The following is a 115343-nucleotide window of genomic DNA, read 5'->3' on the forward strand; positions in this document are numbered from 1 at the left end:
CGATCGCCCCTTCCGTAAGTGTAAATTGCTCCTGATCTATACCAGTGGTACAGCCAGCGAGTAAAGAAAAACAAATGCAAAACAACAAAATTATTTTTTTCATAACCTGTAATTATTAGTGAATTGGGGGATTTCTCCCCCCAATTTTTCGAAAACGCTCATGGTGTAACAGTTGCTCCTTTAGCAACTAAAACCCTACCATATTCTCCACAATCATACAAGGCAACTGCACCTCCTTCGTAGACCTCTACTAACTCACAAGGCACCGCATAGGCATCGCTTACCTGCATAAAGGTTAAGGATACAGTAAAGAGGGCTATTAAGCCTGAATAAAGCAAGTTATTTTTATTATTTATTTGCCTCGAATAAAGGTTTTTTATATGGTCTAAAGTCATTTAAAAACAATAATTAACCATATCATGACATTTTAAAACCCTTCAATGACAAAAAAATAACGCTCGAATGTTACTAACAAGTTTACAACTCATCCGAATCAGCAGCCTCCGCCAGTATCAACCGCTTCAAATAAAAAGCAACACCAAGGTGTAGAAACCTGCCTTCAAGGGTTGATCGAAGAGATACTCCAGAAAATACAGCCAGCAAAAAAACAAAAGCCATCCCTTTGGATGGCTTTTGTTTTTGATTATACACATAAGTTAGAAGCTATAGCCCACAGTGAGCTTGAAGAAAGAATCTTGACCTTCTACCAGATCTGTACCGAAGGCAAAGCGTACCATGGCCCCTCCATTTGGATCTGCAAACTGCACATAGGGACCTAACCACTGATACGTATCAGTAGAAGATTCTACATTCGATCCACCCGTATTGATGAGGTGCTCATAATGTCCTCCTAAAGAGAAAAACGGCGAGACCTTGTAACCAAAATTCGCCCAGTAATGCAGAAAAGACAAGGTAGTCCCATCCTCAGGTGCCTTATTACGTCCAGGCGCGTAAAAACCTGCATAAATTTCACCCTCTGTTTTCGCACGATCAATGCCGATCGTCACATTTGGCACAAAACCATCGCCTAAAACAGAAGCACCGCCAGCACCTGAGGAAAGTAAATTTCCTCCAAGGATACCAATTTGTGGATTAAAACTAACACCCTCCGCAATATCGACACTAACACCGACACCGAACTCTGTCCAGTTGCCCCATGCACCACCAGTTCCACCAGACCACTGAATACCATAGAAAGTAAAGTCTAATGTACTGCTCACTGCATAGCTACCCGTGAAAAAAGGATAGAAGCCGAAAAACTGATCTGAATTAAGGGTGACATCTAAACTAAACTTCTCATCGGACTGTGCATAAGAAGAAGTAGAGAGGACGAATAGGAAGGATAAAGCTACAAGAACTTTCCCTACCCCTTGAGTAAGATTTGATTTCATCTTGTTTAATAGGTTAATGTTTAAACTGCTTTAATTTGACACTTGTCGTGTAGCCGGCCTACATGCACTTAGTGGTTTACGCTTGTAAAATTAACCATAATTTTTGTTTTTGCAATAGCTTTAAGTTTTTTAAGTATAATTTTCAATCAAAAATAGAGGAAGTTACGCTTTTTTCAAAATTGAAGCCCTTTATTTACACCACCCAAAAACGATACGACTCAGGAGCCAAAAAGCCCCATTTTGTACGTTACCCGCTACTATTTGTAAGAACACGCTATAAACTAATAAGAAAGGGGCTACTTTCCTCAGCACCTTACCCCCTCCAAGACAAAAAATTAAGACCAAAAAAAAAGGGGCATAAGCCCCTTTTTAGATCAAAGTATGTAAACAAGACGTATTAGGACCGATATCCTTTAACCGTTTCAATAAACGTCTTCACCTTAGCAGGATCAATATCTGGGTACACCCCATGCCCTAAATTGGCGATGTGTGGCACGCCCTTAAAACGAGCCAGCATGGCACGAGTAGCCTCTTCCACTTGCTTGTGCGTGCCATAAAGAGCCGCTGGATCTAGATTTCCTTGAAGTGTTTTTCCAGGGCCGATTTGATGCTTCGCATCTTCAACACGCATATTCCAGTCCAAGCCTATCGTTTCACATGAGAGCTGCCCCATTTCTTCTAATGCAAAAAAAGCACCCTTGGCAAACACCGTACGCGGAACTTCTGGTAGAGCGGCACAGATCTGCTCGATATAAGGAAGTGAAAAGGTAAGGTAATGTTCTGGAGATAGAATTCCTGCCCAGCTATCGAAAATTTGAATTAAATCCGCGCCAGCAGCTACTTGAGCCCGAAGATAGTTTATCGTACTGTCGGTGATCATCTGGAGTAGCTGATGCGAAAACTCAGGGTTCGTATACAGCGCTTCACGTGCTCGAGAAAAAGTTTTACTCCCACTACCCTCTAACATGTAGGCGAAGATCGTCCACGGTGCCCCCGCAAAACCAATGAGTGGCACCCTGCCCGCCAATTCTTTTTTCGTAATCTTTATGGCTTCGATCACATAGCTGAGATCATCCACCCCATCTGCGATACGTAAAGTTGCCAAGTCAGCGGAGGACTTCACGGTCTTCGGGAAAAAAGGACCGCGCTTTTCTACCATCTCATACGGTAAGCCCATCGCCTCCGGAATCACGAGAATGTCAGAAAAAATGATAGCAGCATCCACACCTAATAAATCTACCGGCTGAATAGTCACTTCCGCAGCCAGTTCCGGCGTCTGAGCTAACTCGATAAAACCACTTACACTTGCCCGTACAGCACGGTATTCCGGAAGAATCCTGCCCGCCTGACGCATCAGCCAAACAGGGGTGCGCTCCACAGCTTCGCCACGAGCCGCACGTAAGAGAAGGTCATTTTGTAATTGCATGATGCAAAGATAGGGGTTAAGGAATTAAATTAGGTCAAGGCATAAAAATAGCAGCCTATAAAAGCTGCTATTTTTCTTACTACACGACCTATCTACATTTATTTCGTAAGATCGAAGCGGGGAATATCTTTACTCTCCGGATTACCGATCAACTTCATGACCGCGTGGTAATCGTTGACATCCACTCGCCCATTTGTGAGAAACTGGGAGGGAAGCACCACCACACGAAAAACTTGATTTTGGGTAAAGTCCGATCCCGCCGTGGCAGGGTTTAAGGTCCCCTCTAAAAACACCGAATAATCTACCCGAGTAAAGTCCGCATTGTAAATCAATACGCCCTCAGGAAAAAAGATGTTTTGTGGAACAGGTCTCCATATGTCCAAAGGTGGATCATCCGCAGTAGTCTCCCAAAGCAAATAAAACAACACTACATCTGATTCCTCGATGGGGAAAATAGGAGAATCGTCTGGATTACGCACGAAGGTGAAATTGTTTTCCTCAGTAAAATTCACCACGATTTCTTCTACTTCAGCTAAAAGCAAGCCCCCTGGAGGTCCTGGAGGTCCTTCTAAACCCGGAGGCCCCGCAGGTCCTTCGCAGGCAGCAACTACCATAAAGCCTATGGCCATCGCTGCTAAAATGTATTTTTTTACCATAAAATTTTATTCGTCTTATGCACTAAAATAGTACCAATCTACTTCTAGATACGAATAAAATTCGCTTACGTTCATTTATTCTTTTTTTCTGGCCAAGAAAGTTTGCCAGCAGGCAAGCCGATAACCACCACTGAATCTTCCCGTATTAGGCGGTCGATGAAAATTTCTGGCCGAGGGAGCCCCTTTTCCTGAGCAAACTCCACCAAGGAGCGCTTCACCTTTTCAGGTCCGGGAAGCTGTCGTCGATCGGCTACCACAGAAGCGATAAGGGCTTCCATTTGGCCTACGGCCAAAACCTCCGCCCCTGCATAAGGCTTCTCCCCCCCGATAAAAACAGCTAAGGTATCTAGTTTGCCGGCAGGCTCCTGCGCATACCAAGTATGCAAAATAGCCCCTTGCCCGGACACCTCCGCCTCCACCCGCTCGAAAACTTGCTTCATGCGTTTCTCTGCTGGGGTGCCAATAAACCACTCGCCATATAGTGTCCAGTCAGCCTCTTGCTGGGTCAGAGACAATTCATAATTAGCGCTGTAGCGTTTCCATAAGCCGAACCCGACAAGTAAAATCAGCAGAAAACCCGTCCCTAATGCAGCATTCTTGTTCATCTTCCTAATAAGTAACGTACCCCGATGGCTCCTTGCAAGCGAAGATGACCAAAACGATCCAGCACCTGCAAAAACAAACCCACTTCTGCGAAAACGCTGATCGGTAGCTCATCGAAATAATACTCTCCACCACCAAAAATCTCTCCCCCAAAGTCAATGTTGGTCCTGCGGTCACGCAGTGGGATATTCGGGTTAATAGAAGGATCCGTATAGAGATAGTTGACCCCGATAGAACGCAGCTGTGCACCCGCCCCCACGTACCCTAAAAGTACGCCTTCAGAAATTCCAAAATCACCTGTGAAGTCCTCATGGATCATCCCCCGTAAATTTATGGAAAAGCCCCCCGTGTGGGAATGCCCGCCATAAAAAGCATTCGGAACCGTAGGGCGGCGCTCGAAAGCGCGCTGATAATAGCCTTGGCTGTTCGGCCCGGCACTTCCTATCATCAGCTCTAAGGCGAAAAACTCGTCTAAAAACTTCTTGTAGGTTACCGAAAGTGGCTCACCTAGACGAAGCCCTACACCATCTTCCTGTGCCTGTGCAGGCTGCACCCATACACCACCGCCTATCAGCAGTGCACATACTAAAAACCTCAGCTTTTTCATCTTCTTAAGCATTTCAACTCATTAATCGCGCAAAACTATTCCTTGAAAAGGGAAAAGCAGCACTTTTTCTCGAAAACTTTCACTCGAAAACCGTGCCCAGCCTACACATCGCCTAAATAGCCACAGACTTTAGCTGCATCTGATGTAAGTTTGCATAGTACCCCTGCTGCTGCAAGAGTTCCTCGTGGGTTCCACTTTCCTTTAACTCGCCCTGATGCAAGACTATGATACGATCGGCCTTTTGGATCGTGGAAAGCCTGTGAGCGATGACGATGCTGGTACGTCCCTGCATCATTTTTTCGATCGCCGACTGAATGAGCTCTTCCGTCTCGGTATCCACAGAAGAAGTGGCCTCGTCTAAAATAATGACCGCAGGATTGTAAACCATCGCGCGCACAAAGGAAATGAGCTGCCGCTGCCCTACCGAAAGAGTAGCTCCACGCTCCATTACATTATAATCCAAGCCACCCGGAAGCCGCTCTATAAATTTCCGAGCACCGACAAGCTCCGCCGCCGCCAGCACCTGCTCACGGCTGATGTCTGGGTTCCCTAGCGTGATGTTGTAATAAATGGTATCCGAAAACAGAAAAACATCCTGCAGGACGACACCGATATGCTTCCGCAAATTTCCCAAGCTATACTCCTGGATATTTCGGCCGTCTAAAAGAATCTCCCCTCTATTGATTTCATAAAAGCGAGAGATCAGATTGATAATAGAAGATTTCCCGGCACCCGTAGCCCCCACCAGTGCCACCGTTTGGCCGGAGGCCACCTTAAAATCAATGTTTTTTAGCACCCATTCCTCTTCGTTATAGGCAAACCATACCTGCTTCAACTGAATCTCACCAGTGATTTTATCTGGCGCGAAAGCCCCCTCATCCGCGATGTGCTCCTTAGAATCGAGCAACTTAAAAATGCGACTCGAACTGACCACGCCCAGCTGCAGGGTATTATACCGATCCGCGATCATACGAATCGGACGGAAGAACAACTGCAGGTACATGATGAAGGAAATCAGCACACCGACTTGCAGTTCCATATTAAATACCCCGGTAGCTCCGTACCAGACCACCAACCCGATCCCCATCGCCTGGATGATCTCCGCGACGGGAAAATAAATCGAATAATACAGCACCGACTTGATATGCGCGGTGCGATGATCTTTGTTGATCGCCTTAAACCGGTCGTACTCCCGCTGCTCACGATTAAAAATTTGGATAATATTCATCCCCGTGATGTGCTCCTGTAAGAATGCATTTAAGTTAGAAACGGCATTGCGTACATCGTTAAAAGCTACTTTAATTTTTTCTTTAAACACATAGGTTGAAATTATCAGAAATGGAAGCGTACATAAACTTACCAATGTCAGTTTCCAATCAATATAAAACATCACCCCGAGGATGGTGATGAGCTGAAGCAGGTCTCCTATGATGGCTGCCAAGCCCTCGCTAAAGACATCTGCCAGGGTCTCGATATCCGAGATATTTCGCGTCACCAGTCTGCCGATCGGCGTATTATCGAAAAACTTTAGCCGCATCCGTGTCAGATGGCGGTAGAGCTTGATCCGAATATCGCGAATGATCACCTGCCCGATCCAGCCCGAAAGGTACGTATGCAGAAACTGTACGATGGCCTGCAGCACCATGAGTCCGATCAGCAGATAGATGATGCGCAGCAAGCCCGCTTGATCCCCTATGGCCACATGCTCATCTATGGCGATTTGGATGAAGTAGGGGCGCGTGGGCGCCAAAATAGCCAGGGCTATCGTCAAAAACACCAAAGCAAAAAACTGCTTGCGGTAGGGCTGAACGAACCCGTAGAGCTTTTTAAGCACTTGGGTATCGATGATTTCGCCACTCTTAACTTTTTCTTGTTCTAAACTCAAAATTCTACTGTTTCGTCTTGTAAACGGACTCCGGATAGCGCACACTACTTAAATATAGCCCATAAGGAGGCGCTGCCGCCCCCGCCATACGCCTATCTCCTGAGGCTAAAATCTCCTGAAACTGCCCCAGCGAGACCTTGCCCTGCCCTAAGGCCACTAAAGTCCCCACGATGGCACGCACCATCCCCCGAAGAAAACGGTTCGCACGAATATGAAAACGTAGGGCATCCCCTTCCTGCTCCCAGTAGGCCTCGTAAAGGGAACAGCGAAAATGGCGCACATCGGTATGGACTTTGCTAAAACACTGAAAATCCTCTTGCTTTAACAAAAAAAGCGCCGCTTCGTTCATTTTTTCTAGGTCAGGGTTCTGGTAAAGCGTCCAGGCGCGCCCCGGCGCAAAGGGATCCTTTCGCAGCCGCACCTGGTAGCAATAACTCCTGTCTACAGCATCAAAGCGTGCATGCGCCTCAGCCTGCACCTCCTGAATGGAATGAATGGCAATGGCCGGGGGTAAAATACCGTTTAACTTTTTGCGAAGCAGCGCTTCCTCTATCGCTTCTTCCACATCAAAATGCGCAACCTGCTCCAGCGCATGTACGCCCGTATCCGTGCGACCACTTCCCATAATGGGGCAGGGGCGGCGCAAGATCTGGGCCAGCGCCTCCTCAATTTCCTGCTGCACCGTATGCGCGTTCGGCTGTGTCTGCCAGCCATGATAGGGGCTGCCATCATAGGCCAAGTGCATAAAATATCTCCTCATCACCTGCAAAGATAACCAAGGCGCCGCTTAATTTCCCCCCCTTTCCCCTATCTTTACCTTGTGAATCAAGAAATAACCCTTTTTATTTGTTAAAATTTTAATGTAATGATTCAAAGAATCCAAACTGTCTTTCTCTTTCTTTTGGCCGTGGCCATGGTTCTTGTAGCCTTTTCTCCCATCTGGGAACAGGTAAATCCCGCCCAAACGCAGCGCATGATGCTGACGGCTTGGAACCTGAAAACCATCGCGATAGACTCCCAGGAGGTGCTGGCCGAAAAATCTGTTTTCTACATCGGGGGACTAGCGCTCACCTCAGCACTGCTCGCCCTATTTAGCTTGCTCCAATTTAAAAACCGAGGCCGCCAGCTCATGCTCAACATGGTAAATGCCCTGCTCATGATGGGAACGGTCATCAGCATCGTGTGGCAGGTACACCAGGCGAATGAAATCATAAACCCTGGCGTAAATGGAGCTTTTGTACTCGGGTTTTGGTCCGTATTTTTCGCGCTAGTCATGAACATGCTAGCGAATCGCTTCATCCGAAAGGATGAAAAATTAGTGCGCTCTGTAGACCGCATCCGTTAACACCAGCACCACCACCTATGCCGCTACAACCGGAAACTATCGCCATTCACGCAGGAAATGAACATGTAGCCGGAGAGCATCCGGTCATACAGCCGATCACGCTTTCCACCACCTTTCGCCATGAAGAAGGCGCTCTGCTCTACGGTCGGACAGATAACCCGAACCGAAGAGCCCTAGAAAAGGTAATGGCGCAACTGGAAGCGGGCCTGGAGGCTGCTTGCTTTAGCTCCGGCAATGCGGCGGGGATGGCCGTTTTTCAGGCTTTGCCGCCAGGCAGTCATGTCCTCGCACCCGATGACATGTACCACGGATTACGCCTACAGCTTAAAAATCTGTTCGCTGGAATCCTAGAGGTGGATTTCGTGGACATGTGTGACCTGGAAGCCCTGCGCAGCGCCTTCCGACCGGAGACTGCCCTGGTCTGGGTGGAAACCCCTTCAAATCCTCTCCTTAAAATAAGCGACATCCGGGCCATCAGCCAGCTCTGCCAGGCGAAAAAAGTGGCCCTGGCCTGTGACAATACGTTCGCAAGTCCTCTGGTGCAGCAGCCACTCCTTCTAGGTGCAGACCTGGTCCTGCATAGTAGCACAAAATACATCGGAGGGCACAGCGACCTGACGGGAGGCGTCCTGATTACGGCGGAAAAAAGTCCACTATGGGAAAAAATTCGGAGCATTCAGCAGATAGGGGGTGCGGTACCGGCTCCTTTCGACTGCTATTTTTTAGCCCGCTCCGTCAAAACGCTCCCCTACCGCATGCGCGCCCATGCAGAAAATGCCCTGTGCATCGCTCGCTTTCTGGAAGCTACCCCCTCCATTACAGCAGTGTACTACCCCGGCCTACCCAGTCACCCTCAGCACGAACTAGCCGCCACCCAGATGCGCAGCTTTGGTGGGATGATGAGCCTACTATTCGAAGGAGACGCCTCCGATACGGACGCGTTTATAGCGCGCCTACAGCTTTTTACGAATGCCACCAGCCTCGGCGGTGTAGAATCGCTGATCGAACGCCGCGCCGCTGTGGAGGGCCCCGACACGAAAACACCTGAAAACCTAATCCGCCTCTCCGTCGGCCTAGAGCATCCTGAAGACCTTATGAACGACCTGGCGCAGGCGATCAACCACTGTAAAAATAAGTAGTTCACCACTGCTGGCCTCCACGGTGCCTCCACGGAGCATGTGTCCTGCGATTTATCCCCTGCTTAGAAATTGATTTGCGCCTGCAGGCGCAAAAGGGAACCCCGCTGCCGATTCGATGGGTTCAGCGAATTTTCTGCCGTTCGGTCCGAAATCGTATACATGGCTACCAACTCAAAATGCCGATGGGGCTGCCATTCCACACCGATTTCTAACTCGCGAACGCGATGACGGGTGGCGTCCAGCTCATGCTTTTTACCCCCAGCATAATAGTGGTAGCGCGTAAAGGGAATGAATAAATCCTTTCCCGTCTGCAGGTAGTAAGAGGCTAAGACATAGCCCCCCTGAAGTGGAGCATCTTCCACCTCATTCGTTTCCGGATTAAATTCGGGGCCTCTCCCCCAGTTGAACTCCGCCTGTATCCCAAAAGGCTGTGGGTACAAGATAAAGCTCGGCCCATAACGGAACTCCTCGAACTCTGTCTGATCGAAATCCGTCTGCGGGTTCCTGTTGATCACGAATTTCCCCGTATACCCCTGAAAAGAGCCCTCGATGAGCTGGCCCGATGGCAGCTCGAAGGGATAGGTGACGCGCGAAACCACATGGAGGCTATTGTTTCTCTCGGGGCTGTTCGCTGTCTGCCCATTATAAAGCCCCAGACCGAAGACGCCGTAATCCCCTGATCCTTTAAGCCCAGATGCTACCAGATGACTGAAGCGCTTGCGGATGTGCGTCGGTGCCCAGTAGGCCATCACACCGATGTCACGCTCATTCGCCACAGCAGAATTCAAACCGTCGTTTCGATCCAATGCGATCCGGTTTTGACTTGACTGCAGGTTTTCGAAGCCAAAGGGCACTTTTGACTGCCCGATGCGAAGGCGAAACTCCTGCTTGCGGTCGATCCCCAGATCGAAATAGGCATCCCGTATTTGGACCGTATTGTTCCCTCCTGACGCAAAATCCGGCTGAATGTACATGTACACCCGCTCATGAATTTGCCCATAAAAAATCATACGGATCCGACGGAAGAAAAAACCACCATTTTCGCCCCAGGACCGATCGCACTGCTCGCATTGCAAGTTGGGATTAGTCTCTAAAAGCCTGTTGTAGCGCAGCTGCGCATAGCCTCTCAACTGGATGGTTTCATACCAGGGCTTGGAAGCTTGGGGCACACGCGCCTGTTCCGTGCCGACGGAGTCAGAAGCAGCAGGCCTTGCAAGCAAGCTCATTCCTATTCCCGCCCACACGCAGATCGTGAGGAAGATGTAACGCATCGCGTTAGTTCGTTTTAGTACAGCGCTACAAAGGTCTCCTTTATTTTCTCTTAAGCTGTGAAGAAACCATTAGGCTATTATTACGGATTTGCGAAGGAATTACTCGCATTCCCGACCGCTGTTTACAATCCGGAAACACCTACCCCCTCCCGGATGTAGAATTTTCCATAAAAACACCTTTAACCCCCTTTAAAAGCCCTTTTTTATGTTAAGAAATTATGAAGCCTCCCTAGGGGTTCCTCAGCGCCACTCATCCAAAAGGGCAAAAAAAGGGTAGCCGAAAAGAGGAGTTTGGTGCGCCAGCTGGTCAAATAGCCGTCACCTCAAAGGGAAAAAAAGGGTAGCCGAAAAGAGGAGTCAGCAGACCCACTTTTCGGCTACCCTAAGAAACACGCCCGCTCCCTGGCAGCAGGAGGACCAAAAGCCAGACGCAGCTACGTGCCCTTTGCCCGCAGGGCGCCTGTCGGCTTACACCGCCTTATGCGAGGCCTCGAACTGGTGGACCACCTTCTCGATAATCGCACAGCAGGCATGCAGCTGCTCCTCGGTCATCACCAGTGGCGGCGCGAAGCGAATGATATTTCCATGGGTCGGTTTGGCCAGCAGGCCTTCCTCTTTCAGCGCTACGCACATGTCCCAAGCCGTACTACTATCGGGCGAATCATTCACGACGATCGCATTTAGAAGCCCTTTTCCCCGAACCAAGCTCAAAATCTCGCAGCGGTCCACCAGCTGCTGCATACGTTCTCGGAAAATTTCCCCTAGACGCCGTGCATTTTGAGCCAATTTTTCATCCCGCACCACCTCTAGGGCGGTCATGGCCACCTGCACCCCGAGTGGATTCCCCCCGAAGGTAGAGCCATGCTGACCGGGACGGATCACCTCCATGATGGCCTTATCCGTCAGCACGGCGGATACTGGGTAAAACCCTCCGGAGATGGCTTTACCGAGGATTAGCATATCTGGCCGCACATAAGTAGCCGGCTGCTGCTCACAGTGCCCCGCACAGGTACAGTGGCCACAGACGGCCAGCAGCGAGCCCGTCCGTGCGATGCCCGTCTGGATTTCATCTGCAATAAAAAGCGCCCCCGCTTCTCGGCAGGCAGCCGCGGCTTCTGCCATATACGATGTCGCAGGTGTGTAGACACCCGCCTCCCCCTGGATAGGCTCCACTAGGAAGGCGATCACATCCGGATCCTGGAGCGCCTCCTTCAGGGCCGACACATCGTCATAAGGGATACGGATAAACCCTGGCGTGTAGGGACCGAAATCCTTCCGAGCATTCTCATCGTTCGAAAAGGAGATGATCGTCGTCGTCCTTCCGTGGAAATTATTATCCGCCACGATGATTTTCGCCTGATGGGCCGGCACCCCTTTTTTCTCATAGCCCCATTTACGGGCTATCTTTACCGCCGTCTCCACCGCCTCAGCGCCCGTGTTCATCGGCAGCACCTGTTCGAAACCAAAGTACTCGGTGATGTACTTTTCGAAAGGACCGAGGCGATCGTTATAAAAAGCCCTAGAGGTCAGCGTCAGCGTCCCCGCCTGCTCCACCAGCGTCTGCAAAATCCGCGGATGGCAGTGCCCTTGATTTACGGCAGAATATGCCGACAGGAAATCAAAATAGCGCTTGCCTTCGATATCCCACAGGTATACCCCTTCTCCACGCGCCAGCACGACCGGCAGCGGGTGATAATTATGCGCGCCATACGCATGCTCTAAAGCGATGGCTTCTTGACTCGTTTTTATCGTTTCCATAACCTTTTAGTGTCTTCTCGTATAAACAAAGCTACTAAAAGGATTTTGGCTTTAAAAACTTTCACGCCACAGATCCTGGTCAGCTAGCTTTAAGCGGAATAGCGGCCCTTTTTTAGAAGCAGCCCCGACCAGAATAGAGCCGAAAAAGGGGCGCGGCGAGCCGCAAAGCGAATTTCTCGGAAAATAAAAAATCGGCACGTCTGAGCAGGTGCCCGCTGGGCGGCGAGCCGCAAAGGGGGACTTTTCGCTAGCAAGCTCAGAGCAGGAGACTAAAAAGTGGACAGACCGCCCGAATACCCCGATGAATTACAGGAATTTAGGGAAATATTTTTCTGCTTACTTTTGTATATTCGTTAAAAAGGTCGATATTTGCAAACTCATTTAGAAATACGTCAATACTATACATTTGAATATATCATGGCAAGAGTTTGTGAAATCACCGGTAAAAGACCTCGAGTAGGTAATAATGTATCGCATGCGAACAACAAGACGAAGCGTAAGTTTTATCCGAACTTGCACAAGAAGTCTTTTTATGTTCCGGAAGAGGATGCGTGGATTACCTTGAAGGTTTGCAGCAAAGCCCTCAGAACGATCAATAAGAACGGCATCAGCGCAGTATTAAAAGATGCTGAGCGTAAGGGCATGATCATCATTAAGTAATCCGATTAGCAGAACGATATAAATTTACACCGAGATGGCGAAGAAAGGTAATAGAGTACAGGTTATTTTAGAATGCACAGAGCACAAGACTTCTGGCATGCCGGGTACTTCCCGTTACATTACGACGAAAAATCGTAAAAACACGACGGAGCGCATTGAGTTGAAAAAATTCAACCCGATCCTAAAGAAGGTGACGGTACATAAAGAGATTAAGTAAGGTTTTACAGGGTTCATTTTACGGTGGCCCATTAAAAAGATACAATTATGGCTAAGAAAGTAGTAGCGACCCTAAAAAAAGAAGGTGGTGTAACTTACGCTAAAGTTATCCGTGCGATCAAGTCTGAAAAGACTGGTGCTTATACCTTCAAGGAAGAGATGGTTCCAACCGCTTTGGTGCAGGAAACCCTTAAGAAATAATAGCTACCTCGGTGGATATTAGATCGTCCCAGAGTTTTACTCCTGGGACTTTTTTCGTTATATTCGAATGTTAATAGGCAGCATACATGGGAATTTTTGATTTCTTTTCGAAAGAGAAAAAAGAAAGTCTGGATCAGGGCTTGAAAAAAACGAATGAGACTTTTTTCTCCAAACTAGGAAAAGCCATCGTCGGTAAGTCCACCGTAGACGAGGAGGTACTGGATGAGCTGGAAGAAATTCTAATCACCGCAGATGTCGGTGTAGATACCACGCTTAAGGTAATAAAGCGCATCGAAGAGCGCGTCGCGAAAGATAAATACCTAAATACCTCTGAGCTAGATGTCATCTTACGCGAGGAAATCGCTGGCCTGCTCGAAGAAAATAAAAGCGTAGACCAAGAGACCGCCTTTTCCCTGCCTGAAGATAAAAAGCCTTATGTGATCATGGTGGTCGGAGTGAACGGTGTGGGGAAAACCACCACCATCGGTAAATTAGCCCATCAGTTTAAAGCTGCAGGAAAATCGGTGGTGCTGGGCGCTGCCGATACCTTTCGCGCCGCGGCTGTGGATCAACTTATCCTCTGGGGCGAGCGCGTCGATGTGCCGGTGATTTCGCATGGCATGCATGCGGATCCCGCCTCAGTGGCCTTTGATACCGTGAAGAAGGCTGTTGAAATGCAGGCCGACGTGGTGATCGTAGATACAGCCGGTCGACTGCACACGAAGGTGAACCTCATGAATGAACTGAGTAAAATCAAGCGTGTGATGCAGAAGTTTATTTCCGATGCTCCACATGATATTATGCTGGTACTCGATGGCAGCACCGGCCAAAATGCCTTCGTACAGGCAAAAGAGTTTACGAAAGCGACAGAAATCACCTCCTTAGCCATTACCAAGCTAGACGGTACCGCTAAAGGTGGGGTGGTTATCGGGATCTCAGACCAATTTAAAATCCCCGTCAAGTATATTGGCGTGGGCGAAAAAGTGAGTGACCTACAGGTCTTTAACAGAAAGGCCTTCGTAGAAGCTTTGTTTCAAAAAAAATAAGGGCTCCGCTGCGTTGAGAACGCTCTGTACGCTGTAAAAAAAGTCTGCCAGAATTTATTGGCAGACTTTTGCTTTTCTGTTCGCTTACTTTCGCTTTACTCTTTTTTCGCTTTCTTTTCCTTTCGTTTGCTTTCGTCTCTTTATTCTTTGCTTTCGTTTCTTTATTCTTTGCTTTCGTTTCTTTCTTCTTTGCTTTCGTTTGCTTTCGATTTCGAGTTATTTTGCTTTCGTTTGGTTTCGATTGCTTTCGATTGCTTTCGATTCGCAGATTTTTGCTTTCGTTTACTTTCGATTGAGACTGTTCATTTAGAGACGAGACTGTTCATTTAAGTGTGTCTGCTAACTTTACAAGAATGAAAAAGAGAAAGACGATTGAGGACCTACTAATAGAACCAGACAGGGCTGGAGGGATAGCTTATGAAACTGTGTCTCGAGTTCTCTTTTTATTGCCGGGAAATAGCTCCATCGGCCTGCTGCCCTAGGGCTTGACCTTCAGAAAAATTCATGAAACAAAAAGCGTTTCTTGTGTTCCTGACCATCAGAAGTACGATAGTGATACTCTTGCAGCAGCTTATCCCCTTTTAACACCTGACAGGTGCGTTTGAAAATAGGGCCATCGATACAAAGTGTGTGGTATTCTCCATTTTCACCACATGGATCAACGTCCGGAGGAAGGGTTTCCAGCAACTCAAAACTCAGCGTCTCTCCCGCATACTCCTCGGGCAATTTATCCAGATCTAAGGCACAAATAGCCGTCACAAATCCCTGAGCCAAAAATTCCCTCATAAGGGTATCGGTCCCTTTGCCCCAAAGGGGAAACACTGGCTCCAGCCCAAAGGGCCGCAGCAGCTGCTCCCGATACTTCCGCAACTCCTCCAAATAAATATCCCCAAAGGCTATATGCTGAATGCCCTGCTGCTGACAGTCTTGATAAAAGTGACGCATACACGCTTCGAAGGCCCCATTATCCCCTGAAGCTGGATAAAAAAGCGGTTTCAAAGGCAGGCCAAGTGCATCCGCCTGTCGCTCGATCACCTCCAAACGGACACCGTGCATACCCACGCGGCGTGTCTCCTCCCCAAAAGTGGTATGCAAAGAGACGACCTCATAACGGGGATCCAGCTGCATATAATAGAGTGCTAACGCACTGTCTTTACCCCCGGACCAGCTCATACTCACTGGGGCCGGGGCCGTAATAGGACTGAAGACGGACATACGATAAGAAATAAGGAAATTGAATATTTGAATATACGAAGTCTTTCTCAGTGCCGCCGCTTCAGCCTAAAAAAAGAAAACCAGCCAAGGGAGAAAACGATCCCCAGGGCTGGCTCCTTAATCGCCTACGTATCCGGCGGAAGCAATAGGACAAAGGCTGAAAGCTTCTCCTTAGCGGAAAATGACGTTATTTGGCCCCGCCCCTACATTAAAAGTATCCAAGAGATTTCCCTGCGCATTCAAACGAAATACCTGCCCATTGCTCTGAAAACCGGCGGCATCGGTCACCCAAACGTCCCCATTCGCGGGGTTCACACTCAGGCCATATAGGTTTTCTCCTGAATAAAACGCAGGATTCGTCACCTGACGGCTAGTGAGATCGATCGCTGCCACTACAGAGCCGGTGGCAGGAAAGGGATCGTTCGCGCCAACATATAGGGTATTTTCATGCTTATCGAAAATACTCGTGGCATTTTCCAAGGTGATCATGTGTGTGTCCACGATGGCGAAGGTACTTGCATTTAATTCATGAAGAAAAAGAGTGGATCCGCTTCGCGCAAAGAGGAGTAAGCCACCGTCATGCTCCAGAAATCCGGCGGGAGCACCCTCCACCTCAATTTCGCGCACTTCTTCGGTGCCTAGATCTAAAACGACCAGCCGACTAGCAGCAGATGCAGCGATTAAAAGTTGATTTCCCCGGAGCAGCATCGCACCCGGCCGGCTCGGGACGGGGATTTTTCGCGCTACAGTACCGCCACGGACATCTTCCACCACGGCGATGTAAGAGTCGGGGCTGCCAAAGTTAGCGTCGAAAGGTCCCCAGTCGCTTATGTACAAATTCCCACCAGCGACAGTCAGTGACCGAGGAAGATCCAAGTCTGCCTCGACAGCGCCCACACTCTCAAAATCATCGCGATTCACAATCTCTACTTTACCAGTATTCGCCACTAAATACGTGAGGTCTTCATTGTCGATCATACTTTGGATAATACCTGCAAAGGGTCGGCTATTCACCTCCTCAAACAAGGATAAACGTACCGTACCCTCTTCCAGGTCAATAAGTGAAATTTCCCCGTTGTTTTGTCCGAACTGCCCTTCGTTCACGACAAAGATACCTTCAGCAAAAGGGCCTGCCTCCGGCTCATTCGGCGTAGGCGTGGGCATCGAACTATCCTCACTACAAGCTGCTAAAAAGAATCCTGCTGTCAGGAGATACAAAAAGGACTTTACTACGTGTTTCATAAGTTTACAGTAAAATGGATGGTATAATTTCTGCCCGGCATGGCACGCAGCCGGAGTACTTGATATTCGGTATTGAAAGCATTCAGCACACGCCCTTGGACCTGGCCGCCATAGCCCCTCCAGCGCCACGTATAGGCGGCATGCAAGTCCGTAAGGCGATAAGCCGCTACGCGTGTGCTATTATCCAAACTGATAAAGCGATCTCCCACAAACTGCTGGTTCACCCCTACTTCTAGAGGTCCTATCCGATAGGTGAGCTGAGCATTCCACTTGTCAAAAGGGGTGTAGGGCAACTGATTCCCGACTGTTCGGTCATTTTCACGTACCGCGCCTACATTCGTCGCTACTGTATGGTTATAAGTGGCCCGCAGACCGAAATGCTGTCTCGCTGTTAGCTGCACCTGTAACTCTCCCTGGTATTCGAGCCCCCGGTTGTGGACTTCGCGGATATTCGAAGGGCTCCAAAAGTTACCCGTGGGCAGCCATACGATCCAGTTGTCCACCCACATAGCATAAGCAGTGAGTCGCTGTTCCACCTTCCAGCGTTTGCTCTCCATGCGGTGCTCGAAGCCCGTCTCCAGGCTCCAGCTTTCCTCAGGCAGTAGGTCCCTATTGCCGCCAGGCTCCCAAAAGCGATCGTTCAGGGTGGGTACTTTAAAACTTCTGGCAGCCGTTCCTACCAGGCGCAGCTTATGGATTTCGCCCTGCCAAAACTGCCAGTTCCAGCCTAAACTGGGCGTAAAAGGTGCCGCTTCGCCATCAAACCAAAACTGTCGCAAATTGACCGAAAAACCAAGACGGGGGCTAGGGGTCACATTAAAGGATTGGTAGAGCTCCAGCCGGTCTTCCTCTGCCTCATAGGTGCTGAGCCTGCCGATCGCCCGCGTGTAGCGGATGCCCGATTTAGCGGCGATCCACTCATTCCCTTTCCAGTCCCACTCCCCCGCAGCCAGATGCTGCCGCGTGCGGTTCTGTGAGGCATTGAAAATATTTTCATCGTGGACGATTCCTGCCTTCAGGTTTAGCGTTCCAGCCGCAGCATAGCGAAAGTAGTCCACGACCACGCGGAGACTGTTGTCCAGCTGCACATCTCGCGTATTCGAGCCGATAACAGGCTGAATCTCCCGCTCGGCACTGTTCCACCAGAGCGCCATGCTCAGTTGATCCCGATCGGAAAGGGTATAGCTGCTTTGATGCACCAGGCCGAGCTGCTCCACCCGTCCATGCGGCATCCGCTCCACAGGCGTCTCACGCCGGGCTAAGTTGCGAAAGGGAAAATCATTCCGGGTAAACTGTCGGTACAGTGTGGTGCTTTGCGCATAGCTGCCTGCGGCAAAGCGATAGCGTAGACTTTTATTCCAAAGGCCGAAACTGCCCAGTCCATGGTCTAGCTGCACCTGATGGCCAGGGGTGAAATCAGCTTGGGTCTCTAGGTGGGTGCTCCCCCCGATGGCATCGGTACCGAAATTAGCCCCTGCGCTGCCCATAAACACATGGGCAGCATCGAAGCCTGCAAGTGGTAAAAGCGAAAAGTCTATTTGTCCTAAGGAGGGGCTATTCAGCGGGAGACCATTCCAAAAGACGGCATGATGGCCCGCGGAAGTACCTCGTGTGCTGACTGTCTGTAACATCCCCGCACCATACTGCCGGACGAACAAACCCGTTTTTTGCTGCAAGTAATCCCCAAGGCTTTCCCCAGGGTGTCGGCGCAGGGCTTCGGCATCCACGGTGTGTACCGCCTGACCGTAGGCATACTTGGTCACCGGAATCGCCTGCACAGACACCGCTTGGAGTTCAAGGGTATCGGTGACGGCGGCCCATGCCACGCCAGAAACTCCCCAGCCACCGAAGAGGCTAAGGAAAAGAAAGACATACCTGTTCATGCGACTATGGAATGAATACAAACGATTTACTCCAAAGCGATTTGGTAAAAGAGGAAAAAGAAAGAATGGCGCGAGCATCACAAGACGACCGGCACACTGACTGATTCGCTCAGCTTTTCACCCGAAAGCTTTGAACTACTGTCGGTTACAGGCAGGTCTCCTGACTTCCCTGGATGCTCCGGCCTTCTCATGCACTCGCACAATGGCCCTCGGTGGGTGGAACATCTCTAATGCGCGATCCGCAGACACGACGCACTCGGGTTACAGTTGCGGGGACAGCTCCGGATTTACACCGGATTCCCTTTTAATTTAGCAGCTCATGAGTGGAACAGCTAAAACCTAAAAACCGCTACAAACATACAAAGGAAATGTTAAGAATCCACTACCACTACTAAAAACTATATGAATTTTACATCTTATGAAATGAGAAAAAAAATCATGAAAAAAATCAAGGTAAAAAAATCTCTTGCTTTACTTTGTATACATGAGACTGCGTAAAGAAGATCTTACACGCTCCCTCTTTCTGCCGCTTTCCTTTTCGAGAAAAGCGTGTCAATAAGTATCTGAATCCCTTCATTAAACGCCTATTTACCTGTGAAGCGAGTAAAAACCTCTATCCTCCACACCCAGCTTATCTCGATTTTCTGCCTGCTTTGGCTGATCCTGACTTTGGGCTGTAGCCCAAAAGAAAGCGAAAAAGATGGACTTTGGGAGCCCCTGCCACTTGCTTACGCAACAGGCTTTAAACTATATCAAATAAACAGCTACCACCTAATCGAAATTCTGCAAGGGTATCCGGGACAAGAAAAGCCTGCTTACCTACTGATCGGAGAGGACGCACCGGATGCCAGAACCCAAGCGGCGCTGCGCGAAATCACCTATCGCTGGATACCCCCGGCCGAGCGGCTTATTGCCACTGCCACCTCCCATCTTCCTCCTTTGGAAGCAGTAGGAGCCTTAGAAAGCTTACTTGCCTTTCCGAATACGGACCTGATCAGTTCCCCTGCCGTACGCGAGCGGATCGCCGCAGGAAAGGTGCAGGAGTTGGGAAAAAATGCAGGGCTTAATGTGGAGGCTGTGCTCGACCTTCAGCCCGACATTGTACTAAACAGCCATTTGGGAGCGGAAGACCGTAGCGCCAGACTCTTGGAGGAAGCCGGCATCTATGTGTTGCCGATAGGCGACTTTATCGAACCGCATCCATTAGGCCGTGCGGAGTGGAGCAAGGTCATCGCCGCCGTAGTAGGCCACTATGAAGAGGCGGTGGAGGTCTTTGCTGACATCTCTTCCCGCTATGAAGCCCTACGGGAGCGGGCGGAGGCGCTATCGCAAAGGCGAATAAAACCTGTTCGCGTCATGACGGGCATTCTCTATCAGGACATTTGGTATGTGCCCAGTGTAGACTCTTGGAATACCCAGTTGATCCGCGACGCTGGAGGCAGCTACATTTTTGAAGACGTAAAAGGAGTTGGCAGCCAAACTCTGAGCTTCGAGCAGGTGCTGGACCGGGCTTTAGAGGCCGATGTGTGGCTGGGACCATCGGATGTGCCCTCTTTAGCGGCTTTGGCGGCCAGTGATCAGCGATATACCTTTTTCGCCCCCTTTAAAACACAGCAGGTGTTCAGTTATGGGCTAAAAAAATCAGCGAGGGGTGGGCTTCCCTACTTTGAAATCGCGTATCTTCGACCCGATCTCATCTTAGAAGATTTGATCCGCATCTTCGGAGCGGAAGCGCTACCTGAGGAGCAGATGCATTTTTACCTCCCCTTACCTGAAAAGTAATATGCGCAGCACCTGGCTCTTTCTCTTGCTCTCTTTGGCCTTATGCGGCCTTCTGCTGCTCTCCTTGAGCATCGGCTCGGTGTCGATTCCTCCACAGGAGCTTTTGCGTCGCATTTTTGGTGAGCCCTTCCTACGAGAAAGCCATGAGCTCATCTTCTTCGCTTACCGGCTTCCAAAAGCCCTAACGGCGATCCTGGCGGGAATCGCACTCAGTCTCAGTGGCCTGCAGATGCAAACCTTCTTTAAAAATCCATTAGCAGGACCCTATGTACTCGGCATCAGCTCTGGCGCGGGACTTGGAGTGGCTGTTTTACTGCTGAGCGGATCGGCACTTCAGCTGCCTATCGCTGCCACCTGGGGAAGCTATGGCATCACGCTGGCTGCCTCCCTAGGTGCTGCCCTCGTGCTGCTAGCGATCAGTTTTACAGCCTGGCGCGTGCGTGATAGCATGACGCTGCTAATCGTAGGCTTGATGGTGGGTAGTCTGACAGGATCTATCGTTTCCTTATTGGCTTATTTCAGTGATGCCGAACAGCTGAAGCGGTACACCGTCTGGTCCATGGGGAGCTTAGGAAGCCTACCGATGGCCGATGTACTGCTCTTCGCACTAGTCTGCCTGCTGGGAATACTTCCGCTAGTCTTCCAGTTTAAAGCCTTTGACGCCATGCTTTTAGGGGAGGCTTACGCCAAAAGTATGGGCATCAGCACCCGTCGTTTACGCCGTAGCATGCTGGTGAGCACGGGATTACTCGCTGGCGCCACCACCGCTTTTTGTGGACCGATTGCCTTTATAGGCATTGCAGTCCCACACATCGCGCGCCTGCTCTTCCGAACCGCCCAGCATCGCATCCTCTTTCCAGGTACCGCCCTAGTGGGTGCCTGCCTGCTGCTGCTTTGCGACAGCATCAGCCAAGTACCTGGCGCTGCTACGACACTCCCGCTGAATGCCATCACCAGCCTTTTCGGCGCGCCCATCGTGATCGCCCTGATCTTAAAACGAAATTTCAGTAAAAGCCTATGAGCCGACACAGCGTCAGCACCGAAGACCTCACCACCGTACTGAGTAGCCGTGACCTGAGTATCGGCTACACGAAATCACTGGCCCCTCCCCTAGCCGAGCAGATCAACTTAGACCTCAAAAAAGGACAGCTCACCTGCTTGTTAGGGGCGAATGGTGTCGGTAAATCCACCTTAATCCAAACCTTTTTAGGAGAAGTGCCGCCCCTTCAGGGACAGGTGCTCCTCCAGGGACAAGATGTGCGTCAGGTGCCGATCGAGCGACTATCGCGGCAGCTCGCTGTCGTCCTTACGGGGCGCCATGCTGCGGCGAACTTAAAGGTGGAGGAGCTCGTCGCACTGGGCCGCATTCCGCATACCGGATGGACCGGGCGCCTACGCTCCGTGGATTTGGAGGCCATCGACAAGGCACTCGCGGACACAGGTGTCGCTTACCTTCGTGGCCGCCTGGTGCAGGAGCTGAGTGATGGACAGCGACAGAAGGTCTTCATCGCACGGGCGCTAGCGCAAGAGACCGAGCTGCTGATCTTAGATGAGCCCACGGCACATCTGGACCTCCCTAACCGCTACTTGATCATGCAGCTCCTGCGGGAGGTGGCGCACAGCCATCAAAAAGCCATTTTAGTCGTGACGCACGACCTGGACATCGCTATCGAAACAGCGGATGTCTTTTGGCTGATGCGCTGCGGGTCGCCCCTGCTGAGTGGCAGCCCCGAGGACCTGATCCTCACTGGCGCTCTAGCCTCCCTTTTCGAGGGTAGTCCCTTGTATTTTGATCGCTTGCAGGGCAGCATGCGTTTTCAGGCCTTCACGGCCTCTGAAGGTATATCCGGGGATGCCGTAGCGGTGAAGTGGCTCAGTCAGGCTTTAGCCAAAGCAGATATCCTGCTGCCCTCACAGTTCCGGCTAATCGTCAAAGACGGTCCCTTTCGTGCCCATTTACAAGAAGGAGCCAGCAGCAAAATCCTAGCAGTGTACACGAGTATCTCAGAAGTTCGAGAAGACTTCCGCCAGCGTTTCCGGTAAAAGAAGCAGCTTCATCCAGCAATGAAGAGAGCAGAGTCCGCGTTTTAGCATTCTGTCCGTCCTATCCAAAAAGGCCTGTCATTTGCGCCTAATAAAAAGCATCCTGAAAATGCGTGATGAGCGGTGGCCTGCCGGCTAGCTGCTCGATCGCGATGATATCAAAACGAATTCCATGTTTCCAGTCTACACGGTGCACAAAATAATCCGCCGCACGAATAATTAGACGCTGTTTACTACGGTACACAAAAGTCTCCGGGTAGCCATAGCTGAGATTGGTCCGGAACTTAATTTCGAAAAAAACCATTGTTTTACTGTGGGTCATAATCAAATCCACCTCGGCATGTTGGTAGCGATAATTCGCCTGCACGAAATGATACCCCCGTGCTTCCAACCATTCTCTGGCCAAGTTTTCTGCTTGAAAACCGATCGTCCGCATGTCCATGCTGAAAAATTTTAAGTATTTTTGAAAAAGTTTCTAGGAGCGTGCACTTTGCGCGAAGCGCAAAAAGAAAAAACTACCGAATCGACTAACCAAAAGCCGCACTCCTTTCAGCTAAGGTACAAAAAAAAATAGACACATTTGAATATCCACCTAAACAGAAACGTTTATTTCGAGGACCTGGGTCTCCGCGACTATAAAGAGGTGTGGGACGAGCAGGAGAGGCGCTTTCAGGCGATCGTCAGCCAGAAAATCGAAAATCGTCGCTTACCAGAGGCTGAGCAGCTGCCGACCGAAAATCACCTTTTGTTCGTAGAACATCCTCATGTGTACACACTAGGTAAATCGGGTGCTCCGGAGCACCTTTTGCTGAGTGATGAGCGCCTGGAGGCTATTCATGCCCGTTTTTATAAGATTAATCGAGGGGGTGACATTACTTACCATGGGCCCGGGCAACTGGTGGCCTATCCGATTTTAGACTTGGAAAATTTCTTTACGGATATCCACAAGTACCTTCGTTTATTAGAGGAAGCGGTAATTCTGACGCTAGCGGATTACGGGCTCAGTGCTGGCCGCATAGAAGGACTTACGGGGGTTTGGCTAGACCATGTGGAGCAGGTAAATCCGCGGAAAATATGTGCTATGGGGGTAAAATCTAGCCGCTGGGTGACCATGCATGGCTTGGCTCTAAACGTAAATGCTCATTTGGAGTACTTCGATTATATCGTCCCCTGTGGCATTCGGGATAAGGCTGTCACCTCTATGGAACAGGAGCTGGGTGCAGTACTGGATATGGAAGCGGTGAAGGTGCGTCTTCTGGGGCATCTGGCAGCGTTATTTGAGATGACTATACAAGAACATGAAAAAGGACATTGATTTCGAGCCTGTAGCAGGAGTAAAATTAGCTATCGCCAAAGAAGAGGTAGCTGGAGAAAGCCAGTGGGCCGTATATATCATAAACCATAACTTGATCGAGCTTCACACGGTGCTCATCACTTCGAAGGGTTATGGCACTATCGATGGAGAGGAGAAAAAAACCAGTGTGCTGCGGCACATGATTGGAGAGCTCGGGCCTTCCTCTTTCGCTCGCATAGAGCCGATTCAGCCAGAGCTTTTCGCCTTATCTAATGAATATTGGGTAAGTTATTATATTTTAGATAAAATTTTTGACAAAAAATTTGTCTTCACTGCAGGGAGTATCGCGGATGAGAATATCCGACCGATACCTGCCTTGGGCTTAGACGGAGTACTTCATTCCTAAAAAGTCGTCCCGGTGGGGGCAGATCACCGCATGGAACAAAAAGGCCATGCGTAAAACACGCTTTTATGGGAAGAAAACACAATAAAAATAAAAAACAAAAGACAGGAAAGGGCTTGGACGCCAAACAACTGGCTGACAAGATTTTACACTTTTTAGATCAGCATTATGGGAAAGCCTTTAATGCGAAGCAGCTAGCGAATAAACTCAGCATCAAAGACCCTGTCGTGCGGGGTGGTATCGACCGGGTGCTGCAGCAGCTCCTCCAAAAGGGCGATGTCAGTAAGGATGCACGAAATGCCTACAGCTCCACGAAGGAGCCCCAATTTTTCGAAGGCGAGGTGGATTATGTAAATCCACGTTTTGCCTATGTAATACCACAGGCCAGCTCGGGCTTGGAAGAAGATGTTATCATTAAGGAAAGTTTGCTCAAGCATGCTCTGGACGGCGACCGCGTGCGGATCATGGTATTTCCTGGGCGGAATCATTCGGGCCGCTTAGAGGGGCGCGTGCTGGAGATACTTAGCCGGGCACGAGAGGAGTTCGTGGGACGCATCGAGATTTCTCCGCGCTTCGCCTTTGTGGTGCCGGACTTTCGCAAAATGCACCAAGACATCTTTATTCCTAAGGATCAACTTCACGGCGCTCTGCACAACCAGAAAGTGGTGGTCAAGATGCATGACTGGAAGGAAGACGATAAGAATCCGATCGGATCCGTGGTGCGCGTATTAGGTAAGGCGGGCGAACATGAGGTGGAGATGCACAGTATCATCGCGGAGTTTGGGCTGCCTTTTGAATATCCAGAGGAGCCACACTTGGAAGCGGAGGCGATTTCCGATCAGATCTCCGAAAAGGAAATTGCGCAGCGAAAAGATTTCCGCGGGGTGACCACTTTTACGATAGACCCAGCGGATGCGAAGGACTTCGACGATGCCATTTCCTACCGAAAACTGGAGAATGGCCTGCTTGAGGTGGGGGTGCACATCGCCGACGTAACCCATTATGTGCAACCGAAGACCGCCCTAGAGCGAGAAGCCTATGAGCGCGCCACCTCAGTGTATTTGGTGGACCGGACGATTCCGATGCTCCCCGAACGTCTGAGTAATGGCCTTTGCTCCCTACGTCCACATGAGGATAAGTTGACTTTCAGCTGCGTCTTCGAAATCGACGATAGCGGCAAGGTGCACAAGCAGTGGATCGGGCGCACGGTGATTCACTCCGACCGGCGTTTTGCCTATGAGGAGGCACAGGAAAATATCGATCAGGCGAGTGGAGACTACTTCGAGGAGCTCACCCACCTGAATGCCATCGCGCGGGCACTACGCGCTAAAAGATTCGAGCAGGGTGCCATCAATTTCGAAACGGTGGAAGTGAAGTTCAAGCTAGATGAAAAAGGTGTCCCTCAAGGGCTGATGGTGAAGGAGCGCAAAGATATCCATAAGATGATCGAAGAGTTTATGCTTTTAGCCAACAAGGCCGTAGCTACTTTTATCTACAGCAAGAACAATGGCAAGGACACCTTCGTTTACCGGACACACGATCGTCCGGACGAGGATCGATTGGAGACGTTCGGGACCTTTGCGAAGCGTTTTGGTCATAGCCTGAAGCTGGCCAATATAACGCAAGTTGCTGCACAGTTAAACGCCTTAATGGAGGAGATTCAAGGCAAGCCGGAGCAAAACGTCCTCGAGCAGCTGGCCATCCGCTCTATGGCCAAAGCCAAGTACACCACAGAGCCGAAAGGGCACTTTGGGCTGGCTTTTTCGCATTATACCCACTTCACTTCTCCGATCCGGCGTTATCCAGACATGATGGTGCATCGCCTGCTGCAGCATTATTTAGACGGGGGCAAAAGCCCCGATGCGGAACCTTGGGAGGTCAAGTGTGCGCATTCTTCTGAACGTGAAAAGCGTGCCAGCGATGCCGAGCGTGCTAGCATCAAGTACAAGCAGGTGGAATACATGAGTTTAGCAGAGGACCGTCCCTACCCAGGCATCATTACCGGAGTCACAGAATGGGGCGTCTATGTAGAAATGACCGAAACCAAGTGTGAGGGTATGGTCCGTGTGGCGGATATGAACGATGATTTCTACGATTTCGATGAGAAAAACATGCGTCTAATCGGGCGTAAAAATAAAAAGATGTACACCTTAGGCGATGCGGTCACGGTGCGGGTTACTGCCACCGACATTAACCGTAGAACGATAGACTTAGAATTTGATTGACATGACCTTAAAAACACGTGATTCCGTCCAGGACCTGCAGCAGGCATTAGAAGAAAAGATCGTTCAGTATCCGTACGGAGGTGAACCGACATCGCTTTATGAGCCTATCCGGTATCTTTTGGCCCTGGGGGGCAAAAGACTTCGTCCTGTGCTGACCCTTTTAGGCTACCGGCTTTTTGCGAGCGAAATCGAGAAGGTGCTCACTCCTGCGGCGGCAGTGGAGGTGTTTCATAACTTCACTCTGATGCACGATGACATCATGGACAAGGCTCCCCTGCGCCGCGGTAAGGCTACCGTTCACGAGAAATGGGATGCCAACACAGCCATTTTATCCGGGGATGTGATGCTGGTAAAAGCATACGACATGCTGCTAGAAATGGATGGCCGCTACCTGAAAGAGATGCTCCTACGTTTTAATCGAACGGCAGCTGAGGTATGCGAAGGACAGCAGCTGGACATGAATTTCGAGCAGATGGATACTGTGAGCGAAGAGCAGTACATCGAGATGATCCGCCTAAAGACAGCCGTACTCTTAGGCTTCGCGCTGGAACTGGGGGCTACCTTAGGCGGTGCTTCTCGAGAGGATGTCGCTAAGCTGTATGCTTTTGGCGTCGATGTGGGCATCGGTTTTCAGTTGATGGATGACTTGCTGGACGTGTATGCAGACCAGGAGAAGTTCGGCAAGCAGGTCGGCGGCGATATCATTGCTAATAAAAAAACCTTCTTGCTCCTCAAGGCCTTGGAACTGGCCGAGGGCGAAATAGCAGATCGCTTAGAAGTGGCTCTACACACGGCAGCATTCTCGGCAGAGGAAAAAGTACAGGAGGTGACGGCGATTTACGATGCGCTCGGCATCCGGGAGATTACCGAAAAGAGGATGAACGACTACTTCGAGCGGGGTTTTGCGGCTCTGGCCGCAATCGACTGCCCGCATCCTGAGGCCAAAGCCACTTTAGAAACGCTTACCCGCGGCCTTATCACCCGAGAAAATTAAAATGACCACAAGCGTTACCTTTCTCCTTATCGCGGCGACCTGTCTGGCGACATTTTTGGCGCTAAAGCGCCCCGGAATGCTGAATCGCTGGATGTTTAGTCCAAACAAGATCGCTGAGAGGGGGGAGTGGGACCGTTTTCTATTGAGCGGCTTCATCCATAAGGATGGGATGCATTTGCTCTTTAATATGTTTACCTTTTTCTTTTTTGGTGGCATCGTGGAGCGCTTCTTCCTGTTTCGCTTCGGAACCGTGTGGGGACCTTTAGCCTTTTTGGGCTTTTACTTGGCTGCGCTGGTCCTTTCTAGTCTAAAAACCTATGTGAAGCATCGCTGGAACCCGAATTATCATGCCTTAGGCGCTTCGGGCGCCACCGCAGCCGTGGTTTTCGCCAGCATCTTACTGATGCCGCTGGATAAAATTTGCCTATTTGGCTTGCTTTGCTTGCCGGGATTTGCGCTTGGAGCGGCATTTTTAGGCTATACGGTTTACAAGGCCCGTCAAGAGGACGATTACGTCAACCATGATGCGCACCTATATGGTGCGCTCACGGGCTTGGTGGTGATCAGCCTGCTGGCGCCTTACACCCTTCCCGGCTTCTTGGCGCAGATCAGCCGTTTTTTAGGCGAGTTTTTTGGGTGAGGAGGCTCAGCATCCCCAAGTTAACGTATAAGTCTCTTGTAGGACCTGAGCCTTATTTAAATCCGGTATCCATATCCGGTGTCTCGTACGATCGTTCGTCTTTCGCTACCCGAATGAGCATGAAGGCGACCTAGCTGCTTATTTTCCCTTTTGCAATTGCCGTACATTTTTATCTACCACGGCTCGTAGCATGGTATTCCAGCGGTCTTTCGCTTTTTCTTCTGAAAACACGTCCGGACCTGGGATACCTACGCGCATACTTAAGATTCTCTCTGCTGTTTTACCTGTACCGGAAATATTCAAATAAATATCCACCGAATTGATGACGGGTGTAAATCTCAATAACTTATCAATGGACTTTCTGATTTGTACTTGTAGACCGGAGGGTACATCAACTTGCGGAGCCTGTACATCAACCTTGATTCCGCGATAATTCTCTGTGTAGTTCATAAAAAAGGGTTAAAGATGAATATTCCTGTATACATTACACGTAATTAGGGTAGGTTTGTTTTTTATGCAGAACGTAGACCGGTCGGCATCAGCACCTGCGACCGAAAACCACAACAATTATGGGTGAAATCGAAAAAGTGATCATCATCGGCGCCGGCGTAGCGGGGCTTTTTGCGGGGGAGATGTTGCACCGTGCAGGCATTGCCTTCGAAATTTTAGAGGCCACAGACGTGTATGGGGGTCGACTGGCCCCTTTGCGCGATTTCGCGCCCTATCCTATGGACTTAGGTGCTCAGTGGCTGCATGGAGAGCGGAGTGCCTTGGGAGACAGTGCCCATCGGCAGGGGGTGGTGCTGACGGAAGACCCTTTAGAACCCACGTATTGGTTTGAGGGAGCGCTGCGGAGGCGGCTACCGAAGCAGGTAGATATCTTTAGAGGGAATCGTCTTCCGGACATGTCCTTTGCCGCTTATGCGGCAAAAAAGGGGCTTCCTGCCTCCTATTCCCACATCATTACAGCCCTAGCAGCAGATTTAGGGGGCTCTGCAGATCGTATTTCGGTGGGAGCCATGCTGGAGGAAGAGAAAGGCTGGAGTTCGGGCAGTCGGGATTTCAAGTTTGCCACAAGCTTTTTTGATTTTATCGATCAGCAGATTTCAGAGGAGGTGAAGGCGGCGATTCGCTATGCTAGCCCTGTGGAGCAGATTGTTTATGATGCGGAGGGGGTGCAAGTTCTGGATACGCTGGGGAATAGTTATCGGGCAGATAAGGTTATCGTGACAGTGTCGATAGCGGTGCTAAAAGCGGGGAAGCTCCGTTTCGATCCACCGCTGCCGGCGGAGAAAGTGGCGGCTTTTCATAAGATCGGCATGGAGGCGGGGATGAAGGTATTTTTAGCTTTTGAAGAAAAATTTTACCCTTACTATCTGGTGGGAGGGCCTGTTTGCGCGGCGTACATCGACGATAGTACGGGGAAACCGGCGGGTCCTCCTGTTCTTTTAGCCTACTTGATCGGGGAGCAGGCGGAGCGGCTGTCGGCATTAGGGAGGGAGGAGTCGATTACGCAGGCCCTGCTGGAGGAGCTGGATATGATGTTTGATGGGAAGGCCTCTAAATACTTTGTAAAAGCGCACGTCAAAGACTGGGGAAAGGCGCCCTATATTTTGGGGGCGTATTCGTACAGCACAGTAGGTATCGGAAACGCGCGGGCCGTGGCGGCGGCGCCAGTGGGGGAACGGGTGTACTTTGCAGGCGAAGCCATGCAGCTGAATGGGCACCATCAGACCGTGCATGGGGCGATGGAGCGAGCCGTGGAAGTGGTCGCTGATATACTAAAAAAATCACCCGGACAGCGCCCGAGTGATTTCCGATAAAATAGCATATGTTCAAAATGGTTTTTACTTCATGTCGATGGCGGCCTTTAGCTCGTCTAAATTCATGAGATTCGCCAACTGCTTGGTCTCGATGTCCCGGAACTTGGTGAGCTCCGCGTCGATGCGCTTGGTGATGTCTTGGCGAACTTGTTCAGCTCCGTCGGTAGGTCTCCACTCTCCCGTGCCTACGATAACATTGAGGTGGGCCAACTTATTATTCAGTCGGATAGGGAAGTTAAGTGGATCCTGGCGGCTTTGGTTTTGTGTTTGGTAAAGCGTCTCTTCGATGCCAGTAAGGGCTTTGATGATATCTTCTCCCTGACGGGCACGAACCTTTTTAGAGGCGATCATCTCTTGCAGTGAGCTTCGGTATTCCCGGATCAAGGTGATGGTCTGATGGGTTTCAGTTAGCTTATTGCGGACGGCCAAAAGGAAGTCATACTGAGCCTGTAAGTCTGCTTGCGTGGAAGGATAGCGTGGATCTGCTAGAACTTTAAACGGCTGCTCCTGCGTAGTGCCATCTACGATCATACGCACCTTATAGTCTCCTGGCACCACTTTCGGTCCTGTGAGAGGTCCTGACCACATGATCATCCCTTCGAAGGCTTTCGCATCAGGAACACGTAAGTTCCAGTTGAACTCATTTGATCCTGCCTTCACTTTCAAGGTGTCCCCATCGATTCCCTTCGTCGAGTAGGCACGAACCACTTCGTTACGTGCATTCAAGAATTCGATGCGCATTTCATTTTTCGGCATTTCCTTCAGGTGGTAATAGACCAGCACACCTCCTGGGCGATTCGTACCTGCTGTAGGGGAAGGGCGACGTACTCCATCGATTCGGTAAGAGTCTTGTGGACGGAATAAATGGAAGGGTTTATTTCCTAAGTCGGGTGCCAGCTGATGCAGGACGGTTAGGTCATCGATGATCCAGAAGCTTCTTCCCTGTGTCGCGGCGATCAGGTTATTTTCCTTAATCGTAAGGTCTGTAATCGGCACGATAGGAAGGTTCAGCTGGAGGGACTGCCAGTTGGCGCCATCGTTAAAAGAGATGTACATGCCTGTTTCCGTTCCGGCATAGAGGTAGCCTTTTTTAGCCGGATCGGCGCGCACCACGCGTGTAAAGTGATCTTCGGCGATGCCAGAAACGATTTTCGTCCAGGTAGCACCATAGTCAGATGTCTTGTAGAGATAGGGTGCGAAGTCACCATTTTTGTACGAGGTGGCGGCAAAATAAAGCCCGCCTGCCTCGAAAGGAGAGGCCTCCATGCTGTTAATCTGAATCCACTCCGGAAGATCTGGAGGCGTAACATTCGTCCAGTTCGCACCATTATCTCGCGACACATGCACCAGGCCATCATCTGATCCTGCCCACAGGATACCCCGCTGCACAGGAGACTCTGCTGCCGCAAAGATCGTAGAATAGTATTCCACTGAGGTATTGTCTTTCGTGATAGGTCCTCCTGAAGGGCCTTGCTTGTCTTTCGCATCACGGGTAAGATCAGGACTAAAGGTTTCCCAAGACTGTCCTCCATTCGTGGAGCGGTGGAAACGGTCGGAGGTGGTGTAGAGCACCTTCGGGTCATGATGTGAGAAGAAGATCGGGAAATTCCACTGGAAGCGGTACTTCATATCTTCCGCACCATGCCCCATCGGGTTGTCTGGATAGACGTTCACATTACGTCTCGCGCCTGTAGCATGATTTTTCATCTGAAGTAGCCCGCCGTAATTTCCTCCGTAGACGATGTCGTTATTCGTAGGGTCTATAGCTAACCAACCGCTTTCACTTCCGGCACTGACCTCCCAGTCGTCTTCGGTAATGCCGAATCCGTCGTTACGGTGGCTGATACGCATGGTAGAATTATCCTGCTGTGCACCGTAGATGCGGTAAGGGAAATGGTCATCTGTGGTTACGCGGTAAAACTGTGCCGTCGGCTGGTTCATATAAGTAGACCAAGAGGTACCACCATCGAAGGTTACTTGCGCACCGCCATCATCGGCGATGATCATACGCTGCGGGTCTACGGGGTCGATCCACAAGTCATGGTGATCCCCATGTGGTGCATTGGCGCCTTTAAAGGTTTTGCCACCGTCTGTAGACTTATGGTAGCTAACGTTCATGACATACACGGTATTCTCGTCTTGCGTATCGGCATAAATCCGCGTATAGTACCAAGCGCGCTGTCTGAGGTTACGGTCGTCGTTAGTTTTCTCCCAAGTGGCCCCCGCATCGCTGGAAACGAAAACCCCTCCATCTAAATTTTCGATTATCGCATATAATCTGTTTGAGTTAACAGGGGAAACGGTAATCCCCATAATTCCTAAAAGCCCTTTTGGCAAACCTGGGTTTCTGGAAATCTCTGTCCAGTTTTTTCCGCCATCCGTACTCTTGAACATTTTACTTCCCGGCCCACCGCTTTCTAAGCTGTAAGGCGTACGCTGTACCTGCCAAGAGGTCGCATACATTACCTCTGGATTTTTCGGGTCTAAAATAAGGTCTACGGCGCCCGATTTCTCATCGACAAAAAGGACACGCTCCCAATTATTCCCCCCATCGATGGACTTATATACGCCTCGCTCTTGGGTAGGCTTAAATAAATCGCCCATAACGGCGGCATAAACGATATCGGGATTCGTAGGATGAACACGAACACGAGAAATAAATCGGCTATCGGCCAGACCTTTTGGCTCCCAGGTTTTACCGGCATCCGTACTTTTAAACATGCCATAACCATAGGACACATTTCCACGTACCGTTTTCTCTCCACCCCCCACATAAATAATGTTCGGGTCGGATTCCGCTACCGTGACAGCACCGATACTACCTCCAAAAAACCCATCGGATATATTTTTCCACGTGTTTCCACCATCGAGTGTTTTCCACACTCCGCCACCAGTCGCACCGAAATAGAAGGTATTGCGCTCACTGGCCACGCCGGCTACTGCTGCTGACCTACCCCCTCTGTGGGGGCCTACATTCCGCCACTGCACGGCATCATAAACTTTTTCGTCGAACGTCTGCGCGTAGCTGTTTTGATCAAAATAAAACAGAACACCCAGCAGTACCAACAGGGATAATATTCTCTTCATAGCTTTAGGGTTATTATTTGTTTGGAATTTACTAGAATGAGCGCGTATAAGCAGCATAAAAATGACCATTGGTAAAAAAACGTTATGAAAAAACCAGCCCGGGTTGGGGCTGGTCTTTTTTAAGGATTTACTTGTGCGATTTCTTTACTGAACCTTATCGTACACCTTTTCCAGGTGTGGGATACCGCTTTCCATCCACTGAGGGGCTTCTTTCTCCATTAAATAATAGTCGAAATACTCCTTCATACGTGTCAAGAAGTCTTTCTGATTCGCTTCATTCGTCAGGTGATGGCCCTCATTCGGGTAGCTGAGGAAGATCACTTCCTTCTCCATACGGCGTGCTGCATTATAGAGCTCTAAGCCCTGCGCCCAGTCCACAGCCCCATCCTTCGTGCCATGAAGAATCAAAAAAGGCGTTTTAATATTTGGAATATGCGCCATCGGATTTTCGCGCATATAGGCCTCCCGATGGGTCCACGGAGTTACACCATAGCCCATACGTACCTGACCGATTTCCATGATGCCATGATGTACCGTGCCCGTACTCGCGTAGAGGTTGTTGTAAAAACTCTCTAAATTCGTCGGCGGCGCACCTGTCACGATGCAGCGGAACATGTCCGTTTGCGTTAAAATAAAGGAGGTCTGGTATCCACTCCAGCTGTGGCCCTGCAGGCCGATCTTCTCTGGATCCGCATAGCCCAGATCGATTAGCTTCTGTGCAGCGCTCGTTATATTATCCAAAGCACTTGTTCCCGGCCGCCCTTCTTCGAACACTTGATCCGGCATAAACACCATGTAGCCATTACTTGCATAATAAGACATGTGCGGGCGATCATCGTAGACCGGCATGGAGTACTGGTGATGCCTGTCGGACATTTTTTCATAGAAGTAGATAATGGTTGGATACTGCTTGCCTTCCTCGTAGTTAGCTGGCAGCGTGAGTGTACCCTGAAGCTTGTCGCCACGCTTATTTTCGAAGTCCACTAATGTACGTGAGCCCCAGGCGTACTGCTCTTGCTGCGGGTTCGAATGCGTCAGCTGGCGCAAATTGCTAAACTGCATGTCGGTCAGATGATAGTCCGGAGCCTGCTCGAAGGTTTGGCGTGTCAGCACGAGCACATCGGCACGCGCAGCCTTCATCGGGCGTCCAAATAGCGCATCGTCCATTAAGAGTGGGGTCATGGCTCCCTTATCGGTGAGGCGGTAAAAGCCTGCTCGCTTGGTCCACTCTCCGTACGCGGTGAGGTAGGCACCCTTTTTCAGGTCCACATAATCCTCTTCTGGGTCTAAGTCGAGCAGTCGGAAGCGGATTTCATCTCGATCTCCGATTTGGGTGATGTTTTGAACCGACTTTCCGTCGAGGGACACCAGGTACAAGTCATATTTATGATTCAGGATAACCGAACGCCTGTCCTTCGTCCAGCCGGCTACGCCAAAGGGTGGGTTTTCGTGTGGATACGGATGTTCCATATCCATAAAATTCACCTGCGTGTTCGCTGTCAGGTTCACCTTCTTGTCCGTCTCTAAGTCGTACAGCATGATAGCTGAGTCCTTTTGATACAGGTAATACCTCCCATCTGGAGATCCCTGAAGGGCACGTGTCACCAGGGATTCAAAAAGCTTGGCCTCGCCTGTCTCCGCATCCACCCGGTAAAGGTCCGCAGGAGAAATGCCCCAGTTGACATCGCTGATGTAAGGCTGGTCGTTTCTTCCCACAAAATACTTGGCATGTCGGGAAGGGAGCACCACGTCCATATCCGTTTGCGCTAAGCGCGCAAAGCTGCCCTTGTCAGCGTCAAAAATAGCTGTATACGTCTTGTTTCTGTTGCGATTCGCACGTACGATCTGAACAGACTGGATATAGTCGTCCTTCCAGTGCCATACATCTACGTTAGGGATGGTATCTTTATCGCCTTTAAGCACCGGCTCCTGCTCTTTAATGCCGAGCCAAACGGTTTTTCCATCTGCCATAAAACGAATGGAGGCTTTATCGCTGATCACATGGCCTTCCGGAAACCCTGTGGCCGAGGTGTTCAGGCTGCGGAGCTGGGTGCTGCCACTGCCGACGCCACTGACGACATGAAGCGTTCGGGGCGTTTGCGTAAGCGAATCCACCTTCTCCCCTTTTAGGAAAGCCAGGCGATCACCCTTTTTCGCCCATTCAGAGCGTTTAGTACCTTCATCGTTCCAGGTAAGCTGCAGATACTCCTCTTTGGAAGCGTCCAGGGTACGTGTTTGCGCATCGCTGAGGCGCAAGAGGTAAGCCCCATTTCCGAGCCCATCGCGAGCATCTACGAGGTAAGCCAGGTGCGTGCCTTTTTTATTTAATGCATATTCGGTCACGTTTCCGATGACGGTGGCCGTCCCTGCGGCGATGTCGTAGACGACTAGGTCACTGCCCTTATGCGAAGTCTTGTCACTATCGTCTTTAGCGCGCTTCACCATCCAGAAGCGCTCATCAGGGGAGAAAGCCATGGAGACTGCTGCATCCACTTCAAAGCGCGTTTCACCATCAGCGGTGGCGAGAAAGGCCTTTTGGAGCACCGGTTTTCGCGCACGGCGCAATTCTTTCGTCTTTTTTTGATCCGGTTTCGTGAAATAAGCGATGAAATTCGCGTTTGCACTAAATGCCGCATTTAGGCCATTAGGAATGGTCTTGATGCGCTCGCCGTTCACTTGACGGATGTGCAAGGTGTCGTCCGCGCCATTTGGGCGCAAACTATACGCAAATAAAGACCCATCCTCGGAGAGGGTGGGCGCCATGACGCGCGACCACTCGGGATAATTTTCTAAGGAAAGCACCTTTTTTTCTTGCGCCTGCACGGATAGTGCGCTAGTAAAGAGCAAGCAAAAAAGCGGTACTACATAACGTATCATTAGCTTCATAAGACTTAAATTTAGCCAGTAAGCTATAAAAAATCCGATAGGAATGGGTTCTCTCTTATATCAGTGGTCAAATAGCCTAAAGAAGGGATCTACTCCGACCTGCAAGCGCTAAAAAAATGGACAAAAAAAATCGGTAATCGCTTATAAGCGACTACCGACCTGTTTCGTGCCTGAGAAATGCTTATGCTTCTACAGGAAGTACACTCACGTAAGACTTGCCATCAAATTTCTTTTTGAAGGTCACCTTACCGTCAGCGAGGGCAAAAAGGGTATGGTCTTTCCCTACACCTACATTTTCACCTGCGTGATGCTTCGTACCACGCTGTCTTACGATGATATTACCAGCGATGACTGCCTCGCCGCCAAATTTCTTCACACCCAGTCTTTTGGAATGTGACTCTCTTCCGTTTTTGGAACTACCGACACCTTTCTTGTGAGCCATAATGTTTTACGTTTATGAGCCGAAACCCTTAAAGTGAAATGTTTTCAATTAAAACTTTGGTATAATCCTGTCTGTGACCGTTTTTCTTCTTATACCCTTTTCTTCTCTTCTTCTTGAAGACGATAACTTTGTCTCCGCGGACGTGATCTAATACTTTACCCGTCACCTTTGCTCCTGCGATAGTAGGAGCACCTAATGAGATCGATCCATTGTCCTCAGCCAATAGTACCTCATCGAATTCCACTGAAGCGCCAGTGTCTACTGCCAATTTAGGGGCGTAAACATACTGATCTTTCGTTACCTTGAACTGCTTCCCAGCGATGTTAACAATTGCGTACATAATTACGTGCTTATGATTTATACCAAATAGTTTGCAAAGATAGGAAATTTTTCTGGAAAGCAGAAAAGTAGGTAGAAAATAATCCACTCCCACTTGAGCGGCATAGCCTGAACACTTTACGAAAAAAAAGGAAACTAGACATATTTTTGACCCTTGGTCAAAAAATAACCTGTTTTTCCACGCTTTTTTACAAAGGAAAAATTTTACTTTTTTTCGCATGTTTATTTCCGGCGCCATTGTTAAAAGCATTAGTTAACATTAAGTATTTTATTTATCACATAATAAGCATTTTATAATTTTTAACCCTAGGTTCAATTCTAGCTAATTCCTGCTTCTTTCGGACTTGGTATTCACCCAAATTTCGTTAATATTTGTCTGAAACAATCCTTTTAGGGACCTGTTGGAATGTGTAAGAACGGTTAAAAAAATCAAAAAGGGTACAAAAGACATGCAAAATCAAGAGCCAATACTTCAGGACAATGGAAATCGATTCGTTCTTTTTCCTATTCAGCATAACGACATCTGGCAATTCTATAAAAAGGCAGAGGCGAGTTTTTGGACAGCGGAAGAGATCGACCTGAGTCAAGATTTAAATGACTGGAAAAACCTAACAGACGGCGAGCGTCACTTCATTTCGCACATCCTAGCCTTCTTTGCGGCCAGCGATGGCATCGTAAATGAAAATCTCGCGGAGCACTTCGTGTCAGAGGTTCAGTATACGGAGGCTAAGTTCTTTTATGGCTTTCAGATCGCGATGGAAAATATTCACTCAGAAACGTACAGTTTACTGATCGATACCTACATCAAGAACGCACAGGAACGAGACTATTTATTAAATGCTATAGAAACGATTCCATGTGTACAGAAAAAAGCAGAGTGGGCACTTCGCTGGATCGATAATGGAAGTTTTCAGGAGCGACTTATCGCCTTCGCAGCGGTAGAAGGCATCTTCTTTTCAGGGTCATTCTGTTCTCTTTTTTGGTTGAAAAAAAGAGGTTTAATGCCTGGTCTGACATTCTCGAACGAGCTTATCTCGCGCGATGAAGGATTGCACTGCGACTTCGCTTGTCATTTGTATACAAAACACGTCGTGAACAGACTGCCGAAAGAGACGGTAAAGAAAATCATCATGGACGCAGTAGAGATAGAGAAAGAGTTCGTTACGGATGCCTTACCGGTGCGGCTAATCGGTATGAATGCTGACCTAATGTGTCAATACATCGAATTTGTAGCAGATCGTCTCTTACTTGAATTGGGTAATGAGCGTGTTTGGGGTTCTTCGAATCCTTTTGACTTTATGGATATGATCTCCCTACCGGGCAAAACGAACTTCTTCGAGAAGCGTGTTGGGGATTATCAAAAGGCGGGTGTAATGAAGAAAGAAGACAATTCAGACAAGCCTAAATTCGCAATAGGAGAAGATTTTTAATCACCCAAAAACAACAAAACTTTATATGCTAGTAGTAAAAAGAGATGGGCGCCGAGAGTCCGTCCGCTTCGATAAGATAACCGCCCGTATAGAAAATCTCTGTGCCGGTTTAGATAGGCGTTATATCCAGCCGATAGAAGTGGCTAAAAAGGTCATCGATGGCCTTTATGACGGGGTAACCACCACAGAGCTGGATAATTTGGCAGCAGAAATTTGTGCTTCCCTCACCGTCAAGCACCCAGAATATGCGACGTTAGCGGCACGCATCGCGATATCCAACTTACACAAGACTACTAGTAGTAGCTTCTCTAACACGATGAAGCGCCTGTATACGTATATTAATCCAGTGACAGGACAAAATGCTGCACTTATAGCACCTGATGTATACGGGGTGATCAAAACAAATGCGGCTAAACTAGATGAAGCCATCGATTACGACAGAGATTTCGGCTATGATTACTTCGGCTTCAAAACCTTAGAACGCAGTTACCTTATTAAATTAGATGGAAAGGTAGTAGAGCGTCCCCAGCACATGCTCATGCGTGTGGCTGTGGGCATTCATAAAGAAAATTTAGATGCAGTCATCGAGACGTACAACTTGCTCTCTGAGCGCTGGTTTACGCATGCTACTCCTACTCTTTTTAATGCAGGCACTCCGAAGCCGCAGCTATCAAGCTGTTTTCTTTTGGCCATGAAAGAAGACAGTATCGATGGCATCTATGATACACTAAAAAACTGCGCGAAAATCTCTCAATCAGCAGGCGGAATCGGACTCTCCATTCATAACGTGCGAGCGAAAGGCTCCTACATACGTGGGACAAATGGCGTTTCTAATGGTATCGTCCCTATGCTCAGAAATTTCGATATGACCGCACGCTATGTGGATCAGGGGGGCGGTAAACGCAAAGGGAGCTTCGCAATTTACCTCGAACCCTGGCATGCAGATGTGAAAGATTTTCTGGATCTGAAAAAAAACCACGGAAAAGAAGAAATGCGTGCACGCGACCTCTTCTATGCCATGTGGATCCCAGATTTATTTATGAAGCGCGTAGAAGCCAATGAAGAATGGTCACTCTTTTGCCCAAATGAGTGTCCAGGACTATCCGACTGTTATGGCGATGAGTTCGAGCGTCTCTATGAAAAATATGAAAGAGAAGGTCGTGCGCGCGAAAAAGTGAAAGCACAAGATCTGTGGTTTGAAATCTTAGAATCCCAGATCGAAACAGGAACTCCTTATATGCTGTATAAGGACGCTGCCAACAAAAAATCCAATCAAAAAAATCTCGGCACGATCAAATCGTCTAACCTCTGTACGGAAATCATGGAGTATACGGCTCCAGATGAAGTAGCAGTATGTAATTTGGCCTCCATCGCACTCCCGAAATTTGTGCGTAGCACACCAGACGGTAAGAAGTTCTTCGATCATCAGAAGCTATATGAAATCACGAAAGTGATCACGCGTAATCTTAATAAGGTTATCGATGTCAATTATTACCCAATCGAAGAGGCAAAGCGTTCTAACTTCCGTCATCGTCCCATCGGATTAGGCGTACAGGGCTTAGCAGATACCTTTATGTTGCTTCGCATGCCTTTTGATTCTGAGGAAGCGCGCGGGCTAAATGAAGATATCTTCGAAACGATTTACTACGGAGCTATGGAAGCTTCTATGGAGCTAGCTAAGGTAGAAGGAACCTATGAGACCTACGAGGGCTCTCCCGTTTCAGAAGGTAAATTTCAGTTTGATCTGTGGGGTAAAACCCCAAAATCAGGTCGCTGGAACTGGGACGATCTTCGCGAGCGGGTGCTAAAATTTGGTGTACGTAACAGCCTCTTAGTAGCTCCTATGCCTACAGCATCCACTTCACAGATCTTAGGAAACAACGAGTGCTTTGAACCATACACATCGAATATTTATACACGCAGGACACTTTCCGGGGAATTTATTGTCGTAAACAAGCACTTGCTAAAGGACTTGATTCGACTAAACCTGTGGAACGATACGATGAAAAATAAATTGATCGCAGCCAATGGTTCTGTTCAAAATATCTCGAGTATTCCACAGAATATCAAGGACCTATACAAGACGGTTTGGGAAATTTCCCAAAAGGTCATCATCGATATGGCGGCTGATCGCGGAGCCTATATCTGCCAGTCTCAGAGTATGAACCTCTTTTTACAAGACCCTAACTTTGGAAAACTTACTTCCATGCACTTCTATGCCTGGAAGAGCGGCTTAAAAACGGGAATGTATTATTTACGTTCACAAGCAGCGACCAGTGCCATCCAATTCACAGTAGACAAGACCTCGCTGAAGGAAGATGAGGAGCTTCTCGCTCAAAAACAGGAAGCCATTGCGTGTTCCTTAGATAATCCGGATGATTGCGAGATGTGTGGCTCATAAGAGTAGGAGATAGTAGTACTAAATTCTAGCATATAGATCAGAAAAGTGTCGTTACGTAAACGGCACTTTTTTTTGCGCCTTAGGCGCAAGGCCCTAGCCACATAGAAGAGAGTTCCTCGACATAAAAGACATGCCCACCCGCTATTAATCTCGCTATACCTCGTGCATGAGACATGATTAGATATAAAGCAATAGATATGCAGCCTACCGATAGTAAAACGAAAGCCCTTCGCTCCGACATGCTATCGGAGGAAGGGCTTCCTTGCTTCGCCTTCATTGTGCTGGGACACGTAGGGCAGTGAGTGATCCTATTCGTTTTACGAATTTACAAATTAATTACCATAATTTGGATTTTGAACCATATTTGGATTGGAGAGCAGCTCATCACGCGGAATGGGCAGAATTTGCTTCCAAGGTTGATCCAAACGCACCGGAGCGGAAGAGTTGACACGATTTACAGCAGCGAGCACTGTCAGCGCGCGATTAGTACGTACGAGGTCGAAGAAAGTATGTCCTTCGAAAGCCAACTCGAAGCGTCTTTGTTTCTCGATCTCTAACAACACCGCATCGGAAGTCATGGCCCCGCTGTAATTAGCTACCCCTGCACGATTTCGTATTCGATTGATGTCTTCTACCGCGGCACTTACACTGCCTGTTCGGGCTAATGCTTCTGCTCGGATTAGGTACATTTCTGCGATTCGAATCAGGTGAGCATTATCGATGTTTCCTGGTTTCTGATACTTGGTGGGGAAGCTTACATTTTGAATGGGGTCGAAGCCGAACATGGTTCCTCTAATGTCATTCGGGTCTGCTTTTATAGCGGCTAAGAAGTCATTGTTGACCGCTAACTCACCACGGCCACCCTGTGCTCCAGGAAAGTACCAAAAGCGCAGTCCACTCTGATCTGCAGCGATAAAATCCAGTTCAAAAATAGACTCAGTGCTGAAGTCAGTAGAGAAAATATTCAGATAGTTAGGCACTAGGCTGTACTTTCCGTCGGAAATCACATCGCTAGCGAAGCTCGCTGCCTGTGCGAAATTCCCCATATACAAGTTAAGGCGAGCCAGTAGTGCTCGAGCTGTCGCCTTTACCGCTCGTGAGCGTGTAAATGAATTACTACTTTGCTCCTCAGGAAGTAACTGCAGCGCAAGTTCTAAGTCAGCTTTTACTTGATTATACCCATCCATCAAGGAGGGACGGGAAGGAAACAGTCCTTCACCTACACCACGCGAAGGCGTCAAGGGGAGTACGACACTAAGTTCCCCGATAACACCTGGCACTCCACCGAATACACGATTTAGATCAAAGAAAGCTAGTGCACGCACTAAATGCGCCTGACCGATGATATTATCACGACGCGAAGCGGCCATTTCAATATTAGGAACCTCCGCAATGATATTATTGGCTTGATTCACGGCTCGGTAAGCCGCCGTGTAGAAGTTGGTGAGCTCTAAGTTAGAGGCATCCAGCTGATAGGTGTCCATTTCGCGATAGAAATCCCAAGTGCCCACACTCTGTGAAATATCGGCAGACACGTCCGCGATGATCTGGAAATTTCGGCCATAATAGGCACCTGCCTGTAGCTGATGGTAGAGCCCCGCGAGCGCCGCATTCGCACTATTTTCATTCGTAAAAGCAGACTCATCGGAGATTTCCAACTCCGGATCTTGGTTCAGCACATCGCAGGAGCTTAAATAGAGCATGCCCCCTACTGCTACTGCGCTTAATATATACTTAAATTTCATAGAAGTCAGGTTTAAAAGGTAATGTTAAATCCGGCCATGAAGACGCGCGGCTGAGGCATTCCAAAGAAGTCAACCCCCTGCGTGGTCGCAGTAGAAGCGGTAGAGTTTACTTCTGGGTCCATTCCACTGTAATTCGTCCACGTCAAGACGTTTTGACCACTCACATAGACGCGTGCCGAGCTCATGCCTAATTTCGAGGCTACGCTACCCGGTAAGGTGTAACCGATCGAGATATTTTTTAAGCGCAGGTAAGACCCGTCTTCCACAAAACGCGATGGTCTTAAATTCGCCGCATAATTCGCGTTCGTCATTCTAGGCACCATCGTAATGTCACCCGGCTGCTGCCATCTGTCTAGCTGGCTGGCCAGGAAGTTCGTGTTACGCGTGCCGCCATGCTCCTGGAAGAAACGGTTCCAGAATAACTGATCATTACCATAAGAATACTGGAAGAAAATCACCGCATCGAAATTCTTATAGCGGAAGGTATTGGTAATTCCACCAAAGAAGTCCGGCCACGCGTTTCCTACTATGAAACGATCTACGTTCGGATCGAAATCTCTTCCTTCTTCCATCGTTCTCCAAATAGGATCGCCTGTTTCTGGATTCACCCCAAGCTGCTCATGCATCCAAAAAGAGTACATCGGAATACCTTCCTCCATACGAATGATGTCGCGGTTATAAACCGGGATGGGCTGTGCCAGACGTTTGATGTTATTTCTGTTTTGTGCGATATTAAAGTTCACGTCCCATGTAAAATCTTTCGTCACAATGGGTGATCCAGCTATCATAAATTCAAAACCCTTGTTCTCCATAGCACCGAAGTTCTGGAAGATACTCGTAAATCCGCTGGAACGTGGTACAGGAACCGCTAAAAGCAAGTCTGTCGTCTGCTTGTCGTAATACTCTAACACCACCGTCATCCGATCATTAAACATCGATAGATCTACCCCAATATTAAACTGGGCCGTACGCTCCCAGCGCAGATCTGGGTTGGCAAGCTGAGAAGGCTCCGTTCCAGGCGTTATCGTGTAGTTCGCTCCCCCTCTCCATAATCCTCTCGACTGGAAGTCATTTATACCATTTTGGTTACCCGTTACCCCGTAGCTGGAACGTAGTTTAAGGTCTGACACTAGCTTACCCTTGTTAAAAAAGGCTTCCTCGGAAATTCTCCATCCTACAGCAGCAGAAGGGAAAGAGCCCCAACGATTCGCAGCGCCAAATCGAGAGCTTCCATCTCTTCGCATATTGACCGTGAAGAGGTACTTTTTATCTAAGCTGTAATTGATTCGCGTAAAGAAGGAAGAAATCCCCCAAGCACTTCCACTAGAAGAAGAGGTCTGCACGGCAGCAGAAGCGATTCTTCTAAAATCATTCGAAGGGAACTGCTGCCCGAAGGCAGATGTACGCTCGAAAGTAGACTCCTGAAGCGTGTTTCCTATTAGGATGCTCAGATCATGACGTCCACCAAAATTAGTCTGGTAATTCAACACATTCTCCTGAATCCAGTTGTCATTTACCGTAACAATCGAGGAAGCATCACCATTTACCGCAGCACCGGCATTAAGTAGCGTATTGATGTATCGGTCTTCTTTAATGTTATTATAATCCACCGAGAAGGTAGACCGTAACGTTAATCCTGGAAAGAACTCAAACTCCCCGTAAACGGTAGCTAACACACGGTTCGTCACCATGGAGATGTCATTCTCATTCACTACAGCGATCGGGTTCTCGAAGATACTGAACTTCGTATAACTGCCGTCCTCCTGAAAAGGAGGTAGATTCGATGGGAAGAAGTGAGCGCCTCCTAATGCACCAGCGATATTATCATCGTTGGTCACACGATTTCGGATATTTCGTGAGTACAAAATGCTGGTCCCAACTTTAATTCTGTCCGAAACGAAAGCATCCAGGTTTAAGCGCCCTGTTCTACGAGAAAAATCCGAAGGGGCGATGATTCCTTGTTGATCGAAATCATTCGCTGACACCAAATAACGGATTTGATCGTTACCTCCCGAAACAGAGACGTCAAAGTTGCGGATCGGTGCATCTCGGAAAACTAATTCTCCATAATTCGTACTATGGGCATTCTCCGGATTCGCATAAATCGGCTGGCCACCATTATTGACCGCCGCCTCGTTACGTAGCATTTCGAAAGTAGGTCCATCCACTAGGTCTGGTAACCTCCAAGCGCTCTGAGTCCCCACATAGGAGCCGATACTAACCTTCGCCTTTTGGCTTTTCCCTCTCTTAGTGGTGATAAGCACCACGCCATTCGCTGCCCGTGCACCATAAATCGCCGTAGCCGAGGCATCTTTCAGAATCTCGATCGACTCGATGTCGGCAGGGTTAATGTCTGCCATAGAGTTCGCCGTACTACCTCCTAGACCGATCGCGGACTGATTACCCGAAACGATCGGGATACCGTCCACTACATATAAAGGGTCATTATCCGCATTAATGGACGTAGAACCACGGACACGCACGAACATACCGCCACCGGGGGTCCCTGAATTCGCCGAAACGAGTACACCTGGCGCTCGTCCCTGCATCATCTGATCGGTACTCGGCATCGGTAGGTTCTCGATATCCTTCGCACTTACAGAAGAGATGGAAGAGGTAAGGGTCTTTCTGTCCTGCTCACCATAACCGACGATTACCACTTCACTGAGTTGACGTACATCCTCATTTAAAGTGACGTCTAAGGTACTGCGCGAACCTGCCGCGATCTCCTGAGCCTGATAACCAATGTAAGAAAACACCAGGATGGCCTCCGGTCCTGGCACATTGATGGTAAATTTACCGTCTAAATCGGTGACGGTACCTGTGGTGCTGCCTTTAACTTGGACACTAACACCGGGAATGGGCTCCTTGTCGTCACCCGAAATCACAACGCCGCTCACGCTCCGCTGCTGTGCCTCCACAAAATGAAAGCACAACAGGAAGAGCAGCAATAAGGGGATAAAGCTTTTCTTCATAAGTATGTAGATTATTTGTACTGGTTGGTATTGAATCTACCAAAAAATATTTTTTTGGCCGCTAATTTATCGAAGAGCGGCCTTTTCGATTGATTAAAGGCAAAAATATGGTTTCAACCATTCTGCAAAAGCGAATAAAAAACTACTAACTACTTAAACAATAGGCCTAAACAAAATATTATATGGCTTTCCTTCGTATTACGTAGAAATTATAGAAAACCCACAATGAATTGAACTTATTTCGGCTTTACGCTAGACTCTAGACTTTCTGAAAATATTCCTGTAAAATAATCCCGCGCGTGCAAAAGTCGACTGCCATACCAGGAAAAAAGCTCCCCATCGACGATGGTAACTTTGGCCCATGGGGCCAAAAGACGGAACTCCTCTATATGTTTTTCCTTAAAGGGAAAGGGTTCGGAACTTAAAAAAATATGCGCCGGCGCCAGCTCCCGCAACGCTGCCGGCTGTATCTCCGGATAGCGCTCCTGCTCCACCACATTCTCAAAGCCCAGCTCCGTGAGCATCTCATGGATAAATGTTCCCCTGCCCGCCAACATATAGGGTTTACGCCAGATAAAATATGCCACGCGGCCCGAAAAACGCGGCCACTGCTGCCGATGTGCACGCAGCTGTGCCACTAGCTCCTCTGCGCGATCGCTGGTCCCAGTCACTGCTCCGATACCCTGTATCATGCGGAAACTATCTTCCAATGTCACGATATCACTCAGCCAGACAGGATACTGACGCGCTAGAGCTTCGATGCCCTCACGCTCATTTTCTTCTTTATTGCCGATGATCAGATCAGGCGCTAATGCATGGATCTGCTCCATCCGATACTGCTTCGTACCTCCTATCAGGGTGCAGTTTTTTTTTAAGTCCGCGGGATGAACACAAAATTTAGTCACCCCTACCAGGCGCTCACGCAGTCCGAGGGCAACCAATAGTTCCGTTTGTGAAGGGACTAAAGAAATGATTCTCTTCGGAAATTCTGGCAAGGAAATTACCCTGCCCATCATGTCTGTAATGTGTCGCATGGTAGGGGAAGCTGCTTAACTTATTTTATATAGCGAAAATCAAAGGTGGGGTCGAACTCCAGTAGAAAGTCATGCATCAGCTGGATAACATCTTCGATATCCTGCTTACTGGCTGTTTCTACCGTGGTGTGCATGTACTTTAGTGGCAGCGAAATCAATGCTGCCGGAACGCCCTCATTACTATAGGCGAAGGCATCGGTATCTGTACCCGTACTTCTGCTGGCTGCCGCGCGCTGGAAGGCAATCCCAGAACGCTTGGCCTGATCGATAAGCAGGTCCAGCAGTTTTTTATGCACTGCCGCGCCATAGGTAAGCACGGGGCCTTTGCCAGCGACCTGGTCTCCACTCTCGATTTTATTATAAAGGGGTGCTGTAGTGTCATGGCAGACATCCGTAATTAGCGCTACCTGTGGCTTAATTCGGGCAGCTATCATTTGCGCTCCGCGCAAACCGATCTCCTCCTGTACCGCATTTACTACGTAGAGACCAAAGGGCAACTGTTTTCCAGAGCTCCGAATGCGCCGCAGCACCTCTGCGATCATATAACCGCCTATGCGATTATCGAGAGCACGCCCGGTGTAAAAGGCGTTATTTAGCTCGCTTAGCTGATCTTTAAAGGTGATCACACAACCTACATGAACACCCATTTCCTCTACTTCTTCCTTGGAGCGGGCTCCTACATCGATAAAGATCGACTGCTGCGTGGGTGCCTCCTCTTTACCTGACTTGCGCACATGGATCGCAGGCCAGCCGAAGACACCGTCTACGATCCCTTTATCGGTATGAATATTTACACGCATAGAGGGAGCGATCATATGATCAGAGCCTCCGTTTCGGCGCACATAGATATAACCTTCCGGGGTGATGTAATGCACGAACCAAGAAATTTCATCCGCATGGGCTTCTATCACGACCTTAAAAGGGTGCTCCGGATTCAAAATGCCTACCGCCGTACCGTATTGATCGGTAAAATAGCTGTCTACATGCGGCTTGATGTAGTCCAGCCACACCGCCTGCCCGCTGGCTTCAAAGCCCGTGGGAGAGGCTGTATTCAAATACTGAAATAAAAATTCTTTTGCTGTCATACTTTCTAATTACTCTAATAAATAACGCAGTTGTCGTGGAGGAGTTCCTATGGCTCAAATTTTAGCCCGAGGCCTTCGGTGGAAGAAGCAGGAGGTTCTGTCTACCCTACAAATCTGCCTCCACTTTCGGGCGGAAAATGGCCCTAGCGTGCAGCCACTATTACGCATGAAAAAGCCGAAGGCATCATTACCTCCGGCTTCATCCGCTCCGGCACAGGGGCGCAGACCTTGGCATGGCGTCCCAAGCCTGCTACTGACCGGAAACTTTATAAAGGAATGTTTCCATGTTTCTTTTTCGGAAGCTGGTCTACCTTGTTTTCCAACATTTTAAAGCCACGTATCAATTTCTCACGCGTTTCTGCTGGCATGATAACTTCATCAATGAATCCACGGTGCGCGGCACGATACGGATTCGCGAACTTGGCCGTATACTCATCTACCTTTTCCTGTAGCTTGGCTTCTGGATCTTCTGCCTCTGCTATCTCCCGCTTGAAAATAATTTCAGCAGCACCCTTAGCCCCCATAACTGCAATTTCGGCCGTCGGCCAAGCAAAGTTTAAGTCGGCGCCGATATGCTTGGAGTTCATCACATCATAAGCACCCCCATAGGCCTTACGCGTAATGACGGTAATACGTGGAACTGTTGCCTCAGAGAAGGCATAGAGCAGCTTCGCGCCATTCGTAATAATGCCATTCCACTCTTGGTCTGTTCCTGGCAAAAAGCCCGGCACATCCACTAGGACGAGCAAAGGCACATTAAAGCTATCGCAAAAACGTACAAACCGAGCCGCCTTAACAGAGGCGTCGTTATCGAGTACCCCTGCCATGGCTTGCGGCTGATTTCCTACGATGCCGATGCTACGTCCGGCAATTCGGGCAAAGCCCACAACGATATTTTCCGCATAATCCTTATGCACTTCGAAGAAAGACTCCTCATCAACAATGCCCGCGATCACCTCACGCATGTCATAAGGTGTGTTTGGGTTATCAGGAATGAGTGTGTCCAGTACCTCTCTTCGTTCGGAAACCAGCATCTCATAAGGATAGATAGGTGCATCATCTTCACAGTTTTGAGGGATGTAGCTGAGTAGTTTTTTAACGTGCTGGATAGCCGCCAGCTCATTAGCACAGGCGAAATGCGTGACACCGGACTTGGAGCTGTGCGCACTAGCACCTCCTAGTTCCTCTGCTGTAACAGTTTCCTGTGTTACCGTCTTCACTACGTTAGGACCTGTCACGAACATGTAAGACGTATTTTCAACCATTAGAATAAAGTCCGTAATCGCAGGAGAGTACACCGCTCCACCAGCACAGGGTCCCATGATAGCAGAGATCTGTGGAATAACACCTGAAGCCAGCGTATTCCGGTAAAAAATATCTGCGTAGCCCCCTAAGGAGACGACACCCTCTTGGATTCGAGCTCCTCCGGAGTCATTAAGCCCGATTACAGGCGCACCATTTTTCATGGCCATGTCCATGATTTTGCAGATTTTCTCTGCATGCGTTTCCGATAGCGAGCCGCCGAAAACGGTGAAATCCTGGGAAAATACATAAGTCAGACGGCCGTTTACTTCACCATAACCTACGACGACGCCGTCTCCTAAATAATGGGTTTTATCCAAGCCAAAATCCTTTGCTCGATGCATCACGAACTTATCGATTTCTTGGAAGGTCCCCTCATCCATTAACAAATGAATCCGCTCGCGCGCGGTTAGCTTGCCTTTTTTATGCTGCGCAGCGATACGCTCCTCCCCTCCCCCTAAGAGTGCCTCCGCATTTTTCTTTTTAAGCAGTTCTATTTTTTCCTGGTTACTGGGTAAAGTATAAACACCTTTCGTCTGACTATCCATATACTAACGATTTAAATTTACCAAATATAAGCAGCAAAAGATGCCACCTAAAACTTTTACAGGCAAAAGAATGATAAATTGCAATAGTTGACGGCATTTTTTATACATACGGCAAAAGCTATGGAATAACTACCTATATTCGCGCAGGGAAAAAAAATCTACATAATGAGCTTCTCTAAAGCCGCCATTATCGATCTGGGAACGAACACCTTCCATCTGCTCATCGTCGAACTCCTTGAGCAGCAGCTTTTTCGTACGGTCTATAAAGAAAAAATACCCGTAAAACTGGGAGAAGGGGGTATTTCTCAAAACCTTCTCAGTGAGGCGGCCATGAAAAGAGGGCTACATACCCTGCAGCATTTCTCCCAGCTCATAGCCTCCGAGGAGGTGACACACCTGCAGGTTTTCGGTACCAGCGCATTGAGAAATGCACGGAATAGCGCCGATTTTCTATTTCAAGTTCGCCAGCGCTTTGGTTTTGACATCCAAATTATAGATGGCGATACAGAAGCACTCCTCATTTATGAAGGCATCCGCCTCTCTGGCGCTCTTAAAGGAGAGCGCGCACTTATGATGGATATCGGCGGCGGTTCAGTCGAATTTATCATCGGCGATCACGAGAAAGTGGATTGGAAACAGAGCTTTGAAATCGGCGGGCAGCGTCTAATGGATCGATTCCATCAACCGGAAGCGCGACTGCTTCCCAGTGAACAGCAGGACGTGCTTCACTTTCTTCATGAAGCCCTCCTCCCGCTTGCCGAAGCCATCGACCGCTATCAGCCGAAACGGCTTGTGGGTGCTTCCGGGACTTTCGACACCCTACACGATATGGACCGCGCTGCGGCAGCCACAGGCCAGCCTCACAAGCGTGAAAAATACCTGACGCATACACTCCCCCTGGATCGCTACCAAAAAATGGCCCAGCAGGTGAAGGAAAGGGATCGCGCAGGGCGTCTCCAGCTGCCCGGTATGATCCCGATGCGTGCCGATATGATCGTGGTAGCCATCTGCCTGATCGATTATATCCTGACCTTGCTCCCCGAAGCCCCGATAACCTGTACCAGCTACGCCCTAAAAGAGGGAGCGGTGGCGCGTTTATTTAAGTCTACCCTTATTTCTTGACGCGCAGGGCGCAAAGAATACCCTGATTTTTGCGCCCTGCGCCCTAAAAATGATTCTATGCAGCTCCTTTCTTACGCTACATTATTTACGTTTACCAAGTCTGTTTTCCTACAGATGGGCTGTCCAGAGCCTGAAGCCGAGCTTGCGGCACGTGTCCTGCTCAGTGCCGACCTACGCGGTGTGGACTCTCATGGCGTCGCCCGCCTGAGTGGCTACGTGCGGCTGTGGGAAAAAGGAAGAATAAATGCCTGCCCAAACATACACGTTGTTCACGAAACCCCCAGCACTGCTGTGGTCGATGGCGACGGCGGCCTGGGCTTGGTCGTGGGCCCATTCGCCATGCAAGTGGCCATGCGCAAGGCCGAGCTGGCAGGTACCGGCTGGGTAAGTGTAAAAAACAGCAATCATTACGGCATAGCAGGCTATCATGCGATGATGGGCCTAGAAGCGGACATGATCGGCATCGCTATGACGAATGCCAGCCCACTGGTGAGCCCCACCTTTTCGCGCGAGCGACTGCTAGGTACGAACCCCATAGCAGTAGCCATTCCTGCTGGTGAGGAGGCCCCTTTTGTGGCTGACATGGCCACTACTACGGCAGCAAACGGAAAACTGGAGATTTTAATGCGTAAAGGCCAGGATGCGCCTGAGGGCTGGCTCCAAGACGCCGCAGGATTACCCACACAAGATGCGCACGGGGTAAAGAAAGGAGGCGCACTGCTGCCTTTAGGAGGAGACCGGGAGCATGGCTCACATAAAGGCTATGCTTTAGGCGCCATTGTAGATATCTTTTCTGCCGTACTCTCGGGAGCGAACTATGGACCGTGGGTGCCGCCCTTCGTAGCCTTTTTAGAGCCTGACCCAAATCCTGTCGGCGAAGGGCTGGGACACTTCTTCGGTGCTATGCGGGTAGATGCCTTCCGCCCAGCGGAGACCTTTAAACAACATATGGATCAGTGGATCCGGCGCTTTTCTTCTGCCCAAACGGTGGAAGGAGCTGAGCGCGTACTCATCCCCGGAGAGCCCGAACGTCAGCTGGAAGCGGAGCGCTCACAAAAAGGTATACCCCTTCTGGCGCCCGTTATCAGCGACTTGCAGGCACTGGGCAAATCGATGGGCCTGCATCTACCGCTTTAGGCAGCGCACCCGCTAAATGGCTGGCTGTTTTAGGCCCAGGGACTTTATCTTCGGAAATACGCGGAGAGCAGCGGGCTTCCACTGCTCTCTGCGATGCAGGAGCTGCTAGGGGTTGTGTGGCCTTTGCGCCTCCGGCGCAAAAAGATCGCTGCTCAAGTAGCGATCGCCTCTATCGCAGGTAATGGCTACGATAAGTCCCTCTTCCAGCTCTTCGGCTAATTTTAAAGCCGCACAAAGTGCTCCACCGCTGCTCATTCCGGCGAGGATTCCCTCTTCCAGCGCCATTCTTCTGGTCATGGCTTTGGCCTCCGCCTCGCTCACATCGATCACCCGGTCCACCCGCTTAGGATCAAAGATCTTCGGCAAAAATTCTGGTGACCAGCGTCGAATTCCTGGAATGCTGGAGCCTTCTGTAGGCTGGGTGCCGACGATTTGGATAGCGGGATTCTGCTCTTTTAGGTACTGGCTTACCCCCATGATAGTGCCGGTGGTCCCCATAGCAGAGACGAAGTGCGTCACCTGCCCCTCCGTATCTTTCCAGATTTCAGGCCCAGTGGTCTTATAATGTGCACGATAATTATCGGGATTTGCAAATTGATTTAGCATATAGTATCCTTCCGAATCGCGTAGGCCTTCGGCAAAAGTGCGGGCATACTCGATTCCCCCTTGCGCATCTGTCAGTAAAACCCGAGCCCCATAAGCCTCCATGGAAAGTACCCGCTCACGGGTGGCATTTTCCGGCATCACCAAGGTCATTTTTACCCCTAGTAGATTCGCGGCCATGGCCAGCGCGATACCTGTATTTCCGGAGGTAGCCTCGATCAGGTGACTTCCAGGCTGCAACTCACCCCGGTGTAAGGCGGCCTGAATCATGTTAAAGGCCGCACGGTCTTTCACGCTACCCGCAGGGTTTTGACCTTCTAACTTGCAGTAAATTTTAACTTTTGGATGGGTAGGAATACGCTGTAAGGCGACAAGAGGTGTGCCTCCGATCAGATCCGTTAAATTTTTCATGATACGCTTTACGTTTTCAACACGTAGACATCCGAGATATCCCCGGAGGCATCGTACATTTTAGACTGATAGTAGATTTTACTACCGGCAGGAACACTTTTTGTCAACCAGACATTTCCTCCGATGATGGAATTAGCTCCGATTACGGTATTGCCTCCTAAGATGGTAGCTCCTGCATAAATAACCACTCCCGACTCGATGGTTGGGTGCCGCTTTTTATCGGCATCCGCCTTATCCACACTGAGGGCACCGAGGGTGACCCCTTGGTAAATTTTTACATGCTCCCCGATCTGTGTTGTTTCCCCGATTACGACACCCGTACCGTGGTCGATACAGAAATGAGCACCTATTTCAGCGCCTGGGTGTATATCGATACCTGTTTTGCTGTGTGCAACTTCGGTAATCATCCGAGGGATCATACGCACCCCTAAATGATGAAGTGCATGTGCCACCCGATAGGCAGCGATAGCATAAAATCCAGGGTAGCTTCGAAGAATTTCCGTTCGTGACTTCGCCGCGGGATCACCTGCAAACATCGCATCTATATCCTGCTGGATGGCATCGTAAATCCTTTCTAGTTGGCAAAAGAAAGCAGTAACCACTTTTGGGGCAGAAGTGGATACGAGATGTTTATTGCGCTGCAAAAGCTGCTCTAAATCATATTCTAAACGCAAGAGCCCTGCGCGGACGGCTGTTTCGCTACGCAGAATCTCTAAGGTGTACTCTGGAAATAAAAGTGCCATCAATTGTTCGAAATACTGATGCACCGCTTGGGGCGAGGGGCAGTCCGGACACGTTTGATGGGCCTTATAAAGTTTTTGTGTAAAGTCAGACATGCTTGAGATTTGGTTAGCTCCTTTTCGTTAGAACACAAAACCCACGCGTATCACGATTGGTTCAGCATAAGGTGATCGTAAATTATCATAAAGGAGGTTATAGAGTAACTTAAAATTAGCGCCTCCACGATCGCCATAGGGAACGAAGTATCCCGCACCTACAAAAAGACCGGGTACCCATTCCCGCTGGAACTGCTCAGACTGACGGTTAAAAACATCTAAATTTAGTGACTCATATTCCGCATGTGCAAAAATATTCGGAAACACATTATAGCGCGTGAAAATGCGTCCACCGAAGATACTTTGATCTCCTCCGATGAAGCGCCGATCGTTAAAATACTGGTAGGTACCTCCTAATCCGGCCGAAAATTTTTCTGTAATCATCACACCTGCCAGCGGCGAGACATCCACAAATGTTATGGTTCCAAACTGCAGGGACAAGTTCGCCCCATAGTACATGCGGTCTTTAAGTGCAGGCGATGCTTCGGGATCTATAAACCGCTGGGCCTGAACTTCCGCTGCTACTGAAAGTAGCAAGCCGAAAACGAAAACAAGGCTAATTTTCTTCCACGACATACACGTCTTCATTCGCTTTTTTCATAAAATATCGCTCACGGGCATATTTTTCTAAGAGAGCATCATTTCCGAGTAACTCCTCGCGCTCTTGGACGAGCTGCTCCATTCTAGATTCATAGTACGCCTTTCGCTTCTCTAAGGAGCGCTTCGTCTTCCATAAATCCAGCTGTACACGTAAACTGCTGGCATCAAAAAAGGAAATCCAAACGCCAAACACCAAAAGTATTATCCAATAGATTTGGCGGCTGTCTTTCCATTTTATGTCCATCATGGTCCTTGTTATTTATCTCTTTCCCAAAGATACGAAACCCGCTTAGAATAATCTAAACCCTACGGATAGGATCAGCTGATTCTGCCGCTGATCGGTATTAAAGCCTTCTATGCCTTGGGCGATACGCCCAAAAGGCCCTTCGTATTTAAAATCGATAATCATATTTCCAATATCTAAGCCGATACCCGCCTGATAACCAAAGGTCGTATTGTTAAATGAAATATCTGCAGGCGCATCCGCTATGTTCCCATCAATTAAAAAACTGGCCACTGGACCCGCTTGAATGCGGAAAAAATTCGCCAGCTTAAAACCTACCATAAAAGGTACATCCAAGCGATTAAAGCTTGCATTTAAGGAAACTTGATCCCCATTTACATTGGCTAAGATCTCCCCGCCCGTATTTGTGAAGAGCACCTCTGGCTGAACGAAAAGTGAATTACCTCCCAGGCGAATAAATGCACCCACATGATACCCCAGTTGCGCATCACCGGACTCGAAACCTGCACCGTTTACGCGGATATTACCCTGATTTACCCCCACTTTAGGGCCTATAGAAAATTCTTGTGCCTGTACGGCAAAGCCCATAAAAAGAAGGGCTACAACCATTAGTTTTTTCATGATGTGTCTGCTTAAGTGTGTTTGTCTTGATTGCCTGTAAAATAAAACGCGCTGGAAGTGATATAGTTATAAAGAAACGTTATACTTCCCTTCCATAGATGCATCCTCTGCATAAAAAAGGCCAAAAAGACCTCAACTGTTAAAAAATCTTAATAAAAAAAGAAAAGTCCCTTACAAACAGCTACTTGTAAGGGACTTTTCTTTTTTCATCGCTAAGAAGGAATCAACCTCCCTCTTGCGGGGTACCGAAGGCGCCTAACGTATCTAATAACACCAGAGCGATAATTAAAGGACATACCCACTTGATGAAGAAAACCCATGCACCGCGTAGAAAACCTTTAAACTCTGGAGCACCACTGGCTAGTTCGTCTGCAAAAGTGCCAATCTTTTTCGCCCAGCCCGTGTACAAGCTGAGCATGAAACAAATTAAAACTACTGCAAAAGTCCCAAACACAAAGTCCATAATGTCAAAAAAGCCTGTTTGGACATTCCCCCCTAATTTAAAGGTAATGGTACTAAAGAAGTTTCCATCAATGGACGAGAGCGCAGAAGGAATAGAGAGCGCCATAGCCGCGATCCCGACGGTCCAGGCGGCTTTTTGACGGCTCCACTTTTTCTCATCGATGAAAAAGGCTACCGGAACCTCCAGCATGGAAATACTAGAAGTAAGCGCCGCCACCAGCAGAAGTAGGAAGAAAAGTGCACCGACCACATTGCCGCCAGGCATCGCATCGAACACTTTCGGAAGCACATCGAATACGAGTGCCGGCCCCCCCGCAGGATCTTTACCCGGAAGGAGGGCAAATAATGCGGGAAACACCATCAGACCCCCTAAGAGCGCCACGATGCCATCCATCCCCGCGATCCAGCCCGCCGAGCCTACGATATTCGCTTTGCGTGGCAAGTAAGAGCCAAAGGTAATCATCAACCCCCAACCTACGGACATAGAAAAGAAGGCCTGTCCGAGCGCTTGTAAAATCGTTTTACCAGTAATTTTAGAGAAATCAGGCTTTAAATAATACTCGATACCTGCAGAAGCACCTTCTAAGGTAACTGCTCTACCTGCTATAAAAACAACGATGATAAGGAGAACCGGCATTAGAAACTTTGCCGCCTTTTCGATACCACCGGAAACACCACCAAGAACGACGGCGATGGTCATAAAAATAAATAAAAAGCACAGTGGAACGACATACGCCGGCGTGCTTTGGAACTCTTTAAAATCGACAGGAATATCGATCAGTTCCGTAAAGATATAGCCGATCGTCCAGCCGGCGATGACGGAGTAATAACTCAACACACAGAAGCAGACCAGGATACAGAGCCCGCCGGCAATTTGCCAAAATTTATTTCCCCCCGTTGCGCGAATCGCTCCGATAGGGTTTTTTCCCGATATTCTCCCTAAAGAAATTTCATTCATGAGGAGTGGTAAACCGATGAGCACCACACAGATCGCATATACAAAGACAAAAGCGCCCCCTCCATTTTCTCCTGTAATGTACGGAAACCTCCAGATGTTACCTAAGCCAACCGCCGACCCGGCTGCAGCCATTATAAACCCTAGTCGAGACCCAAACTGGCCCCTACCCTGAGTGTCAGCACTCATTGCCATAAGAATGTAAACGTTTTAGTGAAATTAATTTTTCTTTACGAACGGGCTAATTTAAGTTGTTTTGCTAAAATACCAATCCCGTCCATAAAACTTTTAGGCTGGTAGCCCAATTCTTTTTTCGCTTTTTCCAAAGAAAATCCTGTGACAGGGGGGCGTTTTGCCGGCTGTGTAAAGAGCGTACTGTCTGCCCGCTGGATCAGGGAGGCATCCAATCCAAAATAGGCTGCGGTCTGCTGGGCCATCGCATAGGGACTTATAAAGTCTTCGCCCGAAATGTTATAAATCCCTTTGGCGCCCTGCGCCGCTATCCGAAGACAGCCATCTGCTAGGTCCTCTGCCAGCGTCGGCGTTCGAAACTGATCGTCTACCACTTGTATCTTTTTCCCTTGCTCTAAAGAGGCCTTTACCCATAAAATAATATTCGAACGGCTCATGTCGTGTGCGATACCGTAGACCAACACGGTTCGTACGATCGCCCAGGGGCAGGTGGCTGCCTGCACGAGACGCTCAGCCTCTAGCTTGGTTTCTCCATAATAGTTTACTGGGTTCGGAAGAGCTTCCTCCCCATAAGGTCCCTCGGTTCCGTCGAAAATAAAATCAGTGGAGAGATGAATCAGGTGGCTGCCGGCCTGCTCGCAAGCGCGAATGATGTGTGCCACCGCCGTTACATTCGCCCGGTAGGCTGCCTCACGGTTTGTTTCGCAGTCGTCTACCTGCGTCATGGCTGCCGTATGGATACATGCCGAAGGCTTCCACTTTTGGAACACCGCTAAAACATCCACCTCCTGCTCCACATCCATCGGCACCCAGTGCACCCCCTGCAGGAATTCTTCCGGCAGTCGCGCAGCACCTCTTCCGGTCGCTAGGACCTGGAAGTGGCCTTCCTGCACCGCCTGAGCTACCAGCTTTTGGCCGAGCAGGCCATTTGCTCCTGTAATGAGCAGCACGGGACGCTTATCTTGGGTAGGTATAGCCATAGGCTTTGGAGATTTTTTCTTTAGACATTTCCTGAAGTGTGACCCGCATGTGAACGGGATTCTCTGGCTTATCCGCTCGATTCGTCTGCTCAGCGGCGATTTTATCGAGTACCTCAAACCCCGAAAGCAGCTGCCCGAAGACAGTATATTCATCGTCAAGGTGTGGGGTCCCGCCTACTTCCACATACGCGCGCACCCGCTCCGGAGCGATTTTTTTCCCCAGATCTAAGGAGTAAAAGGACTCGAGCTCTCCTTTATAGGCCAGTACCAAGCTATCGAGTGCCTGCATATCTCCCGCCTCATACAGCGCAGTATACGTGGCACGAAGCGGCTTTTGGCTCTCCAATCCGAGGTATTTCATAAACTGCTCATTCAGTTTACGTTTATCCGTGGTGAGCTCCGAGGCCGTATATTTCTTTCCTTGGACGATGTAAAACTGGCTGCCACTGGAGGCCCGCTCAGGGTTCACATTATTCCCCATGCGCGCCGCGGCGAGCGCCCCCTTCCGGTGAAAAAGCTCCGGCTTGATCTCAGCAGGGACCGTATACCATTCCTCACGTGGCAACTCCTCTTTCCCGAAGACATCTCCGCCTTGAATCATAAAATCCTGGATGACGCGATGAAACTCGGTGCTGTCGAAACGGCCCGCCTTAGCGAGTTTGAGAAAATTCTCTTTATGCTTAGGCGTCTCATCGAATAAAATCGCCACCAGTTCCCCATGGCGGGTGTCGATACGCACTAGGGTGTCGCGCTCAGAAGCACAGCCCCAGGCCATCAGCCCCAGCAGGAGCATAAAAAGTGGGTTTAGGTACCGCTTATCCATTCATTTGTCTTTTAATTTCCTTTAAAATGCGATCACCACCCGCCTGAAGCACTTCTTCTGCGAGGGCCTCACCTAGGGAGGCAGCATCCTCCACAGGCCCTGAGACCACCTTACTGATACGTTCCTGGCCATCTAAACTCACGATACCACCTGTCAGCTGAAGCCCTTCGGGGGTACTTTGCGCCAGCGCAAAAACCGGGATGCTACAGCCCCCTTCCAGCACACGCAGGTAGGCACGCTCGGCGATCAGGCGCTGCTCCGTATCAGGATGATTACAGGCCGCACGAATCTTTTCACGCAAGGCCGAATCTAGGCTCGTCGCCGCCTCCACGGCCACGCTCCCTTGCCCCACTGCTGGCGTAAACTCCTCTAAAGAAAGGTGATGACGGATAAGCGCATCGTAACCCATTCGATGTGCGCCCGCAAAAGCCAGCAGGAGCGCATCGCATACACCCGACTCCATTTTCGCAATCCGCGTCTGTAAGTTGCCCCGCACCTCCACCGTGCGAATATGGGGATAATAATGCTTTAATGTGGCCACACGACGCGTCGAAGAGGTCCCTAACAGGAGCGGCTTGTCCGGATTTTTATAATCGATCGTATCCAGGTGACTCAAAATAATATCCTGCTCCTGCTCCCGCTCAGTAAAAGCGATCAGTTCGAAGCCCTCGGGCAGGCGGGACTGCATGTCCTTCGCACTGTGCACGGCGATGTCCACTTGGCCGCTGGCCAAAAGCTCCTCCAGCTCCTCCGTAAAGACGCCCTTGCTACCGATTTTCGCGATCGAGACATCTAAGATTTTATCGCCCTTCGTTTCGATGGTGACGATTTCACTGGTCAGTCCCGCTTCCTGGAGCAGGTCCTGGATGTGGTAGGCCTGCCAAAGCGCCAGTTTACTGCCGCGGGTTCCTATTTTTATCGTTTTCATTCTTTTATAGCTCGTTTAAGCGATTTTCCTTTACGCACGCCCTCTTCTATAAAGGAGACGATCTCGCCGGCGATGTTTATACCCGTGGCCTTTTCGATGCCTTCTAGGCCCGGGGAACTGTTGACCTCTAAAATCAAAGGCCCACGCTCACTCTGCAGCAGGTCCACACCCGCTACTGCTAGCCCGAGGGCTTTTGCTGCTTGTAGGGCTGCTTGTCGCTCTGCGCGGCTCAACTTAATCAGGGTAGCCCTCCCGCCGCGATGCAGGTTCGAGCGAAACTCGCCTTCCGCCCCCTGTCGCTTCATGGCGCCGACGACTTTACCATTTACCACGAAGGCCCGTATGTCGGCACCTTTCGCTTCTTTAATATACTCCTGCACGATTATCCTTGCCTTTAAACCATGAAAAGCCTCGATAACAGACTGTGCAGCCTTTTTCGTTTCCGCCAGCACCACGCCCAGCCCCTGGGTACCCTCGAGCAGCTTGATGATCACAGGGGCGCCACCTACCTGCTCCACCAGTGCCTTTTCACCTCCCTTACTGAAATTCGTGAAGGCTGTTTTCGGCATACCCAAGCCCGCCTTCGAAAGAATTTGGAGACTGCGCAGCTTGTCTCTACTGCGGACGATGGCCTGAGATTCTACGGTGGAGAAGGTGCCCATCAGCTCGAACTGTCGCACCACAGCGGTGCCATAAAAAGTCACAGAGGCGCCGATACGTGGAATGATGGCATCGATGTCTGTGAGGTGCTGACCCTTGTAGATGATTTTCGGTCCCTGCTGCTCGATTACCAGGTCGCAGAGCGAATGGTCCACGATAAGCGCTTCATGGCCTGCAGCCACGATGGCCTCCTGCAGGCGACGGGTACTATATAGAGAAGGATTACGCGATAAAACGGCGATTTTCATGGCTTGTGTTTCGTTGAAAGTAAATAGGTAGCCGCCACATCCACTAAAAAGCGTTTGTGTAGGGCTTTTCGTCCAATCAGGACGGGGAAGCGCATTTCAGAGCGGTCTGTCAAGGTGAAATCCACGAGAATATTTTCTCCCCCAAGCAGCATCTCACAGCTCACTTTAAAGCGCAGGCTGGCCACTCCCGTGGAGCTGCGCACCTTTTTTTTCGTAAAATTTTTAGTCCGGATTTCTTTTCCAGTAAAGGCTTTAAACGCTTCGCTCAAAGGCAGAAAACAAAGCACTTCTTCTCCTGTAGCTGCTTTTTCTAAGCGAGCGTAGGAGACATGCATCGCATTGCTGTAAGCTCCTGTATCGACCTTTGCCGCTACGCGGCGGATTCCCCACTCGGGCACGCTGATGCGCTCTCTTCTGCCGATAATGGGATAATTTCCTGCTTGCTTCATGCTCATCAGGCTCTTAATATGCGGTAAATTTGATAGGATAAGGCCGTGTACTGAATTTTAGGATTTGCATTACGTTCGATATGCGTGTAAGCCTCATTTAAGCATACATAAAGCTGCTCAATTTTTTGCGCATTTAAAACCCCGGAGCTAAATTTCTGAATAAATTCCCGCTCTCCTGCTGCACTGCGCATTAAATCACTCAGCTGGCTGCTATGCAAAAGGGCCTCACGGAGGACATTTAGCCCGGCTAACAAGAAGGCTTTTTGGCCCTCCTTTCCCAGCTTGGCGTACTGTTCGGTTTCCTGTGCTAAGCCGGGCACATCGAGGACGTAGCATTTCCGGAGCCACAGCTTGATTTTCTCTGTATAGCTGTCTTCTTCTTGGGTGGCCAGCTGGTAGGCTCGGCGCATATCGCCGTCCGCCAGGGGTGCGAGCTGGGCTGCCTGCGTCTCGGAGCAGTGGCCTGCCTGTACCAAGTGATCGGCCACCTCCTGATCGGTGTAACTGCGCACCGCGATTTTCTGGGTACGCGATAGAATCGTCGTCAGAAGCTGATCCGGCTGGTGGGTAATCAGAAAAAAATAGGTATTAGCAGGTGGCTCTTCTAAAATTTTCAAGATCGCATTCGCTGCATTCACGTGCATAAACTCGGGACACCAGATAAACATCAGCTTGGCCCCACCCTCGAAGGACTTCAGCGAAAGGCTGCGCACGATTTCCCGCGCGCTATTTTTGGAGATGTTTAGCTGCTTCTTTTCCGCCCCTAGGAAATAGAGCCAGTCGCTGGGGAGGCCATACGGTTTTTCCTGAATAAAGCGTCTGAAGCTGGTTTTATCGTCGGATTTCTCGTCCTTCTCGTCATCCTTTGCCGCAGCGCCGGGCAGCGGAAAGATGAGGTGGATGTCCGGGTGCACCAGCTTGGACATCTTCACACAGGCGGCGCAGGTTCCACAGGCATCTTGCTCTTGCTTGTTTTCGCAGACCAAGTAGGTGGCTAGCGCCAAAGCCATAGGTAATGTAGGGCTCCCCACGGGGCCATGAAAAAGCAGGGCATGAGCTACATGCTGCTGCTTGACCGCTTGTATTAATTTTTCTTTTACTTCTCCCAGTCCGGGAATATCGTGAAATAACATGGCCTATTTTTATTTTTCCCAGATCCGGTAAGCGGCCGTCAGTTGGAACACATGCGAAAGAATCGTTTTTTCGACTGCGTCAAAATCCAGCCCGCGGCGCTTCATCACCACGCTGGCAGTCTCCTCGAACTTAGAAAAAGTAAAGGTGCTGAGTCCACTGGCTCCACCCCAGGAGAAGTCCGGCACAAAGTTCCTCGGGAAGCCGGCTCCGAAAACATTGGCGCCCACGCCCACCACCGTACCGGTATTAAACATGGTGTTAATGCCACATTTCGCATGATCCCCCATCAGCAAGCCACAGAACTGTAGGCCTGTCTGCGTGAAGCGCCCCTTACTATAATCCCAGACCTTTACGGGGGCATAGTTGTTTTTTAAGTTGGAATTATTCGTATCCGCACCTAGGTTACACCACTCGCCGATGACCGCATTTCCGAGGAAGCCGTCATGTCCCTTATTGGAGTACCCGAAGAAGACAGCGTTCGACACCTCGCCGCCGATTTTACAGTGCGGACCCAGACTGGTATCGCCACGGACTTTCGCCCCCATGTTTACGACACTGCCTTCTCCCATGCTGAACGGTCCCCGGATGAGGGCACCTTCTTGGACCTCGGCATCCTTGCCGATGTAAATAGGGCCAGTGGAAGCATTTAACACGGCAGCATGCACGCGCGCCCCTGGGGCGATGAAAATATGCTCCGGGGCATAGACCTTGGTGTGGGGGTCTAGTAGCGGCTCAGACACCTGGCCAGCAGTAAGGAGGGCAAAATCTGCTCGGATTTCCTGTCCATTTTGGAGGAAAATATCCCAAGGGTAGCGGATGAGACGCAGCGGCCCCGCAAGTGTCTTGCGCCCCTTTTCAGGAATAGCCTCCATCTGAAAGGTGGGCGTTTCGGCTTGGAAGGCGATCAGCGTCTGCTCCTGCCAGATAGACTCCCCCTTTCGGAGGGCAGCCACAGCCTCCACTAAGGCGGCATCGGGCAGACAGGCACCGTTTATAAAAAGGGTGGCCTCCGGCAAAAGGGGAAATTTTTCCTGTAAAAAATCTTGAGTGAGGAACCCCACCTCTGAAGAGAGATGATGTGCCCATTTTTCGGCAACACGTAAAATTCCTACACGGATATCCGCTACAGGACGTGTAAAGGTAAAGGGCAAAAGACCTGCACGCAAGGCAGGATCATCGAATAGAACCAACTGCTTCATAGCACAAAAATAGAAAAGTCTCCCGAATAACCATTCGAGAGACCCTTAGTATATCCGAAAAGGAAATACTTATTTCTTTTTGGCGTAACGCTTGTTGAACTTCTCCACACGACCCGCAGTATCGAGGATCATCTTCTTACCAGTGTAGAAAGGATGCGAGTTAGAGCTCACTTCCACCTTGAACACAGGGTAGGTCTTGCCATCTTCCCACTCCATCGTCTCAGAAGTTTCGATGGTAGAGCGCGTGATGAACTTGTAGTCGCTAGAAGTGTCGAAGAAAATCACTTCTCTATAGTTTGGATGAATGTCCTTTTTCATTGTCGTATTAATTATCTCTTGATCGTATGCCTTTTTTCAAATGAACCGCAAAGTTATCGCTTTCGATGAAACTATCCAAACCTTCCTGCGCAAATAAACACAGAAATGTTTCGCCTTTTAACCGATCTAATCGGTTCTTACCCATTTAATTCCTGACTCTTTTGCTTCTTACGTCTTACCTTGTGCCTTTCTGCTAGCCTGTTCGCGTGGCATCGCTTCCATCGGGCAAGCGGCTTGCAAAAGCTTTCGCTAAAATTTTGGTATCTTGCACGGCCATATTACGCAATTATGAAAACCTACTGGAGGATATTACGCTACGGCAGACCTTTTAGACGCTACATCCCGATGTATGTGGTGTTCACGCTTTTTGCCATCCTATTCGGGCTGCTGAACTTCACCCTATTAAAACCACTTTTCGATGTCATTTTCGAACAGGTGGATGCGAACAGCTTACAAAAATACGAATCGCTGCCACCTTTCTCTTTTTCCATCGATTATTTTTTACATGCCTTTAACCATTTATTGTTACAGGTGGAGCAGGACTACGGTAAGTTCGGGACCCTGGTTTATGTGTGCATCGTCATCGTGGTATCGGTTTTTTTAGCCAATCTATTCACTTATTTATCGGGGGTACTTTTAGCCCAGTTCCGTGCGGAGATCATCAAAAAAATGCGCATGGGCATCTTCGAAAAAGTGACGCATCTCCACTTGGGCTATTTTACAGGCGAACGCAAAGGAGACCTGATTTCCAAGATGACGAACGACATTCAGGAGGTAGAAAATAGCATCGTCCAATCCCTGCGCGTCATTTTCCGTGAGCCCGCCACCATCGTCCTTTATTTTGCCGTCCTTTTCATGATGTCGGTGGAACTGACCTTGTTTACGATTATCATCATCCCGATTTCGGGAGCGATCATCGGGGGGATTACGAAGCGCTTAAAGCGCAAAGCTGTGGAAAGCCAGACCTCCCTGGGGAGAATTGTGAATATTTTAGATGAGACGATCGGTGGTATGCGCGTGGTAAAAGCCTTTGGAGCCGTCCCCTGGGTCACACGGAAATTCGATCAGGAGACAGACTACTATGCAGAGGTAAACGTCAGCATGGCAAAGAAAAACGAACTCGCCTCTCCTACCTCACAGTTTTTAGGGGTGAGCGTGGTGGCCGGTATCCTCGTGTACGGAGGGAATCTGGTACTCCTAGAGACCAGTAGCCTGAGCGCCTCGGATTTTATCACCTACATTATCATCTTTACTCAAGTGCTGAATCCTGCCAAGGAAATCTCACGTGCAGCCAGCAGCATTCAGCGTGGATTGGCTTCTGCAGAGCGCATCTTCGAAGTCATCGACACCGACAACAAGATTCAATCTCCTCCCCAGCCGAAGCCCTTGGCAGGATTCCACCAAGCTATTCGCTACGAGCAAGTCAGCTTCCGCTACCAAGACACCTTGACGCTGGACCAAGTCTCCTTTGAACTAAAAAAAGGAGAAACGGTGGCGCTGGTTGGGCCAAGTGGTGGAGGGAAGTCGACATTGGCAGACTTGCTGCCGCGCTTTTATGACCCACAGGAAGGGCGTATCACCTTAGACGGTCAGGATATACGCGACTTCTCACTTGAAAACCTCCGCAGCCAGCTGGGCATCGTGACACAGGAGTCCATACTATTTAATGATACGGTGTTTCAAAACATCGCCTTCGGGATGGAGCAGGTGAGCCAAGAGCAGGTGGAGGCCGCGGCTAAAATCGCACATGCACACACGTTTATTATGGAGCTGCCGGAAGGCTACCAGACCAACATCGGTGAGCGCGGCGGAAAGCTTAGCGGCGGGCAGCGGCAGCGCATCAGCATTGCCCGTGCGATCTTAAAAAATCCACCCATACTGATTCTAGACGAAGCGACCTCCGCCCTCGATGCAGCTTCCGAGCGACTCGTTCAGGAAGCCCTTAACCACCTCATGAAAGACCGTACCACCTTAGTGATAGCCCATCGGCTGAGCACCATTCAGCATGCGGACCGCATCCTAGTTATTCAGGGAGGACGTATCATACAGGAAGGAGCACATGAAGCCCTCCTGCGGGAGGAAGGACTCTACAAACAACTTTCCACCATGCAAACCGTTTCATAAATGGCTCTTTTACTTTTCCTCACTATAAACCCTAAGTACCATGCGCAAGAAGCTTGATCAAATCCTCCACTTACTCGTTTTACTGTATTTTGCTGTAAGTTTAGTCTTTTTTCTCTCTTTCGACAGCTTTAAGGGACTATTCGGACTGGAAAGCCTGCGTACGGTAACGGTCAACTACTTTCTCCTCTTCGGTCTTCTCCTTTTTTTAGCCGCATGGGGTAGCAGTTGGCTTGTCCGCAAATCCCTGCAGGATGAAGCCGATAAAAAGGAGTTGGCAGTAAAAGAAATCAAAGCCAAGTTATACGATTTGGAAAAAGGCATCAAGCTGCAGCGTCTGGAAAAAGGGGAGAGTGCAGCTGGTGGCGAGGAGGATAAGCCTGGCAGCAGCTTACGTCCTCGACAGAATTTTAAATCTTAGCTTTTTATTTTAAAACACAAAATATTCATTTTTTATGGTGGCAAAAACGTATGGCTGCACCGTTTATGGTGTGGACGCTCATCACATTACCGTAGAGGTAGACGTCGGTCAGGGAACTAGCTTCCGCATGGTAGGCTTACCGGACAATGCAGTAAAGGAAAGTCAGCAGCGTGTGGAATCGGCATTAAAGTTTTATCATTACATTATGCCCCGCCAGCGTACAGTGGTGAACTTGGCGCCGGCGAACATTCGTAAAGAAGGCTCCGCCTATGATCTTCCGATCGCCTTAGGCATTTTGCAGGCCTCTGGCCAATGTCAGTTTCCAGAACTGGAAAAGTACACGATTATGGGCGAGCTAGCCTTAGATGGGCAGCTCCGTCCTATTAAGGGGGCACTTCCTATCGCTATCGCCACACGTAAAAAAGGATTTAAAGGCTTTATTTTACCGGAAGAAAATGCAGCAGAGGCCGCCATCGTCAATCAAATCGATGTAATCGGCGTTAAAAGCTTAGAAGAGGCGATTGGCTTTTTAACAGGCAAGTTTCCGATTACCCCAAAGGTTACGGACACCCGAGAGCTATTTTTCCATTCACTCGAAGACTTTCCCTATGATTTCGCAGATGTACAAGGCCAGGAAAACATCAAACGCGCCATGGAAATCGCTGCGGCAGGGGGCCATAACCTAATCATGATCGGCCCACCCGGAGCCGGTAAAACGATGTTGGCCAAACGTCTTCCAGGCATCTTGCCCCCCATGACCCTACATGAGGCTTTAGAAAGCACGAAAATTCATTCTGTGGCAGGGAAATTAGGGAAGACAGCGGCCCTTTTGGCCCAAAGGCCCTACCGTGCCCCGCATCACACCATAAGTGATGTGGCCCTAGTCGGAGGAGGTGGAAATCCACAGCCCGGCGAGATCTCTCTGGCACATAATGGCGTGCTTTTCCTGGATGAGCTTCCAGAGTTCAAGCGAACGGTTTTAGAAGTCATGCGACAACCATTAGAGGAGCGAAAAGTGACCATTTCGCGAGCTAAGATGACCGTCGATTACCCGGCCAGTTTTATGCTGGTAGCGAGCATGAACCCCTGCCCCTGCGGGTATTACAATCATCCGGAAAAAGCCTGCATCTGTGGCCCAGGGGTGGTGCAAAAGTACCTAAATAAAATTAGTGGGCCTTTACTGGATCGCATCGACCTGCATATCGAGGTTACGCCTGTGAATTTCGAAGAAATTACAAGCACACGTAGGTCGGAGAGCAGTGCCGCTATCCGCGAGCGTGTCATTCAGGGCAGGGCCATGCAGACTGCACGTTTTCGCGAGATGCCTCATATTTACCATAATGCCATGATGCCCTCCCAGCTGGTAAAAGAAGTGTGCATCCTAAACGAGGCCTGTAAGCTCCTTTTGAAGACCGCTATGGAGCGACTGGGTCTATCTGCACGTGCATATGATCGTATTCTACGTGTGTCCAGGACCATCGCAGACCTGGCCGGCTCAGAGAAAATTTTGCCGGAACACCTAGCCGAGGCCATCCAGTACCGAAGTTTAGACAGATCCTCATGGGCGGAGGCCTTCTAAGCTTTCTAGAGCTGCACGATCAGAATAGAAGTAACACACTCTTGAAATAAGGGTGTAAATCCAAACAAAAGAGCTAAATACACTCTATATATTTATATTTATTTTCAAAAATTTTATTTTTTTTTAATTTTTATTTTGAAAAAAAAAAAAATAATACGATATTAGACTTACATTCTATCTTGCGCAGGAGGAAAGTACGGAAAGCCATCAGCCGGTAAATTGAAGGTTGTAATTTTAACTTCTAAATGAAATGAAAAGACTATTTTTAGCTTGTATGTTGGCCGTTTTTACCGCTTGTGGTGGCCCTGAAAAACAAGAGACCGAAGTCAAAGCGTTACGTTTACAACAGGCAGATATCCCGCTTCTTTTTTCCAAAATAGGCAATCGCCTTCAGGTACTGGAAATTAAAAGCGATATCCCCATAGGACCAATGCCTGAGATCGTGCTGGCAGACAAGTATTTCTACCTCTTTGACCAAGATTATACCCAACGCCTCTACCAGGTAGATCTTAAAGGAAATATCCGAAACAGCATCGCTTTTAACGAAGATTCCCAACTAGCGATAGCGGGAATAACCCAGCTTATCGTCAAAGGCAATACCGTGGGCGTCGTCGCGATGGGCAGTTCGATTCAGTGGTTCGATGAGAATCTCAATGAAGGAAATTTGGAACAGCTCCCCGCTAAAGCCAAGTACCACTTGCCTTATGCGAAAGGCTACGTTTCTTTTAATAACCGAATAAATGAAACGATGCCCTATGACTTTTTCGCTTCGAATGGGAAGGAGATTCAACATGAAGCTTTAGAGGTAGATAAAGACATATATCCCTTTGTTTACCAGACACATGCACCCTTCACCGCACATGGAGAAGGACTGCTTTTCGCTCGGTTTTTTGATGACACGCTTTATGCCTACGATAGCGAAAACGGACTTAGGCCCTACGCAGCGATCGACTTCGGCGTCAATTCCTCACCAGAGGAGCGTTTAAAGCAAATCCAAAACCCCTTCGATATGATGCAACTTCTTAATGATAAGTCTTTTGCTTATCTAAATGGTGAGCTGTTTATGTTAGAAGCCGGAAAGTGTTTATTTGGAGCTACGCTCAAGGGGAGGGGCGCCTTCGCTCTTTGGAACATGTCGGATGCCCAAGCCACGACCTACCCAGTCTTAAAAGATGATTTCAAAAGTGACTTAAAGTTTTACCATATCTCCGCGGCAAAGCCCGGGAAAACAGTTTTTGGACTTAACGGCGAGTCTGTGGCCGAAAATGCTTCTGAAAACTTTCTTGCGAGCCTTTCAGGAGATTATGGCAGCTCGTTTTTCTTATTTATCCTCAGCTAATGCTGGACTCCCAAATAAAAATCCCAGGGCTTAACTAGCTCTGGGATTTTTATGTCGATTATACCTTTTTTAACCGCCTTGATCAAGAAAGTCTTATGCGATGCGGCACCTATAACGCTGTCTTTAGGGCTTCAGGAGATGCGAATTTACCCAGTCGACTTCTTTCTCTCGGATAATATGCTGCGTATCAGGGGCTATCAGGGTCTTTACCACGGCACCTTTCTCCGTCAACAGTTTCGCGCTCTCCTCAATCCGGCTAAGGGGAACATGAAAGTCTTGATGACTGGCCCCTATGAAAATCGGAGTGCCATTAAAGTCCCCCTCGTACTTTTCGGCCTGAAGCTGTTCACCGATTAGCCCTCCTGTGAAGGCCGCCACGCCACCATAGCGGCGCGCATGCCGTGCTGTGAATTCTAAGGCTAAGCAGGCCCCTTGAGAAAAACCGATAAAGTACAACTGCTCACTGGCATACCCCTGCTGCGTTAAGCTTTCTACAAGCTCTTGCAGCATGCTTATGGCAGCACTGTAGGCCGGTTCATTCGAAGCATCCGGAGCCATAAAACTGTAGGGATACCAGGTATTGCCGGGTGCCTGCGGGGCCAGCAGTGCGAAATCTTCTAAAGCTAAGGCCTCCCTCAGGCCTAAGATACTCGTGGCGCTCGCTCCCCTTCCGTGAAGTAAAATGGCCACCCTTTGGGCTTCGCCCAAAGCTTTTCCAGCTACTTTTACATTAGACATAAGCCGTATAATCTAGCGTGACAGGAGCTAAGCTCTCCTCGATTTTATCTCGGTGTTTCTCCGCCCAGCCGGGCAGCTTTAGAGCCTCTCCTAACAAAGCTTCGTCCTCGTCGATCGCAAAACCCGGTGTGTCTGTAGCTATTTCAAACAAAACGCCTCCGGGCTCGCGAAAATAAATAGACGTAAAATAATTTCTGTCTTTTACCTCCGTAACCTGATAACCATGGGAATGCAGGATCCCCTGAATTTCCCGCTGAGAATCCCCATTAGCCGTTCGGAAAGCGATGTGATGCACAGACCCGGCACTTTGGACCCCGGTCCTACCCTCTGGCTGCTCTACGATATCGACGATATCTCCCGGTTTTCCAGCCGTTCCGTAGCGGTAACGCCCATTTTCTTCGGCGATAAAGCGATAATTCATAAAGTCTGTCAGTAGCTTTGCGGTCGCTTCTCGTTTCCTGAGAGTGAGTGTGGCGCCATAAAAACCTTTAATCGCATGCTCCTCGGGCACTGGGCCGTCTCCCCAACCGCTACGTGCATCTTCACGCGCTTCGATGAGTTCGATCCCCATGCCATCATGATCTTCAAAACGGATAAATGCCTCTCCAAAACGTGTTAGCGTATCCGAAATAGGAAATCCAAAGCGCTTCAAACGCGCTCTCCAGTAGTCTAAGCTCCCCTTGGGAATAGAAAAGGCAGTGTATTGCAGCTCACCTACCCCCTTGGTGCCTTTGCGAGCACCCTTAAAAGGAAAGGTGGTAAAAACTGTGCCCGGAGTACCGACACGATCACCGAAGTAAAAGTGATACACGTCAGGAGCATCGAAGTTTATCGTCTTTTTAACCATGCGGAGTCCTAAAACGCCGCAGTAGAAATCAATGTTTTTTTGTGGGTCACCCGCTATCGCTGTAATATGATGGATGCCCTGGATAAGTGCTTGCATGTTTCCGTCATTTAGGAGGGTAAAAAGAAGGGTCAGCCACTTGACCAGACCCCTCTTCGTTTTTTTATCTATCTATTCACTATAAAGTGCGTATTTAAGCCTGCTTTACGAGCTGTACACTCAGTAAAAGGCGTACTTGATCGCTAACAACGACGCTTCCAGCCTCGGTAACCGCACTCCAAGTAAGCCCAAACTCCTTACGGTTTAACTTACCCGAAATTTCGAAACCAGCTTTCGTATTGCCGTACGGATCCCCTGCGACACCACCGAAATCTACCTCTAGGGTAATCGGTTTTTTCGTGCCACGAATACTAATTTCGCCGACTAATTCCTCCCCTTGAATGTGACCTTCAAAGGTCAAATTAGGGTGATTTTCAGCATCAAAAAAGTCAGCGGACTTCAAATGCGCATCTCTGTCTTTTTGATTCGTATCGATAGAATCGATTTTAGCAGAGAATTTTACTTTAGCACCTTGAAAGTCTTCTGTTTCAGCCTCGGCACTTCCTTCGAATTCTCTAAAGTAACCCGTTACAGTGGATATTACCAAATGTTTTACCTTAAAAGATACTTCAGAATGGGTTGGGTCAATTACCCAGTTGCTTACTACGCTCATAGTTTAACTAATTTAAATGAAAGATATAATTAATTTAAGAAATACAAGTCCCTACTTTTGTGGTTTAAAGCCCTTGCCCATCCTCACAACTAGGTTTTGTCTTTTTACCACACTAAGGGCATACGGGTGACTAAAGTATACAGGTGAAATCTAATTTGCCGAAGCAAACCTTTTGCACTAGCCCTTATATGCGTATATGCATTTAATGTCTATACACCATTTAACTTATTTTAAAAGGGGTATTCAAAACCCCTTACCTAATACTTGTTCTAATCGACTGGCTTTCAAATAACGCAACTAACCGCGCAGCTTATCTAGGAGCGCATTCAATTGTTCGGTTTCCTCCACCGTAAGATGAACGATCTGTCGGTTGAACTCCTCCACTTCTACATCCAGCTGGCTCAGAACCTCTAAGCCCTTATCGGTAATGGTAATATCCACCTGCCTGCGGTCGGTAGCGCACTCTTCCCGGTTCACCAGTTCCTTCTGCTTCAACTTTTCGACCAGCCGACTTGCATTCGACATTTTGTTTAACATCCGGTCCTGAATGGAGCTGACGGTGATCGGCTTTCCTTTCTGCCCACGTAATATCCGAAGCACATTATACTGCTCCGGAGATAAGCCGAAAGGCTTAAAGAGCGCATTTTGGGATGCGATTACGAAGCTGTTCGTATATAAGAGGTTGACCACCGTTTTATTATACGGATCTTTAAACGCTTTTTGCTTGATCGCTTCCTCTAATTTCATACTCAAATCTTTTACAAATGCCTTTAATGTATATACATCTAAAAGTAAGGAATTGTTCACAAAAATCACATAATTTCTTATTTTTTTCTGTTGATGCCCCCTGTAACGCTTAGTCAATCACCCGTAGTCCCTGAGCCTATCCGCCTTGCGCTGTGCATAGCCCCATGACTCTAGATCCCAACCGTCTCCGCATACCACTCTTCCAGCAGGCGATTGACTTCCTCAGGCTTTTCGATGGTGCAGCTATGCCCTGCCCCCGGGATAATGTGTAGCTTGGCCCCAGCGATATTCATTTGAATAAACTTGGCCTTCTCAGGCTTGGTGGCCACATCTTCATCTCCCACGATCACTAGCGTCGGACAGGTAATCTGCCCCAGCTCCGCCGCCACTCCTTTTCGGTAAATTACCGCCTCCACGGCTCGACTGATACTGCGCTTATTCGCCTTTAGCTCCTTCGTCCAAAAAGCCTTCGCCTCGGCATTCAATGGATTTTCTAACCAACTCTGTGCAAACATAATTTTCATTACCGGCCCGGCCACGGCCGAACTAACGCCAAATAGCTTAACCGCCCCATTTAGCATTTTGTACTGCGGTAAATTCTCCACTGGTTCCGTATTCGCAGAGGTTTCCAGCAGCACCAGGGAAGCGATCCACTCCGAATGGCGCGCCGCCAAGCGCATACCGACAAATCCCCCCATGGAAAGACCTAAAAAATGTACTGGTTTACCGACCACTTTCACGATAAACTGAAGCGCGTCGGCTGTGAGGGTTTCCATATCCATGCCCCCTGTAGGCACCTCGCTTTGGCCTTGGCCGGGATGATCGTAGGCAATCACACGGTAGCGCTTCTTAAAATGCTCCAACTGCTCCCGAAACATTTTATGGCTCCAGAGAAGCCCATGCGAGAAAACCAAGGTTTCTTCTCCCTCTCCTTCTTCGACATAAAAAATAAGGTGTCCGTTAACTTCAACTTGTGGCATAGTGGTTCGATTAAGATACTTAAAATTCTGGTAGCTGCAGGTTTTTAGCCTGATAAAGGGTTGTTTCCAGCCTATTTATCCCTCTTTTGGCCGCTGGCCAAAGAACTAGGCACACAACCCATGCCCTCCAGAAGGCTTTCGCCAGATGTGCTATAGTGTACGCCAGAATATGTGAATAAGTTTCTTTTCGTGCAGCAAGCCCGAGAAGCTGTTCTTCTCACCCGGCCGCTAACCACGTAAAATAGCAATGGGCGCGGTATCTTTCACTGTACGTCCATTTAGCCATCCGAGCATCACCGTCAGACCTGTAATGGCGGCATACACCAGGAAGGCCTCCGGCAAAGTCCAGCGAAAGGGTATCTGGAAAACGTGCACACTTAATAAATAGCTGGCTATTAATGAGATAAACACCCCACTAAGTGCTGCTAAGCTGCCAAGGAAGAAGTACTCCAGCGTCTGAATTTTCGCCACGCGCGTGCTGGAGGCTCCCAGTGTACGCAGTAAAATACTCTCATAAAGGCGCTGATATTTACTCATGACTAAGCTGCTAATCAGCACCAGTATCCCTGTAGCGATGCTAAAAAGAGCCATGAAGCGAATGACTAAGCTGATTTTACCGAGAACCTCCTCTAGCGTCTCTAAAATCGAGCCTAAATTCACCATCGAAATATTCGGATATTCGCGCACCACCTCTGCCTGCACAGCCGCTGCTTCGAATTCATCCTTGGTTTTCGTAATCAAGACATGAAACTTGGGGGCATTCGCGAGCACTCCTTCCGGAAAAAGCACCAGGAAGTTCGTGCTCACCTGATTGAATTTGACCTCGCGCAAGCTGCCCACGTAGGTGCGTAGCGGGCGCCCTTGAACATTAAAGTCCAGGCGGTCGCCCATTTCCAGTCCTGTGCGGCGCGCATAGCTTTCATCTACAGAAACGAAAATCGTGTCGCTGGTACTAGCATATGGACGTAGCTTGCCCGCCGTAAGGCGCTCCGAGGAGATAAGGGTATCTCGATAGGTGACGCGAAACTCTCTGTTGTAAAGTGAGCGCGAACGCCTTTCTTCCTCTGGAAGCGTATCGTTTTGCTTACGGCTTACGCCATTTATAGCTTCTAGTCCCATGGTCACGATGGGCACCTGCTGCAAGATAGGCAGCTCCCTCCGCTCTAATTTGGCCCTTACGGCCTCTACCTGATGTGTCTGAATATCAAAAAGGAGCATATTCGGTTGATCTCCCCTATCAGCGAACTTCACTTCCTCCAGAAGTTGAGTTTGGACAAAAATGAGGGTGCTGATCATGGCTGTCCCTAACCCTACAGTAGCGATAAGAGCCACGGTCTGGTTATTCGGCCGGTACAGATTCGCAAGCGCCTGCCGCAAGGTGTAGGGAAAAGAAATGGGCAAAAAGCGACGGATGCTTTTCATAAGTAAGGTCGCTAAGCCCCAAAGGAGTAAAAATGCCCCGCATACAAATGCGGTGAAACCGACCGCCACGAGGTAGTTGGACAAAAGAAAATAACTAAACCCATAGACAAAGGCTAGAATAGCTAAGACCACGAGGTAGCGCAGTGGATCTTGGCCGAAGGCCTCCTGCATCTCCGGTCGCAAAGTCGCCATCGGGGACACGCGTCTAATTTTCAGGAGTGGCAGCAGGGCAAACAGCACAGAAACCACAACCCCTGTTAGCATGCCCAAGCCGATCGCCGACCAGGAAATTCCAAAGCGCACTTCTACCGGTAAGAAATCCCCTAACACATAAGGAAGGGCGAGCTGAAGCGCTGTCCCTAGTGCAGACCCCAAAAAAGCCCCGACACTGCCCATTAGCAGAATCTGAACCAAGTAAATAAGCGTAGCGACTTTAGCGCTTACGCCAAGGCAGCGTAGGACGGCCACTGAAGCCAGTTTTTCTTTTATGAACACATTCACAGCGCTTCCCACGCCGACGCAGCCCAGCAGCAAAGCGATAAATGCTACCAAGCTCAGAAAGCCCGCTAAATTATCAAAAGCTCTTCCTGTGCGGTTTTGGCTTTCACTCACTGTGGTCGCTTGAATGCGCTCCGACTCCCAGGCTTGGTCATTTTCTCGCACCAGGGCAGCGACATCCACGCTTTCAGCAAACTGAAAGTAGCGGACATAATTTAGGCGGCTACCGTACTGGATGAGGCCGGTTTCCTCGACATAGGCCATCGGAATATAAACTGCTGGCGCCACAGTCGCTGTAATTCCCGTCTGCCCGGGGACCTTTTCCAGAAGTCCTTCTATCCGAAAACGCTGATTCCCTACTTGAATACTGTCACCTACTTGAGCACTAAACTGCGCCATCAGGGTTTTTTCCACCAGCGCCTTAGCCCCCCCAGCTCGAAAAGTCTGTTCCGCAGCCTCAGGCAAGGTCTCTAGCCGACCATAAAAAGGAAAATCTCCTTCGAGGGCACGCACTTGGGTCAGTCGGCTTTCTCCGGTCTTTGGGAAGGCCACCATGCTCGCAAAGTTCACCTCAGCGGCGGCGGCTTGTGCTTGTGACTCGAGCGTGATGGAGTCTAGGGGGCGATTATTAGACAGGACGAGGTCCGCTCCGAGGAGCTCTTTGCCCTGCCGGGCAATGTCTGCGCGCAGCAGCTGACCGAAGCTGTAGATCGCCACGATCGCCGCGACGCCCAGCACCATCGCTGCTACAAACAGCACCAGACGAGAGCTACTTTTCCGGAAGTCGCGCCAGGCCATTGTAAAGATCCAAGAAGCCTTATGCATGGGAGAGTGCATTTAATTGGCCCCCTTTAATCAGATACACCTGATCCGTTCGTTTTGCCAGCTCTCGGTCATGGGTGACCAGGACGAGGGCAGTCCCCATTTCTGCATTTAGATTAAACAGAAGCTCCTCTACTTTCTGTCCCGTTTCTGCGTCCAAATTTCCCGTCGGCTCATCCGCAAAAAGCAGCTTGGGTTCATTCGCGAAGGCGCGTGCGATAGATACGCGCTGCTGTTCGCCACCAGATAGCATGGCTGGGTAGTGGGTAAGGCGATCTTGGAGTCCTACTTGGGCGAGCAGCTCCTTTGCCCGGAGGGCGGCATCTTTACGCCCCTTCAGCTCCAGCGGCACCATTACATTTTCTAGCGCGGTGAGGGTAGGTAGAAGCTGGAAATTTTGGAAGATAAAGCCGACGTGGGCGTTTCGCAGGGCGGCACGCTGATCTTCGGAAAGGGACTCCAGCGCCTGACCAAAAAGCTGGACGCTGCCGGCACTTCCCGTATCTAGTCCGGCACATAGGCCGAGCAGGGTGGTTTTACCACTTCCTGAGGGGCCGACGATGGCGACCTTATCTCCCGCTTTTACAGAAAAAGAAACCTGATCGAGGATGCGGAGCTGCTTTTCTCCGGAGAGATAAAACTTAGAAAGCTCAGAAACGGTTAATATAGCCATAAAGAAAAATGTTACCTTTGGATAACACGCGGAGGCGTCTGAAATGTTCAGCACACCTGCAGAAAGCCATTGAATATTCCCCTATGTTACGCACGACAAGCTCCTATTCTATTGTTTTCAGCCTTTCTTTTCTGGCAATGCTGCTTTTTCTGGCTTGTTCGCCTTCCTCTGAGCAGGCGAAGTCGGATGTTTTCGAAGAAAAAAATCTCGAAGAGCAAGAGAGCGAGCAAGCGCTAGGCGAAGATGCACCCCTACTTTTGTTTTTCGGCAATAGCCTCACGGCGGGCTACGGCTTAGAGGCAGAAGAGTCCTTTCCCGGGCTGGTAGAAGCGCGCTTAGAAGAGCTGGATATACCTTTTCGTGTGGTCAATGCAGGTCTGAGCGGGGAGACGACGGCTTCAGGCTTAACTCGGCTGGACTGGTTTTTAGAGGAGGAGCCAGCCATCTTTGTATTAGAGCTGGGCGCTAATGATGGCTTACGTGGTATCGCCTTAGCGGAAACGGAGAAAAATCTCCGGAGCATGATTCAACTGGTGCAGAAGCGCTACCCAGAAACAGCTATACTGCTGGCTGGCATGCAGATTCCGCCAAATATGGGAACGCAATATGCGGAAGATTTCCGGCAGCTGTTCCCACGAATAGCCGCGGATGAGGGGGTGACGCTGATTCCGTTTTTACTGGAGGGGGTGGCTGGAGACCCGGACTTAAACCTCCCGGATGGCATACATCCCACCGCCGAGGGGCATGAAATCGTCTTCCAAACCGTTTGGCCTTTTATAGCCCCCTTAGTAGGTGCCTAGTTGATGTGCGCCTAATATGCAGACTAGAACTGTACACTGAGACAGCCGCTTTCTTTCCTCGAAGCGGCTTTTTTTGTACCCTGTCCCTGAGCAAGTTATTCCCGGTAAGCACTTTCGATGAATTCTTTAAACGAAGAACAAAGTTGTTTATTTTAAGACTAAACCAATTAAAATCCTTCTATTTTCGATTAGACTCAAACTCAGTCGAGATAATTCCGTTCAGAAAATAAAACCAAACCTACACTATCGTATGAAAAAAAGTACATTTTTGCCTTTAGGCATTCTATTACTCTTGCTTTTTAGTTTTCAAAACACCAGCATGGGACAGTTTCTTAGCGAGGTTCCTCAAGTAGCGGGGTTTACGCCCGACCATAAAATCGTGGTTGTGGATGACTTTAAAGAGGTAGAGGGCATGATTCGCTTGGGCGAGGCTTTTAGTAAGGCTCGAGGCACCTTCTCCTATTCATTAGCATTCGGGATTTACCCGAGTATGAACAGTGTACATGAGCGTGCGCTGCGCAAATTAAAAGCTGAGGCTTCGATGCGGGGAGCCTCTCATATTTACGTGAAAAGTGTGGCGCATAATGGCGGCATCGGGCGTTTTGTGAGCTATGTAGCCACGTTTTACCGTGCTGAACCCATAGATATAGCCAAGGCTAAAACGCTAATCGCCGGAAATGAGTTTTTGGTGATGAATACAGCTACCTTTAATCGTAATAGGTACAAACCAAAAGTCAAAGCACAGGACTTACTTCGCGTTAAAGAAGCTTTTCGAGATACAGAAGAAAACGGGGGCCGCCTCTTTACGATGGGGCTCATCGGTGAACGTTCGAAGGAGAAGACGGTCAAAGCCTACAAGCGGGGAGTGGATGCACAGATCGAAGGAGGCCCTGACGATTACTTCTATGAGGTTATCGGGGTGAATGATGACTTTATACTGGTAGCGGAAACCGAAAGGCGCGGCAGAACTTATAAAATGCATGTTCTAAACCGCGTAAAGTAAAGTCCGAGGGCAAAACTGCTTGGGATACCAAAAAACAATAGCTAACGGATTGTACTTTAAATGTAAGTGAACGTCGCTTTCATCAACCACCTCCATCTATGGGGGGTGGTTTTTTTTTGTAGACAAAATTAATATTTCTTTAACATGAACATTGACTTCAATTGGCTATATTGTTTTCTTTTATCACTTACTTAATCTTAAATCATGTTTAAAAAATGTAAATTTTCAGTGTTTTTGGCGCTTTTCCTTTGCTTGTTTAGTGCGCAGCAGCGGGTCACAGCACAGAGCCTTTCCAATCTACCAGAGGTAGCAGACTTTACGCCAGTAGAAGAAATCGCTATCGTCGATGATTATTCCCAGGTCAAAGACCTGATCCGTGTGGGAGAGGCTTATAGCAAAGCACGTGGCACGCTCTCTTATTTTGGTTTACTGGGCCTAGTTCCCAGCATGCCAGATGTGCAGCATCGCGCATTAAGCAAATTAAAAGAAGAAGCTTCTCTACGTGGCGCCTCACATATCTATGTGAAAAGCGTCGCCCATAATGGTGGATTTGGTCGTTATGTAGGCTATGTGGCCAGCTTTTACCGTGCCACTCCAGTGGATTTGGCACGCGCCAAAAGGTTTATGGAAGATAAAACCTTTCGTTTGGCAAGTACGACTACCCTAAACCGCAAACGCTATAAGGCAAGGTTTAAGACGGAGGACGCGCTGGTAGGCCCTGTTCGTTTCCAGGATTTAGTAGAAAAAGAAGGGCGTATTTTCACGAAAACGCTAACAGATGAAAGGGAGAAAGCTTTTCCTTATGCCCAGCTAGATAAACCTTTGGACAAGCGCGGAAGCAAGCAGATAGAGGGGGCACCGAGAAATTATTACTACGAAGTGATCGGGATATCTGATGATCATATTTTAATCGCTTCTACGGCTAAGGATGGCCGCATTTACAAGACACATCTTTTGCGAAAAGACAAATAAGAAAATGGGCTTTGGCGCTAGCCAAACACTAGCACCAAAGCCCTATTATTTCACTTGCAGAGCTTGGCTGAGCCTAAAGGCAAAGTCGCAAAGCCAAAGTCACAGGTATCATTTATTCGCTTCTAGCTCTTCAAGAAGTGCCTTTACAGCTGTGCGGAGCTGGGCGTCTTCTCCTTTCAGGATTTCCTCGAAAGGTGTGGCCACTTTGATATCTGGCTCCAACTGCAGGTTTTCCAAGGGTCTATCTTCTGCGACCCCATAAAACGCGATCATCGGAATACCAAATACTAGGGTAGGATCGATTTGTGTTTCCCACCACACTGCAGTGCTTGTTCCAGGAACGGGCATACCGATTAGCTTTCCGATGCCTTTTGCGCGATACGCATAGGGGAAAGCATGCGCATCGGAATAATTACTTTCACTCATCAGCACGACGCTCGGCTTGGACCATTTATCCCGCGGCTCCCCGCCCTTCGCTACGAAGCCATAAGGTCGGAAGGTCGCATAAGGCTTCCCGTCCAAGAAATTAGACAGATCCTCATGCAGCCATCCACCTCCATTAAAGCGCGTATCTACGATAAGGGCCTCTTTATCGATATTTCTACCTAGCACTTCACTGTACACCGTGCGGTAGCTGCCATCGTTCATACCGCGGACGTGCACATAGCCCAGCTTGCCTCCACTAAGTTCCGCTACACGATCGCGCATCATTTTCACCCAGCGCTCGTAAAGCAAATTATTTTCGGCGCCTCCACTAATCGGAAGGACGACCTCTTCCCAAGACTCTCGCGTTTCAGGGTTGAACATGCTAAGTAAGACCCGCTTACCTGCTTTTCGGTTCAAGAGCGCATTCCAGTCTTGCTCCTGATTTAGCGCTACGCCGTCGATCTTTAAGATTCGATGGCCTGCTTTGATTTTCGTTTCGGCATTGTCTAATGGACCACCTGGAATTACCTCTTCGATGATCAAGCCATCTTCCTTACTCATTTCATTAAAGAATAGGCCCAAAGAAGCTGTTGCATCGCCATTTGTGCTACGTGGACTGTAGCGTCCACCGGTGTGCGAACCGTTCAGCTCTCCTAAAAGCTCACTTAATAGCTCTTGAAAGTCATAGTTGTTATTAATATGCGGTAAAAACTTTTCGTAAGCATCGCGGTACATTTCCCAGTCGATGCCGTGCAGATCCGGGTCGTAAAACTTTTTCTTCACCTGCCGCCAAGCATGGTGGTAGATATACGCTCGCTCAGCGGGTAGGTTCAGCTCCATCTCGGCATCTATTCCCACGCGCGACACTTTGCCATTAGCCGTTTCGATTTTTGAAATGTTACCGCCAGAGAGGACAAATAGGTTTTTGCCTTCCTCGTCAAGCTTAAGGCTGCCGCCACCTCCACCGAGACGTGCCAGCGCTTTTAGTTCGCGCGTCCGTGTGTCTAGCTCCCAAACATCGTAGCCTTTTTCATAGCGCGCCATCATATACACTTTATCTCCTTTCGGTGACACTTCGAAGGAGGACAAGTTGACCGATCCTGGCGTGAGGCGCATCATACGCTCTTCTAGGCGCTTAAGATCAAAGGTAAGCGGCTCTTCTTTTTTATCCTCCTTTTTATCCTTATCGTCCTTATCCTTCTTTTTCATTTCTTGGCGCAGCTCGTACTCCTCCTTGCTGAGGCGAAACTGGTCGTAGGTATCTTGATCGAAGAACATGGCATAAATATCCACTTCACGTGCTCCCTGAAAGGCGAGGGGTTTTTTTCCATCCTGATCATTCGTATAGAAGATAGCTTTGCCGCCCATGGCCCAGGTAGCGTTTCCATCGGAAAAACCGCTGAAGGTCAGCTGAGCTGGATCGCCGGACCCGTCGGCAGCATACTTCACCATATGGCTGCTACCGAAGTGCCCTAAAGCATTTTTAGCCACCACCCATCGGCTATCTGGACTCCAAGCATAGTCTTGATCTCCATCAGAGTAGCTGAAGTTCTGGCCTGCTTCGATTAGCGTAACGCTGGATTTTTTCTCCAGATCATACACTTTTAGGATGTTACGCTCCTCGAGGTAGGCGATTTTTTTACCATCAGGCGAAACTACAGGCTGAAACTCATCTTTATCGGAAGCGATGACGGACTCTTCTGTGATGAGTGTAGCGGCGTGGAAAAACTGCTCATCCTCACGCTGAATGCGCGCACGGAAGATGTCCCACTTGCCCTCGCGTTCGGTGGCGTAGTACAGGCTGCGACCGTCTTTCCCCCAGCTAAGGGTACGCTCCTGCGCTGGAGTGTTCGTGATGCGTTTGGTGAAATTATGGGCCACGGAGGTCACGAAAACCTCTCCACGGAAAACGAAAGCGATTTCTTTGCCGTTAGGCGAAAGGGCCATGCCAGTAGCTCCATTACGAACAGACACGGTCTGAATGTCGCTGCCGGAGAAGTCTCCTGCGACCTGCACTTGCAAGCGCTGCGGCTCAGCTCCAGCTTCTAGTGTATAGAGGGCACCATTCCAGCTGAATGCCAATTTATCTCCACGGCTGCGGCTGAGATGACGTACGGGATGGTCTTCAAAGCGTGTGAGCTGTTTTTCCTCCCCAGTGTTTAGATTGCGTGAAAAAACATTTTGGCTGCCCGCTTTCTCGCTTAGGTAAAAGACCGTGCTGCCATCCGCTGACAAGAGTGGTTCGCGGTCCTCACCCTCATAGTCGCTAATTTGGGTATACTGCTCCGCGTCACGATCGTAGAGCCAGATGTCGCGGGTAACCGAAGAAGTGTGATGCTTCCGCCATTCGTCTTCATAGCCTTTACGGTCTTGAAAGACCATTTTCCTGCCGTCGGGGCTAAGTGAGACGGACTGCATGCCTGCGGTGGAGATAAGGTAGTTTCGCCCCCCAGTTTTCGATACACGGTAGAGTTTCATAAACAGCCCCTTGTTCGGAAAGCGAGCGGAAGAGGCTAGGTCGTTTCGGCCGGAGCCAAAAAACACATCGCTGCCATCAGGGCTAAAAGTCCAGGGAAAGTCATTTGTAGAGTGGTGCGTCAAGCGCTTCGCCGGACCGCCTGCTGCGGACATGATGAAGACATCGAAATTCCCGAAACGGTCGCTGGCAAAGGCGATTTCGCGGCCATCCGGGCTCCATACAGGCATAAAGTCATGCGCGTCATGCAGCGTCAGGGGGGTGGCCTGCCCGCCAGTGGCGTTTACCTTAAAGAGATCTCCTTTATAGGAAAACACGATTTCCTCACCGTCGGGCGACAGTGCCGGATAGCGGAGCCAAAGCGCCTCTTGCTGGGCAAAAAGCGGCCAGCCGAGCAGGAGCATGCAGATACTTACTACTATTTTTCTCATGAAATCTATTGGGTTTACGTGTCTGGAGCGCATGTAGCAGCGCCTCCTCACACATTTTATGCAGGGGAATTTACAGAATAAAGCCCAAAGCACCTATCTAAATACTACCACTTGCCTGAAAAAGTATAGGAGCGTCACCTTTCGTATTTTTAACCCTCTTTTCTGTCTATTCTTTTGGGAAAAAATTAATCCTTAATTTTGAAGCCTTAACCCCCCTCAGATGAAATTTAGCTTCCCGCATCCGCTCCTGATCATGCTTTTTTTTGTGGCACTGGCCGCAGCACTCACTCACCTCATTCCTGCCGGTATTTACGAGCGCGTCCTGGATGAAAGCACTGGGCGTATGGTGGTGGTGGAGGGCTCCTATCGAGTGGTGGATGCAACTCCCGTCGGCTTAGGCCAACTTTTCCTCAGTATTCCAGAGGGCATTATTGCGGGCGCGGAGGTGGTTGTTTTGATTCTAATTATTGGAGGAGCCTTTTATTTAGTCGAGCAGACGGGTGCTTTTCAGGCTGGGCTGGAAAGTTTAATCCGGCGCTTTGATCAGGCCACCGCCTATTTACTGACATTAGTGGGCCTACTCTTTGGTGCCGCGGGGGTGCTAAATGGCCTTCAGGAGGAAATTATCGCCATGGTGCCCGTGCTGATGCTCCTCTGTCGCAAAATCGGCTACACACGATCGGCAGGCGTGGCCATCAGCTTGGGCTCCTCACTGATCGGAGGGGCTTTCGGTCCGGCTAATCCCTTTTCTGTCCTCATTGCCCAAAACTTGGCGGAGCTGCCCTTATTTTCCGGGGCGGGCTTTCGGCTCCTCTTTTTAGGGGGCGCGCTCGGTTTTTGGATCCTGTATGTGATCCGCACGGGGAAGGATCCTAACTTCGAGGCGGAGCCGAAAGAAGAGGGGACTACCGGATTAGCGCGGCATCATGCTGTGATTTTACTACTGGTGGGGCTCACATTTGTGGTGTTAGTCTACGGACTTACCCGTCTAGACTGGGACTATAATGAGATGTCTGCCTTGTTTTTTGGTACGGGGCTACTCTGCGGGTTGGTGGGTAAGTTGGGCTGGAACGGCACGGCCAAAGCCTACACTGCAGGTTTTGCTGAGCTGGTTTTCGCGGGTGTTATCGTCGGCTTGGCTCGCAGCATTTATTTGGTTTTAGAGAAGGGATTGATCATCGACAGCATCATCTATGGGCTTTTTACGCCACTGGAGGAGCTTCCCGTCGCCCTTTCCGCCGTGGGCATGCTACTGGCGCAGGCGCTATTACACGTCCCCATTCCGAGCACTTCTGGGCAAGCGGTGTTAACCATGCCCCTGCTCACGCCCATCGCGGATTTGATTGGGCTCTCCCGCCAGGTGATGGTGCTGGCCTATCAGTACGGCGCGGGGATCATGGATATGGTTACGCCCAGTAATGGTGGCCTTATGGCAATACTGGCAGCCTCTGGCCTGAGCTATAAAGAATGGATGGCGTATGCTTGGAAGCCGATTCTGGTCGTTTTCCTTATCGCCTTGCTTGGGGTCTTATCAGGCGTGAGCATAGGCATCTAGCTGCTGTAGGGGCTTCTTTCCCCTTCCCGTATTTTTTTTACTTCTTTAGCGGGGCTGGCCTGATGAGTGTTCACCATAAAAAAGCCATGACCACCGAAGTAAGTCATGGCTATTTCCGTTGCCCGTAATGCAGGACGTGTGAGCGAACTTTTCACTCCTTAGACAGGGCCACGCTCCTCTTCCTTTGCGCTTCCGCGCAAAGAAAAAGTGGACGTACAGATTAAAATTTAAAGGCTTTTTTACCTGGGAAGTAGGCAGCTTCACCGAGCTGCTCCTCGATGCGAAGCAGTTGGTTATACTTTGCCATACGATCCGAGCGGGAGGCCGAACCGGTTTTAATTTGGCCTGTATTAAGCGCTACAGCTAGGTCTGCGATGGTGGAGTCCTCTGTTTCGCCTGAGCGATGCGACATCACACTGGTATATTTGTTTCTGTGGCAAAGATCTACTGCATTAATAGTCTCTGTGAGGGAGCCGATCTGGTTCACCTTAACAAGGAGAGAATTCGCGATCCCTTTTTCGATTCCTGTGGCCAGGCGCTCTACATTGGTTACGAAGAGGTCATCGCCTACGATTTGGATTTTCTTCCCTACAGCGTCCGTCACTTGTTTCCAGCCCTCCCAGTCGTCTTCATGCATACCATCTTCGATGGAGATGATTGGGTATTTCGCTACCCAGTCCGCCCAGTAGCTGGCCATTTCCGAGGAAGTCAGGCTATCGCCTGTAGACTTTTTAAAGACGTAGAGTCCTTTTTCTTCATCATAAAACTCGGAGGCAGCGGCATCCATGGCGATAAAGACGTCTTCTCCTGGTCGGAAGCCGGCTTTTTCGATCGCTTCTAGGACGACTTCGATCGCTTCCACATTTGAGCGAAGATTCGGTGCGAAACCACCCTCGTCGCCCACGTTAGTGGAGAGTCCTTTTGCTTTCAACACGCTTTTCAGGTGGTGGAAAATTTGGGTTCCCATACGTAGGGATTCGGAGAAAGACGCAGCTCCTGTAGGCATCACCATGAATTCTTGGAAGTCGATGGCATTATCAGCATGAGAGCCCCCATTTAGGATGTTCATCATCGGAACAGGCAGTGTGTTCGCATTTACCCCCCCGATGTAGCGGTAGAGTGGCTGCCCTGCTTCCATGGCGGCGGCTTTGGCCACGGCCAAGGACACCCCGAGGATGGCATTTGCGCCGAGGGCGGATTTATTTTTCGTTCCATCCATATCGAGCATGATACGGTCGATCATATTTTGCTCGAAGATATCGAATCCCATGAGCTCTGGAGCGATTTTCTCGTTCACATTGGCTACGGCTTTCAGTACGCCTTTTCCCATGTAGACGGCTTTATCGTCGTCGCGTAGTTCGACGGCTTCATGTACTCCAGTGGAGGCACCACTCGGGACTGCTGCTCGACCGAAAGCACCTGATTCTGTAACTACATCTACTTCTACGGTAGGGTTACCTCTAGAGTCAAGGATTTGTCTGGCGTGAATAGATTGGATTAATGTCATGTTGGTATTGGTTTATAGGTTTAATTTTTCATTAAAGACACGAAATCGTCAAAAAGATAGCGTGAATCGTGCGGGCCTGGCCCTGCCTCCGGGTGGTATTGAACGGAGAAGACAGGGCGGTCTTTCAGGCGAATGCCAGCGATGGTGTCATCGTTCAGATGGACATGCGTGACTTCTATTTGGTCATTCGCCAATAAAGAGCCTTTATCCACTACAAATCCATGGTTTTGAGAAGTAATTTCGCTTAGCCCGGTTAGCAGGTTCTTTACGGGGTGGTTTATACCTCTATGTCCATGGTGCATTTTATACGTTTTCAGCTCACAAGCCTCCGCGATGATTTGATGCCCTAGGCAAATACCGAAAACGGGCTTACCGGAGTCTAGCAGCATTTTAGCAGTTTCCACGGCATAGGGCATTGCAGCGGGGTCTCCAGGTCCATTGGAAAGGAAGTAACCATCTGCTTCCCAGTCCATGAGCTCTTTTGCTGTGGTGGTAGCGGGGAAAACTTTACAGTATACTCCTCGGGAAGCTAGATTGCGAAGGATATTAAATTTAATCCCTAAGTCCAGGCAAGCCACTTTAAATGGGCTGTCTGGGTTACCGAAGAAATAGGGTTCTTTTGTACATACCTGAGAGGACAGTTCCAAGCCTTGCATATCGGGGACCAGATTGAGCTGCTTTTTAAGTCCTGCCAGATCCTCTTCGTATTCAGAGGAGATGATGGCATTCATCGCGCCTTTATCGCGGATGTGACGTACAAGTTTTCGTGTATCGATGTCTGCGATTCCTGTGATCCCTGCCTTTTCCAGATACGCTTGCAGTGTATCATCGGCATCCACTCTACTATGTATTTGAGAGAAGCTGTTCACGACGATGCCTGCCACAGTGGGGGCGGCGGATTCAACTTCAGCATCTATCACCCCATAATTGCCGATATGCGGGGTAGTGGTTACGACGATTTGACCTGTATAAGAAGGGTCCGTATAAATTTCTTGGTACCCAGTCATGCCGGTATTGAAACAGATTTCACCACCATTAGTCCCGGGTTTACCGATTAACGTGCCGCGGAACAGTGTCCCGTCCGCGAGAAGGAGAGTTGCAGGTTGCGCTTTCATGAGTATAAGAATATAGGTCAAATTTAAGCAATAAATCGTAAGGAGAAAGTTGGGGCATAAAAAAAGGGATTAAACTAATGTTTAACCCCTTTACGATATGTTGGTTACCAAGCACCTTAGGCTTTGTTCTCTTCGTTAGAACCAGCATCTGCATCGCCATCAGTTTGAGGCGTTTCGGCAGTGCTATCAGCAGCTTTAGCAGCTCCTGAACCTCTGCGGCTTCTTCTTGTGGTTTTCTTCGCAGGCTTAGCTTCTTTCAGCATTAGCTCATTAAAGTCTACCAGTTCGATGATACACATTTCAGCATTATCACCTAGACGGAAACCAGTCTTGATGATTCGCGTATACCCACCTTGTCTGTTGCCTACTTTTTCAGCGATTTCGCCAAAAAGTTCTTTGATAGCTTCTTTGCTCTGTAGGTAAGAGAAAGCCACGCGTCTATTGTGCGTAGTATCTTCTTTCGCTCTCGTTACGAGAGGCTCCACATATTTTCTTAACTCCTTAGCCTTAGCAAGCGTGGTGGAGATACGCTTGTGAAGAAGTAGGGAAGCAGCCATATTCGAAAGCATCGCTTTTCTATGCGCGGACTTCCTTCCTAGGTGGTTAAATTTTTTACCGTGTCTCATTTTATTTATTCTTCGTCAAGTTTATACTTACTTAGATCCATGCCGAAAGTAAGTCCTTTTTCTTGAATCAATTGTTCTAATTCGGCGAGGGATTTTTTACCAAAATTACGGAATTTCATCATGTCCGAAATTTCGAGTTTAGCAAGATCGCCCAGTGTTTTCACATCGGCTGCTTTTAGGCAGTTAAATGCGCGAACGGAGAGATCCAGGTCGCTTAAAGAAGTCTTAAGCAGCTTTCTCATGTGCAGATATTCTTCATCGATAGGTTCAGGCGCATCACCACCCGGAGCATCGATAACCATGGTTTGATCAGAGAAGAGCATAAAATGCTGAATGAGAATTTTAGCCGATTCCTGAAGAGCCTTCTCAGGGTGAATAGAACCATCCGTAGTAACCTCAAGAATAAGTTTCTCAAAGTCCGTTTTTTGTTCTACTCGGGTATTTTCTACGCTATATTTTACGTTTTTAATAGGCGTAAAGATAGCATCGATAGGAATAACACCGAAAATCTGTTCTTTAGGCTTTGACTCTTCTGCCGGAAGATACCCACGACCTTTTTCTACAGTAATTTCTACCTCCAAACTAGTTGATTCATCCAAGTGACAAATTACCAAATCAGGGTTTAACACTTCGAAGGAAGAGGTGTATTTTGCAATATCACCAGCAGTAAAGACAGATTGGTTTTTAACCTCAATCGTAATTTTACTATCAATCGCCTCATGGACTTTCTTGAATCTAACCTGCTTTAGGTTAAGGATGATGTCCGTAACATCTTCCACGACACCTTCTATGGTAGAAAACTCATGCACGACACCCGGTAGTCGAACGGAAGTAATCGCGTACCCCTCGAGTGAAGACAAAAGAATTCTGCGAAGTGCATTTCCGATTGTTACGCCATACCCTTTTTCAAGCGGCTTAAAGGTGAAGAGGCCATGAAAATCGTCTGCCTTTTCCATTACCACCTTTTCGGGCATTTGAAATGCTAATATGGACATATCAATAGTTTTTTTTAAGTCTGAAAGATAAAAATTACTTAGAGTAAAGCTCGACGATAAGCTGTTCCTTGATATTCTCAGGAATCTCATCACGAGTAGGCGTACTTACCACCTTACCTGCTAGGGAAGTATTATCCCATTCCAGCCAAGGGAACTTACTAGCGCCTCTACCGGCTAAGCTATTCGTGATAGCCTCTAGAGACTTAGAGCGCTCACGGACAGCAATGATATCACCAGGCTTTACTGTGTAAGAAGGGATATTAACTAGCTCACCATTTACTAAAATATGTCTGTGCGAAACTAACTGACGGGCACCTCTACGCGTAGGCGCGATACCTAAACGATACACGATATTATCTAGACGCGCCTCCAAAAGCTGAAGTAAGTTTTCGCCTGTAATACCTTGCTTACGGGAAGCAATATCGAACATTTTAGCAAACTGACGCTCTAAAACACCATAGATGTATTTTGCCTTTTGCTTCTCTTGAAGCTGAATCGCATATTCAGACTGCTTTTTTCTACGTCCACGACCATGCTGTCCAGGAGGGTAGTTTTTCTTCTGAAGTGCCTTACTATGTCCTTCGATAGCTTCACCGAACTTTCTGGCAATTTTTGCCTTTGGACCTCTATATCTAGCCATTCTATTATCCTAATTTTAAAATTAAACTCTTCTACGCTTTGGAGGACGACATCCATTATGTGGCAATGGCGTAACGTCGGTAATCGTCGTTACATCTAAGCCTACATTTTGAAGTGTACGGATGGCAGACTCACGTCCAGCACCTGGTCCTTTTACGAAAACCTCGATCTTACGTAGACCTAGGTCATAGGCTACCTGCCCACAGTTTTGAGCAGCCATTTGCGCAGCATAGGGAGTGTTTTTCTTCGACCCTCTGAAACCCATTTTACCGGCAGAGGCCCAGGAAATCACCTGACCTGAATTATTTGTGATAGAGATGATAATGTTGTTAAAAGAAGCTTTAATGTGGGCTTGGCCTACTGCTTCAACTTTAACGACTCTTTTTTTACCTCTCGCTTTATCGTTTCTTTTCTGAGCCATAATCTAAATCAAGCTTTATTTAGTTGCCTTCTTCTTGTTAGCAACAGTCTTTCTCTTACCTTTTCTCGTTCTTGCGTTATTTTTAGTCTTTTGACCACGCACAGGAAGACCTTTTCTATGTCTTAATCCTCTATAGCAACCGATATCCATTAAACGCTTGATGTTTAACTGGATCTCTGACTTAAGAGCACCTTCTGTTCTAAATTCTTCAGCGATAATGGTACGGATAGCAGTAGATTCATCATCATCCCACTCACCAGCCTTTTTATCGAAAGATATACCTGCTTTGCTTAAAATAGCTTTGGCTGAACTTCTACCAATACCGAATATGTAGGTTAAGCCGATTTCTCCTCTTTTGTTGTCCGGAATGTCAACACCAGCGATTCTTGCCATAATTTTTTAACCTTGTCTTTGTTTAAACTTAGGATTCTTTTTGTTGATCACGTACAGTTTACCTTTTCTTCTGATAACCTTACAGTCAACACTTCTTTTCTTAATGGATGCCTTAACTTTCATGACAATCTATTTATACCGATAAACGATTCTACCCTTCGACAGGTCATAAGGCGACAACTCTAACTTCACTCTATCGCCTGGAAGGATTTTAATATAATTCATTCTCATCTTACCCGATATATGCGCAATCAATTGATGCCCATTCTCGAGTTCCACCTTAAACATAGCATTGGATAATGCTTCTATTATGGTACCATCCTGTTCGATGGAGGACTGCTTAGCCATATTTATTTATTAAAGTTTTCCTCTATGTATTTATGCGTAGTCAGAATCTCCGTTCTATCTTCGAAAATCGCCACAGTGTGCTCAAAGTGGGCACTTGGCTTCCTATCCGATGTACGTATGGTCCACCCATCACGCTCCTGAACTATATTTCTAGACCCCAAATTAACCATTGGCTCAATTGCGATGACTAAACCACTTTTTAAAGAGGGACCTGAGCCTTTTTTACCATAATTCGGGACTTCAGGAGACTCGTGTAAGTTTTTACCTAAACCATGTCCCACTAATTCTCGAACCACCGTATATCCTAAAGACTCAACATACTTTTGAATTGCGTGACCGATATCACCGATTCTATTCCCAAACACGGCTTGCTCGATACCTAAGTACAGAGACTCCTTCGTATGCTTGAGTAAAGACAAAACAGATGGGGAAACTTCACCGACAGGGTAAGTATAAGCGCAATCGCTATGAAAACCTTGGTGAAAGACTCCACAATCTATCGAGATTATATCGCCATCTTTCAATATATATTCACTCGGGAAGCCATGTACTACTACTTCGTTTACACTTATGCAAAGCGAAGAAGGGAAGCCGCTGTACCCTTTGAACGAGGGTACAGCACCATGATCCCGAATAAACTCTTCTGCAATTTTATCAAGGAAACTGGTTTTAACGCCAGCTTTAACAAATTTGGCTACTTCACCGTGAGCCCTTCCCAAAATATCCGCACTATCTTTGATTAACTGGACTTCCTCAGAAGTCTTGTAGTGAATCATATAGCAGCAGCGTAATTTGTTGGATTATTCTTCATGTTACCACTTTTCATCATACCCTCATATTTTCTCATGAGTAAGTACGACTCTATTTGCCTCAATGTATCCATGATAACACCCACCATAATAAGGAGGGAGGTTCCTCCGTAAAATTGAGCAAACTCGGCCCCTACACCCGCTACAATAGCAAATGCAGGAAGAATAGCCACTACTGAGAGTAGAATGGATCCCGGAAGCGTAATTCGAGATATGATGTTATCAATGAAGTCGGAGGTAGGAGCACCTGGCTTGATCCCCGGTACAAATCCCCCATTTCTTTTCAAGTCTTCCGCTATCTGTTCCGGATTGACGGTAATAGCAGTATAGAAGAAAGTGAAAAGGATAATCATTAAAGCAAAAACAAGATTGTACTGCCAGCTTGTGAAATCAGAAAACGTAGTGCCAATATAATTAGCAATGTCATTATCTGCTGACCAAATTTGTGAAATTAGCGCTGGCAGAAACATAAGAGACTGAGCGAAAATGATGGGCATAACTCCGGAGGCATTCACCTTGATCGGAATATACTGACGCTGCCCGCCATAAACCTTACCACCCACCACTTGCTTCGCATATTGTACTGGTATTCTTCTAGTAGCTTCTGTGAGCGCCACGGTTCCTAATACCACCAGGAAGAGAAGCCCTGCCTCGATAAGTAGCAATAGGAAACCTGAAGTACCTTTTGAAAGGCCTTCAGCAATAATAGCACCCGGAAGAGCTGAAATGATACCGATCATAATCAGCATGGAGATACCATTACCAATTCCTTTTTCAGTAATCTTTTCTCCAAGCCACATACAGAACATCGTTCCTGCAGACAGAAGTACAAGTGAGCTAACCATGAATAATGAAGTAGAAATCATGACAGCCCCGGTAGGTAGAATAGTAGCCGTTACATAGCCAATACCCTGCGCCACCGTGATCGCAATAGTGAGAACGCGTGTAATCTGTGTAATTTTCTTACGGCCAGACTCACCCTCTTTTTGTAATTTTTGAAAGTATGGTACACCAACAGTTAATAACTGCAATACAATGGATGCAGAAATATAAGGCATAATGCCAAGGCCAAAGATAGAGGCATTACTGAAGGCACCTCCAAGAAAGGTATCGATTAAACCGAAAATACCTTCTGGAGAGTCATTTAGTTTAGATGGATCTACCCCAGGCAGAACGATAAAAGAACCTAATCTAAACACGATTAGGAAACCAATCGTGTTCAAGATTCGGATTCTAAGATCTTCTATGGAAAAGATGTTCTTAACTGTTGAGACGAACTTTTTCATTTACTTAAATCTTGTTTGTTGTTCCACCAGCTTTTTCAATGGCTTCTACAGCCGAAGCAGAAAACTGATGTGCGCTTACGTTAATTTTCGCGGTAAGATCGCCTCTTCCTAAGACTTTTACAAGATCTTTTTTAGAAACTAGACCATGAGATACCAAAGTTTCAAATGTAATGTCTTCAATCTTGTGTGCAGTCGCTAGAGCTTCAAGTGTTTCTAAGTTGATCGGCTTATATTCCACGCGGAATGGATTTTTAAATCCGAACTTAGGTACTCTACGCTGTAAAGGCATTTGACCACCTTCGAAACCAAGTTTTTGCTTGTAGCCTGAACGTGATTTCGCACCTTTATGACCTCTAGTAGAAGTTCCACCACGGCCTGAACCTTGACCACGGCCAATTCTCTTACGAGACTTAATGGAGCCTTCAGCTGGTTTAAGTGTATGTAATTTCATAATTAAGCTTCTTCTACTTTAACTAGATGACTAATCTTTTTAATCATACCTTCAATCTGAGGAGAAGTTTCCTTAACGACAGATTTGTTCATCTTACCTAGGCCAAGTGCGATGATTGTCGCTTTTTGATCCTTAGGTCTCTTGATTGTACTTCTTACCTGAGTTATTTTAACCTTAGCCATCTGTATTAACCGTTAAAAACTTTAGATAATTTAACTCCTCTTTGCTGAGAAACGGAAATAGCGTCTCTTAATTGTATCAAAGCGTCAATAGTTGCTTTCACCACGTTGTGCGGATTAGAAGAACCTTTTGACTTCGCTAATACATCGGTAACTCCAGCACTTTCAAGAACAGCGCGCATAGCACCACCTGCGATAACACCAGTACCAGCAGCGGCAGGCTTTATAAGTACAAAACCACCACCGAATTTACCTAACTGCTCATGAGGGATAGTACCTTTTAGTACAGGAACGCGAACAAGATTCTTCTTAGCATCTTCGATTCCCTTTGTGATGGCATCAGTTACTTCATTAGCTTTACCTAAACCATAACCTACTACACCTTTTCCATCACCTACCACTACGATAGCTGAGAAGGAAAAACGGCGACCACCTTTAACTACTTTGGCTACGCGGTTAATCGCAACAACGCGCTCTTTAAGTTCTGTATCTGTAGCCCTGATTGGCTTTTTTCTATTCTGTGACATGATAATTGATTAAAATTTAAGGCCACCTTCTCTTGCACCATCAGCCAAGGCTTTTACATTGCCATGGTAAAGGTAACCACTTCTGTCAAAAACAACTTCAGTGACACCTTTTGCTACTGCTCTTTCAGCTAGCTTTTTACCAACTTCTCCAGAAGTAGCGATGTTAACATTTTTGATGTTACCTAACTCCTTTGAAGATGCAGATGCCAAGGTATGACCTTTAAGATCATCAACTAATTGCGCGTAAATTCCGGTATTGCTTTTAAATACAGAAAGGCGCGGTCTAGAATCCGTACCAGAAATCTTTCTTCTAATACTTTTCTTGATTCTTTGTCTTCTTTCGTTCTTATTGAATGCCATCCTACTTATTTTTTACCTGCAGTTTTACCAGCTTTACGACGTACTACTTCACCTACAAAACGTACCCCTTTACCTTTGTAAGGCTCTACTTTACGTAGTGATCTGATTTTAGCGGCTACTTGACCGACTAACTCCTTATCGATTCCCTCCAAAGTGATAATTGGGTTTTTACCTTTCGCAGTTTCCGCTTTTACAGCGATGACCTCAGGTAATGCTAAGAAAATGTTGTGTGAGTAACCCAGTGACAATTCAAGAATCTGACCCTGTACGGAGGCTTTATACCCCACACCCACAAGTTCTAGTTCTTTCTTGTAACCTTCGGCTACGCCGATAACCATGTTGTTAATAAGTGCACGGTACAGACCATGAAAAGACTTATGTCTTTTTTGTTCAGTAGGACGGGAAAGAACCACTTGGTTACCTTCCACTACTACGGTGATATCAGGATTAACCTCCTGAGTCAGCGTACCCTTAGGACCTTTAACAGTGACAGTATTATGGGCTGACACGTCTACAGTAACACCCGCAGGTATATTTATTGGTTTTTTACCTATTCTAGACATAAAATGGTATAAATTAGTATACGTAACACAGAACCTCACCACCGATTCCTTCGGTGCGCGCTTCTTTGTCGCTCATAACACCTTTAGAAGTGGAAAGGATAGCAATGCCAAGACCATTGATAACGCGAGGTAATCCTTCGTGCTTGGCATATTGTCTTAAACCTGGCTTACTTACTCTAGAAAGACTTACGATCGCATTCTGTTTTGTAACAGGATTGTATTTTAACGCGATTTTGATGGTTCCTTGAGGGCCTTCTTCTACAAACTTGTAGTTTTGGATGTAGCCTTTGTCGAAAAGAACTTTCGTAATTTCTTTCTTGATATTAGAAGCAGGGATCTCTACGATTCGATGAGATGCCTTGATGGCATTTCTCAATCTGGTTAGATAATCAGCTATTGGATCAGTCATATATATAGAAGTCTAACTGCACACCCGTATTTTACGGGCGTGCAAAGTTACACAATGAATTTAAGAATAAAAACTTTTGTCCTTTTAATTACCAGCTAGACTTCGTAACACCAGGTATCTTTCCTGCGGATGCCATTTCTCTGAATGTCACACGATTGATACCAAACTTTCTCATGTAGCCCTTAGGACGACCCGTCAGTTTACATCTATTATGTAATCTTACAGGTGAGGCGTTTTTAGGAAGTTTATCGAGAGCTTCATAATCGCCGGCGGCTTTTAATTCAGCTCTTTTTTTCGCATACTTCGCTACTAAGCGCTCTCTTTTTCTTTCTCTCGCTTTTATCGACTCTCTTGCCATTTCTTATTCTGCTTTATTTTTATTCACAAAAGGCATCCCGAAAGCTTTCAATAAAGCAAGGCTTTCTTCGTCAGTCTCGGCAGTCGTAACAAAAGTAATGTCCATACCGGAGATTCTGTTTACTTTCTCGATGCTGATTTCAGGGAAAATAATTTGTTCTGTAACACCAAGGGTATAGTTTCCACGGCCATCAAAACCTTTATCACTGATTCCTTTGAAATCTCTTACACGAGGAAGAGCGATAGTCATTAGGCGATCTAAGAACTCATACATCTGTACGCCACGAAGAGTAACTTTAGCTCCGATAGGCATACCATCTCTAAGCTTGAAGTTAGAGATTGAAATCTTTGCCTTTGTAGCTACTGCACGCTGTCCAGCGATAAGTGTTAGCTCTTCTACTCCTTGATCAACTAGTTTCTTATCTGCTACAGCAGCACCGATACCTTTGTTGATAACGATCTTGGTAAGCTTAGGAACCTGCATCACAGACTTATACTGAAATTTCTCTCTTAGTGCAGGTACGATTTCACCAAGATATTTTTCTTTCATTCTAGGATTAGCCATTGATCACCTCCCCAGTTTTCTTTGAATATCTTACTAACTTACCGTTCTCATTCCGCTTTCTACCTGTTTTAGTCGCTTCACCTGTTTTAGGATCTACTAGCATAAGGTTAGAAATATGAATACCGGCTTCTTTCTTCTCGATGCCGCCTTGAGGGTTAGAGGCAGTAGGCTTCACATGCTTGGTTACCATGTTAAGGCCTTCCACTTTTGCTCTGCTTTTTTCTCTATCTATAGCGATCACCTTTCCGGTTTTACCCTTTTCGTCACCACTGATTACCTTCACGGTATCACCGGTTTTTATGTGCAATTTACCTTGCATTTTTACTTTTCTTACCATGATTAAAGAACTTCAGGGGCCAACGATACAATTTTCATGAACTGCTTCTCCCTTAACTCTCTTGCTACAGGGCCGAAAATACGGGTACCTCTAGGTTCATCATTATTATTCAAGAGAACAGCTGCATTATCTTCAAAACGAATATATGAACCATCTTTTCTTCTGATTTCTTTTTTCGTTCTTACAATTACCGCTTTGGAAACGGTACCTTTTTTCATATTGCTGGATGAGAGCGCAGATTTTACGGTTACAACAACTTTATCACCGATCGACGCGTAACGTTTCTTCGTTCCACCCAATACACGAATAACTAGCACTTCTTTAGCGCCGGAGTTATCCGCTACACTTAGTCTGGATTCCTGTTGTACCATAATTACTTAGCTCTTTCTATTATTTCTACTAATCTCCAACGCTTGTTTTTACTCAGCGGACGAGTCTCACTAATTTTCACAACATCACCGATGTTACAATCATTATTCTCGTCATGAACCATGAATTTGGTAGTCTTGGCAACAAACTTACCGTAGATAGGGTGTTTCATTCTTCTCTCTACGGCAACGGTGATAGATTTCTCCATCTTGTTGCTGACTACCTTCCCTATTCTTTCTTTACGTAGATTTCTCTCAGTAGTAGCCATTATCTTATTATTTAGCTAGTTGTGATGATCTCAAGGCTGTCTTAAGTCTTGCGATTAAGCGCTTGGATTCTTTTATTTTATTGGGATTCTCTATTGGAGAGATGGCGTGAGCAAAGCGTAATTTCGTTAAATTTTCCTGCTCAGCTGCGATACGCTCTAGGACTTCACTTTCTGAAAGTGATCTGATTTCTGCGTTTTTCATAATCTTAATTATCCTTCGTACTCTCTACGAACTATGAATTTTGTGCTAACTGGAAGTTTCTGCTGCGCTAATCTTAATGCCTCTTGCGCTGTCGCTAATGGCACACCGGTAGCTTCGAACAGAATGGTTCCAGGCTTAATAACCGCTACCCAATATTCTGGAGCACCTTTACCTTTACCCATTCGAACCTCTGCAGGTTTCTTTGTAATCGGCTTATCAGGGAAGATACGAATCCACACTTGACCTTCACGCTTCATTGCACGTGTCATCGCGATACGCGCAGCTTCGATCTGTCTGGAAGTAATCCATCCGCCCTCTAAGGACTTAATGCCAAAGTTCCCGAAAGCGAGCGTATGCCCTCTTTGCGCGATACCTTTAACACGGCCCTTATGCATTTTTCTAAATTTCGTTCTTTTTGGCTGTAACATGACTTCTTACGTAAGGCGAAAATTAATTATTTCTCTTTCTTCTCTTAGGGCCTCCACCCTCTCCTCTTCTGTTGCGGCCTCTGTTCGCTTGAGCTCCTTTAGGCTCATTTGCAAGACCCGCGTTTGGAGATAGATCACGCTTACCGTATACCTCACCCTTAAAGATCCATACTTTAATACCGATGATACCGTAAACAGTATTCGCTTCCGAAATAGCGTAATCGATGTCCGCTCTTAGCGTATGAAGCGGAATTCTTCCTTCTTTATACATTTCAGAACGAGCCATTTCAGCACCACCAAGTCGACCAGAAAGTTTTACTTTAATTCCTTCCGCACCTACACGCATTGCCGCCGCTATCGCCTGCTTCATGGCTCTTCTAAAAGAAATCCTTGCTTGTAACTGCTGGGCGATAGACTCACCTACCAATTTCGCATCTAACTCAGGACGCTTAATCTCAAAAATGTTGATTTGTACATCTTTGTTTGTAAGCTTCTTAAGCTCTTCTTTCAGCTTATCCACTTCAGCACCACCTTTTCCGATCACCACACCTGGACGAGCTGTGTGAATCGTAAGTGTGATACGCTTTAACGTACGCTCGATTATTACCTTCGCAATACCGCCCTTAGGGATTCGTGCATTAACGTATTTTCTGATTTGCTGGTCTTCATAAAGTTTGTCAGCAAAATCTTTACCGCCATACCAGTTGGACTCCCATCCTTTGACTACACCAAGTCTAAAACCAATAGGGTTTATTTTTTGTCCCATAGTCTAATCTTAATTAGCGTTTTCTGTTGTTTCTACTTCATCAGCGGTAACAGGAGCAGCGAACGCATCGACTACTAAGGTTACATGATTTGATCTTTTACGTATTCTGTGTGCTCTACCTTGAGGAGCAGGTCTTAGGCGCTTAAGCATACGACCACCATCTACCATTATCGTCTTCACATAAAGATCAGCTTCCTCCAGTTTCTCCTCTGGATTTTTTGCCTGCCAGTTTGCCACTGCAGAAAGTAGAAGCTTCTCTAAACGGATCGAAGCATGATTCGGTGTATGCTTTAAAATGCTTAATGCTAGTCCTACACGCTTACCTCTCACAAGGTCAGCTACTAACCTCATCTTACGTGGAGAAGTAGGAACATTTTTTAATCTTGCTACTGCTTCCATGATTATCTCTTTCCTTTATCTTTTTTCGCAATGTGCCCTCTAAAATTACGCGTAGGGGCGAACTCTCCTAGTTTGTGCCCTACCATGTTGTCTGTTACAAACACAGGAATAAATTTATTCCCATTATGAACAGCAAAGGTATGACCAACAAAGTCTGGAGAAATCATGGATCCTCTGGACCATGTCTTAATCACTGACTTCTTCCCGGAATCATTCATTGCGTCCACCTTTTTGGTCAGGTGATGTGCAATGTAAGGTCCCTTCTTTAACGAACGTGCCATATATTACTTGGATCTTTTGCTAATGATGAATTTATTCGAATACTTTTTAGGAGATCTGGTCTTCTTACCTTTCGCTAATAAACCATTTCTAGACCTTGGATGGCCTCCAGAAGAACGGCCTTCACCACCACCCATTGGGTGATCTACCGGGTTCATCGCCACACCTCTGGTTCTCGGTCTACGCCCTAACCAGCGATTTCTTCCAGCCTTTCCTAGTACCACGTTCATGTGATCACCATTAGACACCGTACCGACTGTAGCCATACATACACCTAATACTAAGCGCATCTCGCCAGAAGGTAATTTCACCGTCACATACTTGCCATCACGAGCTACCACCTGAGCATAACCTCCAGCACTACGTACCATAGCGGCACCTTTTCCTGGTTTTAACTCGATATTGTGGACGATGGTACCTAAAGGAATATTTTTAAGGAACATTGCATTTCCTACCTCAGGAGCGACCACTTCACCACTCACTACCTTCGTTCCTACTGTAAGACCCTCAGGAGCTATGATATATGCCTTTGCACCATCTGCATAGTATAGTAATGCGATACGAGCCGTTCTATTTGGATCGTATTCGATCGATTTTACCGTAGCTGGAACACCAAATTTATTACGCTTAAAATCAATGATTCTAAGTCGCTTCTTATGACCACCACCAATGTAGCGAGCGGTCATTCTTCCGTCGTTATTTCTACCACCTGACTTCTTGATAGGTGCCAAAAGAGACTTCTCTGGTCTTGATGTAGTAATTTCATCAAAGGCCGGAGCTACTCTAAATCTGGTACCTGGAGTTACAGGCTTTAATTTTTTAACTGCCATGATTTAAGTTCAATTAAATTTCTCCGTAAAAATCGATGATTTGACCCTCTGCTACTTCTACGATCGCCTTTTTATAGGTATTCGTAAAGCCAGATACGATTTTGGTCTTCGTGTAACGTGTCTTCTTCTTACCTGCGTAACGCATCGTACGAATCGCTACTACGTCCACACCGTACATTTTTTCGATTGCCTGCTTGATTGCAGGCTTTTTAGCGGTCTTTTCTACTATGAAGCCGTAAATACCACGCTCATTCATCGCAGAAATCTTTTCCGTAATTAAAGGTTTCTTAAGGATTTGCATCTTTACTTCGCTAATAAGGTTTCTAATTTACCTACTGAAGCTTCACACATCACGACATTGTCTGCATGGAGTAGCTCGTAAGTATTTACGTCATTTACAGAAATAACCCTCGCTTTTGGTAAATTACGGCTGGATAAAAACACGTTTTTATCCACGTCAGCTACCACTAAAAGAGTCTTCTTATCAGCTAGAGAAAGACCATTCAAAAACTGAATGTAATCCTTTGTCTTAGGAGCAGCGAATTGCACACCCTCAACTACAGTAAGACCATTCTCTTGAACTTTATAACTTAAAGCAGATTTTCTAGCTAATACCTTTAGCTTTCTATTCAGTTTAAAGCCATAGTTACGAGGACGAGGACCGAAGATTCTACCTCCACCTCTGAAAAGAGGAGACTTGATAGATCCAGCACGCGCACCACCGGTACCTTTTTGCTTCTTTATTTTCTTCGTAGAGCCAGCGATCTCATTTCGCTCTTTCGCCTTGTGCGTACCTTGACGCTGATTCGCTAAATATTGCTTAACATCTAAGTATATCGCGTGATCATTAGGCTCGATAGCGAAGATTTCATCCGATAGGGTTACTTTTCTACCCGTATCTTCGCCGCTCTGTTTTAATACTGCTAATTCCATTGTCTTACTTCTCTAGAATTACGAATGAATTTTTAGGACCTGGCACTGAACCACTTACCAAAATCAGGTTTTTCTCAGGATAAACCTTTAGTATGCGTAAATTCAGCACTTTAACTCTGCTACCCCCTGTCCTTCCGGCCATACGCATTCCTTTGAATACTCTGGAAGGCCAAGAACAAGCACCAATGGAACCAGGGTGACGCTGTCTGTTATGCTGACCGTGAGTTTGACCACCCACACCACCAAAACCATGACGCTTCACTACCCCTTGGAAACCCTTACCTTTAGATGTACCAATAGCATCTACGAAGTCACCCTCTACGAATACTTCGCCAGCAGCAACTGTCTTACCTAAAGCTACTTGACCTTCAAATTCAACTCTGAAGTCTCTGAATTCCACAACTTTCTGCTTTGGCGTGGTACCGGCCTTCTTAAAGTGACCGATGAGTGGCTTGGGAGTATTTTTCTCCTTTCGCTCACCGTAACCCAGCTGTACAGCGTTGTACCCGTCTGTTTCTACATTTTTTACTTGCGTCACTACGCAAGGACCAGCTTCTATTAGCGTGCATGCGACATTTCGCCCATCGGCACTAAAAATGCTAGTCATTCCTACTTTTTTACCTATTATTCCAGACATCTTCTGTTATATAATAATATTGAAACAGAGGCGCTTAGACACACCTCTGCCCTTTTAAGGACTGCAAAGTTAGAAATTTAAATTCAGCCTACAAAACCCAACTCTAGTATTTTCAGTTATTTACAGAAAAATAATTGGAATTTTAGCCTATTTTACGTCTTCCTTCGGCAGTCTTACTTGACACAAATGTTAAAAAAAGCCTGCTCAGTAAAACTGGCAGGCTCCTTATCAGACAGTGCAGTCTGTCAGACCTTGATCTCTACATCCACACCGCTTGGCAATTCGATCTTCATTAACGCATCCACAGTCTTTGGACTGTTTGAGTAAATGTCAACCAAACGCTTGTATGTACATAGCTGATACTGGTCACGCGCTTTCTTGTTTACGTGTGGAGACTTTAACACTGTAAACTTCTCCTTTTTAGTAGGCAATGGAATCGGACCTACCACCACAGCACCTGTAGACTTTACAGCCTTTACAATCTTCTCAGAGGATTTATCTACTAAAGAATGATCGTAGGATTTTAATTTTATTCTGATTTTCTGATTCATATTCTATTCGATATTAGGCATTTTCACCTTTTACCTTCGCGATTACCTCAGTGGCAATATTCGTCGGCACAGGCTCATAATGTGAGAATGTTAAAGAAGCAGTAGCTCTACCTGATGTAATGGTACGCAAATCCGTCACATAACCAAACAGCTCAGAAAGAGGTACATTCGCCTTAATTACAGTAGATGTACCTTTCGTGTCCATCCCCTTCATTAATCCTCTTCTTCTGTTAAGATCTCCAGTAATAGGACCTGTATACTCATCAGGAGAAACCACGTCCACCGCCATAATTGGCTCTAGAAGTTGTGGCTTACATTTTTTAGCAGCTTCTTTAAAGCCAATTCTCGCAGCTAGTTCGAAAGATAGTGCATCAGAATCGACATCGTGGAAGGAACCATGGAATAACCTAACCTTCATCGCCTCTACAGGATATCCTGCTAAAGGACCATTTTTCATCGCCTCATTAAAACCTTTCTGAATCGCAGGAATAAATTCTTTAGGAATCACCCCCCCTACAATACCATTCACAAAGTCTAAACCTGGCTTGATCTCATTTGTCTCAGGATCTGGATCTTTAGGACCTAGTTCAAAGACAATGTCCGCAAACTTACCCTTACCACCAGACTGCTTCTTATAAACCTCCTTATGCTCTACACTACCGAATAAAGCCTCTTTGTAAGCTACCTGAGGAGCACCTTGGTTGATCTCCACTTTAAACTCACGCTTTAAACGATCAATAATAATATCTAAGTGAAGCTCACCCATACCACGAAGGATGGTCTGACCCGTCTCATGATCCGTATTTACTTGTAAAGTAGGATCTTCTTCTACTAGTTTGGCGATAGCCATACCCAGCTTATCAACATCTGCCTGTGTCTTCGGCTCGATCGCATAACCAATTACCGGCTCAGGGAAAATCATAGACTCTAATACGACCTTACGCTTCTCATCGCAAAGGGTATCCCCTGTCTTGATATCTTTAAAGCCCACAACAGCACCGATGTCACCCGCCACCAAGCGAGGAATCTGGTTTTGCTTGTTCGCATGCATCTGGAATACACGTGAAATACGCTCCTTGTTACCAGAACGCGTGTTAAACACGTAAGACCCTGACTCTAAAACTCCTGAGTAAGCACGAACAAAGCAGAGACGACCCACAAAAGGATCGGTAGCAATTTTAAATGCTAACCCTGTGAATGGCTCGTTCTCATCCGGAGCAATTTTTACTTCCTGCTCTTCATTATCCAAAGCGCGACCGATGATATCATCTTTATCTAGAGGAGATGGCAACAGTTCCATCACGAGATCTAGCATCGTCTGAACACCCTTGTTTTTAAAAGAAGAACCACAAACCATCGGTACGACTTTCATCGCAATGGTAGCCTGACGTAGTGCATTTAGAATTTCTGCCTCCGTGATAGAATCTGGGTCATCGAAGAACTTCTCCATCAAGGACTCATCAAATTCAGCCACAGACTCAAGAAGATATTCTCTCCACTGGTCCACTTCCTCTTGCATATCCTCTGGAATAGGAACTACTTCATAGGTCATCCCCATGTCCTCGGTATTCCAAACGATTGCTCTGTTGTTAATTAGGTCAACAACACCCTTGAATTTATCTTCAGCTCCGATAGGCAACTGTAAAGGTACAGCATGGCTACCGAGCATTTCTTTTACTTGCTTACAAACCTCTAAGAAGTTAGCTCCAGCACGATCCATTTTGTTTACGAATCCGATACGAGCTACTTTATAGTTGTCCGCTAATCTCCAGTTGGTTTCAGACTGAGGCTCTACACCATCTACTGCACTGAATAAGAATACAAGACCATCTAAGACACGTAAAGAGCGATTTACCTCTACAGTGAAGTCTACGTGACCTGGAGTATCGATGATGTTAATCTGATATTTGTTATCTCTGTAGTCCCAAAAAACGGTAGTCGCAGCCGAAGTAATGGTGATACCTCTTTCCTGCTCCTGAGCCATCCAGTCCATCGTAGCAGCACCATCATGCACCTCACCGATTTTATGGCTTACACCTGAATAAAAAAGAATACGTTCCGTTGTCGTCGTTTTACCGGCATCAATATGCGCGGCGATACCGATGTTTCTCGTATATTTTAAGTCTCTTGCCATTTCAATTAAAATCTAAAGTGTGAGAATGCCTTGTTAGCCTCTGCCATTCTATGGGTATCATCCTTTTTCTTCACAGCAGCCCCTTCTCCTTTGGATGCAGAGATAATCTCTCCTGCTAATCTATCCATCATGGTTTTCTCACCTCTTTTTCTGGCGTAAGTAATCATCCACTTGATGCCGAGGGATACTTTTCTTTCCGGTCTAACTTCCATTGGGACCTGGAAAGTAGCACCACCAACTCTACGACTCTTCACCTCGACAGCGGGAGTAATATTGTTAAGCGCTTTCTTCCAAACCTCAAGACCGTTCTCACCTACTTTTGTCTCTACCTTCTCGATCGCATCGTAGAAGATTTTGTAAGCAATACTCTTCTTTCCGTCCACCATTAGACAGTTAACGAACTTAGTTACTAAAGTATCGCCAAACTTAGGATCAGGAAGAATATATCTCTTCTTTGGTTTCGCTTTTCTCATTTCTTTTAGCTAAATATTTTTAAACTTACTTCTTCGCGGCCTTAGGACGCTTAGCACCGTACTTTGAACGACCTTGCTTACGGTCTTTAACTCCCGCAGTATCTAGTGCACCTCGGATAATATGGTAACGAACTCCTGGTAAGTCTTTCACACGACCACCTCTAATCAAAACAATAGAGTGCTCCTGTAAATTGTGACCTTCACCTGGAATATAGGCGTTCACCTCTTTACCGTTTGTCAATCTAACCCTAGCCACCTTTCTCATCGCTGAGTTAGGCTTCTTAGGAGTGGTAGTGTACACACGCGTACATACACCTCTACGCTGAGGACAAGCATCTAAAGCTCTTGACTTTGACTTGCTCTCAAGTGTGGTTCTACCTTTTCTTACTAACTGTTGTATAGTAGGCATTAATGGATAGAATTATGTATTAAGAAAACATATAAAATTTGGAATGCAAAGGTAGGTAAAAGGCTAATCTTAACAAAATTAAGGCCTTGTAATTTTAAAGGCTCAGAAACTTATTTAAAGTTTTCTTAAGCCTCCCCTCCGCTTCCACCGAAATTTAAAGGAAAATTCACCCCTTCATCCGTGGAAATCTTACCGAAAGCTTCCTCGTAACGCTGAATGTTATCTTTTAAAGCAGCTAACAAACGACGTGTGTGATCGGGAGTCATGATGATTCTGGCCTTGACTTTTGCCTTCGGCAAACCTGGCATCATCCGAATAAAATCAATCACAAACTCTGAGTTAGAGTGTGCAATCATAGCTAGGTTCGCATATTCACCTTCTGCTAAATCTTCGCTTAAATCAATATTAATCTGCTGCTGTGGCTTTTTTTCTTCCATAGGAGTAAAGTTTAAAAGGGCCTGCATGCACAGGCCCTTTTCTGATATCCATTACTTAATCGCTTCCTTGATCTTTTTCGTGGTCTTATCTCGCTCAGAACTTAAACGCTCATATTCCTCCGTACTACCTACAATGTAGTTAGCGAGCTTTCGCTGCCCTGTACCTGCAGGTATTAGGTGACCCACGATAACGTTCTCCTTCAAGCCGAGTAGCTCATCTCGCTTACCGCGAATTGCTGCCTCACTTAGAACCTTCGTCGTCTCTTGGAAGGACGCCGCCGAAATAAAACTCTCCGTACCTAAGGAGGCCGCCGTAATACCTTGTAAAGTCGGCTTAGATACCGCAGTCTCCGCATCCCGAACCTGAACAAGCTTCATGTCACGACGCTTCAAGCTGGAGTTTTCATCTCTTAATCTTCTGGCAGTAATGATCATTCCTGGCTTTAATGTAGAACTATCCCCAGCATCCATCACTACCTTTTTATCTAATATCGTGTCATTCTCCTCACGGAAAGCCCACTTATCTACGATCTGACCCTGTAAGAATCCTGTGTCACCCGCATCCAGTATCTCTACCTTCTGCATCATTTGACTCACGATCACTTCGATGTGTTTATCGTTAATTTTTACACCTTGTAAACGATAAACCTCTTGAATTTCATTCACAAGGTACTCTTGAACGGCCGTTGGCCCTTTAATCGACAAGATGTCATTAGGCGTAATCGCTCCATCGGATAAAGGTTCACCCGCACGGATAAAGTCATTTTCCTGAACGAGAATATGCTTGGATAGCGAAACCATGTAACGCTTACGAACACCATCGCGCGATTCAATGAAGATTTCTCTATTTCCACGCTTAATCCCTCCGTAGGTGACCACACCGTCGATTTCAGAAACGACAGCTGGGTTACTAGGATTACGCGCCTCGAAGAGTTCCGTCACACGAGGTAGACCCCCAGTAATATCACGTGTCTTACCTACTGAACGTGGAATCTTCACAAGAATCTGTCCCGCACGTACCTTTTCACCTGCCTCGACGGCTAAGTGAGCGCCTACAGGAATGTTATAGGCTTTGGTTTCATCACCATAATTGACCACTACGGCCGGGTTCTTCGTCTTATCTTTCGTGTCGATAATTACTTTCTCCCTGTGTCCGGTTTGATCATCGACCACTTCCTTAAAGGTGATCCCTTCGATGATGGAATCAAAGTCTACCTCGCCATCAAACTCAGATAGAATGACAGCATTATACGGATCCCAAGTACACAAAGAGTCTCCCTTCTTAATGGCTTGACCATCCTGAACGTTTAACACTGCACCGTAAGGAACGTGATTCGACACCAATGTTTTCCCCGTTTTAGGGTCATTGATTAAAATCTCGCCAGAGCGCCCCATGACGATAGCCACGGGCTCATTGTCCTTGTTGGTCGTATTTATCCAACGAAGCTCCTCTTCAAACTCGATCACACCATCAAACTTCGCATTAATGGAAGCTTCCACCGAGATGTTAGATGCCGTACCCCCTACGTGGAATGTACGTAGGGTAAGCTGTGTACCCGGCTCACCGATAGACTGTGCTGCGATTACGCCGACAGACTCACCGCTTTGAACCATCTTCCCTGTAGAAAGATTTCGACCATAGCACTTGGCACAAACACCACGACGCGTTTCACAAGTAAGAACGGAACGAATTTCTACCTCATCTATGGCCGACTCGTCTACCATTTTGGCGATATCATCCGTAATCTCTACGCCAGCAGGAACGATTAACTGCTCAGTTATAGGATCGTAAACATCATGTACAGATACTCTACCTAAAATACGCTCAGAAAGTGGCTCTACGATCTCATCGTTATCCTTTAACGCTGAAACCACGAGGCCGCGAAGTGTACCACAATCTTCCTCAGATACAATCATATCCTGCGCCACATCGACTAATCGACGTGTTAGATACCCTGCATCCGCAGTCTTAAGTGCTGTATCCGCGAGACCCTTACGCGCACCGTGCGTAGAGATAAAGTACTCCAAGACATCCAAACCTTCCTTAAAGTTAGAAAGGATTGGGTTTTCAATAATTTCTCCTACGGAGCCTTGTAAATTCTTTTGAGGTTTGGCCATCAGACCACGCATACCCCCTAGCTGACGAATCTGCTCACGAGATCCCCGTGCACCAGAGTGCATCATCATGTAGATAGCGTTAAAGCCCTGCTTGTCCTCCTCCATTTGACGCATTAGAATATTCGTCAAATTAGAATTCGTACGCGTCCATATATCAATTACCTGGTTGTAACGCTCATTATCGGTAATTAAACCCATAAGATAGTTACTTGTCACCTGGTTTACCTCTTCTTTTGCCTTGCTTGTCAGCACCTCTTTCTCTTCCGGGATAATAACATCGTTAAGTCCCATCGAAAGACCACCTGAATAGGCCATTTTAAAACCGAGGTCTTTTATGTCGTCTAAGAAATGTGCTGTTCGCGCAATACCACAAATTTTAACAACTTCCGCGATAATTTGCTGCAACTTCTTCTTGGTCAACAACTCGTTCACATAGCCCACTTCCTCGGGAACGAACTGGTTAAAAATAAGTCTACCGGCTACAGTATCGATGATTTTCTCTTCTAAACTGCCATCCTCATGACGCACCTTAACCTTACATTTTACATGAGCATGCTTACTGATTCTACCTTCGTTTAAGGCGATAATTACCTCTTCTTCCCCATAGAAAACCATACCCTCTCCAGCCACAGGCTCCTCAGGAGTAGACTTACGTCCTTTCGTCACGTAGTATAAACCTAAAACCATGTCTTGGGAAGGTACCGTAATCGGAGCACCGTTCGCAGGGTTTAGAATATTATGCGACGAAAGCATGAGCGTAGAAGCTTCCAAAATGGCTTCATGACCTAATGGAACGTGAACCGCCATCTGGTCACCATCGAAGTCAGCGTTAAAAGCAGTACACACTAGCGGGTGTAACTGAATCGCTTTCCCTTCGATAAGCTTCGGCTGGAAGGCCTGAATACCTAATCGGTGCAGTGTAGGGGCACGGTTTAGAAGCACCGGGTGCCCTTTTATCACATTCTCGAGTATGTCCCAAACGACAGGATCCTTGCGGTCTACAATTTTCTTAGCCGATTTCACCGTTTTCACAATGCCACGCTCGATCAGCTTACGAATAATAAACGGCTTGAAAAGCTCTGCCGCCATATTCTTGGGTAAACCACACTCGTGTAACTTTAGCTCAGGGCCTACTACGATAACAGATCGTCCGGAATAATCCACACGCTTACCCAGTAGGTTCTGACGGAAACGACCTTGCTTCCCTTTTAACATATCCGAAAGCGATTTCAGCGCACGATTACCATCCGCACGTACTGCATTCACCTTTCGTGAGTTATCGAACAAGGAATCTACCGCCTCCTGAAGCATACGCTTCTCATTTCGCAAGATCACCTCCGGAGCCTTAATATCGATAAGACGCTTCAAACGGTTATTACGAATGATTACACGTCGATATAAATCGTTAAGATCCGAAGTCGCAAATCGACCACCGTCCAAAGGAACTAATGGACGTAATTCCGGTGGAATAACCGGAACCATACGAACGATCATCCACTCCGGTCGATTCTCAATACGCGTACGCGCATCACGGAAGGCCTCTACTACTTTCAAACGCTTAAGTGCTTCCGCCTTACGCTGCTGAGAAGTATCTGTAGCAGCCTGGTGACGTAAGCTGTAGGATAAATCATCTAAATCTAAACGGGATAGTAGCATTTCAAGCGCTTCTGCACCCATCTTAGCGATAAACTTATTCGGATCATCATCTTCTAATGCATGATTCTCCTTTGGAAGCTTATCCATGATATCTAAATACTCATCCTCCGTTAAGAAGTCTAAGTACTGAAGACCATCCTCGCCTTTAATTCCCGCCTGTACGACCACATAGCGTTCATAATAAACAATCTGGTCTAATTTTTTGGTCGGTAGACCAAGTAAATAGCCTATCTTATTGGGTAAAGATTTAAAGTACCAAATATGAGCTACTGGAACCACTAACTCGATGTGGCCCATACGCTCACGACGTACTTTCTTCTCCGTCACTTCAACACCGCACCGGTCGCAGATAATACCCTTGTACCGAATACGCTTATATTTACCACAATGACACTCCCAATCTTTCACAGGTCCGAAGATACGCTCACAGAATAGTCCACCCATCTCAGGCTTATACGTTCTGTAGTTAATCGTCTCCGGCTGCGTTACTTCACCATGTGAGCTATCCAGAATAGATTCTGGAGAAGCCAAACTAATAGTGACTCTGGAAAAGTCGTTGTTTAGTTTTTTATTTTTTCTGAACGCCATAGTCGTTGAAGTATATGTTTAGGGCCTTTCGGCCCAATTTAAGTATTAGTCAAGGGTGATTTCTAACGCGAGGCCACGAAGCTCGTGTACCAAAACATTAAAGGATTCAGGAATGTTCGGCTTCGGTAAATTATCCCCTTTTACGATCGCTTCATATGCTTTCGCTCGGCCGATAACATCATCCGACTTCACCGTCAGGATTTCCTGAAGTACATGGGAAGCACCAAATGCCTCTAACGCCCACACTTCCATCTCCCCAAATCGCTGTCCACCAAACTGCGCCTTACCACCCAGCGGCTGCTGCGTAATAAGTGAGTAAGGGCCGATAGAACGCGCGTGCATCTTGTCATCTACGAGGTGTCCAAGTTTCAGCATGTAGGTGATCCCCACCGTTACAGGTTGATCGAAACGCTGACCCGTTAAACCATCGTACAAGTAAGTTCTACCATAAGCCGGTAAGCCCGCTTCTTCTAGTTCAGCAGATACTTCCTCAAGAGTAGCACCATCAAAAATAGGAGTAGCATACTTCTTACCTAATTTAGAACCTGCCCACGCTAATACCGTCTCAAATATCTGACCGATATTCATTCGAGAAGGTACACCAAGCGGATTTAATACGATATCCATTGGGGTGCCATCCTCAAGGAACGGCATATCCTCATCACGGACGATTCTAGCCACGATACCTTTGTTACCGTGACGACCCGCCATCTTATCTCCTACTTTAAGCTTACGCTTTTTCGCTACATACACTTTCGCTAGTTGAACAATACCCGCAGGTAACTCGTCCCCAACCTCAAGTGTAAACTTTTCACGCTTAAAGCGACCAGAAATTTCATTACGCGCATTTACATAATTCTTGACCAATTGCTTAATCAAACCATTTACATGCTCGTCCTCTGTCCAATCATCCAGGATAATATCTGCAATTAAATTCGCCTCCTCTTGAACATTATAGTTACTCTCATCGCGATAAGGGTTTTTCGCTGGGAATAAGTTGTTCTCGATGTTTTGGTAATTAAACTTCACTCCCTTACTGATAATCTCATCGCCGAACTTATGCTTGACACCCTGAGAGGTTAGCCCCTCTAAAAGGGTAACAAGCTTGTTGATCATGCGTGCACGAATGCCTAAAAGATCCTTCGCATACTTAGACTTTAGCCTTTCTACCTCTGCTTTCGCCTTGGCACGTAAATCTTTATCTTTCTTCGGACGAGAGAATAATTTCGTGCCGATAACCACTCCATTTAGCGAGGGAGAAGCCTTCAAAGAAGCGTCTTTTACATCTCCTGCTTTATCACCGAAAATCGCACGGAGTAATTTTTCTTCTGGGGTCGGGTCTGTCTCACCCTTCGGTGTAATCTTACCGATAATAATGTCACCTTCCTTGATTTCAGCTCCTACGCGAATGATACCGTTTTCATCGAGGTTTTTAACTGCCTCCTCTGATACGTTAGGAATTTCAGAAGTTAACTCCTCCTCACCACGCTTAGTGTCACGAACTTCTAACTGGAACTCCTCTACGTGAATAGACGTAAAGATATCCTCACGCACAACCCGCTCAGAAATTACAATCGCATCCTCAAAGTTGTATCCCTGCCAAGGCATGTAGGCCACACGTAGGTTTTTACCTAAAGCAAGTTCGCCTTGATTTGTAGAATACCCTTCTACTAAAACTTGACCCTTTACTACACGCTGACCCTTAAGCACAAGTGGAGTCAGATTAATGGTTGTATCCTGGTTTGTTCTACGGAACTTAATGAGATCATACGTTTTGAACTCATCCGTGAAATTCACGAGTAACTCATCATCACTCAAGTCATACTTGATCGTTATCTTACGAGCATCTACCGCAGCTACTTCTCCATCCGCTTCTGCGATAATCAAAGAGCGTGAATCGATTGCCGCTTTAGCTTCAAGACCAGTACCCACAATGGGAGCCTCTGCTTTCAACAAAGGTACCGCCTGACGCTGCATGTTAGAGCCCATAAGCGCTCTGTTCGCATCATCATGCTCCAAGAATGGAATTAAAGAAGCAGCTACAGAAACAATCTGGTTCGGAGCCACATCCATATAACTAATTTCATTTGGCTCTAACACTGGGAAGTCCCCTTCGTAGCGGGCCTTAACACGCTCATTGACGAATTTACCGTCCTCTGAAAGGGGCGCATTTGCTTGCGCAATGTTATTATTATCTTCCTCTTCCGCTGTCAAAAATACGATATCGGCTGGATCCATACTTACCTGGCCATCACGAACCTTACGATAAGGCGTTTCCAAGAAGCCCATCCCATTCACTTTTGCGTGAACGCAAAGTGAGGATATCAAACCAATGTTAGGACCTTCCGGCGTTTCAATGGTACATAGACGTCCGTAGTGCGTGTAGTGCACATCTCGAACCTCAAAACCTGCACGTTCACGAGAAAGACCTCCGGGACCTAAAGCAGACAACCTCCTTTTATGCGTCAGCTCAGCAAGTGGATTGGTTTGATCCATGAACTGAGAAAGCTGATTGGTACCAAAGAAAGAGTTAATAACAGAAGATAATGTTCTGGCATTAATCAAGTCTACAGGCTTGAAGTCCTCATTGTCTCGGACATTCATACGCTCCCGAATGGTACGCGCCATACGGGCTAGGCCCACGCCGAACTGGCTATATAACTGCTCACCTACCGTTCTTACACGACGATTAGAAAGGTGATCAATATCATCCACGACTGCCTTGGAGTTAATCAAGCCAATCAGATATTTAACGATACTGATAATATCTTCAGTCGTTAAAACAATTTTTTCATGATCGATATCTAAACCAAGCTTTTTATTGATTCGGTAACGACCCACTTCTCCTAAATCATAACGCTTGTCTGAGAAAAACAGCCCGTGAATAACCTCTCGAGCGGTAGATTCATCCGGCGCCTCTGTATTACGAAGTTGGCGGTAAATTACCTCTACAGCTTCCTTCTCAGAATTCGAATTATCTTTCTGAAGTGTATTATAGATAATCGAGTAATCTGCAATGTTTACGTCTTCACGGTGCAAAATAATGGATTTCGCTCCTGAGTCTACGATTAACTCGATGTCCTCCTCTGTTAAAATGCTATCGCGCTCTAGAAGCACTTCATTCCTATCGATAGAAACTACCTCACCTGTATCCTCATCTACGAAGTCTTCCACCCATGTGCGGAGCACACGAGCCGCCAATTTACGTCCAGCTACCTCTTTTAATGCCGATTTAGTCGCTGCCACTTCTTCCGATAGACCGAAAAGATCTAAAATTTGCTTATCCGAACCGAATCCGATAGCGCGCAGGAGCGTGGTGACAGGAAATTTCTTTTTACGATCGATATATGCATACATGACATTGTTAATGTCTGTTGCAAATTCGATCCAACTACCTTTAAAAGGAATAATTCGAGCAGAATATAACTTGGTGCCGTTCGTATGCTTACTCTGCGCGAAGAATACGCCCGGAGAACGGTGAAGCTGAGAAACGATCACACGCTCTGCCCCATTGATCACAAAGGAGCCTTTTTCCGTCATGTAAGGAAGATTTCCTAAGAAAACCTCCTGCTCGATAGTTTCAAAATCCTCATTGTCCTCATCTGAACAAAGCAAGCGAAGCTTTGCCTTAAGAGGCACCGAATACGTCAGTCCGCGATCGATACACTCGGCGACGCTGTATTTAGGTGGATCTACTGCATAGTCAATAAATTCAAGGGTGAAGTTTTCACGAGAATCCGAAATCGGGAAGTTCTCAGAAAACACCTTGAAAAGTCCATCCTGTCTGCGTCGCTCCGCAGGAGTATCCAACTGAAAAAAATCTTTAAACGATTGGAGCTGAATATCTAAGAAGTCAGGATAGTCTTTGACTACCTTAATAGATGAGAAACTTTTCCTTCCGGTTTGATTCTGGATAGCCAAGGCAGTATATATTTTTAGTTATAATATTTAGATAAAAGCGACAATTTTCGCTTTAAATAGTGCAATTTTTTTCCTGAGCACAAACAGGAAAAGACCTGACTAAACAGTCAGGTCTAATCTCACATACCCATACCAAACGGCAGAGTATGCAAGCAATTACTTAATCTCTACTTCAGCACCAGCCTCTTCTAAAGACTTCTTGAGGCCTTCAGCTTCATCCTTAGCTACACCTTCTTTAAGCGCCTTAGGAGCACCGTCTACTAGTTCTTTTGCTTCCTTAAGACCAAGACCAGTAAGTTCTTTCACAAGCTTAACTACAGCAAGTTTAGAAGCACCAGCAGCCTTCAAAATAACATCAAAAGAAGTTTTCTCTTCTTCAGCAGCAGCAGCTCCAGCGCCAGCCACCATAACAGGGGCAGCAGCAGCAGCAGGCTCGATGCCATATTGATCTTTAAGGATATCAGTTAGGTCTTTTACCTCTTTAACAGTCAAGTTCACTAACTGCTCAGCAAGTTGATTTAAATCCGCCATTGTATTAAAATTTTAAATTTTTCTTAAACTAAATAAATTGATAATGATTATGATTCTTTTTCAGAAAGCGTTTTAAGAACACCAGTAAGGTTATTCGCACCAGACTGAAGCGCACCCATAACATTTTGCATCGGCGAGCCGAGAAGATGCATAACGTCCGCGATAAGTTCGTTCTTAGATTTAAGAGCAGCAAGCATCTCCAAGTTCTCATCTCCGACGAATACATCGCTATCGATAGAAGCCCCTTTAAATACAGGCCGAGTCTCTTTTTTACCTAATTTCTTTCTGAAATCAAGAATTACTTTCGCAGGAAGATTTCCAATCTCCTTTGAAAAAACAATTCCTGAAAAACCTTTAAGGGACTTGTCTACTAACTCTGTATAGTCCGCATCTAGATTTTCTAAAGCCTTTTTGATGATCGTGTTTTTGTATACTTTATACTCAACACCTTTCTCAAAACAAGCTTTTCTGAAAGCATTTACTTGAGCAACCGTGAAACCACCAGCGTTCGTGATGTAGAAGTAAGGGTTTTCTTGGAATTTCTCAGTAAGACTTTCGATTTGTATTTTCTTTTCGTCTCTAGTCATGATTAAATACCTTGAATACTACCTTTGTCTACTTTCACACCCGGTGACATTGTACTCGACAAGTGGATGCTTCTAAAATATGTTCCTTTAGATGAAGATGGCTTCAGTTTAGAGATGGTAGCGATCAGTTCCTTCACATTATCCTGAATTTTTTCAGGGCTGAAAGAAACTTTACCTACACTCGCGTGAATGATACCAAACTTATCTACTTTGAAATCGATCTTACCCGCCTTCACTTCTTTTACAGCTTTCGCTACATCTAAAGTTACGGTACCAGATTTTGGGTTAGGCATTAAGCCACGAGGACCTAATACACGACCTAGACGACCTACTTTAGCCATTACATTTGGCATCGTGATGATCACGTCTATGTCTGTCCAACCGCCTTCGATTTTTGCTATATAGTCATCAAGACCTACGAAGTCAGCACCTGCTGCCTTCGCTTCTTCTTCCTTATCAGGTGTACAAAGAACTAAGACGCGCACGTCTTTTCCTGTACCGTGAGGAAGCGCTACCACACCTCTCACCATCTGATCAGCCTTACGCGGATCTACGCCCAAACGGACATCTACATCCACAGAAGCATCAAACTTCACATTCGTGATCTCTTTCACGATGGAAGAAGCTTCCTCAAGGGAGTACAGTTGGCTTGGGTCGTACTTAGAAAGAGCTTCTTTTTGCTTTTTTGTTAACTTAGCCATAATGTTTATTTTATTCCTCCCATGGGGCTTTACCAGATACAGTGATACCCATGCTTCGTGCAGTTCCCGCGATCATCTTCATCGCAGGCTCCACCTGGAAAGCATTCAGGTCAGGCATTTTCAACTCAGCAATCTCCTTTACTTGATCCCAAGTAACAGAGCCCACTTTCTTACGATTAGGCTCAGAAGAACCCCCCTTAATTTTAGCTGCCTCGATTAATAAGTTAGCCGCAGGAGGAGTCTTCACGACAAAGTCAAATGACTTGTCCGAATAAACCGTAATCACAACAGGTAACACGGTGCCCATTTTATCTTGGGTACGCGCATTAAACTGCTTACAGAACTCCATGATGTTCAAACCCTTGGAACCAAGAGCTGGACCTACTGGAGGAGAAGGATTTGCCTGGCCGCCTTTCACCTGTAATTTCACATAACCAGTGATTTCCTTAGCCATTGTCCTAATCTTGTTTTTCTACTTGTATAAAGTTTAATTCTACAGGAGTATTTCGACCGAAAATCTTAACCATAACATTAAGCTTTTTCTTGTCTTCAAATATCTCCTCAATTGTCCCGGAAAAACCACTGAAAGGACCATCCATTACTTTAATGACCTCTCCGACTATAAATGGTGAATCCTGATTCTCTGCGAACTCATCAATCTCCTCAACGCGTCCTAAGATGCGATTGACTTCCGACTGACGTAATGGCTCAGGGGTTTTGGAAGCTCCCCCTTGGT

117 protein-coding genes and 1 riboswitch (1 of these 118 running past the window's edge) are annotated in these 115343 nt (G+C 47.6%); of the genes, 28 read left to right on the forward strand and 89 right to left on the reverse strand.

Annotated features, from left to right (window positions below; translation table 11 throughout):
• Positions 1–158 precede the first annotated feature (158 nt).
• From ACXIT9_RS03850 to truA, 8 genes are all read right to left on the reverse strand, one after another.
• Positions 159–395 carry a hypothetical protein gene (locus ACXIT9_RS03850; RefSeq protein ID WP_458054931.1) on the reverse strand — a complete coding sequence of 79 codons (237 nt, stop codon included), beginning with the start codon at positions 393–395 and terminating at the stop codon, positions 159–161.
• Between the two features lie 261 nt (positions 396–656).
• Entirely contained in the window at positions 657–1391 is a 735-nt protein-coding gene (locus tag ACXIT9_RS03855; protein ID WP_458054932.1) for a DUF6733 family protein, read from the reverse strand.
• 397 nt (positions 1392–1788) lie between these two features.
• Positions 1789–2817, reverse strand: a complete 1029-nt coding sequence (hemE, locus tag ACXIT9_RS03860; protein WP_458054933.1) for a uroporphyrinogen decarboxylase — start codon at positions 2815–2817, stop codon at positions 1789–1791.
• Positions 2818–2915: 98 nt separating this feature from the next.
• Entirely contained in the window at positions 2916–3473 is a 558-nt protein-coding gene (locus tag ACXIT9_RS03865) for a hypothetical protein (RefSeq protein ID WP_458054934.1), read from the reverse strand.
• A gap of 71 nt (positions 3474–3544) precedes the next feature.
• On the reverse strand, positions 3545–4078 hold the full coding sequence (locus tag ACXIT9_RS03870) for a hypothetical protein (protein WP_458054935.1): 534 nt from the start codon (positions 4076–4078) through the stop codon (positions 3545–3547).
• Positions 4075–4683: a hypothetical protein gene (locus ACXIT9_RS03875; RefSeq protein WP_458054936.1), complete on the reverse strand. Its 609-nt coding sequence runs from the start codon at positions 4681–4683 to the stop codon at positions 4075–4077. Before ACXIT9_RS03875 ends, ACXIT9_RS03870 begins: the two co-directional genes overlap by 4 nt.
• A 112-nt stretch (positions 4684–4795) precedes the next feature.
• Entirely contained in the window at positions 4796–6568 is a 1773-nt protein-coding gene (locus ACXIT9_RS03880; RefSeq protein ID WP_458054937.1) for an ABC transporter ATP-binding protein, read from the reverse strand.
• A gap of 4 nt (positions 6569–6572) precedes the next feature.
• Positions 6573–7328, reverse strand: coding sequence for a tRNA pseudouridine(38-40) synthase TruA (gene truA, locus ACXIT9_RS03885; protein ID WP_458054938.1), 756 nt, complete (start codon positions 7326–7328; stop codon positions 6573–6575).
• Between the two features lie 105 nt (positions 7329–7433).
• On the opposite strand from truA, the gene ACXIT9_RS03890 reads away from it, so the two are divergent.
• Together ACXIT9_RS03890 and ACXIT9_RS03895 are read left to right on the forward strand one after the other, a co-directional pair.
• Positions 7434–7913, forward strand: coding sequence for a DUF4293 domain-containing protein (locus tag ACXIT9_RS03890; RefSeq protein ID WP_458054939.1), 480 nt, complete (start codon positions 7434–7436; stop codon positions 7911–7913).
• Positions 7914–7930: 17 nt separating this feature from the next.
• Entirely contained in the window at positions 7931–9052 is a 1122-nt protein-coding gene (locus ACXIT9_RS03895) for a trans-sulfuration enzyme family protein (protein ID WP_458054940.1), read from the forward strand.
• 62 nt (positions 9053–9114) lie between these two features.
• Here ACXIT9_RS03895 and ACXIT9_RS03900 read toward each other — a convergent pair whose 3' ends face one another.
• Together ACXIT9_RS03900 and rocD are read right to left on the reverse strand one after the other, a co-directional pair.
• The gene (locus ACXIT9_RS03900) at positions 9115–10323 is read right to left on the reverse strand and encodes a porin (RefSeq protein WP_458054941.1); all 1209 of its coding nucleotides are present in this window, start codon (positions 10321–10323) and stop codon (positions 9115–9117) included.
• A 468-nt stretch (positions 10324–10791) separates the two neighbouring features.
• Positions 10792–12081, reverse strand: coding sequence for an ornithine--oxo-acid transaminase (gene rocD / locus ACXIT9_RS03905; RefSeq protein WP_458054942.1), 1290 nt, complete (start codon positions 12079–12081; stop codon positions 10792–10794).
• 417 nt (positions 12082–12498) lie between these two features.
• Here rocD and rpmB point away from each other — a divergent pair, with 417 nt between their 5' ends.
• The 4 genes from rpmB (at position 12499) to ftsY (ending at position 14204) form a co-directional block, all read left to right on the forward strand.
• Positions 12499–12741, forward strand: a complete 243-nt coding sequence (gene rpmB, locus ACXIT9_RS03910) for a 50S ribosomal protein L28 (RefSeq protein WP_009053262.1) — start codon at positions 12499–12501, stop codon at positions 12739–12741.
• Positions 12742–12775: 34 nt separating this feature from the next.
• The gene (rpmG, locus tag ACXIT9_RS03915; RefSeq protein WP_009053261.1) at positions 12776–12958 is read left to right on the forward strand and encodes a 50S ribosomal protein L33; all 183 of its coding nucleotides are present in this window, start codon (positions 12776–12778) and stop codon (positions 12956–12958) included.
• 47 nt (positions 12959–13005) lie between these two features.
• On the forward strand, positions 13006–13158 hold the full coding sequence (locus tag ACXIT9_RS03920) for a DUF4295 domain-containing protein (RefSeq protein WP_458054943.1): 153 nt from the start codon (positions 13006–13008) through the stop codon (positions 13156–13158).
• Positions 13159–13244: 86 nt separating this feature from the next.
• Complete coding sequence (gene ftsY / locus ACXIT9_RS03925) at positions 13245–14204, forward strand: signal recognition particle-docking protein FtsY (RefSeq protein WP_458054944.1); 960 nt, start codon at positions 13245–13247, stop codon at positions 14202–14204.
• Between the two features lie 492 nt (positions 14205–14696).
• Here ftsY and ACXIT9_RS03930 read toward each other — a convergent pair whose 3' ends face one another.
• The 3 genes from ACXIT9_RS03930 to ACXIT9_RS03940 all read right to left on the reverse strand — a co-directional run bounded on the left by ACXIT9_RS03930 (position 14697) and on the right by ACXIT9_RS03940 (position 18544).
• Complete coding sequence (locus tag ACXIT9_RS03930; RefSeq protein ID WP_458054945.1) at positions 14697–15419, reverse strand: Dph6-related ATP pyrophosphatase; 723 nt, start codon at positions 15417–15419, stop codon at positions 14697–14699.
• Between the two features lie 171 nt (positions 15420–15590).
• A complete protein-coding gene (locus ACXIT9_RS03935; RefSeq protein WP_458054946.1) occupies positions 15591–16661 on the reverse strand; it encodes a YncE family protein in 1071 nt (356 codons plus the stop codon).
• On the reverse strand, positions 16658–18544 hold the full coding sequence (locus ACXIT9_RS03940; RefSeq protein ID WP_458054947.1) for a TonB-dependent receptor: 1887 nt from the start codon (positions 18542–18544) through the stop codon (positions 16658–16660). The genes ACXIT9_RS03935 and ACXIT9_RS03940 overlap by 4 nt, the downstream gene beginning before the upstream one ends.
• A 133-nt stretch (positions 18545–18677) precedes the next feature.
• A riboswitch (cobalamin riboswitch) is annotated at positions 18678–18902 on the reverse strand.
• Between the two features lie 236 nt (positions 18903–19138).
• On the opposite strand from ACXIT9_RS03940, the gene ACXIT9_RS03945 reads away from it, so the two are divergent.
• The 3 genes from ACXIT9_RS03945 to ACXIT9_RS03955 are packed head-to-tail and all read left to right on the forward strand — an operon-like array spanning position 19139 to position 22369.
• Positions 19139–20326 (forward strand): ABC transporter substrate-binding protein, encoded by a 1188-nt coding sequence (locus ACXIT9_RS03945; protein ID WP_458054948.1) that lies wholly within the window; start codon positions 19139–19141, stop codon positions 20324–20326.
• Between the two features lies 1 nt (position 20327).
• Complete coding sequence (locus ACXIT9_RS03950) at positions 20328–21347, forward strand: iron chelate uptake ABC transporter family permease subunit (RefSeq protein ID WP_458054949.1); 1020 nt, start codon at positions 20328–20330, stop codon at positions 21345–21347.
• Positions 21344–22369 (forward strand): ABC transporter ATP-binding protein, encoded by a 1026-nt coding sequence (locus ACXIT9_RS03955; RefSeq protein ID WP_458054950.1) that lies wholly within the window; start codon positions 21344–21346, stop codon positions 22367–22369. The genes ACXIT9_RS03950 and ACXIT9_RS03955 overlap by 4 nt, the downstream gene beginning before the upstream one ends.
• 88 nt (positions 22370–22457) lie before the next feature.
• Here ACXIT9_RS03955 and ACXIT9_RS03960 read toward each other — a convergent pair whose 3' ends face one another.
• Positions 22458–22811 carry a YraN family protein gene (locus ACXIT9_RS03960; protein ID WP_458054951.1) on the reverse strand — a complete coding sequence of 118 codons (354 nt, stop codon included), beginning with the start codon at positions 22809–22811 and terminating at the stop codon, positions 22458–22460.
• Positions 22812–22949: 138 nt separating this feature from the next.
• On the opposite strand from ACXIT9_RS03960, the gene lipB reads away from it, so the two are divergent.
• The 5 genes from lipB (at position 22950) to ACXIT9_RS03985 (ending at position 27925) form a co-directional block, all read left to right on the forward strand.
• The gene (gene lipB, locus ACXIT9_RS03965; protein ID WP_458054952.1) at positions 22950–23684 is read left to right on the forward strand and encodes a lipoyl(octanoyl) transferase LipB; all 735 of its coding nucleotides are present in this window, start codon (positions 22950–22952) and stop codon (positions 23682–23684) included.
• Positions 23668–24069, forward strand: a complete 402-nt coding sequence (locus tag ACXIT9_RS03970) for a hypothetical protein (protein ID WP_458054953.1) — start codon at positions 23668–23670, stop codon at positions 24067–24069. The genes lipB and ACXIT9_RS03970 overlap by 17 nt, the downstream gene beginning before the upstream one ends.
• Before the next feature lie 65 nt (positions 24070–24134).
• The gene (gene rnr, locus ACXIT9_RS03975; RefSeq protein ID WP_458054954.1) at positions 24135–26291 is read left to right on the forward strand and encodes a ribonuclease R; all 2157 of its coding nucleotides are present in this window, start codon (positions 24135–24137) and stop codon (positions 26289–26291) included.
• A 1-nt stretch (position 26292) separates the two neighbouring features.
• Positions 26293–27285, forward strand: a complete 993-nt coding sequence (locus tag ACXIT9_RS03980) for a polyprenyl synthetase family protein (RefSeq protein WP_458054955.1) — start codon at positions 26293–26295, stop codon at positions 27283–27285.
• A 1-nt stretch (position 27286) separates the two neighbouring features.
• On the forward strand, positions 27287–27925 hold the full coding sequence (locus tag ACXIT9_RS03985) for a rhomboid family intramembrane serine protease (RefSeq protein ID WP_458054956.1): 639 nt from the start codon (positions 27287–27289) through the stop codon (positions 27923–27925).
• Positions 27926–28063: 138 nt separating this feature from the next.
• On the opposite strand, the gene ACXIT9_RS03990 is transcribed toward ACXIT9_RS03985, so the two are convergent.
• A complete protein-coding gene (locus tag ACXIT9_RS03990; protein ID WP_458054957.1) occupies positions 28064–28375 on the reverse strand; it encodes an HPF/RaiA family ribosome-associated protein in 312 nt (103 codons plus the stop codon).
• Between the two features lie 119 nt (positions 28376–28494).
• Here ACXIT9_RS03990 and ACXIT9_RS03995 point away from each other — a divergent pair, with 119 nt between their 5' ends.
• Positions 28495–29748 (forward strand): flavin monoamine oxidase family protein, encoded by a 1254-nt coding sequence (locus tag ACXIT9_RS03995; protein WP_458054958.1) that lies wholly within the window; start codon positions 28495–28497, stop codon positions 29746–29748.
• Between the two features lie 24 nt (positions 29749–29772).
• On the opposite strand, the gene ACXIT9_RS04000 is transcribed toward ACXIT9_RS03995, so the two are convergent.
• From ACXIT9_RS04000 to rplU, 4 genes are all read right to left on the reverse strand, one after another.
• Positions 29773–32835: a WD40/YVTN/BNR-like repeat-containing protein gene (locus ACXIT9_RS04000; protein ID WP_458054959.1), complete on the reverse strand. Its 3063-nt coding sequence runs from the start codon at positions 32833–32835 to the stop codon at positions 29773–29775.
• Between the two features lie 144 nt (positions 32836–32979).
• Positions 32980–35721 (reverse strand): prolyl oligopeptidase family serine peptidase, encoded by a 2742-nt coding sequence (locus tag ACXIT9_RS04005; RefSeq protein WP_458054960.1) that lies wholly within the window; start codon positions 35719–35721, stop codon positions 32980–32982.
• Positions 35722–35902: 181 nt separating this feature from the next.
• The gene (gene rpmA, locus ACXIT9_RS04010) at positions 35903–36163 is read right to left on the reverse strand and encodes a 50S ribosomal protein L27 (protein ID WP_458054961.1); all 261 of its coding nucleotides are present in this window, start codon (positions 36161–36163) and stop codon (positions 35903–35905) included.
• 28 nt (positions 36164–36191) lie between these two features.
• A complete protein-coding gene (gene rplU / locus ACXIT9_RS04015) occupies positions 36192–36503 on the reverse strand; it encodes a 50S ribosomal protein L21 (RefSeq protein ID WP_458055639.1) in 312 nt (103 codons plus the stop codon).
• A 448-nt stretch (positions 36504–36951) separates the two neighbouring features.
• On the opposite strand from rplU, the gene ACXIT9_RS04020 reads away from it, so the two are divergent.
• The 3 genes from ACXIT9_RS04020 (at position 36952) to ACXIT9_RS04030 (ending at position 40635) form a co-directional block, all read left to right on the forward strand.
• Positions 36952–37932 carry a ribonucleotide-diphosphate reductase subunit beta gene (locus tag ACXIT9_RS04020; protein ID WP_458054962.1) on the forward strand — a complete coding sequence of 327 codons (981 nt, stop codon included), beginning with the start codon at positions 36952–36954 and terminating at the stop codon, positions 37930–37932.
• A 25-nt stretch (positions 37933–37957) separates the two neighbouring features.
• Entirely contained in the window at positions 37958–40333 is a 2376-nt protein-coding gene (locus tag ACXIT9_RS04025) for a ribonucleoside-diphosphate reductase subunit alpha (protein ID WP_458054963.1), read from the forward strand.
• Between the two features lie 173 nt (positions 40334–40506).
• Positions 40507–40635 carry a hypothetical protein gene (locus ACXIT9_RS04030; RefSeq protein WP_458054964.1) on the forward strand — a complete coding sequence of 43 codons (129 nt, stop codon included), beginning with the start codon at positions 40507–40509 and terminating at the stop codon, positions 40633–40635.
• A gap of 30 nt (positions 40636–40665) precedes the next feature.
• On the opposite strand, the gene ACXIT9_RS04035 is transcribed toward ACXIT9_RS04030, so the two are convergent.
• From ACXIT9_RS04035 to ACXIT9_RS04055, 5 genes are all read right to left on the reverse strand, one after another.
• Positions 40666–42078: a RagB/SusD family nutrient uptake outer membrane protein gene (locus tag ACXIT9_RS04035; RefSeq protein WP_458054965.1), complete on the reverse strand. Its 1413-nt coding sequence runs from the start codon at positions 42076–42078 to the stop codon at positions 40666–40668.
• Between the two features lie 11 nt (positions 42079–42089).
• The gene (locus ACXIT9_RS04040; protein WP_458054966.1) at positions 42090–45053 is read right to left on the reverse strand and encodes a SusC/RagA family TonB-linked outer membrane protein; all 2964 of its coding nucleotides are present in this window, start codon (positions 45051–45053) and stop codon (positions 42090–42092) included.
• 236 nt (positions 45054–45289) lie between these two features.
• On the reverse strand, positions 45290–46087 hold the full coding sequence (locus tag ACXIT9_RS04045) for an ABC transporter substrate-binding protein (RefSeq protein WP_458054967.1): 798 nt from the start codon (positions 46085–46087) through the stop codon (positions 45290–45292).
• 20 nt (positions 46088–46107) lie between these two features.
• Entirely contained in the window at positions 46108–47172 is a 1065-nt protein-coding gene (locus ACXIT9_RS04050) for a M20/M25/M40 family metallo-hydrolase (protein ID WP_458054968.1), read from the reverse strand.
• Positions 47173–47438: 266 nt separating this feature from the next.
• Positions 47439–49022, reverse strand: coding sequence for an acyl-CoA carboxylase subunit beta (locus ACXIT9_RS04055; RefSeq protein ID WP_458054969.1), 1584 nt, complete (start codon positions 49020–49022; stop codon positions 47439–47441).
• A gap of 165 nt (positions 49023–49187) precedes the next feature.
• Here ACXIT9_RS04055 and ACXIT9_RS04060 point away from each other — a divergent pair, with 165 nt between their 5' ends.
• Together ACXIT9_RS04060 and ACXIT9_RS04065 are read left to right on the forward strand one after the other, a co-directional pair.
• Positions 49188–50144, forward strand: a complete 957-nt coding sequence (locus ACXIT9_RS04060) for a Ppx/GppA phosphatase family protein (protein WP_458054970.1) — start codon at positions 49188–49190, stop codon at positions 50142–50144.
• 57 nt (positions 50145–50201) lie between these two features.
• The gene (locus ACXIT9_RS04065; protein WP_458054971.1) at positions 50202–51281 is read left to right on the forward strand and encodes an Ldh family oxidoreductase; all 1080 of its coding nucleotides are present in this window, start codon (positions 50202–50204) and stop codon (positions 51279–51281) included.
• Between the two features lie 105 nt (positions 51282–51386).
• Here the strand turns inward: ACXIT9_RS04065 and cysM are convergent, their stop codons facing one another.
• From cysM to ACXIT9_RS04135, 14 genes are all read right to left on the reverse strand, one after another.
• The gene (gene cysM, locus ACXIT9_RS04070; protein ID WP_458054972.1) at positions 51387–52295 is read right to left on the reverse strand and encodes a cysteine synthase CysM; all 909 of its coding nucleotides are present in this window, start codon (positions 52293–52295) and stop codon (positions 51387–51389) included.
• 8 nt (positions 52296–52303) lie between these two features.
• Complete coding sequence (locus ACXIT9_RS04075; protein WP_458054973.1) at positions 52304–53131, reverse strand: serine O-acetyltransferase; 828 nt, start codon at positions 53129–53131, stop codon at positions 52304–52306.
• Positions 53132–53158: 27 nt separating this feature from the next.
• Entirely contained in the window at positions 53159–53707 is a 549-nt protein-coding gene (locus ACXIT9_RS04080) for a hypothetical protein (RefSeq protein WP_458054974.1), read from the reverse strand.
• Positions 53688–53978, reverse strand: coding sequence for an FtsB family cell division protein (locus ACXIT9_RS04085; protein ID WP_458054975.1), 291 nt, complete (start codon positions 53976–53978; stop codon positions 53688–53690). Before ACXIT9_RS04085 ends, ACXIT9_RS04080 begins: the two co-directional genes overlap by 20 nt.
• Positions 53979–54020: 42 nt before the next feature.
• A complete protein-coding gene (locus tag ACXIT9_RS04090) occupies positions 54021–54596 on the reverse strand; it encodes a porin family protein (RefSeq protein WP_458054976.1) in 576 nt (191 codons plus the stop codon).
• A 223-nt stretch (positions 54597–54819) separates the two neighbouring features.
• Positions 54820–56208: a sodium-dependent transporter gene (locus tag ACXIT9_RS04095; protein ID WP_458054977.1), complete on the reverse strand. Its 1389-nt coding sequence runs from the start codon at positions 56206–56208 to the stop codon at positions 54820–54822.
• A gap of 35 nt (positions 56209–56243) precedes the next feature.
• Positions 56244–57185 (reverse strand): SDR family oxidoreductase, encoded by a 942-nt coding sequence (locus ACXIT9_RS04100; RefSeq protein ID WP_458054978.1) that lies wholly within the window; start codon positions 57183–57185, stop codon positions 56244–56246.
• Positions 57163–58008: a peptidylprolyl isomerase gene (locus ACXIT9_RS04105; RefSeq protein ID WP_458054979.1), complete on the reverse strand. Its 846-nt coding sequence runs from the start codon at positions 58006–58008 to the stop codon at positions 57163–57165. The genes ACXIT9_RS04100 and ACXIT9_RS04105 overlap by 23 nt, the downstream gene beginning before the upstream one ends.
• Positions 58001–58936: a hydroxymethylbilane synthase gene (hemC, locus tag ACXIT9_RS04110; RefSeq protein ID WP_458054980.1), complete on the reverse strand. Its 936-nt coding sequence runs from the start codon at positions 58934–58936 to the stop codon at positions 58001–58003. The genes ACXIT9_RS04105 and hemC overlap by 8 nt, the downstream gene beginning before the upstream one ends.
• Entirely contained in the window at positions 58933–59844 is a 912-nt protein-coding gene (gene rimK, locus ACXIT9_RS04115) for a 30S ribosomal protein S6--L-glutamate ligase (RefSeq protein ID WP_458054981.1), read from the reverse strand. Before rimK ends, hemC begins: the two co-directional genes overlap by 4 nt.
• On the reverse strand, positions 59841–60293 hold the full coding sequence (locus ACXIT9_RS04120) for an ATP-dependent zinc protease family protein (protein ID WP_458054982.1): 453 nt from the start codon (positions 60291–60293) through the stop codon (positions 59841–59843). The genes rimK and ACXIT9_RS04120 overlap by 4 nt, the downstream gene beginning before the upstream one ends.
• Positions 60294–60298: 5 nt before the next feature.
• The gene (locus ACXIT9_RS04125) at positions 60299–61426 is read right to left on the reverse strand and encodes a DNA polymerase III subunit (protein ID WP_458054983.1); all 1128 of its coding nucleotides are present in this window, start codon (positions 61424–61426) and stop codon (positions 60299–60301) included.
• A gap of 9 nt (positions 61427–61435) precedes the next feature.
• A complete protein-coding gene (locus tag ACXIT9_RS04130; RefSeq protein ID WP_458054984.1) occupies positions 61436–62626 on the reverse strand; it encodes a GlmU family protein in 1191 nt (396 codons plus the stop codon).
• 69 nt (positions 62627–62695) lie between these two features.
• The gene (locus ACXIT9_RS04135; protein ID WP_458054985.1) at positions 62696–62944 is read right to left on the reverse strand and encodes a type B 50S ribosomal protein L31; all 249 of its coding nucleotides are present in this window, start codon (positions 62942–62944) and stop codon (positions 62696–62698) included.
• A gap of 288 nt (positions 62945–63232) precedes the next feature.
• On the opposite strand from ACXIT9_RS04135, the gene ACXIT9_RS04140 reads away from it, so the two are divergent.
• The 4 genes from ACXIT9_RS04140 (at position 63233) to ACXIT9_RS04155 (ending at position 68404) form a co-directional block, all read left to right on the forward strand.
• The gene (locus tag ACXIT9_RS04140; RefSeq protein ID WP_458054986.1) at positions 63233–65068 is read left to right on the forward strand and encodes an ABC transporter ATP-binding protein; all 1836 of its coding nucleotides are present in this window, start codon (positions 63233–63235) and stop codon (positions 65066–65068) included.
• A gap of 40 nt (positions 65069–65108) precedes the next feature.
• Complete coding sequence (locus ACXIT9_RS04145) at positions 65109–65486, forward strand: hypothetical protein (RefSeq protein ID WP_458054987.1); 378 nt, start codon at positions 65109–65111, stop codon at positions 65484–65486.
• Between the two features lie 34 nt (positions 65487–65520).
• Positions 65521–67065: a YifB family Mg chelatase-like AAA ATPase gene (locus ACXIT9_RS04150; RefSeq protein ID WP_458054988.1), complete on the forward strand. Its 1545-nt coding sequence runs from the start codon at positions 65521–65523 to the stop codon at positions 67063–67065.
• Positions 67066–67315: 250 nt separating this feature from the next.
• Complete coding sequence (locus ACXIT9_RS04155; RefSeq protein ID WP_458054989.1) at positions 67316–68404, forward strand: 6-bladed beta-propeller; 1089 nt, start codon at positions 67316–67318, stop codon at positions 68402–68404.
• Between the two features lie 123 nt (positions 68405–68527).
• On the opposite strand, the gene ACXIT9_RS04160 is transcribed toward ACXIT9_RS04155, so the two are convergent.
• The 7 genes from ACXIT9_RS04160 to ACXIT9_RS04190 all read right to left on the reverse strand — a co-directional run bounded on the left by ACXIT9_RS04160 (position 68528) and on the right by ACXIT9_RS04190 (position 75840).
• Positions 68528–69142, reverse strand: coding sequence for an alpha/beta hydrolase (locus ACXIT9_RS04160; protein ID WP_458054990.1), 615 nt, complete (start codon positions 69140–69142; stop codon positions 68528–68530).
• The gene (locus ACXIT9_RS04165; protein WP_458054991.1) at positions 69135–70085 is read right to left on the reverse strand and encodes a ring-cleaving dioxygenase; all 951 of its coding nucleotides are present in this window, start codon (positions 70083–70085) and stop codon (positions 69135–69137) included. Before ACXIT9_RS04165 ends, ACXIT9_RS04160 begins: the two co-directional genes overlap by 8 nt.
• Positions 70086–70179: 94 nt before the next feature.
• Entirely contained in the window at positions 70180–70698 is a 519-nt protein-coding gene (locus ACXIT9_RS04170) for a YceI family protein (protein WP_458054992.1), read from the reverse strand.
• A gap of 297 nt (positions 70699–70995) precedes the next feature.
• Entirely contained in the window at positions 70996–71445 is a 450-nt protein-coding gene (locus ACXIT9_RS04175) for a MarR family winged helix-turn-helix transcriptional regulator (protein ID WP_458054993.1), read from the reverse strand.
• 170 nt (positions 71446–71615) lie between these two features.
• Positions 71616–72425, reverse strand: coding sequence for an alpha/beta fold hydrolase (locus tag ACXIT9_RS04180; protein WP_458054994.1), 810 nt, complete (start codon positions 72423–72425; stop codon positions 71616–71618).
• 228 nt (positions 72426–72653) lie between these two features.
• On the reverse strand, positions 72654–75170 hold the full coding sequence (locus ACXIT9_RS04185) for an ABC transporter permease (protein WP_458054995.1): 2517 nt from the start codon (positions 75168–75170) through the stop codon (positions 72654–72656).
• Complete coding sequence (locus ACXIT9_RS04190) at positions 75163–75840, reverse strand: ABC transporter ATP-binding protein (RefSeq protein WP_458054996.1); 678 nt, start codon at positions 75838–75840, stop codon at positions 75163–75165. The genes ACXIT9_RS04185 and ACXIT9_RS04190 overlap by 8 nt, the downstream gene beginning before the upstream one ends.
• Positions 75841–75923: 83 nt before the next feature.
• Between ACXIT9_RS04190 and ACXIT9_RS04195 the strand changes: the two genes are divergently transcribed.
• The 3 genes from ACXIT9_RS04195 to ACXIT9_RS04205 all read left to right on the forward strand — a co-directional run bounded on the left by ACXIT9_RS04195 (position 75924) and on the right by ACXIT9_RS04205 (position 78615).
• Positions 75924–76640 carry an arylesterase gene (locus tag ACXIT9_RS04195; RefSeq protein ID WP_458054997.1) on the forward strand — a complete coding sequence of 239 codons (717 nt, stop codon included), beginning with the start codon at positions 75924–75926 and terminating at the stop codon, positions 76638–76640.
• A gap of 250 nt (positions 76641–76890) precedes the next feature.
• Positions 76891–77643, forward strand: a complete 753-nt coding sequence (locus ACXIT9_RS04200) for a hypothetical protein (protein WP_458054998.1) — start codon at positions 76891–76893, stop codon at positions 77641–77643.
• Positions 77644–77847: 204 nt separating this feature from the next.
• Positions 77848–78615 (forward strand): hypothetical protein, encoded by a 768-nt coding sequence (locus tag ACXIT9_RS04205; RefSeq protein ID WP_458054999.1) that lies wholly within the window; start codon positions 77848–77850, stop codon positions 78613–78615.
• A 108-nt stretch (positions 78616–78723) separates the two neighbouring features.
• On the opposite strand, the gene ACXIT9_RS04210 is transcribed toward ACXIT9_RS04205, so the two are convergent.
• The gene (locus ACXIT9_RS04210; protein WP_458055000.1) at positions 78724–81948 is read right to left on the reverse strand and encodes a S41 family peptidase; all 3225 of its coding nucleotides are present in this window, start codon (positions 81946–81948) and stop codon (positions 78724–78726) included.
• A gap of 220 nt (positions 81949–82168) precedes the next feature.
• Between ACXIT9_RS04210 and ACXIT9_RS04215 the strand changes: the two genes are divergently transcribed.
• Positions 82169–83503: a YfcC family protein gene (locus ACXIT9_RS04215; RefSeq protein ID WP_458055001.1), complete on the forward strand. Its 1335-nt coding sequence runs from the start codon at positions 82169–82171 to the stop codon at positions 83501–83503.
• A gap of 220 nt (positions 83504–83723) precedes the next feature.
• Here ACXIT9_RS04215 and eno read toward each other — a convergent pair whose 3' ends face one another.
• The 43 genes from eno to nusG form a co-directional block, all read right to left on the reverse strand.
• Positions 83724–85010, reverse strand: a complete 1287-nt coding sequence (eno, locus tag ACXIT9_RS04220) for a phosphopyruvate hydratase (RefSeq protein WP_458055002.1) — start codon at positions 85008–85010, stop codon at positions 83724–83726.
• Positions 85011–85030: 20 nt separating this feature from the next.
• Positions 85031–86125, reverse strand: coding sequence for a glutamine-hydrolyzing carbamoyl-phosphate synthase small subunit (gene carA, locus ACXIT9_RS04225; RefSeq protein WP_458055003.1), 1095 nt, complete (start codon positions 86123–86125; stop codon positions 85031–85033).
• Between the two features lie 116 nt (positions 86126–86241).
• Positions 86242–86751: a 50S ribosomal protein L17 gene (rplQ, locus tag ACXIT9_RS04230; RefSeq protein ID WP_458055004.1), complete on the reverse strand. Its 510-nt coding sequence runs from the start codon at positions 86749–86751 to the stop codon at positions 86242–86244.
• Positions 86752–86756: 5 nt separating this feature from the next.
• On the reverse strand, positions 86757–87746 hold the full coding sequence (locus ACXIT9_RS04235; RefSeq protein ID WP_009053200.1) for a DNA-directed RNA polymerase subunit alpha: 990 nt from the start codon (positions 87744–87746) through the stop codon (positions 86757–86759).
• Positions 87747–87780: 34 nt separating this feature from the next.
• Complete coding sequence (rpsD, locus tag ACXIT9_RS04240; RefSeq protein ID WP_458055005.1) at positions 87781–88386, reverse strand: 30S ribosomal protein S4; 606 nt, start codon at positions 88384–88386, stop codon at positions 87781–87783.
• A 21-nt stretch (positions 88387–88407) separates the two neighbouring features.
• Positions 88408–88806 (reverse strand): 30S ribosomal protein S11, encoded by a 399-nt coding sequence (gene rpsK / locus ACXIT9_RS04245; RefSeq protein ID WP_009053198.1) that lies wholly within the window; start codon positions 88804–88806, stop codon positions 88408–88410.
• 15 nt (positions 88807–88821) lie between these two features.
• Entirely contained in the window at positions 88822–89199 is a 378-nt protein-coding gene (gene rpsM, locus ACXIT9_RS04250) for a 30S ribosomal protein S13 (RefSeq protein WP_458055006.1), read from the reverse strand.
• A 6-nt stretch (positions 89200–89205) separates the two neighbouring features.
• Entirely contained in the window at positions 89206–89322 is a 117-nt protein-coding gene (gene rpmJ / locus ACXIT9_RS04255) for a 50S ribosomal protein L36 (RefSeq protein ID WP_009034194.1), read from the reverse strand.
• Between the two features lie 6 nt (positions 89323–89328).
• On the reverse strand, positions 89329–89547 hold the full coding sequence (infA, locus tag ACXIT9_RS04260) for a translation initiation factor IF-1 (protein ID WP_009053195.1): 219 nt from the start codon (positions 89545–89547) through the stop codon (positions 89329–89331).
• A gap of 2 nt (positions 89548–89549) precedes the next feature.
• Entirely contained in the window at positions 89550–90323 is a 774-nt protein-coding gene (gene map, locus ACXIT9_RS04265; protein WP_458055007.1) for a type I methionyl aminopeptidase, read from the reverse strand.
• Positions 90320–91642 (reverse strand): preprotein translocase subunit SecY, encoded by a 1323-nt coding sequence (gene secY, locus ACXIT9_RS04270; RefSeq protein WP_458055008.1) that lies wholly within the window; start codon positions 91640–91642, stop codon positions 90320–90322. The genes map and secY overlap by 4 nt, the downstream gene beginning before the upstream one ends.
• Before the next feature lie 4 nt (positions 91643–91646).
• Complete coding sequence (gene rplO, locus ACXIT9_RS04275) at positions 91647–92093, reverse strand: 50S ribosomal protein L15 (RefSeq protein WP_458055009.1); 447 nt, start codon at positions 92091–92093, stop codon at positions 91647–91649.
• A 2-nt stretch (positions 92094–92095) separates the two neighbouring features.
• Complete coding sequence (rpmD, locus tag ACXIT9_RS04280) at positions 92096–92275, reverse strand: 50S ribosomal protein L30 (protein ID WP_009053192.1); 180 nt, start codon at positions 92273–92275, stop codon at positions 92096–92098.
• A 5-nt stretch (positions 92276–92280) separates the two neighbouring features.
• A complete protein-coding gene (rpsE, locus tag ACXIT9_RS04285) occupies positions 92281–92799 on the reverse strand; it encodes a 30S ribosomal protein S5 (protein WP_009053191.1) in 519 nt (172 codons plus the stop codon).
• Positions 92800–92808: 9 nt separating this feature from the next.
• Positions 92809–93159: a 50S ribosomal protein L18 gene (gene rplR / locus ACXIT9_RS04290; RefSeq protein ID WP_458055010.1), complete on the reverse strand. Its 351-nt coding sequence runs from the start codon at positions 93157–93159 to the stop codon at positions 92809–92811.
• A 5-nt stretch (positions 93160–93164) separates the two neighbouring features.
• On the reverse strand, positions 93165–93722 hold the full coding sequence (gene rplF / locus ACXIT9_RS04295) for a 50S ribosomal protein L6 (protein WP_458055011.1): 558 nt from the start codon (positions 93720–93722) through the stop codon (positions 93165–93167).
• Positions 93723–93735: 13 nt separating this feature from the next.
• A complete protein-coding gene (gene rpsH, locus ACXIT9_RS04300) occupies positions 93736–94131 on the reverse strand; it encodes a 30S ribosomal protein S8 (protein WP_458055012.1) in 396 nt (131 codons plus the stop codon).
• 88 nt (positions 94132–94219) lie between these two features.
• Entirely contained in the window at positions 94220–94489 is a 270-nt protein-coding gene (gene rpsN, locus ACXIT9_RS04305) for a 30S ribosomal protein S14 (RefSeq protein ID WP_026956459.1), read from the reverse strand.
• A 3-nt stretch (positions 94490–94492) separates the two neighbouring features.
• Positions 94493–95053 (reverse strand): 50S ribosomal protein L5, encoded by a 561-nt coding sequence (gene rplE, locus ACXIT9_RS04310; protein WP_458055013.1) that lies wholly within the window; start codon positions 95051–95053, stop codon positions 94493–94495.
• Positions 95046–95390, reverse strand: a complete 345-nt coding sequence (rplX, locus tag ACXIT9_RS04315; protein ID WP_458055014.1) for a 50S ribosomal protein L24 — start codon at positions 95388–95390, stop codon at positions 95046–95048. Before rplX ends, rplE begins: the two co-directional genes overlap by 8 nt.
• Positions 95391–95392: 2 nt before the next feature.
• The gene (gene rplN, locus ACXIT9_RS04320) at positions 95393–95761 is read right to left on the reverse strand and encodes a 50S ribosomal protein L14 (protein ID WP_009053184.1); all 369 of its coding nucleotides are present in this window, start codon (positions 95759–95761) and stop codon (positions 95393–95395) included.
• A gap of 2 nt (positions 95762–95763) precedes the next feature.
• The gene (rpsQ, locus tag ACXIT9_RS04325) at positions 95764–96027 is read right to left on the reverse strand and encodes a 30S ribosomal protein S17 (protein ID WP_009053183.1); all 264 of its coding nucleotides are present in this window, start codon (positions 96025–96027) and stop codon (positions 95764–95766) included.
• Positions 96028–96034: 7 nt separating this feature from the next.
• Positions 96035–96229, reverse strand: coding sequence for a 50S ribosomal protein L29 (rpmC, locus tag ACXIT9_RS04330; protein WP_458055015.1), 195 nt, complete (start codon positions 96227–96229; stop codon positions 96035–96037).
• Positions 96230–96237: 8 nt separating this feature from the next.
• Positions 96238–96657, reverse strand: coding sequence for a 50S ribosomal protein L16 (gene rplP, locus ACXIT9_RS04335; protein WP_458055016.1), 420 nt, complete (start codon positions 96655–96657; stop codon positions 96238–96240).
• A 22-nt stretch (positions 96658–96679) separates the two neighbouring features.
• A complete protein-coding gene (gene rpsC, locus ACXIT9_RS04340) occupies positions 96680–97423 on the reverse strand; it encodes a 30S ribosomal protein S3 (RefSeq protein WP_458055017.1) in 744 nt (247 codons plus the stop codon).
• A 9-nt stretch (positions 97424–97432) separates the two neighbouring features.
• The gene (rplV, locus tag ACXIT9_RS04345; RefSeq protein ID WP_009053179.1) at positions 97433–97822 is read right to left on the reverse strand and encodes a 50S ribosomal protein L22; all 390 of its coding nucleotides are present in this window, start codon (positions 97820–97822) and stop codon (positions 97433–97435) included.
• 2 nt (positions 97823–97824) lie between these two features.
• On the reverse strand, positions 97825–98103 hold the full coding sequence (rpsS, locus tag ACXIT9_RS04350; RefSeq protein ID WP_458055018.1) for a 30S ribosomal protein S19: 279 nt from the start codon (positions 98101–98103) through the stop codon (positions 97825–97827).
• Between the two features lie 3 nt (positions 98104–98106).
• Positions 98107–98931, reverse strand: coding sequence for a 50S ribosomal protein L2 (gene rplB, locus ACXIT9_RS04355; RefSeq protein ID WP_458055019.1), 825 nt, complete (start codon positions 98929–98931; stop codon positions 98107–98109).
• Between the two features lie 13 nt (positions 98932–98944).
• A complete protein-coding gene (gene rplW / locus ACXIT9_RS04360; protein ID WP_458055020.1) occupies positions 98945–99232 on the reverse strand; it encodes a 50S ribosomal protein L23 in 288 nt (95 codons plus the stop codon).
• A gap of 2 nt (positions 99233–99234) precedes the next feature.
• Positions 99235–99864: a 50S ribosomal protein L4 gene (gene rplD / locus ACXIT9_RS04365; RefSeq protein ID WP_458055021.1), complete on the reverse strand. Its 630-nt coding sequence runs from the start codon at positions 99862–99864 to the stop codon at positions 99235–99237.
• Between the two features lie 4 nt (positions 99865–99868).
• The gene (gene rplC, locus ACXIT9_RS04370; RefSeq protein WP_009053174.1) at positions 99869–100501 is read right to left on the reverse strand and encodes a 50S ribosomal protein L3; all 633 of its coding nucleotides are present in this window, start codon (positions 100499–100501) and stop codon (positions 99869–99871) included.
• A gap of 245 nt (positions 100502–100746) precedes the next feature.
• Positions 100747–101052: a 30S ribosomal protein S10 gene (gene rpsJ / locus ACXIT9_RS04375; RefSeq protein WP_009053173.1), complete on the reverse strand. Its 306-nt coding sequence runs from the start codon at positions 101050–101052 to the stop codon at positions 100747–100749.
• A gap of 13 nt (positions 101053–101065) precedes the next feature.
• Complete coding sequence (gene fusA, locus ACXIT9_RS04380) at positions 101066–103186, reverse strand: elongation factor G (protein ID WP_458055022.1); 2121 nt, start codon at positions 103184–103186, stop codon at positions 101066–101068.
• Between the two features lie 5 nt (positions 103187–103191).
• Positions 103192–103659, reverse strand: coding sequence for a 30S ribosomal protein S7 (rpsG, locus tag ACXIT9_RS04385; protein WP_458055023.1), 468 nt, complete (start codon positions 103657–103659; stop codon positions 103192–103194).
• A gap of 25 nt (positions 103660–103684) precedes the next feature.
• Positions 103685–104068, reverse strand: coding sequence for a 30S ribosomal protein S12 (gene rpsL / locus ACXIT9_RS04390; RefSeq protein ID WP_009053171.1), 384 nt, complete (start codon positions 104066–104068; stop codon positions 103685–103687).
• Between the two features lie 125 nt (positions 104069–104193).
• Entirely contained in the window at positions 104194–104505 is a 312-nt protein-coding gene (locus ACXIT9_RS04395) for a DUF3467 domain-containing protein (protein ID WP_458055024.1), read from the reverse strand.
• Between the two features lie 51 nt (positions 104506–104556).
• A complete protein-coding gene (gene rpoC / locus ACXIT9_RS04400) occupies positions 104557–108867 on the reverse strand; it encodes a DNA-directed RNA polymerase subunit beta' (RefSeq protein ID WP_458055025.1) in 4311 nt (1436 codons plus the stop codon).
• A 45-nt stretch (positions 108868–108912) separates the two neighbouring features.
• The gene (gene rpoB, locus ACXIT9_RS04405) at positions 108913–112788 is read right to left on the reverse strand and encodes a DNA-directed RNA polymerase subunit beta (protein WP_458055026.1); all 3876 of its coding nucleotides are present in this window, start codon (positions 112786–112788) and stop codon (positions 108913–108915) included.
• 156 nt (positions 112789–112944) lie between these two features.
• Entirely contained in the window at positions 112945–113319 is a 375-nt protein-coding gene (gene rplL, locus ACXIT9_RS04410; RefSeq protein ID WP_009053168.1) for a 50S ribosomal protein L7/L12, read from the reverse strand.
• Positions 113320–113366: 47 nt separating this feature from the next.
• On the reverse strand, positions 113367–113906 hold the full coding sequence (gene rplJ / locus ACXIT9_RS04415) for a 50S ribosomal protein L10 (RefSeq protein ID WP_458055027.1): 540 nt from the start codon (positions 113904–113906) through the stop codon (positions 113367–113369).
• A 2-nt stretch (positions 113907–113908) separates the two neighbouring features.
• A complete protein-coding gene (gene rplA / locus ACXIT9_RS04420; protein ID WP_458055028.1) occupies positions 113909–114607 on the reverse strand; it encodes a 50S ribosomal protein L1 in 699 nt (232 codons plus the stop codon).
• A 10-nt stretch (positions 114608–114617) separates the two neighbouring features.
• Positions 114618–115061, reverse strand: a complete 444-nt coding sequence (rplK, locus tag ACXIT9_RS04425) for a 50S ribosomal protein L11 (protein ID WP_458055029.1) — start codon at positions 115059–115061, stop codon at positions 114618–114620.
• A 4-nt stretch (positions 115062–115065) separates the two neighbouring features.
• On the reverse strand, positions 115066–115343 hold the 3' portion of the coding sequence (nusG, locus tag ACXIT9_RS04430) for a transcription termination/antitermination protein NusG (protein WP_458055030.1). 280 nt of this gene lie beyond the right edge of the window; 278 of the gene's 558 nt are visible here — the last part of the coding sequence; its start codon lies off the right edge, out of view; it ends in the stop codon at positions 115066–115068.

Source organism: Nitritalea sp. (assembly GCF_054166705.1).

Coding starts and splice junctions, on each gene's coding strand:
- ACXIT9_RS03850 (WP_458054931.1), bottom strand. CDS start 395: ATGACTTTAGACCATATAAAAAACCTTTATTCGAGGCAAATAAATAAT.
- ACXIT9_RS03855 (WP_458054932.1), bottom strand. CDS start 1,391: ATGAAATCAAATCTTACTCAAGGGGTAGGGAAAGTTCTTGTAGCTTTA.
- hemE (WP_458054933.1), bottom strand. CDS start 2,817: ATGCAATTACAAAATGACCTTCTCTTACGTGCGGCTCGTGGCGAAGCT.
- ACXIT9_RS03865 (WP_458054934.1), bottom strand. CDS start 3,473: ATGGTAAAAAAATACATTTTAGCAGCGATGGCCATAGGCTTTATGGTA.
- ACXIT9_RS03870 (WP_458054935.1), bottom strand. CDS start 4,078: ATGAACAAGAATGCTGCATTAGGGACGGGTTTTCTGCTGATTTTACTT.
- ACXIT9_RS03875 (WP_458054936.1), bottom strand. CDS start 4,683: ATGAAAAAGCTGAGGTTTTTAGTATGTGCACTGCTGATAGGCGGTGGT.
- truA (WP_458054938.1), bottom strand. CDS start 7,328: ATGAGGAGATATTTTATGCACTTGGCCTATGATGGCAGCCCCTATCAT.
- ACXIT9_RS03890 (WP_458054939.1), top strand. CDS start 7,434: ATGATTCAAAGAATCCAAACTGTCTTTCTCTTTCTTTTGGCCGTGGCC.
- ACXIT9_RS03895 (WP_458054940.1), top strand. CDS start 7,931: ATGCCGCTACAACCGGAAACTATCGCCATTCACGCAGGAAATGAACAT.
- ACXIT9_RS03900 (WP_458054941.1), bottom strand. CDS start 10,323: ATGCGTTACATCTTCCTCACGATCTGCGTGTGGGCGGGAATAGGAATG.
- rocD (WP_458054942.1), bottom strand. CDS start 12,081: ATGGAAACGATAAAAACGAGTCAAGAAGCCATCGCTTTAGAGCATGCG.
- rpmB (WP_009053262.1), top strand. CDS start 12,499: ATGGCAAGAGTTTGTGAAATCACCGGTAAAAGACCTCGAGTAGGTAAT.
- rpmG (WP_009053261.1), top strand. CDS start 12,776: ATGGCGAAGAAAGGTAATAGAGTACAGGTTATTTTAGAATGCACAGAG.
- ACXIT9_RS03920 (WP_458054943.1), top strand. CDS start 13,006: ATGGCTAAGAAAGTAGTAGCGACCCTAAAAAAAGAAGGTGGTGTAACT.
- ftsY (WP_458054944.1), top strand. CDS start 13,245: ATGGGAATTTTTGATTTCTTTTCGAAAGAGAAAAAAGAAAGTCTGGAT.
- ACXIT9_RS03930 (WP_458054945.1), bottom strand. CDS start 15,419: ATGTCCGTCTTCAGTCCTATTACGGCCCCGGCCCCAGTGAGTATGAGC.
- ACXIT9_RS03935 (WP_458054946.1), bottom strand. CDS start 16,661: ATGAAACACGTAGTAAAGTCCTTTTTGTATCTCCTGACAGCAGGATTC.
- ACXIT9_RS03940 (WP_458054947.1), bottom strand. CDS start 18,544: ATGAACAGGTATGTCTTTCTTTTCCTTAGCCTCTTCGGTGGCTGGGGA.
- ACXIT9_RS03950 (WP_458054949.1), top strand. CDS start 20,328: ATGCGCAGCACCTGGCTCTTTCTCTTGCTCTCTTTGGCCTTATGCGGC.
- ACXIT9_RS03955 (WP_458054950.1), top strand. CDS start 21,344: ATGAGCCGACACAGCGTCAGCACCGAAGACCTCACCACCGTACTGAGT.
- ACXIT9_RS03960 (WP_458054951.1), bottom strand. CDS start 22,811: ATGGACATGCGGACGATCGGTTTTCAAGCAGAAAACTTGGCCAGAGAA.
- ACXIT9_RS03970 (WP_458054953.1), top strand. CDS start 23,668: ATGAAAAAGGACATTGATTTCGAGCCTGTAGCAGGAGTAAAATTAGCT.
- rnr (WP_458054954.1), top strand. CDS start 24,135: ATGGGAAGAAAACACAATAAAAATAAAAAACAAAAGACAGGAAAGGGC.
- ACXIT9_RS03980 (WP_458054955.1), top strand. CDS start 26,293: ATGACCTTAAAAACACGTGATTCCGTCCAGGACCTGCAGCAGGCATTA.
- ACXIT9_RS03985 (WP_458054956.1), top strand. CDS start 27,287: ATGACCACAAGCGTTACCTTTCTCCTTATCGCGGCGACCTGTCTGGCG.
- ACXIT9_RS03990 (WP_458054957.1), bottom strand. CDS start 28,375: ATGAACTACACAGAGAATTATCGCGGAATCAAGGTTGATGTACAGGCT.
- ACXIT9_RS03995 (WP_458054958.1), top strand. CDS start 28,495: ATGGGTGAAATCGAAAAAGTGATCATCATCGGCGCCGGCGTAGCGGGG.
- ACXIT9_RS04000 (WP_458054959.1), bottom strand. CDS start 32,835: ATGAAGAGAATATTATCCCTGTTGGTACTGCTGGGTGTTCTGTTTTAT.
- ACXIT9_RS04005 (WP_458054960.1), bottom strand. CDS start 35,721: ATGAAGCTAATGATACGTTATGTAGTACCGCTTTTTTGCTTGCTCTTT.
- rpmA (WP_458054961.1), bottom strand. CDS start 36,163: ATGGCTCACAAGAAAGGTGTCGGTAGTTCCAAAAACGGAAGAGAGTCA.
- rplU (WP_458055639.1), bottom strand. CDS start 36,503: ATGTACGCAATTGTTAACATCGCTGGGAAGCAGTTCAAGGTAACGAAA.
- ACXIT9_RS04020 (WP_458054962.1), top strand. CDS start 36,952: ATGCAAAATCAAGAGCCAATACTTCAGGACAATGGAAATCGATTCGTT.
- ACXIT9_RS04025 (WP_458054963.1), top strand. CDS start 37,958: ATGCTAGTAGTAAAAAGAGATGGGCGCCGAGAGTCCGTCCGCTTCGAT.
- ACXIT9_RS04030 (WP_458054964.1), top strand. CDS start 40,507: ATGATTAGATATAAAGCAATAGATATGCAGCCTACCGATAGTAAAACG.
- ACXIT9_RS04035 (WP_458054965.1), bottom strand. CDS start 42,078: ATGAAATTTAAGTATATATTAAGCGCAGTAGCAGTAGGGGGCATGCTC.
- ACXIT9_RS04040 (WP_458054966.1), bottom strand. CDS start 45,053: ATGAAGAAAAGCTTTATCCCCTTATTGCTGCTCTTCCTGTTGTGCTTT.
- ACXIT9_RS04045 (WP_458054967.1), bottom strand. CDS start 46,087: ATGCGACACATTACAGACATGATGGGCAGGGTAATTTCCTTGCCAGAA.
- ACXIT9_RS04050 (WP_458054968.1), bottom strand. CDS start 47,172: ATGACAGCAAAAGAATTTTTATTTCAGTATTTGAATACAGCCTCTCCC.
- ACXIT9_RS04055 (WP_458054969.1), bottom strand. CDS start 49,022: ATGGATAGTCAGACGAAAGGTGTTTATACTTTACCCAGTAACCAGGAA.
- ACXIT9_RS04060 (WP_458054970.1), top strand. CDS start 49,188: ATGAGCTTCTCTAAAGCCGCCATTATCGATCTGGGAACGAACACCTTC.
- ACXIT9_RS04065 (WP_458054971.1), top strand. CDS start 50,202: ATGCAGCTCCTTTCTTACGCTACATTATTTACGTTTACCAAGTCTGTT.
- cysM (WP_458054972.1), bottom strand. CDS start 52,295: ATGAAAAATTTAACGGATCTGATCGGAGGCACACCTCTTGTCGCCTTA.
- ACXIT9_RS04075 (WP_458054973.1), bottom strand. CDS start 53,131: ATGTCTGACTTTACACAAAAACTTTATAAGGCCCATCAAACGTGTCCG.
- ACXIT9_RS04080 (WP_458054974.1), bottom strand. CDS start 53,707: ATGTCGTGGAAGAAAATTAGCCTTGTTTTCGTTTTCGGCTTGCTACTT.
- ACXIT9_RS04085 (WP_458054975.1), bottom strand. CDS start 53,978: ATGATGGACATAAAATGGAAAGACAGCCGCCAAATCTATTGGATAATA.
- ACXIT9_RS04090 (WP_458054976.1), bottom strand. CDS start 54,596: ATGAAAAAACTAATGGTTGTAGCCCTTCTTTTTATGGGCTTTGCCGTA.
- ACXIT9_RS04095 (WP_458054977.1), bottom strand. CDS start 56,208: ATGGCAATGAGTGCTGACACTCAGGGTAGGGGCCAGTTTGGGTCTCGA.
- ACXIT9_RS04100 (WP_458054978.1), bottom strand. CDS start 57,185: ATGGCTATACCTACCCAAGATAAGCGTCCCGTGCTGCTCATTACAGGA.
- ACXIT9_RS04105 (WP_458054979.1), bottom strand. CDS start 58,008: ATGGATAAGCGGTACCTAAACCCACTTTTTATGCTCCTGCTGGGGCTG.
- hemC (WP_458054980.1), bottom strand. CDS start 58,936: ATGAAAACGATAAAAATAGGAACCCGCGGCAGTAAACTGGCGCTTTGG.
- rimK (WP_458054981.1), bottom strand. CDS start 59,844: ATGAAAATCGCCGTTTTATCGCGTAATCCTTCTCTATATAGTACCCGT.
- ACXIT9_RS04120 (WP_458054982.1), bottom strand. CDS start 60,293: ATGAAGCAAGCAGGAAATTATCCCATTATCGGCAGAAGAGAGCGCATC.
- ACXIT9_RS04125 (WP_458054983.1), bottom strand. CDS start 61,426: ATGTTATTTCACGATATTCCCGGACTGGGAGAAGTAAAAGAAAAATTA.
- ACXIT9_RS04130 (WP_458054984.1), bottom strand. CDS start 62,626: ATGAAGCAGTTGGTTCTATTCGATGATCCTGCCTTGCGTGCAGGTCTT.
- ACXIT9_RS04135 (WP_458054985.1), bottom strand. CDS start 62,944: ATGAAAAAGGACATTCATCCAAACTATAGAGAAGTGATTTTCTTCGAC.
- ACXIT9_RS04140 (WP_458054986.1), top strand. CDS start 63,233: ATGAAAACCTACTGGAGGATATTACGCTACGGCAGACCTTTTAGACGC.
- ACXIT9_RS04145 (WP_458054987.1), top strand. CDS start 65,109: ATGCGCAAGAAGCTTGATCAAATCCTCCACTTACTCGTTTTACTGTAT.
- ACXIT9_RS04150 (WP_458054988.1), top strand. CDS start 65,521: ATGGTGGCAAAAACGTATGGCTGCACCGTTTATGGTGTGGACGCTCAT.
- ACXIT9_RS04155 (WP_458054989.1), top strand. CDS start 67,316: ATGAAAAGACTATTTTTAGCTTGTATGTTGGCCGTTTTTACCGCTTGT.
- ACXIT9_RS04160 (WP_458054990.1), bottom strand. CDS start 69,142: ATGTCTAATGTAAAAGTAGCTGGAAAAGCTTTGGGCGAAGCCCAAAGG.
- ACXIT9_RS04165 (WP_458054991.1), bottom strand. CDS start 70,085: ATGCAAGCACTTATCCAGGGCATCCATCATATTACAGCGATAGCGGGT.
- ACXIT9_RS04170 (WP_458054992.1), bottom strand. CDS start 70,698: ATGAGCGTAGTAAGCAACTGGGTAATTGACCCAACCCATTCTGAAGTA.
- ACXIT9_RS04175 (WP_458054993.1), bottom strand. CDS start 71,445: ATGAAATTAGAGGAAGCGATCAAGCAAAAAGCGTTTAAAGATCCGTAT.
- ACXIT9_RS04180 (WP_458054994.1), bottom strand. CDS start 72,425: ATGCCACAAGTTGAAGTTAACGGACACCTTATTTTTTATGTCGAAGAA.
- ACXIT9_RS04185 (WP_458054995.1), bottom strand. CDS start 75,170: ATGCATAAGGCTTCTTGGATCTTTACAATGGCCTGGCGCGACTTCCGG.
- ACXIT9_RS04190 (WP_458054996.1), bottom strand. CDS start 75,840: ATGGCTATATTAACCGTTTCTGAGCTTTCTAAGTTTTATCTCTCCGGA.
- ACXIT9_RS04195 (WP_458054997.1), top strand. CDS start 75,924: ATGTTACGCACGACAAGCTCCTATTCTATTGTTTTCAGCCTTTCTTTT.
- ACXIT9_RS04200 (WP_458054998.1), top strand. CDS start 76,891: ATGAAAAAAAGTACATTTTTGCCTTTAGGCATTCTATTACTCTTGCTT.
- ACXIT9_RS04205 (WP_458054999.1), top strand. CDS start 77,848: ATGTTTAAAAAATGTAAATTTTCAGTGTTTTTGGCGCTTTTCCTTTGC.
- ACXIT9_RS04210 (WP_458055000.1), bottom strand. CDS start 81,948: ATGAGAAAAATAGTAGTAAGTATCTGCATGCTCCTGCTCGGCTGGCCG.
- ACXIT9_RS04215 (WP_458055001.1), top strand. CDS start 82,169: ATGAAATTTAGCTTCCCGCATCCGCTCCTGATCATGCTTTTTTTTGTG.
- eno (WP_458055002.1), bottom strand. CDS start 85,010: ATGACATTAATCCAATCTATTCACGCCAGACAAATCCTTGACTCTAGA.
- carA (WP_458055003.1), bottom strand. CDS start 86,125: ATGAAAGCGCAACCTGCAACTCTCCTTCTCGCGGACGGGACACTGTTC.
- rplQ (WP_458055004.1), bottom strand. CDS start 86,751: ATGAGACACGGTAAAAAATTTAACCACCTAGGAAGGAAGTCCGCGCAT.
- ACXIT9_RS04235 (WP_009053200.1), bottom strand. CDS start 87,746: ATGTCCATATTAGCATTTCAAATGCCCGAAAAGGTGGTAATGGAAAAG.
- rpsD (WP_458055005.1), bottom strand. CDS start 88,386: ATGGCTAGATATAGAGGTCCAAAGGCAAAAATTGCCAGAAAGTTCGGT.
- rpsK (WP_009053198.1), bottom strand. CDS start 88,806: ATGGCTCAGAAAAGAAACGATAAAGCGAGAGGTAAAAAAAGAGTCGTT.
- rpsM (WP_458055006.1), bottom strand. CDS start 89,199: ATGGCAAGAATCGCTGGTGTTGACATTCCGGACAACAAAAGAGGAGAA.
- rpmJ (WP_009034194.1), bottom strand. CDS start 89,322: ATGAAAGTTAAGGCATCCATTAAGAAAAGAAGTGTTGACTGTAAGGTT.
- infA (WP_009053195.1), bottom strand. CDS start 89,547: ATGGCTAAGCAGTCCTCCATCGAACAGGATGGTACCATAATAGAAGCA.
- map (WP_458055007.1), bottom strand. CDS start 90,323: ATGATTCACTACAAGACTTCTGAGGAAGTCCAGTTAATCAAAGATAGT.
- secY (WP_458055008.1), bottom strand. CDS start 91,642: ATGAAAAAGTTCGTCTCAACAGTTAAGAACATCTTTTCCATAGAAGAT.
- rplO (WP_458055009.1), bottom strand. CDS start 92,093: ATGAAATTACATACACTTAAACCAGCTGAAGGCTCCATTAAGTCTCGT.
- rpmD (WP_009053192.1), bottom strand. CDS start 92,275: ATGGCTAAGGTTAAAATAACTCAGGTAAGAAGTACAATCAAGAGACCT.
- rpsE (WP_009053191.1), bottom strand. CDS start 92,799: ATGTCACAGAATAGAAAAAAGCCAATCAGGGCTACAGATACAGAACTT.
- rplR (WP_458055010.1), bottom strand. CDS start 93,159: ATGGCATTCAATAAGAACGAAAGAAGACAAAGAATCAAGAAAAGTATT.
- rplF (WP_458055011.1), bottom strand. CDS start 93,722: ATGTCTAGAATAGGTAAAAAACCAATAAATATACCTGCGGGTGTTACT.
- rpsH (WP_458055012.1), bottom strand. CDS start 94,131: ATGACTGATCCAATAGCTGATTATCTAACCAGATTGAGAAATGCCATC.
- rpsN (WP_026956459.1), bottom strand. CDS start 94,489: ATGGCAAGAGAGTCGATAAAAGCGAGAGAAAGAAAAAGAGAGCGCTTA.
- rplE (WP_458055013.1), bottom strand. CDS start 95,053: ATGGCTAATCCTAGAATGAAAGAAAAATATCTTGGTGAAATCGTACCT.
- rplX (WP_458055014.1), bottom strand. CDS start 95,390: ATGGTAAGAAAAGTAAAAATGCAAGGTAAATTGCACATAAAAACCGGT.
- rplN (WP_009053184.1), bottom strand. CDS start 95,761: ATGGTACAACAGGAATCCAGACTAAGTGTAGCGGATAACTCCGGCGCT.
- rpsQ (WP_009053183.1), bottom strand. CDS start 96,027: ATGGCTACTACTGAGAGAAATCTACGTAAAGAAAGAATAGGGAAGGTA.
- rpmC (WP_458055015.1), bottom strand. CDS start 96,229: ATGAAAAACGCAGAAATCAGATCACTTTCAGAAAGTGAAGTCCTAGAG.
- rplP (WP_458055016.1), bottom strand. CDS start 96,657: ATGTTACAGCCAAAAAGAACGAAATTTAGAAAAATGCATAAGGGCCGT.
- rpsC (WP_458055017.1), bottom strand. CDS start 97,423: ATGGGACAAAAAATAAACCCTATTGGTTTTAGACTTGGTGTAGTCAAA.
- rplV (WP_009053179.1), bottom strand. CDS start 97,822: ATGGAAGCAGTAGCAAGATTAAAAAATGTTCCTACTTCTCCACGTAAG.
- rpsS (WP_458055018.1), bottom strand. CDS start 98,103: ATGGCACGTTCGTTAAAGAAGGGACCTTACATTGCACATCACCTGACC.
- rplB (WP_458055019.1), bottom strand. CDS start 98,931: ATGGCAGTTAAAAAATTAAAGCCTGTAACTCCAGGTACCAGATTTAGA.
- rplW (WP_458055020.1), bottom strand. CDS start 99,232: ATGCAAATCCTTAAGAAACCTTTAATTACGGAAAAGATTTCTGCGATG.
- rplD (WP_458055021.1), bottom strand. CDS start 99,864: ATGGAATTAGCAGTATTAAAACAGAGCGGCGAAGATACGGGTAGAAAA.
- rplC (WP_009053174.1), bottom strand. CDS start 100,501: ATGTCTGGAATAATAGGTAAAAAAGTAGGAATGACTAGCATTTTTAGT.
- rpsJ (WP_009053173.1), bottom strand. CDS start 101,052: ATGAATCAGAAAATCAGAATAAAATTAAAATCCTACGATCATTCTTTA.
- fusA (WP_458055022.1), bottom strand. CDS start 103,186: ATGGCAAGAGACTTAAAATATACGAGAAACATCGGTATCGCCGCGCAT.
- rpsG (WP_458055023.1), bottom strand. CDS start 103,659: ATGAGAAAAGCGAAACCAAAGAAGAGATATATTCTTCCTGATCCTAAG.
- rpsL (WP_009053171.1), bottom strand. CDS start 104,068: ATGCCTACTATACAACAGTTAGTAAGAAAAGGTAGAACCACACTTGAG.
- ACXIT9_RS04395 (WP_458055024.1), bottom strand. CDS start 104,505: ATGGAAGAAAAAAAGCCACAGCAGCAGATTAATATTGATTTAAGCGAA.
- rpoC (WP_458055025.1), bottom strand. CDS start 108,867: ATGGCGTTCAGAAAAAATAAAAAACTAAACAACGACTTTTCCAGAGTC.
- rplL (WP_009053168.1), bottom strand. CDS start 113,319: ATGGCGGATTTAAATCAACTTGCTGAGCAGTTAGTGAACTTGACTGTT.
- rplJ (WP_458055027.1), bottom strand. CDS start 113,906: ATGACTAGAGACGAAAAGAAAATACAAATCGAAAGTCTTACTGAGAAA.
- rplA (WP_458055028.1), bottom strand. CDS start 114,607: ATGGCTAAGTTAACAAAAAAGCAAAAAGAAGCTCTTTCTAAGTACGAC.
- rplK (WP_458055029.1), bottom strand. CDS start 115,061: ATGGCTAAGGAAATCACTGGTTATGTGAAATTACAGGTGAAAGGCGGC.